Consider the following 113,950-nt stretch of genomic DNA (forward strand, 5'->3'; position numbering starts at 1 on the left):
CCCCGGCCGGTCCCGTCTACCAGGCCGGCACCCTCTCCGGGAACCCGGTCGCCACCGCCGCCGGTCTCGCCCAGTTGCGGCTGCTCGACGACGCGGCGTACGCGAAGGTGGACGCGGTCTCCGCGGAGATCCGCGGCCTGGTCAGTGAGGCGCTGGCCAAGGAAGGCGTGGCGCACACCGTGCAGGTGGCAAGCAACATGTTCTCCGTCTTCTTCACCGACCGGCCGGTGAGGAACTACGAGGACGCGAAGCGGCAGGAAGGTTTCCGCTTCACCGCTTTCTTCCACTCGCTGCTGTCGCAGGGTGTCTACCTGCCGCCGTCCGCCTTCGAGTCCTGGTTCGTCTCCACCGCCCACGACACGCAGGCCGTCGAGCGCATCGCCGCCGCGCTGCCCGCCGCTGCCCGCGCCGCATCGGAGGCCACCGCATGAGCGAGAACACCGGCCGCGAGGACATCACCGTCGTCCATCTGATGCGGCACGGCGAGGTCCACAACCCGGAGGGTGTGCTCTATGGGCGCCGCCCCGGCTACCACCTCTCCGAGCTCGGCCGGCAGATGGCCGACCGGGTCGCCGGGCACCTGGAGGACCGCGACATCACCCATGTCGTCGCCTCCCCGCTGGAGCGCGCCCAGGAGACAGCCACGCCGATCGCCAAGGCGCACGGCCTCGACCTGGCCACCGACGAGCGGCTCATCGAGGCCGCCAACGTCTTCGAGGGCAAGACCTTCGGGGTCGGCGACGGGGCGCTGCGCAAGCCGGACAACTGGAAGCACCTGACGAATCCGTTCCGGCCGTCATGGGGCGAGCCGTACATCGAGCAGGTCGTACGGATGATGGGCGCCCTGGACGCCGCGCGTGACGCGGCGCGCGGGCACGAGGCGGTGTGCGTCAGCCATCAGCTGCCGATCTGGATCGTGCGCAGCTTCGTGGAGCGGCGGCGGCTGTGGCACGACCCGCGCAAGCGGCAGTGCACGCTCGCGTCGCTGACCAGCTTCACGTACCGGGGCGACAAGATCGTGTCGGTCGGGTACGCGGAGCCTGCGCGGGATCTGGTGCCGACGCATCTGCTGGCGGGTGCGAAGCCGGTGAAGGGGAAGTCGAAGGCGTTCGGCGCGTAGTCGGCCCCCGGGCCGGGGTGGTGTGCCCCCGGGCCCGGGCCCCGCGTGCTCCCGGATCGTGTGCCCCCGACCCGCGTGCCCCCGACCCGCGTGCCCCTGGCTTCCGCCCCGCGTGCCCCCGGCCCCCGGGCCGTCGGGTTCCCGGTCGTCCGGTTGACGGTTTGTCCTCAATCGCCGGACGGGCTCGATGTTCGCCCGTCCGGCGATTCTGCTGCCGCCGGGGGACGGGCACCCCGAAGCCGGGGATTGACGGGGATTGATTACTTTGTCGACGGTTGAGTTCCGCTCCCGCCGCGCCCCACTCGTCCGGTCATCCGTTTGAAGGGTGAGGTCTGGGGACGTAAAGAAATTTGTGCTACATCGCGGAACCCCTGTGCTGGATCCCTCATCTAAGTCTCTGCCAGTTTGTATGGACTTGAGGCAAAACGACCGCAGATGGGGAACGCATGCGCGAGATCAGCCGAAGGGGTTTGCTCGGAGCCGGGCTCGGGGCCGCGGCGGCCATCGGTCTGGCGGGGTGCAGTTCCTCGGACCGGTCGGGGGCGGGCGCCGCGGGGGACAAGGGTTCCGACGAGCGCACCCGGGGGACCGGACCTGCGAAGAAGGACGTTCGTGAGATCGGGGACGGTTCCACCGCGTACACCGGAAAGCAGCCGCACCAGCCTTCCGCGCCGGTTCCGCTCGAACCCGGGCAGACGCCGCCGCAGTTCGTGATCTTTTCCTGGGACGGTGCGGGCGAGGTCGGCAACGGGCTCTTCCCGCGCTTTCTGGAACTCGCCAAGGACCACGACGCGGCGATGACCTTCTTCCTCTCCGGCCTCTATCTGCTGCCCGAGTCGAAGAAGTCCATGTACCGGCCGCCCAATAATCCGATCGGTGCGTCCGACATCGGTTATCTGACCGATGGTCACATAAAGGAGACGCTGAAGTACATCCGTCAGGCATGGCTCGACGGGCATGAGATCGGCACCCACTTCAACGGGCATTTCTGCGCCGGTTCCGGATCGGTCGCGAACTGGTCGGCCTCCCAGTGGCGGAACGAAATCGACCAGGCGGTCTCCTTCGTCACCGAATGGCGCACCAACACGGGCTGGACCGACCTCGATCCGCTGCCTTTCGACTACCGAAAGGAACTGGTCGGCGGTCGCACTCCCTGCCTGCTCGGCCAGGACAATCTGCTGTCCACGGCGAGCAGGCTCGGCTGGCGCTACGACGCCAGCTCGCCCGGCGGCACCCAGGTGTGGCCCCAGAAGCGCCAGGGCGTCTGGGATCTTCCGTTGCAGGGCATGCCGTTCCCGGGGCACACCTTCGAAGTCCTTTCGATGGACTACAACATCCTCGCCAACCAGTCGCAGAATTCGACCAAGGGCATGCCCTCGCGCTATCCGGGCTGGCGCGAGCAGGCCACCCAGTCGTATCTCGCCGGATTCGAGCGTGCGTACACGACGAATCGCGCGCCCTTCCACATCGGAAACCACTTCGAGGAGTGGAACGGCGGCATCTATATGGACGCGGTCGAGGAAACGATCAAGAAGATCGCCGGGAAGCCGGATGTGAGGCTCGTCTCCTTCAAGCAGTTCGTCGACTGGCTCGACGTCCAGAACCCGGATGTGCTCGACAAGCTCCGTACGCTGGAGGTCGGTCAGTCGCCCGCAGGGGGCTGGAACGCCTTCTTTAAGCAGGTCTGACAAGGGGCTTTACGGGCAGCGTGGGGGGTGCCCGAGGGCACCGAAACCGCCATGCGAAACTTTTCACATGAGCTATGGCCGCGCGCCCCGACGCCGTTTCACCCTGCTCGCCGCCCCCACAGCGGCCGTCGCACTCGCACTGACGCTGACCGCGTGCAGCGGGGAGGGCAACAAGGCCGGAGGCGGCGGCAATACGAACTTCGTCACAGGCAGCGGCGGCATCTCCACCGTACCCAAGGACGACCGCGAGGCCGCCCCGAAGCTCGACGGCGAGACCCTCGACGGCGAGTACCTCAACGTCGCCGACTACAAGGGCGACGTCGTCGTGCTGAACATGTGGGGCTCGTGGTGCGGCCCCTGCCGTCTGGAGGCCAAGTACTTCACGCAGGTGGCGGAGGAGACGAAGGACAAGGGCGTCCAGTTCGTCGGGATCAACACGCGCGATGCCCAGAAGGGCCCCGCGATCAGCTTCGAGAAGGAACACGGGGTCACCTACCCGAGCATCTTCGACCCGACCGGCAAGCTCATGCTCCGCTTCCCCAAGGGCACGCTGAACCCGCAGGCCATTCCGTCGACCGTGGTCCTGGACCGGGACGGGAAGATCGCCGCTCGTTCCCTGACCGGGCTCGACGACACCGAGCTGCACAAGATGATCGACCCACTGATCGCGGAGAAGTGATTCCGTGCTCACCCTTGCCGAAATGAACCCGACCGTCGTGGACGGGGCGCTGGCCGTCGCCCTGCCCATCGCCGCACTCGCTGGACTCGTCTCCTTCTTCTCGCCGTGCGTCCTGCCGCTCGTGCCCGGCTATCTCTCCTACGTCACCGGCGTCAGCGGCACCGACCTGGCGCAGGCCAAGCGGGGGCGCATGGTCGCGGGCGCCTCGCTCTTCGTGCTCGGCTTCACCGCCGTGTTCGTCTCCGGCGGCGCGCTCTTCGGCTTCGTCGGCCAGAACCTCCAGGCGTACAGCACCACGCTCTCCAAGGTCCTCGGTGTGCTGATGATCCTGATGGGGATCTTCTACATGGGCCTGATGCCGTGGATGACACAGCGCGAATTCCGTATCCACAAGAGGCCGGTGACCGGACTGGTGGGCGCACCGCTGCTCGGCGCGCTCTTCGGGATCGGCTGGACTCCGTGCCTCGGCCCGACGCTCAGCTCGGTGAGCTTCCTCGCGCTGGACCAGGCCACCGCCGTACGCGGGGCGATACTGACCGTCGCGTACTGCCTCGGGCTCGGCCTGCCCTTCGTGCTCGCGGCGGTCGCCTTCCGCAAGGCGCTCGGCGCCTTCGGCTGGGTCAAGCGCCATTACGCATGGGTCATGCGTATCGGCGGCGTCATGATGATCGCGACCGGGCTGCTCCTGCTGACCGGTGTGTGGGACAGCATGATGCAGGAACTGCAGGGCTGGTCCGACGGCTTCACGGTGGGGATCTGAGTTTCATGAGCAACACCAAGTCCAACCCGGCACCGGAGCGCGAGCGCCGGGACGAGCGGGAGACCCCGGACGAGCAGGACCGGGAGAACGCCCCCGAACTCGGTGCGGCCGGCTCCCAGCTCTCCACCGCCCCGCGCGAGGAGACCGTGGCCAACCTACCGGCCATGGGCGTCATCGGCTGGGCCCGCTGGTTCTGGCGGCAGCTCACCTCGATGCGGATCGCGCTGATCCTGCTCTTCCTGCTGTCGCTCGGCGCCATCCCCGGCTCGCTGATCCCGCAGAACAGCGTGGACGAACTGAAGGTGGAGACCTTCAAGGAGGCCCACCCCACCCTCACGCCGATCTACGAGAAGCTCCAACTCTTCGACGTCTACAGCTCGGTGTGGTTCTCCGCGATCTACATACTGCTGTTCATCTCGCTCATCGGCTGCATCGTGCCGCGCACCGGCCAGTTCATCGGCCAGCTGCGCAGCCGCCCGCCGGGCGCACCCAAGCGCCTCACCCGGCTGCCCGTGTACACCACCTGGCGCACCGAGGCCGAGCCCGAGCAGGTCCGCGAGGCCGCGCTCGCCATGATGCGCAAGCGCCGCTTCCGCGCACACACCGCGGGGGACGCGGTCGCCGCCGAGAAGGGCTATCTGCGCGAGGCCGGGAACCTGATCTTCCACATCGCCCTGATCGTGATGCTGGTGGCGTTCGCCGTCGGGCAGCTCTTCAAGTCCGAGGGCGGCAAGCTGATCCTCGAGGGCGACGGCTTCTCCAACACGCTGACCCAGTACGACGACTTCAAGCCCGGCTCGTTGTTCGACGCCGACTCGCTCGTCCCGTTCAGCTTCGAGCTCGACGAGTTCATCGGCACGTACGAGCGCAGCGGCCCCCAGAAAGGTACGCCGCGGACCTACGAAGCCCATGTGACCTACTCGAAGGGCGCCTACGGCAAGCCGCAGAAGACCGTCATCAAGGTCAACGAGCCGCTGGTCGTCGACGGCACCAAGGTCTATCTGAACGCGCACGGCTACGCGCCCGTCGTCTCCGTCAAGGACGGCAGGGGCAAGGAGGTCTACAAGAACGCCGTGCCGCTGCTGCCCATCGACAACAACGTCACCTCGACCGGTGCGATCAAGGTGATGGACGGCTATCGCGACCAGAACGGCAAGAAGACCCAGCTGGGCTTCCAGGCGTTCTTCGTGCCGACCTTCGCGGGTGATGGCAAGGGCACGATGTTCTCCCAGTTCCCGGCCGCCGACATGCCCGTACTCGCCCTCAACGGTTTCTACGGCAGCCTCGGCGTCGACTCGGGACTGCCGCAGAACGTGTATCAGCTGGACTCCTCCAAGATGAAGGAGTTCAAGGACGACGAGGGCAACCAGCTCAAGCAGCGGCTGGCGGTCGGCGAGACGATGCAGCTGCCCGACGGTGCCGGCTCGATCACCTTCGAGGGCGTCGAGGAGTGGGCCAGCTTCCAGATCTCGGAGCAGCCCGCCAGCGGCTGGGCGCTCGCCGGCGCCATCGCCGCGATCGTCGGACTCGTGGGTTCGCTGTTCATCCAGCGGCGCCGGGTCTGGGTGAGGGCCGTACGCGGAGCGGACGGCGTCACCGTCGTCGAAATGGCGGGTCTCGGCCGCAGCGAGTCCGCGAAGCTTCCCGAGGAGCTGGCCGATCTCGCGGTCACGCTCAACGCCGTGGCACCCACAGCGCCCGGCCCTGACAACGACCCCGGATCCGACCTGGACCTCGGCTCCGAACCCGTCACCGACTCCGATTCCGACTCCGTCGAATCCTCCGAAGAACCTGCCGAAGGGGCTGAGAAGTGAATCTCGCCGCCGCAACCAATGAGAACCTGGCGCACACCAGCAATGTGCTGATCTATTCGTCGATGGCCGTCTACACCTTCGCCTTCTTCGCGCACATCGCGGAATGGGTGTTCGGCAGCCGCAGCAAGGTCGGCCGCACCGCCGCCGCGCTGACCGGGGCCGAGGGCGCCGGCGGCAACGCCAACGCCAACGCCACGGTGAAGGTGCAGGTCGCGCAGAAGGGCGGCGGCACCGCCGTGCTGGAGCGGCCGAAGATCATCACGCGTTCCGCGGCCGGTTCCCGCGACGTCCCGGACGGGCCCGGCGCGGCCGGCGGCACGGCCAAGGGCGATCTGTACGGGCGCATCGCGGTCTCCATGACCGTGCTCGCCTTCCTCGTGCAGGCGAGCGGCGTCATCGCCCGCGCGCTGTCCGTGCAGCGAGCCCCCTGGGGCAACATGTACGAGTTCTCCATCACCTTCTCCACGGTGGCGGTCGGCGCGTACCTGACCCTCCTCGCGCTGAAGAAGAACGTCCGCTGGATGGGGCTGATCCTGGTCACCACCGTCCTGCTGGACCTCGGTATCGCGACCACGTGGCTCTACACCGACAGCGACCAGCTGGTGCCCGCCCTGCACTCGTACTGGCTGTGGATCCACGTCTCCACCGCCATCCTCTGCGGCGCCGTCTTCTACATCGGCGCGGTCGGCACCCTGCTCTACCTGTTCCGCGACAGCTACGAGAACAAGCTCGCCAAGGGCGCGCAGCCCGGCTCGTTCGCCCAGTCCGTGCTCTCCCGGCTGCCCGCCGCCTCGACGCTCGACAAGTTCTCGTACCGCATCAACGCCGCCGTCTTCCCGCTGTGGACGTTCACGATCATCGCGGGCGCCATCTGGGCGGGCGACGCATGGGGCCGCTACTGGGGCTGGGACCCCAAGGAGGTCTGGTCCTTCATCACCTGGGTCGCGTACGCCTGCTACCTGCATGCCCGCGCCACCGCAGGCTGGAAGGGCCGCAAGGCCGCCTACCTGGCGCTGATCGCCTTCGGCTGCTGGCTCTTCAACTACTACGGCGTGAACATCTTCGTCACCGGCAAGCACTCCTACGCGGGCGTCTGACCGGTACCCACCCCGTACGGGTGCGGATCCCGCACCACCGGGCCACGCTGGAACCATGACCGATGCGACCCCCGTCATCGAGCGTGGCACCAGCGAAACCCACGGTGACCGGCACACTCTGCGGTTCGTGCTACGGCTGCCCCACCCCGTCCCACGGGTGTGGGCAGCCGTTGCCAGTTCCGAGGGGCTGCTCGGCTGGCTCGCCGCCGCCGACCCCTTCGAGCCGCGCATCGGCGGGGCGATCACGCTGCGCTGGCTGAACACCGACCGGGACGGCCGCGCCGCGGTCGCCTCCGGCACCGTCACCGCCTGGGACATCGAGCGGGTCGCCGAGTACACCTTCGAAGGACTCCACGGCCGCGTCCGCTTCCACCTGGAGCCACCGCGCGGCGACCATGTGCTCCTGCGCTTCACCAACGAGTTCCGTGGCGACGACGAGCTGCGCCTGGACTGCCTCGCGGGCTGGCACGACCACTTCTGCTACCTCGTGGACGTGCTCGACGGATATCCCGCCGACTGGTCGAAGTGGACCCCGGTGAGGTGGGCGGAGTTGCGCGAGGAGTACGCGGCGGCCGAGCGGTGACGCGGTATCACGGTGCCGAGGACGGCGGCAGGCACTTCGGGTCCGGCGGTGTGCGCTCCGGCCAGGCGAGCGCCACGAACCGCTGACGGGCGTCCTCGGGCGCCAGCTCCACCACCGGCACCGCCTTGTTGTAAGGGTTCCCGTGGTTGTCCAGGCAGATCCAGCCACTGGCCCCCGACACCCGCAGCGAACCCTTCACCCGCGGCCACTGCTCGCCCACATCGGCGAGCTGCGGAAGCCGCTTGCCGTCCGGGGTCGCCTGCCGGATGCCGTGCACCGCCAGCGACATCGCGTCGTGCGCGATGATGACCTGTCCGTCGGTCAGATTCCGGTGACCGGTCGGACCGATCGGGCCCACGGGCTTCTTCCCCACCAGGGCCAGCAGATCCAGGAAGCTCCGGTAGTCCGCCGGGGAACCGCCCCTCATCGCCCCGCCCTTTCCCTGCGCCGCCGCCCAGGCGTCCGGGTGCGCGAGCGAGGCGTAGCGGACCGTCACCTTGCGGCGCAGCGCGTCCCGGTCGAGCTTCTTGTCGTTGCCGAGGTACGAGCCCTCGTCGCCGGTGAGGATCGTGAACGGGCGGCTCTGGCAGCCGCGGGCCCCCAGCGCGTTGATGAACTGCCGCAGCTGGGTGTGGCGTCCGGCGAAGAACACCGTCTCCGCGTCCGTGTCGCAGATGAGGTGCGTGATCTGCCGGAACGTGTTGGCCGTGGTGCCCTCGTCGTTGGGGTCCTTGCGCGAGGTGAACAGCTGCGGCTCGTACTGCGTGCCCTTCACCAGTGAGGTGAACGCCGCCCGCAGCGTGTCCGTGTAGTGGTCCCCGGTACGGGTGTCCTGCACCAGCAGCGCCTTGTCCGCCTTCACCTCTCCGAAGTGCGCCAGGGCCCGAGCCTCGTCCCGGTTCGTCGGCGAGACCCGCGCCAGCCCGGGGAACGGGTCGCCGTCCGGACCGTTGGCGATGTCGTCGGCGGTGATCGTGGTGCCGACGACCGCGATGTGCGCGGCGGTCAGCTCCTTGACCGCCGACCTGACCTGCGTACTGCTGGTCGCGACCCCTGATACGGCCCGCAGATTGTCCGGGGCCCCGGTCATCGTCTTCAGCCGGTCCACCGTCGGCTGCCACAACAGGTTGTTCTTCCCGGTGTTGGCGAGCACCAGCCGGATCTTGGGCACCTGCTCGTTCGACAGATGGTTGGCCCGGTACTGCACGGCGAACGCGCCTTGCAGCTCACGCTGCATCTTCGTCTGCATGGCCTCGTCCGTCGAGGTCAGCGGCAGCAGCAGCGCGACCGTCGCGTACCGGCCGGGCTTCAGGGTGTCGTTCTCCCGGGCGATGGCCGCGGCGACCTCGGTCAGCTTCGGCCGCCCGAAGTCGTAGCCGTCGCCGGAGACGCCTATGCACTCGTCGCTGCCCTGCGGTCGCTCGACCCCCTTCGCGCAGGAGCGGTCCTCGGGGGCGGTGAGCCGGCCGATGCCGTACCAGCCGGACGTGACGACGAGGGCGCCCACCACCACCGTGGTGACGACCTTCTGCCGCGTCGTGTACCAGACGCGATAACGCAGCGGATTACGCATCCGAGCCACCGTCCCCCCGTCCCTGTCCCTGCCTGCTTCCGCCCGTGCCCGGCGACCCCGGCGGCATGGACAACGGCCGCCAGGCCCTGATGTCTCGCGGCCAGTGCGTCGCCGCGTCCCACAGCACGCTGTTGCCCGTCGGATGCCTGCCGGACAGTTGTCGCAGTTCGTGCGCCATCTTGTCGATCACCTCTTCGTCCGGCAGAGCCAGTGGATCGGACAGCAGCCATACCGCGTGCAGCAGTCGGCGCAGCTGCAACTGGAGCTCCGCGGTCCGCTCGTCGAGCCCCGCGAGCCCCGTATCCCCGTCCGGCAGCGACCCGGCCGCCTCCCGGCCGAGCGCGACCGCCCGCCGTGGATCGGGGCCGGAGTGACCGGGCGGACGCGGATACGGCGCCGAGGCGATGAACCGCAGCGAGTCGAGCCACGCCGTCACATCCCCGTCGGTGAACCGTTCCCGCAGATGCGTCACGCAGTCACTCGTCCTGCCCAGCACCAGCTCCTGGTGCAGCCGGTGCGGGACGCTCGGGCAGCTTCCCCCGGGCGCGTACGCGGAGCGCAGCGTCTCGTGCACCGCACGCCACACCGCGTAGTACGGATGGTCGTCGTCCTGGAATCGCAGCCGGTGCAGCAGCAGCGAGCGCAGCAGCGGATCGGCGACGAAATACTCGGGGCCGACCGGCCAGTCCTGCGTCCGCAGCACATCGCGCACCTGCAACGCCACATCGCCGTCCAGCGACCGGCCGCGCAGCCGGGCGGTGGCCAGCAGCCGTGCCGAGTCCTCACCGTGCGCGGCGGCCAGCACACTCAGTACGTCGAGCTGCTGCCCCGGCAGCAGCCGCGCCAGCAGCTCGTCCGCCACCCGCACCGGCGCCCGGTCCTCACGCAGCGCCACCGCGCGGTCCAGCAGCGCGCCCGGCACCAGCGCGTCCGGCTGAGGCGGCCTCGGCACCAGCGTGCCCGGCTGAGCCGCGCCCGGCTGGGGCGCCCCCGGCGCCCCCGGCCGCGGCGCCCCCGGCACCAGCGCCTCGCCCGCGGCCTGCGCGAACAGCGCCACACCCAGCGGCCGGCCACCCGTCAGCCGGTGCACCCCACGCGCCAGCCCGGCCGGGGTGCGGCCCACCGGATCGTGCCGGTCGAGCGCCGCCTGCACATGCGCCGGGGCCAGCGGGGTGAGCTCCACGGCCAGAATCCCGGACGTCACCTCCGTACCGCGGGTCCAGTGCGAGCCGTGCGCCACCTCGGGCAGCCTCCGGCGCACCGCACGGCTCAGCCCCTCGTGGTCACGGGCGCGCGAGGAGGCGAACACGGCGATCCGGTCCCGTGCCCCGGAGGCCCGCTGCCGCAGCACCGGTTCGACCAGTTGCCGGCCCAGCACCGTGTGTGCGTTGTCCAGCAGCAGCACCGGACGGCCCCGGCGGGCACCCCGCGCCAGCCCTCCGTACGCCCGCACCAGATCCGCGACCAGCGCGAGCACCAGATGGTCTTCGGCCCGGCGGCGCAGGTCACCGCCGCGTTCGAAGTCGACCGCCAGCTGACGGAGCCCGATCCTGCCGTTGCCGCCCGCGTGCGGGTAGCTTCCGTACCAGTCCGCCGAGCGCCGCTGGAACCGGCTGAACGTCTCCTCCAGCACCGTCTCCACCGTGGCCTCGGCGACCAGCCCGGCCAGCGGCACCATCGAGTCGAAAGCACCCGCCGCCAGCTTCGACAGCACCTTGGTGACCCAGCCGGTCGCCGCGTCCCCCCGGGTGTCGACGGTCGCCAGCACCGGGCCGAGCGACTGCAGATCCCGTTGCGCCCGCGTCTCGTCCTCCCGTGTCCAGGAGATCGACGCGACCGCCACCAGGCCGAGGCTCAGCCGGGGAAACTGCACCGGCCCCGCGGCACGCACCTTCGCTGTCAGCTGGGTGGCGAGCTCCGGCAGCGCCCCGGTGACCGGCGTCCAGCCGGGGCCCGGGTCCGCGGGCGGCACGACGGCCTCGCAGTCGACCAGGGCGACCGGGGTGATCTCCCGGTACAGATGGCGCAGTTGCTTGAGCACGGCCGTCTTGCCCATGCCGCGCCCGCCGGTCAGCACGGCGACCGGCGGATCGTCACGGTGCTCGTAGGCGACCCGGGCGGAGCCGTACGGAGTGAGACCGGTCAGGCGCGCCGCAAGTCCGTCGTTGCCGAAGATCGCCTCGCGCCCGTACAGCTCTCTCTCCACAGCACCCCCCGCGCCGATGCCCAATCCGACCTGTCACACCGTCAACAGCAGGATATCGGCAGGGTGTTGGGCAAAGGTCAAGGTTTTCGAACGATCGGGGACGCAGGGCGGTGAATCAGTCGGCGCCGATGCCCTCGTTCATGCGCGGGCCGACCGGCAGGGGCCGGCCGACAGGGGCCGGCCGGCCCTTCACGGTTACGACGCGGGCGGCGCCGACTCCTCCGGGCCCGCCCCGCTCTCCCGGCGCTTGAGCTCCTCCTCGCGGCGGCGCAGATCCGCCTCCCAGTCCTTGAGGAGCGACTCGTCCTTCTTGTTCTCTTCCTGCAGCGCCTTCAGGAACTCCGGATTGTCGTCCGGCGCCACCCACTGCGAGCGGTGATTGCGGTGCCATTCCGACGGTGTACGGCCTCCGGCGGGCACAGTGCGCATCTTGCCCGCGGCAAGCCAGACGATCGGGCCCACGATCCAGAACAGCAAAATGATGAAGACCCAGGCGATCTTCGGCAGGTGCTTGGCCTCGTCCTCGGGAGTGTTCAGGCAGTCGATGAACGCGTAGATCGTCAGTGCCAGAGGCAGGAGATAGAACAGGGCCCGGAACATGTTGGAAAGGTCCCCCTGCGGAGAGTTGGCGGGGCTTGTCCCGCCCCGGTGACGGGCTCAGAGTAGCCGGTGCCAATTACGTCCCACGGCGAGCAGGTGGGAACTGGCGGCGAGCAGGTGGGAGGTCGAACTTGTACCCACCGAGGGCAAACGACTGGTCCATGGCCTGTGCGAAAGGATTGACGGTCTGCCCGGATGGATCGACGGTTCACTCGACAACGCCGAGGGCCCGGCGCGTCAGTGCTCCGTGAGGGTTGCTGAGGTGGCCCACCCCCGGTGATCGCCAACGGTGATGACAAACTGGACGGCATGGCTTACGACGATCTTCGTTCCCTTCTCCGGGCTCTGGAGCGCGAGGGCGAACTCAAGCGCATCAAGGCCGAGGTCGACCCGTATCTGGAGGTCGGCGAGATCGTCGACCGGGTGAACAAGGCGGGCGGGCCCGCGTTGCTCTTCGAGAACGTCAAGGGGTCGTCGATGCCCCTGGCCATGAATGTCTTCGGGACCGACAAGCGGCTGCTCAAGGCGCTCGGGCTGAAGTCGTACGCCGATATCGGCGACAAGATCGGCGGGCTGCTCAAGCCGGAGCTGCCGCACGGCTTCGTCGGGGTGCGGGAGGCATTCGGGAAGCTCGGCTCGATGGTGCATGTGCCGCCGAAGAAGGTGAAGTCCGAGAGCGCGCCCGTGCAGGAGGTCGTGCTCACCGGCGACGACGTGGATCTGGACCGGCTGCCCGCGCTCTTCACCTGGCCCGAGGACGGCGGCTCCTTCTTCAACCTGGGGCTCACCCACACCAAGCACCCGGAGACGGGCGTACGGAATCTGGGGCTGTACCGGCTCCAGCGTCACGACCGGCGCACCATCGGGATGCACTGGCAGATCCACAAGGACAGCCGCAACCACTACCAGGTCGCCGCCAAGCGCGGCGAGCGGCTGCCGGTCGCCATCGCGTTCGGGGCGCCGCCCGCGGTGACGTACGCCTCCACCGCGCCGCTGCCCGGGGACATCGACGAGTACCTCTTCGCCGGGTTCATCCAGGGCAAGCGGATCGAGATGGTCGACTGCAAGACCGTGCCGTTGCAGGTCCCGGCGCACGCCGAGGTCGTCATCGAGGGGTGGCTGGAGCCCGGGAAGATGCTTCCCGAGGGGCCGTTCGGCGACCACACCGGCTTCTACACGCCGCAGGAACCGTTTCCCGCGCTGACCATCGACTGTGTGACCATGCGGAAGCGTCCGCTGCTCCAGTCGATCGTGGTGGGCCGGCCGCCGACCGAGGACGGGCCGCTGGGGCGGGCCACCGAGCGGTTCTTCCTGCCGCTCCTCAAGATCATCGTGCCGGACATCGTGGACTACCACCTGCCGGAGGCGGGCGGCTTCCACAACTGCGCGATCGTCTCGATCGACAAGAAGTACCCGAAGCATGCCCAGAAGGTGATGAGCGCCATCTGGGGTGCGCACATGATGTCGTTGACCAAGCTGATCGTCGTCGTGGACTCCGACTGTGATGTCCACGATCTGCACGAGGTGGCGTGGCGGGCGCTCGGCAATACGGACTACGCGCGCGATCTCACCGTCACCGAGGGGCCCGTCGACCATCTCGACCACGCCTCCTACCAGCAGTTCTGGGGCGGCAAGGCGGGCATCGACGCGACGAAGAAGTGGCCCGAGGAGGGCTACACGCGGGACGGGGGCTGGCCGGACATGGTCGAGTCCGACCCGGAGACGGCGGCGAAGGTCGACCGCCGGTGGAAGGAATACGGACTGTGAGCGCCGCCGAAGCAGCACTGGGCTCGGGGCCCGTACAACCGAACAGCAGGGTCAAGGCGTTCCTGCGGCTCGTGATGATCGAGCACTCGGTCTTCGCGCTGCCCTTCGCGTACATCGCCGCGCTGACCGCGATGTTCCAGGCGGACAAGTCCATCCACTGGGGCACGTTGCTGCTCGTCACCATCGCGATGGTGGGGCTGCGGACGTTCGCGATGGCCTGCAATCGGATCATCGACCGGGAGATCGACGCCCGTAACCCGCGCACCGCGAGCCGGGAGCTGGTCACGGGTGCGGTCTCCGTGAAGTCGGCGTGGACCGGGGCGCTCGTCGCCGTGGTGGCCTTTCTCGGGGCGGCCGCCCTGCTGAACCCGCTCTGTCTGGCGCTCGCGCCGGTCGCCGTCGTGCCGATGGTGGTCTATCCGTACGGGAAGCGGTTCACCCACTACCCGCACGCCATCCTCGGTATCGCGCAGGCCATAGGGCCGATCGGTGCCTGGTTGGCGGTGACCGGGAGCTGGTCGTGGGACGCGGTGATCCTCGGTCTCGCGGTCGGGATCTGGATCGGTGGCTTCGACCTGATCTTCGGCTGCCAGGACGTCCAGGCGGACCGGGCGCACGGGGTGCTCTCGGTGCCGGCGCGATTCGGGATTCCGGCAGCGTTGTGGGGGGCGCGGGTCTGTCACGTGGTGACGACCGGGCTGCTGGTCTGGTTCGGGCTGGCCACGGAGGCGGGCCTGTTCTACTGGATCGGCTTGGTGATCGTCGCCGTCGCGTTCGTGTACGAGCACCGCGTCGTGCGGCCGCACGATCTGTCCCGGCTGAACCGGGCGTTCTTCTCGGTCAACGGGTTCATCGGGATAGCGCTGTTCTCGTGCGCGCTGCTGGACCTGCTGGTGCGAGGTCTGACGGTCTGAGCCGGGCCTACGGCATCAGTGGGGCAGGTTTCGCCGTCCTGCCGTCCGCTGTCGTCCCTGTTCCCACCCCTGAAAACGCCTGAGGCACCTTACTCGGTTCCGGTTCCGTGCAGCCGGATAGGCTCAGGTGTGTGGATTCCGGGACTTCAGTGAGTCAGCACCAGCGGCAGCCTTGGATTGTCGGGGTTTCCGGCGCTTCGGGCACGCCATTCGCGGCCGCCGTGCTGCGCGGTCTGCTGGCCGCGGGGGAGAGCGTCGATCTGGTGGTGAGCCGGGCCTCGCGGCTGACGCTGCTGGACGAGACCGGGATCGCGTACCGCGACGCGCACTGGCGGGAGGACCTGCGCAGCTGGCTGGCGCGCGGGGCGGACGGGAAGCCGCACACCTTCGATGTGGACGTCGGGGGCGTACGGCACTGGGCGGCCGGTGATCTCGGAGCGGGGCCGTCCTCGGGGTCGTACCCGGCGAAGGGGATGCTGATCGTCCCGGCTTCGACGGCGTGTGTGGCCGGGGTGGCGCTCGGGCTCTCGAAGGATCTGCTCCAGCGGGCCGCGAGCGTGACGCTCAAGGAGCGGCGAAAACTGGTCGTCGCGGTGCGGGAGACCCCGTTGAACGGACAGACACTGAAGCACCTGGTGAGCCTGGACGAGGCGGGCGCTGTCGTGCTGCCCGCCTCTCCGGCGTTCTACGCGGGGGCGACGCACATCCAGGATCTGGTGGACTTCGTCGCGGGGCGGGTACTGGACGCGGCGGGAGTGCCGCACGACCTGTACCGCCGTTGGGAGGGAGAGCTGGGTGGCGGCTCTCGCGGCCGAGGTGGGCCTCAGGTGGACTGAGCCGGTGGTCAGCGCTTCTTCGTGGCGCGCGGGGTGCGGGTCTTGTCGACCCGGTGCGCGGCGGCGGGCTGGTGGGCACGCGAGCGGTTGGCCATGTCCTGCAGCTCGCGCATCCGGGCGTAGGCCATCTCGATCGTGTACACGGTGTTCTCACTCCTGAAGATTCGAAAGCATTTTTTGGATGTCTGGAAAGATTTGCAGGCGCTGAAGCCTGCATGCCTTAGATTCTACACGCAAGCTCGCGATAATGCTGAACAATGGAAGGTTTCAGTCACATGGACGCGGTGGACAGACAGCTCATCCAGGCCCTCAGGGAGAACGGCAGGGCCTCGTATGCCGAGCTGGGGCGGCTCGTCGGACTCTCCGGGCCCAGCGTCACCGACCGCATCAACCGGCTGGAAACCGCCGGTGTCATCACCGGCTACCGCGCCACCGTCGACGCCGCTTCCCTGGGGCTCGGGGTCACGGCCCTGGTCGGTATCTCGCTCTCGGACGCGGCCGATCACGAGGACGTGGCACGCCGGCTGAAGGACCTCGCGGAGATCGAGGACGCCTGGTTCATCGCGGGTGAGGACTCGTACATGCTCAAGGTGCGGGTCGCTGACGTGGACGGTCTGGAGAAGACCATTCGCCGGCTCAGCGGTACGAGGGGCGTCTCGCGCACGCGTACCACCATCGTGCTCTCCACCAAGTGGGAGAACCGGGTCGGGGAACTTCCCGAGGAGGCTTAGGCGTAACGTGGTGGGGCCCCCGGGGGACCGGGGGTTTCGCCCGGTATCACCGGGAAAGACACAGCGCGTCGACAACTGGGAGGCAGCCGCATGGACGTTGGGCTCAAGCGCGAGCTGGAGGAGAAGGTCCGCGCAGGGGAGCGGCTGACCCGTGAGGACGGCATCGCCCTGTATGAGTCGGACGACCTGGCCTGGCTCGGCGGCCTCGCCCATGAGGTGCGGACGCGGAAGAACGGCGACGTCGTGCACTTCAACGTCAACCGGCACCTCAACATGACCAATGTGTGCACCGCGTCGTGCGCGTACTGCTCGTTCCAGCGCAAGCCGGGCGAGAAGGACGCGTACACCATGCGCATCGAGGAGGCCGTCCGTCTCGCGAAGGCGATGGAGGGCGAGAACCTCACCGAGCTGCACATCGTCAACGGGCTGCACCCCACCCTGCCGTGGCGTTACTACCCGCGCTCGCTCAGCGCGCTGAAGGAAGCGCTGCCGCAGGTCTCCCTCAAGGCGTTCACCGCCACCGAGATCCACCACTTCGAGACCATCTCCGGGCTCTCGGCCTCCGAGATCCTCGACGAGCTGATCGAGGCCGGCCTGGAGTCGCTGACCGGTGGCGGCGCGGAGATCTTCGACTGGGAGGTCCGTCAGCACATCGTGGACCACGACACCCACTGGGAGGACTGGTCGCGCATCCACCGCCTGGCGCACGAGAAGGGGCTCAAGACCCCGGCGACGATGCTGTACGGGCACATCGAGGAGCCCCGGCACCGCGTCGACCACGTGCTGCGGCTGCGTGAGCTGCAGGACGAGACCGGCGGCTTCCAGGTCTTCATCCCGCTGCGCTACCAGCACGACTTCGTGGACATGAAGGACGGCAAGGTCCGCAACAAGCTCCAGGCACGGACGACGATGGCGACCGGCGCCGAGGCGCTGAAGACCTTCGCGGTCTCGCGGCTCCTCTTCGACAACGTCCCGCACGTCAAGGTCTTCTGGGTGATGCACGGGGTGCAGACCGCCCAGCTCGCGCTGCAGCACGGCGCGGACGACATGGACGGCTCGGTCGTCGAGTACAAGATCACGCACGACGCGGACAACTACGGCACGCCGAACAAGCTCGGCCGCGAGGATCTGCTGGACCTGATCCGTGACGCGGGCTTCCGGCCCGTCGAGCGCAACACCCGGTACGAGATCATCCGCGAGTACCCGGGCCCGGACGCCGAGCGGCGCGAGTCGCCGCAGCCGATGCGCGTCTGACGCCGTTTCGCGTCGCCGGCAGTCCCCGTACGAGAGCCCCGGCCGCGGCCGGGGCTCAGAGCCTGTCGGGTGGCCGACGGGGACGACCGCGACGACAGCATCATGCTGCTGCCGCTCGGCTGAGGGCCCTCGGCGGCCCTGTCGGACCCCCTTTGGTACAGCCCTCCGAAGTGATCGATTTCGGGGCATGCTTCACTGGTCGGGCAGGACCGCAGGACTGTCGTACGTAGAAAGAGGGGCCAACTGTGTCCGCTGTCAGGCCGAGCGCGACGATTCGGTACACCGCGATGCGCCTCGGCATCTTCGTCGGCTGCTTCGCCGTCGCGGCCGTGGCCGTCCACTTCGGTCTGCTGCCCTCCGGGGTGGGTGACTCCAATGTCATCTGGGTGATCCTGCTCGGGCTGGTCCTGTCCGCGCCGCTCAGCTTTGTGCTGCTGCGCAAGCAGCGCGACGAGATGTCCGCGCAGATCGTGTCCAAGGTCGACCGCACCAAGGCGCGGCTCGAAGCGAACCGGACCCGCGAGGACAACGTCGCCCAGTGACGACCGGGTGAGGATGGCTGACGCAAGAGCTGCGTAAGGTTCCTCACACCCACACAGTTTTGCTACGAAGCCCCAGTACCGGAGCGGCCGCTCCCGTACTGGGGTTTTGCCGTTCCCGCATGCGGGCCGGGGGCTCCGGTGCGTGCGCCGGCACCCAAAGAAGAGCTTTGAGGTTCTCAAAGTTCAAGTGTTAACGTGTTCGGCATGAAGACAGCAGTGCGCCATCGATTTGCCGCGAGCATCCCGCTCGTGGCGCGCCTGCATGTCGATCTCTGCCGCTGTATGTCCGCGGTCTGTTGCCGCAACGTCTGAACCGGCACCATGCAGCGGCGCCGCCCCTGACGCGGGCGCCGCACCCCTGTCCCCCGCACAACGCCCCCGTGCGCCCCGATGCGTCACATCTGGAGTGTGTCCGTGTCCGCGAATCCCGCGTCCGCCGCCGCGACCGACAGCCCGTCCGGCTCCGGCTCCGGTTTCCGTATACCCAAGGTCCCGTTCTGGGCCCAGATAGTCGCCGGTCTCGTCCTCGGAGTCGTCCTCGGGTGGCTCGCCCGTGCGTACGACATCAACTGGCTGTACACGGCGCTCGACGAGGTCGGTCACATCTTCGTCCAGCTGCTGAAGCTGGCCGTCGGACCACTCGTCTTCTTCGCGATCCTGGTGTCGATCACCAACCTGCGCAAGGTCAACAACGCCGCCCGGCTGGCCACCCGCACCCTGCTCTGGTTCATGATCACCTCGCTGATCGCGGTCTCCATCGGCCTCGCGATCGGCCTGATCACCAACCCGGGCTCCGGAACCAGCCTCACGCCGAAGGACGGCAAGCTGCCGGAGGACACGGGCTCCTGGCTCGACTTCCTCACGGGCATCGTCCCGGACGACGTGATCACCCCGTTCATCGAGCTGAACGTGCTCCAGATCGTCTTCATGGCCGCCGTCGCCGGTATCGCCGCGCTCCAGCTCGGTGAGAAGGCCCAGCCGATTCTCGCCCTCAGCGAGTCGGTCCTGGAGCTTCTCCAGAAGGCTCTGTGGTGGGTCATCCGCCTCGCCCCCATCGGCACCATCGGCCTTATCGGCTACGCGATCGCCGACTACGGCTGGGACCTGATCGGCCAGTACGCGACGTTCGTAGCCGATGTCTACATCGGCTGCGCCCTGGTGATGTTCGGTGTGTACCCGCTGCTGCTCGCCACCGTCGCCAAGCTCAGCCCGCTCCAGTTCTTCAAGGGTGCCTGGCCGGCGATCCAGCTGGCCTTCGTCTCCCGATCCTCGGTCGGCACGATGCCGGTCACCCAGAAGGTCACCGAGCGCCTCGGCGTCCCGAAGGAGTACGCCTCCTTCTCGGTCCCGTTCGGCGCGACCACCAAGATGGACGGCTGCGCCGCGATCTACCCGGCGCTGGCGGCGATCTTCATCGCGCAGATCTTCGACGTGCAGCTGACTGTCAGTGACTACATCCTGATCGCGTTCGTCTCGGTGATCGGTTCCGCGGCCACCGCCGGTCTCACCGGTGCGACGGTCATGCTGACCCTCACGCTGTCGACGCTGGGCCTCCCGCTGGAGGGCGTCGGCCTACTCCTGGCCATCGACCCGATCCTGGACATGATCCGTACGGCCACCAATGTGGCGGGTCAGGCGCTGGTCCCGGTGATCGTCGCGGCCCGCGAGAAGATCCTCGACCACGACGCGTACAACTCGGCCTCGTCCTCCCCGGTCGACGGCGAGGTGAGTGACGCCGAGCCGCAGCGCGTGCCGGTCGCTGTGTAGCCGGGAACAGCCGGTACGTCGGGACGGGGCAGCTGCCGCAGCTGCCCCGTCCCGACTCATGATGTGGGCCTCCGTGGGCCTCTCCTTCGGCTCTGGCCACAGACCCGCACGATCTGGCCGTTGACGGCCGTCGACGCGGGCCGGCGAACCAGGCGGTCGTCTCGGCGACGTCGACCGGGAGCCGACAAGTTCGGCTGCCGCGGTCGCGGCATGGTGGGCCGTCCGGGTGTGTGCCGGGCGGTGTGCCGGTTCACTCCGCCCCCTTGTTTGATGCAGCGTCAGGTAAGACGATGGCCCCCGCGCCCGTCATGTGACGATGCGTCAGATTCCTTCGGGAAGGAGGCCGTTCGGTGCCGATACTGCCTGCCGGGCCGCTGTCGTACGGGATGCAGCTCCCGATCCAGTCGCAGAGCACCATCTACGCGGAGGGGTGGGAGTCCGCGGCCACCCCCGCCGACCTCGCCGAGATCGCCCGCACCGCCGACCGTACCGGCTTCGCCTACCTGGCGAGCTGCGACCATGTCGCGATCCCGCGGCGGCTCGCCGGGGTCATGGGCACCGTCTGGTACGACCCGGTGGCCACCCTCGCCTTTCTCGCCGGGATCACTGAGCGGGTCCTGCTGATGAGCCATGTCGCCGTCGTCGGCCTGCGGCACCCGCTGGCCACCGCCAAGCAGTACGCCACCCTCGACCACCTCTGTGGCGGCCGGCTGATCCTCGGGGTCGGGGCCGGGCACGTACCGGAGGAGTTCCGGGCGCTCGGGGCGGACTTCGACGGGCGGGGTGGGGTCCTCGACGAGACCATCGACGCGCTGAAGGCGGCGCTCGGTCCTGAGGAGTACCCCGAGTTCGCGGGGGAGCGGTACTCCTTCGCCGGGCTCGGGCAACTGCCGCGCCCGGCCCAGGAAAGGGTGCCGGTCTGGGTGGGCGGCTCCTCGCCCGCCGCCGTGCGCCGGGCCGCGGTGCGGGGGGACGGCTGGCTGCCGCAGGGTGATCCGCGGGGGAAGCTGCCCGCGCAGATCGCCCGGCTGAAGGAGCTGCGCGAAGCGGCGGGCGTCGAGCAGCCGATCGTCATCGGTGCGATCACCGAGCCCCTGTACGTCGGTGAGCCGGAGTGGTCCGTCGGGCGGCGCACCCTCACCGGAAAGCCGGAGGCCCTCGCCGAGTCGCTGCGCGTGTACGGGGCCATGGGCGTCCACCAGATCCAGGTGCGGTTCCGCAGCCGGAGCCGTAGCGAACTGACCGACCAGATGGCGGCGTTCGCCGCCGAGGTCGCACCTCATCTCGACAGGTAGGAGTCAGGCCATGGGCAAGCTGGACGGGCGGGTCGTACTGATCAGCGGTGCGGCGCGCGGGCAGGGCGAGCAGGAGGCGCGGCTCTTCGCCGCGGAGGGTGCGCGGGTGGTGATCGCCGATGTACTCGACGAGCAGGGCGAGGCGCTGGCCAAGGAACTGGTGGAGGAGCTGGGGGAGGACGTCGCCCGGTTCGTCCATCTGGACGTGAGCCGCGAGGAGGAGTGGCAGGCCGCCGTCGCCGCCGCGAAGGACGCCTTCGGGAGGATCGACGGGCTGGTCAACAATGCGGGGATTCTCCGGTTCAACGAGCTGGTGACCACGCCGCTGGAGGAGTTCCAGCAGGTGGTGCAGGTCAACCAGGTGGGCGCGTTCCTCGGCATCAAGAATGTCGCGCCCGAGATCGAGGCCGCAGGGGGCGGGACCATCGTCAACACCGCCTCGTACACGGGGCTCACGGGCATGGCGTTCGTGGGCGCGTACGCAGCCACCAAGCATGCGGTGCTCGGGCTGACCAAGGTGGCGGCGGTGGAGCTGGCCGCGAAGGGGATACGGGTCAACGCCGTCTGCCCCGGGGCCGTGGACACCGCGATGACCAATCCGGCGGCGCTGGACCCGGCCGCGGACCCGGAGGAGTCCAAGGCGGCGGTGGCCGAGCTGTACCGCAAGCTCGTACCGCTGGGGCGGATCGGGCAGCCGGAGGAGGTGGCGGCGCTGGCGCTCTTCCTGACCTCCAACGACTCCTCGTACATCACCGGGCAGCCGTTCGTCATCGACGGGGGATGGCTGGCGGGCGTCAGCCTGTTCTGAGTTGACCTGACGATGCGTCAGGTATTGACGGGTTCGGGCGCCGGTGGAACAGTCGGACACATCGCAATCTGACGGTGTGTCAGAAACGAATGAGGACGGTGAACCCCCTTGGAATTCGGGCTCTTTGTACAGGGGTACGTGCCCGCCGCACGGGCCAGGACCGACCCCGGGGCAGAGCACAAGGCGCTGATCGAGGAGACCGAGTACGTCATCCAGGCGGACAAGTCCGGCTTCAAGTACGCCTGGGCCTCCGAGCACCACTTCCTGGAGGAGTACTCGCATCTGTCGGCCAACGATGTGTACCTGGGCTACCTCGCGCACGCCACGGACCGCATCCACCTCGGATCCGGCATCTTCAACCCGCTCGCCCCCGTCAATCACCCGGTGAAGGTGGCCGAGAAGGTCGCCATGCTCGACCACCTCTCCGAGGGCCGCTTCGAATTCGGCTCCGGGCGCGGCGCCGGCAGCCACGAGATCCTGGGCTTCATGCCGGGCATCACCGACATGAACCACACGAAGGAACTCTGGGAAGAGACCATCGCCGAGTTTCCCAAGATGTGGCTCCAGGACGAGTACGCCGGCTTCCAGGGCAAGCACTGGTCGCTGCCGCCGCGCAAGATCCTGCCCAAGCCGTACGGGAAGTCGCACCCGGCGATGTGGTACGCGGCCGGGTCGCCGTCCTCGTACGCGATGGCGGGCAGGAAGGGGCTCGGCGTGCTGGGCTTCAGCGTGCAGAAGGTCTCCGACATGGAGTGGGTCGTCGAGTCCTACAAGACGGCTGTCAAGGAGGCCGAACCCGTCGGGGACTTCGTCAACGACAACGTCATGGTCACCTCCACGGCCATCTGCGCCGAGACGCACGCCAAGGCCGTCGAGATCGCGGTGGGCGGGGGCCTGAACTATCTGCAGTCGCTGCTGTTCCGCTACCACGACACGTTCCCCCGGCCGGAGGGGATACCCGAGTGGCCGGAGCTGCTGCCGGAGTATTCGGAGGAGATCATCGAGCTTTTGATCGCCGAGGAGCTGATGATCTGCGGAGATCCGGACGAGGTGCTGCGGCAGTGCAAGCGGTGGGAGCAGGCGGGGGCGGATCAGCTGAGCTTCGGGCTGCCGATCGGGATGAGCCGTGAGGACACGCTGAACTCGATCAAGCTGATCGGTGAGCACGTGATCCCGAAGATCGACACGGACCCGGTGCACCGGACCTCACGGTTCCGGGGGGCGGCGGGCGCGTAGGGGGTGGGGCGGGGCCAAGTGGGGCAGGGCGGGGTGCGGGTTCGATACGCCTGCGGCGGGCGTTGTCCTACCCGCCCCTACCCGCCCTTTCCCGAACCGGGGCTCCGCCCCGGCCCCTGCGCCCGAAGCGCCGGCGGGGCTGGATTTCGTTCCGCCCCGGCCCCCGCGCCCGAAGCGCCGGCGGGGCTGGATGTCGCTCCGCCCCGGCCCCCGCGCCTGAAGCGCCGGCGGGGCTGGATGTCGCTCCGCCCCGGCCCCCACGCCCGAACCCCGACGTGGACGAGAACAGCGGCGTCTTCCCGGACCGCCGCTCCGTGGAGCCGGGGTGCGTACCGCGCGGCCGTGCGCACCCCGGCTGCACACCCACGATCCCGCGGCGGGAAACACAGAAGGGAACCCCTTGGCATGCTCGACCACCTCATACGCGGAGCGACCGTCGTGGACGGTACCGGCGGACCCTCCTACCCCGCCGACATCGGTATCCGCGACGGCCGTATCGCCGTCATCGCCGAGCCGGGCGCGCTCACCGAGGAAGCCGTCACCTCCGAGGACGCCACCGGCCTCGTCCTCGCCCCCGGCTTCGTCGACCCCCACACCCACTACGACGCCCAGCTCTTCTGGGACCCGTACGCCACACCGTCCATGAACCACGGCGTCACCACCGTCGCCGGGGGCAACTGCGGATTCACTCTCGCCCCGCTCCACCCCGAACGTCCCGAGGACGCCGACTACACCCGCCGCATGATGTCGCGGGTGGAGGGCATGGCCCTCAAGGCACTGGAGGAGGGCGTCGACTGGACCTGGTCCAGCTTCCGCGAATACCTCGACGCCCTCGAAGGGCGGATCGCCGTCAACGCCGGGTTCATGGTCGGCCACTGCGCCCTGCGCAGACACGTCATGGGCGCCGACGCGATCGGCGGACAGCCCACGCCCGAACAACTCGACGCCATGCTCGCTCTCTTCCACGACGCGATGGACGCCGGAGCCTGGGGACTGTCCACCACCCAGTCCGCCACCCACTCCGACGGCGACGGGCAGCCGGTCGCCTCCCGGCACGCGCTCCCCGAGGAGCTCCTCGCCCTGTCCCGCGCCGTCGGTGAACACGAAGGCACCCAGCTCGAAGCGATCGTCGCGGGCTGCCTCGACCAGTTCTCCGACGAAGAGATCGAGCTCCTAGTCGACATGACCGCCACCGCGGGACGACCGCTGAACTGGAACGTCCTCACCATCGACGCCGCCGTCCCCGAACGCGTACCCCGCCAGCTCGTCCCCAGCGAACGGGCCCGCCGGGCCGGCGGCCGGATCGTCGCACTCACCATGCCGATCCTCACCCCCATGAACATGTCGCTCGGCACCTTCTGCGCCCTCAACCTCATCCCCGGCTGGGGCGACATCCTCGCCCTCCCCGTCCCCGAACGCATCGAACGGCTCCGCGACGCCGGCACCCGCGCCGAAATGCTCCGCCGCGCCGAGAGCAAGGAGGCCGGGGTCTTCCGCCGCCTCGCCGACTTCGGCCGGTACGTCATCGGGGACACCTACAGCGCGGCCAACGAAGGGCTGAGCGGCCGCGTCGTGGGCGACATCGCCGCCGAACGGGGCCAGGACCCCTTCCACTGTCTCGTCGAGATATGCGCCGCCGACACACTGCGTACGGTGCTGTGGCCCATGCCCACCGACAACGACCCCGAGTCCTGGGCGCTGCGACGGCAGACCTGGGAACACGAGGACGTCATGCTCGGCGGCTCCGACGCGGGCGCGCACCTGGACCGGATGTGCGGCGCCCCGTACACCACCCGTTTCCTCGGCGACTGCCTGCGCCGACGTAGACTCCTCCCCCTCGAACAGGCCGTCAAGATGCTCACCGACGACCCCGCCCGGCTCTTCGGGCTCCGCGACCGCGGCCGCATCGAGGAGGGCTTCCACGCCGACCTCGTCCTGTTCGATCCCGAGCGCATCGACGCCGGGCCCGCCACCCTCGTCCACGATCTGCCCGGCGACAGCCCCCGCCTCGACTCCAAGGCCATCGGCATCGTGTCGGTCCGCGTCAACGGGGTGGAGACCCTGCGCGACGACAAGGTGACCGGCGCGGTCCCCGGTACGGTGCTCCGCTCCGGCCGCGACACCCGGACGGTGAGCACCGTATGAGCGACACGAACAGGCGCCTCTTCATCGGCGGCGAGTGGACCGAACCCGACCACGGCCACTACGAGGTGATCAACCCGGCCACCGAGGAGACCGTCGGCCTCGCCCCCGAGGCGAGCCGCGAGCAGGTGTACGCGGCAGCGGCCGCGGCCCGTGAGGCCTTTCCCGCCTGGTCCCGCACCCGCCCCGAGGAGCGGGCCGCGATCCTCGACCGCGCCGCCGATCTGATGCAGCGAGACTTCACCGGCAACGCCGCACTCGCCCAGGCGGAGAGCGGCGCCACCACGGCAACGGCCAGGGGCATGCAGGTCGCCGTCGGCGCGGCCCGCTTCCGCCGGTACGCCAGGGGCGCCCTGGAACCGGCCGAGGAGGCGATCGCACCGCAGATCAACGAGGCCGGACCGATGGGGCGGGCCGGTGTCTTCGGGGCGCTCGCCGTACGCCAGCCGGTCGGCGTCGTCACCTGCATCACCTCGTACAACAACCCCTGGGCCAACCCGGCCGGCAAGGTCGCCCCCGCGCTCGCCATGGGCAACACCGTCGTCGTGAAACCCGCACCGCAGGACCCGCTCTCCGTCTACCGGATGGCCGAGGCGCTCGAAGAGGCGGGCGTTCCGGACGGCGTCGTCAATGTCGTCACCGGATCGGGCCCCGAGGCGGGCGAGGCGGCAGTCGACTCCCCGGACGTCGACATGGTCAGTTTCACCGGCTCCACGGCCGTCGGGCAGCGCATCGCCGAGGTGTGCGGGCGCGGCATGAAGCGGCAACTGATGGAGCTGGGCGGGAAGGGGGCCGCCGTCGTGCTCGACGACGCCGACCTCGATTCCGCGGTGGCGGGCATCGGCACGACGTTCTCCTTCTACAGCGGTCAGATCTGTACGGCTCCGACCCGCGTCCTCGTCCAGCGCGCAGCCCACGACGCCCTGATCGAGAAACTCGCCGCGTACGCGGGCTTTCTGAAGGTGGGCGACCCGAGAGCCGGGGGCACGGTCGTCGGCCCGGTCATCTCCGCCGCCCACCGCGACCGCATCGAGTCGTACATCGAACTCGGCCGGAAGGAGGGGGCAAGGACCGTCACGGGCGGCGGACGCCCGGCCGGACTCGACCGGGGCTTCTACGTCGCCCCCACCCTCCTCGCCGACTGCACCAACGACATGCGTGTCGTCCGCGAGGAGATCTTCGGCCCGGTCGTCGTGGTCGTCCCCTTCGACGACGAGGAGGAGGGCATCGCGCTCGCCAACGACAGCGACTACGGACTGATCGACTACGTCTGGTCCTCGGACGTGGCACGCGCCTTCCGGGTGGCCCGGCAACTGCGCGCCGGAGGGGTCGGCGTGAACACCATCGGGCGGAACATGGAGGCCCCGTTCGGCGGGTTCAAGAAGAGCGGTGTCGGGCGCGATGTCGGCTCGTACGCCCTGCACGCGTACAGCGAACTCCAGGCGATCGTCTGGCCGGGCTGAACCGGCAGGCCCCGTGGGTGTCCGTTGAGCGGACACCCACGGGAAATTTTTGAATCCCCACAAAACGGACAGTGCTGCGATTCCCGTACGCTGCTGTAATCGAGCGTTAACCTCTCATTAGTAGGTTGGGTTCGCTCATTACCTTCAATTTACTTATGCGTGCCCGTCCTGTCTCCAGGAATTCAAGGGTGAGACGCCGGAGTCTCAGCCTCCGAATATGGATATCGCATCGCCTAACGTCCTCTTCATGACACAGCTGGACGCGCGGCCGCAGGCCGGAGAAACGGCCGGGGGCAGCGCTCCGGCCGACGGCGGTGTACGCGGCAAGGGCCTCGGCGGGAACTCCGTCGGCCTGATGGGCAGTGCCGTCATCGGCATCTCCACCGTCGCCCCCGTCTATTGCCTCACCTCCACCCTCGGCTCCACCGCGGGCGAGGTCGGCGTGCAGATGCCCGCCATCTTCCTGGCCGGCTTCCTGCCGATGCTGCTCGTCGCATTCGCGTACCGCGAACTCAACAAGGCCATGCCGGACTGCGGCACCTCCTTCACCTGGACGGTGAAGGCATTCGGCCCGCGCCTCGGCTGGATGTGCGGCTGGGGCCTGGTCATCGCGACGATCATCGTCCTGTCGAACCTCGCGGGCGTCGCCACGTCGTACTTCTGGCTCCTCGCGGGCGAGATCACGGGCAGTGATTCGATCGCCGCCCTGGACGACAACAAGGCCGTCCACATCCTCACCTGTCTGACCCTGATCGCGCTCGCCACGGCGGTCAGCTACCGGGGGATGACGGCAACCAAGGGCGTCCAGTACACCTTGGTGGGCCTTCAACTCGTCGTCCTCGCAATGTTCGTGGCGATGGCCGTGCAGAAGGCCAACAGCGGGGAGTTCGCCACGTCGCTGGAATTCTCCTGGTCCTGGCTGAACCCGTTCGCGGTGGATTCGTTCGCGACGTTCACGGCGGGTCTGTCGCTGTCGATCTTCATGTTCTGGGGATGGGATGCCTGTCTGACCACCAACGAGGAGACCGTCGGCAGCGAGAAGACCCCCGGGCGCGCCTCCCTCATCGCGATGGTCGTGCTCGTCGGCTCCTACCTGGCGACCGGTGTCGCCGCCCAGATGGCGGTCGGCTCCGGCAGCTCGGGCCTCGGCCTCGCCAACCCGGACACCTCCGACAATGTCTTCGCCGCGCTCGCCGGCCCGGTCATGGGCCCCGGCCTCGGTGTCCTGCTCTTCATCGCCGTCCTGGCCTCCGCCGCCGCGAGCCTGCAGACCACCTTCATCCCGGTGGCCCGCACGGTCCTGGCGATGTCCACGTACGAGGCCCTGCCCGCCTCGTACGCCCGCGTCCACCCACGCTTCAAAACCCCGGGGAAGGCCACGGTCATGGCGGGCGTGGCAACCGGCGTCTTCTACACGGTGATGACCCTGGTCAGCGAGCACGTCCTGGTCGACACCATCTACGCACTCGGCCTGATGATCTGCTTCTACTACGCGCTGACGGCCTTCGCCTGCGCCTGGTACTTCCGCGCAGACCTGACCCGCTCCGTCCGCGACCTGGTCTTCAAGGGCCTCTTCCCGGTCCTCGGCGGGCTTCTGCTCGCCTCGGTCTTCGGCAAGACCCTCTACGACATGTGGGATCCGGCGTACGGCTCCGGCTCGTCCGTCCTCGGGGTCGGCTCGGTGTTCGTGATCGGTGTCGGGCTGCTGCTGCTCGGTGTCGTGCTGATGCTGGTGATGCAGCGTCGCAGCCCGGCGTTCTTCCGCGGCGAGGTGCTGACGAAGGAGACCCCGGCGCTGGTCGTGGAGGACTGAGGGCCGGGGCTTCCGGCCCTCAGGCTCTGGGCTTCGGGCCGGAGGCCGGTACCCCCGGGAGCCGGGGTCCGCTCAGCCGGCGCGCCAGTAACCCGGCGCGTTCACTCGCTCCTCGGCGATGGCCAAGTCCAAGGCGCCGCCGGCCGGGCCTAGGGCGAGGCTCACCCTGATCCGCTCCTGCCGGCCGCTCCCTCAGGCCCCCGCTCCGACGACGTCGTCCACGATGTGCTGGTCCAGTGCGGCGCGCACCAGGGCCGCCGCGAGCACGGCGGGCCCGCGGTCGTCGGCCGGCTCGGCCTGCTCCGCCAGCCGGACGAGCTTGGCCGGCGAGGCGGGCAGCCCCAGCTTCTCGGCGCCCTGAAGCGCCTTCCCGTCCAGGAACGGTGCCGCCTCCGGCCACACGGCCTGCACCTCGCGCACGAAGATGTCCGCCCCGGCCGGCCCCATGCCCGGGGTCCTGCGCAGCCCGGACCGCAGGATGTCCAGGTCGCCGTCGGCCTCCTTGCGCAGCCGCCGCAGATCGCCCCCGTACTCGACCAGCAGGAGCTCCGCCCCGTCGCCGAGCTGGGTGGCGGTCCGCTCGTCGTAGCGCCGGTAGCCGCCCTCGCCCAGCGCGTCGACACGCTGCTGCCATGTCGACCCGATCATCCGGTCCGGGGACCGCATGCCGTGGGCGAACAGCGCGCGTGCCGCCGCCACCGCCACGGACGCCCGGATGCGGGCGCTCAACAGATCGCTGAGCACGAGCAGTTGGTACAGCGGCTGCGGTGTGTTCCGCAGCCGGATGCCCGCCTCGGCGGCATAGGTGGTGCCGTAACGGCTGAGAAGGACTTCCACGGTCCTGCGGGCAGTCACGAGGCCCCGCCCCCTTCCTCGGCGGCGACCTGCTGCAGGGTTCGCCCCGTACGGGCCGAACGTGCCCGGTACGGGTCGGGTGTGCCCGGCCCGTCATGGGTGGCGCGCCCGTCCTTGGCCTTGATCAGCAGCCATATCTCCCCGCCCGGGACATCGCTCTCGCCGCCTCCCTTGAAGCGGGTGAGGGCGAACTCGCCGTGCAGCTTGGTCCCGTCGAGCCAGAAGGTCGCGTGCCCGTCCTCCAGGGCCTGCTCGAACGGCACCGGTGCGCCCCACCGGTCGTGGCTGAGCGGCCGGTAGGTGCCCTGATCCCAGACGATCACTGTTCCGCCGCCGTGCTCGCCCTTCGCGATGACTCCCTCGAACGTGCGGTACTCCAGCGGGTGGTCCTCCGTGGGGACGGCCAGCCGCCTCTCGCGCGGGTCCTCCGAAGGTCCGCGAGGCACCGCCCATGACTTCAGCACGCCGCCGACCTCCAGCCGGAAGTCGAAGTGCATGCGCCGCGCCTGGTGGATCTGAACGACGAAGCAGGGCGCCGCGCCCGTCCGCCCGCCGTCGCCGTGCGGCTCCGAATCCGCGTCGAAATGCCGTTTGCCGCGATAGTCCCGGAGCCGGTCGTCGTTTTCGCCGGTCATATCCATCCGGACACCTCCTCCGGCAGGCCCGCCCGGTGTCCCCCTTCCACTGTGACGCCCCCGGCGGCGAAGCGCACAGGGGCGGGACGCCGGGGCGGACCGAAGGTATCTCGATATCAAATATCTTGACGCCGAGACGTTCATTCCCCGCGCCGGCGCCCTAACCCTCCAGGAACACCGGATTGGTGAGCGCCGCCAGTGCCCCCGGCAGCCCCGGCACCGTCGCCGGATGCCGGACCTCGGCCCGTACATAGGCGGCGTACACGGGCGTCGTGCGCCACTGAACCGTCCCCGTCCCCGACTCCGGCAGCGTGGCCGTGAACAGCGTGCCCTGGTCGGTGACGAAGTGCGCGGTGCAGCCGGGTGCCCCGGTCACCTCCAGCCGTACGGTGACCGGGGTGTCGTCGCCGTCCACCCGCAGCCGCTCACCGATCCCCGCATGCAGGCCGCGCCCGCCCGAGGCGCCGAAGGACAGGGTGACGGCGGACGATTCGGCGATGTAGGAGCGCCCGGCCCGGTCCCGGCCACGATCGCCTCGCGCGACAGCTCGTCAGCGAGGACGACGGTCTGCGGCAGCCCCACCTTGTCCGGCTCCCGGTGCGCGTCGCTGTTGCCCATCGCCGGAACCCACGGCTTCGACGTACGGACCGCCGCCACAAGGGAGTTGTCCCACTCGGCGAGGGCGATCTCGTCCTCCGGGGTGTACGCCCCGTTCCACACCTCCACCGCGTCCGCCTCGCCGAAGCCGAACTTCCAGTGACAGCCGATGCAGGTGGCGTGCGGATGAGCGGGCACGACCAGACCACCGGCCCGGCGCACAGCCTTCGCGTAGTGCCCGAACCGGTTGTCGCGGGCCCGGTAGCGCCAGTCGACGAACGTTCCCGGGTCGGTGGCGAGCGCGATCACATGCCCGTTGCGGGTGGTGACCTCCGCGCCCGTGAGGATGAGCAGATCGTCACCCCACAGCCCGTCCCACGCGCTGTGCGCGGAGTACGTGTTGTGCTCGCTGCTGTTGATGAAGTCGAGCCCGGTCGCGCGTGCGGCGGCGGCGATCTCCGCCGGGGTGCGCTTGCCGTCCGAGTGGACGGAGTGGAGGTGACAGTCCCCGCGGTACCAGTCGCGCCCGCGCCCCTTCGCCCGCTCCGGCGGATACACCGGCTTCGGCGTGGACCCGGTGGGCCCGAAGCGCAGGGTGGTTGTCACCTCGTACGGGAGCCCTTCCGGGGCGACGGTGTACGGCCCGAGGGCGATGTTCCAGGTCCCGGCCCGTACCGGACCCGCGATGTAGCCGGGCGTCGCCTCGTCCGCCCGGATGAAGAAGCTGCTGCGCGCCCCGCCGGACCACCCCCGGAACCCGCGCCCGCCCAGCTCCGTGCCGCGCTCGTCGAAGATGCCGATGTCGAGGGCGTTGCCCTGGGTCCCGGCCGGGACGGGCGTCTTCTCGTACGTGTACGAGACGGCTATCTCCCGCACTCCGCGCGGTACTTCGACCGGTAGATAGACGAAGTCGGGCGACCCGGTCGGCAGAGTGCCGCGCACGGTCCTGGTCCGGTCCGGGGCGTCGTCCCCGGTCGCGGCGTCGGCGAAGCTCACCGGGTACCTCCGAGGATGCCCCGGCCTTCGGCCCGGGGAGGAATCGGCCCCTTGCGGAGCAGGGAAGACAAAGAGTAATCGCCGTCAGGGTGATTGGTCGTCTGCCGAGACGTCGCCGCGCCCGACCTCGAGCCGGTGCAGGATCTCGGAGTTGAGGGACCTGCGGGCCGACTTGGCCTGAGCGACAAGCCACTCGTGCAGGTCGACGGGCAGGCGGAGTGTGATGCGCACTTCGTGATCCATGACCGAAACTTTAGTGGCAGAATGGTGGCATGGCGACACCGCAGTTATGGGAGAGGGCGCCAGGCACGCCCGGTACACCTACCGGCTTCGCGTGTCGTCGACCGCCCGCGCCGCCCTGCTCGCCGAGTGAGACCGCTGTCGCTGGGTGTGGAACGAATGCGTCGCCAAGTCCCGTACCGTGCACGCCCACAACCGCAAGCACCCCGCCGGCAGGCTGACGTGCGGCCCGGCCCAGCTCGACAAGATGCTGACCGACACCCGTGCCCGCACGCCGTGGCTGGCTGAGGGCGCCTCGGTGCCGCAGCAGCAGATCATCCGGGACTTCGCCAAGTCCCGCTCCAAGGCACTGAAGGACATCGACAAACGCCTGCCCATGCGGCAGCGCGCCGGGATGCCTCGGCCGAAGAAGAAGCGCGAGGCGCTGCCCACGCTGAACTACACGCAGCGCGGGTTCCGGCTGAAGGACGGCCGCCTCCGCCTCGCGGGCGGCATCAGCCTGACAGTGGTGGGGTCCCGCGAACTGCCTGCCGCCCCCTCCTCGGTGCGCGTATACCAGGACGCCGTGGGCCACTGGTACTGCTCGTTCGTCGTCGCCACCGAAGTCCAGCCCCTTCCAAAGACGGGCGCCGTCCTCGGCGTGGACTGGGGCGTGAAGGAGAAGGCCACCACCACATCCGACGCCCACGACCTGCCCCACCCGCAGCACGGGCGCAAGGCTCAGGCAAAGCTGACCCGGTACGACAAGATGGTGGCGCGCCGCAAGCCGAAGAAAGGCCAGGCTTCCTCGAAAGGCCACCGTGAGGCGAAGAAGTCGCGCGCCAAGGTCTACGCGAAGATCGCCCGGCAGCGGCAGGACACGGCCCGCAAGTGGGCCAAGCGCGTCGTGCGCGACCACGACGCCATCGCCGTCGAAGACTTCCGACCGAAGTTCCTCGCCAAGACCACCATGGCCCGCAAAGCCGCCGATGCGGCGATCGGCGCCACCAAGACGGCCCTGATCGAGATGGGCCGCAAGCACGGGCGCGATGTGCGCCTCATGCACCCCGCGCACACCACCATGGACTGCGCGACGTGCGGAGCGAGAACGGCCTTGGTACTGGTGGGCTCTCGTATTAAACCGTCGCCAGTTCTCCGAGGAGTCCGACCGACTGGTTACCTTGTGTGATCGCCAGCGGCGTACGGCTCCGCGTCCCGCCGCTCTCCTTGAGGAGGTGGCCGGTGTGCGCGACCAGTGCCAGCCTCATCGTCTGCGGTGGGCGTGCGCGCCGGCCTGCCCAGCCGGACCGGATGTGGTCGGTCAGCGTCTGACGATCCGGTCGAGGACGGTGGCGATGGCGGACTTGAACGCGTCGCGGTGGTAGAGGGGCTGTGCGGGCAGTTCGCTGGTGGGGCGCACGCCCCGGTCGGCGAGGATGTAGAGCAGGCGCAGGGTGCGCAGGCAGTTGCTGATGTGGGCGGGCACCGGGAGGCTGATGCGGCCGGCCCCGAAGCGGTCGGCGATCGGGTCCAGCCAGCCGACGGTGTCGCGTTCGCTCAGGTCGGTGCGGGTGAGGACCCGGGCGATCGCCCGGGCCAGGCGGTCGTCCTCCAGCTGGTCGTAGACGTGGTCGGTGGGCGCCGTCAGCCGCGCGGCGGCGAGGTCCAGCATCCGCACCGGCGCCACCTCGGGGTGGCAGCCGAAGCCGGCGAGCAGGTCCGCACCGTGGGCCACCGCGTGCAGCCAGCCGAGCGTCTCGTCGTGCCCGCGTAGATCCCGCTCGGCCGGGTACCAGCGCTCGAACGCGTCCACCCAGCTGGCCTTGAAGTCCCCCGCGGTCACCAGCATGTCGAGCACGAGTGGGGCGAAGGTGCGGGCCTCGACCCGTGGGTCGGTGAACCGGTCGGCCATCTCGTCGCCCAGCTCCAGCCGCCGGGACCTCCCGATCACGCCTCGGGCGATCCAGGTCGCGAGGACGGTGTGGGGCGCGCCGTCCCGGACCAGTGGATCGGGATCCGCCAGCGCGCGGGACAGCTTGCGGACGAGGTCGTCCATGGGCCGGTCGGCGGGCACGGCACAGTCGGCGGCCTCTACGCTCTTCCAGTCGATCATGACGGGCAGAATAGGTCCTTACCATTGCCGCACACCTGCGAATTATGTCCAGGCACCCACCTCAATCCGTCAACTCCCCGACCGGAAACGAAAGTTCTGGCGTCGGTATCACGCTGCCCGCCGAAGCCGGACAGCGTGACGCGCAGCGGCTCGGTCCAGCGCACCATCGCCGCTGGTCCGTGATCAGCCGAAGCCAGACCGCTGGTCACGCGGCGGTTGGAACATCGGTACAGCGGTTGGCGCTGAGAACGATCATGGTCAGCCTGTGAATGCGCTGACCCGGTTCTCGTACTCACGGCGGGCCTTGCGCTGTGCCGGGACCGCAGGGACGCCCTGGGCGCCGTCGAGCGGCTGGCAGCGGGCGAGGAGCTGGTGGTGCACCGCGAGGACGGCGGTCACGCGCAGGGTGTAGCCCTGGCCGCGCCGTACGGTCGCCCCCTGGTCGAGCGCGGCCTGCTGGGCGGGCTCCAACTCGGTGGTGCGGAGGAAGTCGGCGACCTTGCCCGGCATGTCGAGGGTGACCGGCAACTCCGGGGCCGGGACGGGTTCGGCGGCGGCGACGTGCTCGGGCAGGAGGTCGGCGACGGCGGTACGGATGGCGCCGCGACTGACGCTGTACTCGCGGCCCAGCGCGGCGATGGACTGGCCCTCCAGGTAGGCGGCCCGTACGTCGGTGACCGTGTCGCCCGCGAGGACGGGGCGGCGTCCGCCCTTGTTGCCCTTGGCTTCGGCGGCCCGCAGCCCGTCGTACGTCAGCTCGCGTTGGAGACCGCGCTGGAGTTCGCCGGCGGCGGCGAGGGTCTGCACCATGAACTTCACGGTGGACAGCAGCTCGCCGGTGCGCGGGTGGCGGGCGGTGAGGTCCATGCCGGAGAACGCGCCGTCGTGGATGCGCAGCGCGAGCCGGTCGCGGTGCAGGACGTCGAGCACGTCAAGGATGTGCCGGGTGCCGCGCACCAGGCGGAACATTTCGGAGGTGTGCACGGTGTCACCCGGCCGTGCATAGGTGAGCAGGTCGCCGAACTTCGGACGCTCAAGCGGGTGTAGGCGGCTGGAAGTGCCAGACTCCTCCTCGAAGACGACCGGGTCCTCGATCCCGGCCTCGTCCGGTAGGTGTCGTCGACCGGGTCGACCACGTGCAGCAGATGTTCGATCTTGGCGATCCGCCCGTACTCCGCGAACGCGGCGCCCAGCGGGGTCGGGCGGCCGTCGCGTCCGAACATGCGCAGCAGGTCGTAGGCGCGGACCTGGTTGGTGACCAGGGAACCGGCGACCTTCAGCATGTCCGGCCAGTGCGTGATCACCTTGTTCAGGTTCACCCGGTTGCGGGCCAGGTCCTCCACCGCGCCGTAGCTGCCCGTTTCGACGCCGGGCATCGTGGCCCGCCAGAACCGCTGGTCGTCCAAGTCGCGGAACCTGGGGCTGAAGTTGTAGCCGAGGATCTTGAACAGGCCGAACACCATGTCGGAGTACGAGGCGTTGTCGGTGGCCACCATCTCCGGCTTCACGCCGCGGTCCAGGTTCAGCAGCGCGTCCAGGATGTGCAGGGAGTCGCGCGGAGTGCCGGGCACGACCATCTGCCCGATGCCCGCGACCTGGTCGTTGACGGCGTTGAGCCAGGTGATGCCGCGCTTGAACCCGAAGTACTTCGGCGACGGCGCCGCGCTGACGGTGCGGACGGGGACGACGAAGCGCAGCCCGTCCACCGAGGCGAGCAGCCCATTCCGCACCGCACGGCATGCGACGGCATACGTTGGGGCGCATACCGGATCACGACGGAGGTGTCCTCTATGCGGATCGCCACAACGATCTTCCTTACCGATGAGACCATCACGCCGCTGCGGCTCGCCCGCGAGCTCGAACAACGCGGGTTCGCCGGGCTCTACCTGCCCGAGCACACCCACATTCCGGTGAGCAGGGACACCCCCTACCCGGCGGGCGGCGAACTCCCGCCCGAGTACGGCCGCACCCTCGACCCCTTCGTTGCCCTCGCCCAGGCCGCCGCCGTCACCGAACGCCTCGCCCTCGGCACCGGCATCACGCTCGTCGCCCAGCACGACCCGATCGACCTGGCGAAGCGGATCGCCACCCTCGACCATCTCTCCGGCGGCCGGTTCACGCTGGGCCTCGGCTACGGCTGGAATGTCGAGGAAGCCGCGGACCACGGGGTGAACTGGTCGACGCGCCGGGAACTCGTCCGCGACAGAATGGCCCTGATGCGTGCCCTGTGGTCGGACGAACCGACGGCGTACGAAGGCGAGTTCGGCTCGGTACGGGCCAGCAACGCGTACCCGAAGCCGGTCCAGGCGCCCCGTGGCCCGGTGAACGGCCCCCGCACCCTGATCGGCGGCGCGGCAGGCCCGAAGCTGTTCGCGCACATCGCGCAGTACGCCGACGGCTGGCTCCCGATCGGCGGCCGAGGCCTGACGGAGTCCGTACCGAAGCTGCGCGAGGCCTGGGAGTCGGCCGGCCGCGACCCGAAGCAGCTCCAGGTGGTCCCCTACGCGGTACTCCCGAGCCCGGGAAAGCTGGCGCACTACGCGGACCTGGGCATCGAGGAGGTCGTCCTCCAACTGCCCCCGGCGGGAGAGATGGAGGTACTGCGGGCGCTGGACGCGTACGCCGAGTATCTGTGACCGTGTCCGGGGTGGCGCGGCAAACCGGGGGATTCCTCGGACGGCAGCGGCCGGTGCACGAGGAACGGTGACCCGTCGGCGGGCCGTTCTCCGGCCCGCCGCGAGGTCACTTCACCGTGACGGCGTCGCCGGTGGAGACGACCTTCATGGTCGTGGTCGTACCGAGGAACGCCCAGCGCCAGCTGCCCGACGCGGTGGCCTTCACCGTCGCGCGGAGATGCCCCTTGCTGTCCGTGGTCGCCGTCTTCACGGTGCTGTACGAGCCGCCGGGCTTCTTGTACTGCAGCTTCACCACCTGCTTGGTGAACGCGTGGTACTTGAGGTCCGTCCAGTTGGCCCGCGACAGCTTTCCGGTGACGGTCAGCGTGCCCCCCTTCCTGACCGGCTCGGGCGCGGCGTCCGTGGTCAGGGTCGCGGCGCGCTTCACCTTGAACAGCGCGATGCGGTCGGAGATCCAGTAGTCGCGGTCATTGGCCCGGACCGTGGCGTTGACCTGCCAGTTCCCCGCGACCGCGTTGGCGTCCCAGCCCTCGTTGCCGCTTCCGTACGAGTCGATCCAGGTTGGGTCGATCTCCATCGTCGCGGTGCACACGGACGTCGTCGTGCTGACCTTCTTGCACGTCGTGCCGAGGTGATCGACCGGCCCATAACCATTGGTCGTGTTGTACGCGGACACATCGGCGACCCCCTTCACCCCCGAGTTGTCCTTGATCGTCATGGTGATCGGGAACCGCTTGACGTTCTTGACCCCGACGATCACATTGCCGCCACCGTTCACGACGGTCTTGGTGACCCGGATGTCACCCCGCCCCTCCGCGTGAGCGGCCGGCGCCACCGCGACCCCAGCGGCCACTGCCGCGACCACGGAGGCCACAATGATTTTTCTTCGCATGTCCCACCCCTGTTCTCCCCGCCTCGCGGCAGGGGAAGGAAAGAGTAGCGGTCACCCTGACGTGCCTCACGTGCGAGGAACCGAGTTGATCGGGAGTCAGATTCCCACCAAGAGTGTCGGCAGCTTGCGCATGTCGTCGAAGACCACGGTGTCCGGACCTTCCAGCCGGTGCGCCGGAGTCAGCCCGCCCGCGTGGCCGAGCGACCGCATGCGGGACGAACGGGCCGCCTCCGGCTGCCCCTCCAAGGGGCGCGGGTGCCACCGGGGCATCCCATCGCCGCGTTCCAGGGCGTGGTCGTTCTCGCAGGTCAAACCCCGTATCGGCGTCCCGGCGTCCCGGATGCCCCGCTCCCGCTTGTCCTCGCGTTCCTGGAACGGATTGTCTGTTGCCGAGCCGGACGGAGTACGCCGAACCGGCCCCGAATCGCCACCACGCACACCACGGGGGAACCCATGAAGCTCACTCACACCAGCGCGACCTTCCTCGCCGGCCTCACGCTGGTCAGCGCCCTCGCTCTGACCGCCTGCAACGGCGGCGACGGCAGCACGGACGCGGCGCCCGCCGGCTCCTCTTCCAGCGCCTCGACGGGAGGGAACGCCGGCACCGGCAGCGGCGACTCGGACCAGAGCTCCAGCGGCAGCAAGGGAAACGGCAGCGACGGCAACAGCGGCAACGGGGGCGGCGAAGGCACCCTCGCCGGCACCGGCTCCAACGAGCAGTCGGTCGGCATCTGCCGCAGCGACGAGCTGGAGGTCAGCGCTACCGACAACACGACCGACAAGGAGGAGGGCGTCGTCACCGTCCAGTTCAAGAACGGCGGCGGCCGCGACTGCACCATCAGCGGCTTCGCCGGCGTCGACCTGAAGATGGCATCGGGCGACACCATGTCCGTGGAACGCAACGACGACAAGCCCCGGTCCGACGTCCTCAAGGACGGCGAGTCCGCCGCGTTCAACATCACGTTCCCGGTCAACAACACCGGCGGCTCCGGCGTGCGCGTGTCCAAGATCCTGGTGACTCCGCCGAACGAGACGAAGACCGTCACCATCGCCTGGCCCGCAGGCTCCCTCCCGGTCGAGAACCCGGACTCCCAGAGCACCAACCGGCCGATCCGGATCAGCCCGCTCGGCAAGGTCAGCGACTCCCCCGCGGGCTGACACACGCGAGTGCCCTCCCGGCCAGGGAAACGCCCTGGCCGGGAGGCGCCGGGAGCTCACTGCGCCGCGCAGAGTGCTGGACTGCCCTGCCACGGCAATCCAGTTGGGAGGTGGGGCCGGCGGTCATGCGATGGGGAGGTGCCGCGGTCCTCGGCTGCGGTCGGGCATGCGCGGATGCGGCCGCCGGGAAGGGCTTCGTCGGGGGCCGCCGCGACGCGGTCGACCGGGTCGCGGCGCACCGGGTCGCGGCGCACCGGGTCGCGGCTGTCGCGATCCGGTGCGGGACCAGGTGTGCCAGGCGGATCGGGCCGCGCTCAGCCCTGACGCGCGTACGAGACGAAGGCGGACCAGGTGGCGGGGGCGACGTCGAGGTGGGGACCCTGGATGTCCTTGGAGTCGCGGATGTGGATCGTGGTGGGGCAGATTGCGACTTCGACGCAGGTTCCACCTTCGCCGCCGCTGTGGCTGCTCTTGTGCCAGTCGTAGGCGACCTCGATGCAGTTGCCGCCTTCGCCGTCGCTGTAGCTGCTCTTGAACCAGTGCAGTTGCTCGGTGTTCATCGCTCTCCCAGCATCTTCTCGATCAGCGTCAAGGACTCCCTGGGGCTGAGAGCCTGCGCCCGCGTGATTCCATAGCGCTCGTTGAACAAGCGGACCTCGTCTGGATCGGTGATGAGGCGGGCATGCCCCTGGATCTCCGTGTACGCCGCCTCGCTACGGCCCTTGGGGGTGAGGAGGGTGAATGGGCCATCCATCGAGGGATGTTCGTCTCGATCGATTGGCATCACCTGAAGTTCTACCGTTCGCATTCGGCCGATCTGGCTCAGCCTACGCAGTTGGCCGATGTGGACGGTACGTCCGCCGAGTGGGCGTTGAAGAACCGCCTCCTCCACCACGAAACTGAATGTCGGTGCGGGCCAGCGTTCGAAGATCTGCTGGCGGGCGAGTCGATCCGCGACCCGTTTCTCCACCATCTGCTCGTCCAGCAAGGGGCGGCGCTTCGTGAACACCGCTCGCGCGTACTCCTCTGTCTGGAGCAACCGGGAATTGCCTGGTTGCTGTACTCGTGGAGCGCCACGGAATCGGCTTCCACCCGGCGAAATCCCGGAACCAGTCCGGGTGCCGCGTCCGTGACCGTGACAGTGCCTCTCGTACCTCATCGACCGCTGCTCGCAGCACCCCGCCCGCGTCCAGCACCTGGTCCGCGCGGCCCAGGAAGTCCGGCTGAGGTGTCCGTACACCCCGTTCCATCGCTGAGATCAGGTCCTCGCCGCAGTGCGCCGCCAGGCCCAGATCCCTCTGGCTCAGGCCCGCGCGTTCGCGCAGCACCTTGATCTGCTTGCCCAGCGCCCTGAACAGGTGCGCCGTCCCGTCCGACTCGGCCGGTCGCTCCGGTCGTTCCTCACGTTCCGCGTTCGCCATCTACCCCGCACCGCTCTCTGTCCGCCACGGCCGACGCCCCGTACAGCCGACCGGGCGTGCCCGTACAGCTACTCGGCGTCGTGGTGTCACTCCTGGTCAGCGTACGAGGGACCGGACACGCTGAGTCACATGAACGCCGAAATCACCCATGTGAGCGCCGAGTTCGTCCAACGGTTCAGCGCCACCCGCCGCGGGGCACGGCTTGCCCGCCGGCTCGCTGTCCATCAACTCGACGAGTGGGGCCTGCCGTACGGGAGCGAGCTCTCCGACAATGCCGCCCTGGTCGTCGCTGAACTGGCGGCTAACGCGGTGCTGCACGGGCACGTGAGAGGGCGGGACTTCGAACTCAGGCTTCTCAGCCTTGCGGGCACGCTCCGTATCGAGGTGTCGGACGCACTGGGTGAGCGGGGGCCGCAGCGGTGTGTGTTGACGAGTGGCGCGGAGTCCGGGTACGGCCTGAACCTGATCGAGGCGCTGGCCACGTCCTGGGGAGTCACCGACCGACTCGTAGGCAAAACGGTCTGGGTCGAGTTGCTTGCCAGTCATCATTGAGACGGATACGCGGCAGCGTCGACGCCCGCCGCCCGGGCCCCTTCCGGTGGCAGGTCCGGCCGCCGCTGGTCAGCATGGACCCGTATCCGTCGACCAGGGAGACCTCATGTCCATCGTGGTACTCGGAGCGACCGGTGGCCAGGGCGGCGCGGTGGCTGCCGCCCTGCTGGAGGCGGGGCGTGCCGTGCGCGCCGTGGTGCGTGATCCCGGCAGCGGGCGGGCCAGGGCGCTGGCGGCGGCCGGAGCGGAGGTCGTCCCCGGGAACCTGTTCGACGCGGGCTCGCTCGCCGAGGCGTTCCTGGGCGCGACGGCCGCGTTCGCCGTGACCACGCCGTTCCAGGACGGTCTGGACGCGGAGGTGGCCCAGGGTGCGGCGATCGTACGGGCCGCCGAGGGCGTCGCACTGCCGCATCTGGTGCTGGCCTCCGTCGCCAGTGCGGACCGTGGCACCGGCATCCCGCACTTCGAGACCAAGGCCAGGATCGAGGAACTGCTCGCCGGCTCCGGACTTCCGGCGACGGTGGTGGCACCGACCTACTTCTACGACAACGCGCTGGGCGCGCTGGACGAGGTTGCCGCCGGCCTCCTCACCATGCCGCTTCCCGGCGACACGCCCCTTCAGCAGGTGGCACGGCAGGACCTTGGCCGGGTCGTGGCCGAGGTCGTGGCCGATCCGGACCGCTGGATCGGGCAACGGATCGAGGTGGCGGGCGACGATCCCACGCCGGTCCGGATGGCCGAGGAGATCGGACGGGCCGCGGGCGGTGCGGTCGCGTTCCGGCAGACGCCGCTGGCGGACCTGCGCACCACCAACCCCGACATGTTCGCCATGTACGGCTACCTGGCGGACACCGGCTACCAGGTGGACCTGGAGGCGCTGCGTACGCAGTTCCCCACCGTCCCCTGGACCCCGTACAGCGCATGGGTGGACGCCCAGAAGTGGCCGACGCCCCGCGTCAGGGCAACGTGACACATGGGCTGTGATGCCGGCCGGTGGCCACGTCACGGGTATCCGGTCACCTGCGCAACGGCGGTCCGACATCTCTGGTGGTCGGCTGGGTGCACCGATCGCGAAGAGCGTGATGAAGGCGGTGCCGGGCAAGTGGCGCCCTGGGACACGTGTGCGGAGTTCCCGGCCTGTTGCCGAACGTCAGCGGGGCGTCAGCGGAGCATCAGCGGGCTTGGTCATCATGGGGCCGCTGCGATCGTCGGCCCATACGGGCGAGCGTCGCGGTGGCGTGGTTGCGAGGAAACTTCGTGGCACCCCCCCGCCACGAATGCCTTGAACACGCGCCGTCCCGAATGTGACATTCAGAGAAGGAACGTTGAGAGCAAAGATCGCCAAAATCGCGGCGGCCACACTGCTGGCCGTCGGCTCCGCTGCCGTGATCACCGTCGCCACCGCCTCCGCCTCGGAGGACACCGGCACCCCCATCCCGGCATCGAGCGCTTCAGGGCAGCCGGACCCCGCACCCACCCTGACCGAGTCACTCCGTTCCACTCTCGCCCCGGAACCGGGCAGCACAACGGCACCACCTTCGGGGCCGGGCAGTACAACGACGCCGTCCCCGGAGCAGAGCAGGACAACGGCACCGCCCCCGGAGCAGGGCGAGTCACCGGAACAGCCGTCGCAGGGCTACAGCGGAGCAGCGAGTTTCTTCAGCTCCAACGGGGTGCCGGGGGCGTGCGGCCAAGCCATCAGGGACAGCGATTTCGTTGTTGCGCTCGACCACCGCATGTTCGAATCCGGCGAGTCCCCGTCTCCTCAGTGCGGAAGGAAGGTCGTAGTCACGCACAACGGAAAGTCCATAACCGCGACGGTCCTTGACGCAAGCCCGACTACGGAAATGTATGGCCTCGATCTGACGCGCGCCGCATACCAGGCGCTCGCCTCCCTCGACCAGGGGATGATCGACGTCACTTGGCGTTTCGTGGAGTAGTCGGCTCGCCCGCCATGTTCCTTGCAGGTTTTCGGTAGGTCTCACGCGGCGGGACCCGGCCGACCGGGTTCCGCCGCGCGACATCCGCACAGGCGCGAGCTTCAGCTCGCGCCAGGCCCAACATCTGAATTCGCCAACAGCGTGAGTGTCTGCCGGGGCGGCTCGGAGAGTGGAAGGTGTGTTGTCCGGGGCGGTTTGCCGCGGTCAGGGGGCCAGGCGGTAGGCGTGCAGGATGGTTTGTTCCACGGTGCCGCCGTCGGTGGTGCGTGCCGTGGCCTTCAGGGAGACGAAGGAGCCGGACCCTGCGGGCGGGGTGATGGTGACGCGGTGGCTCGCGGCGCCGTCCGGGGTGACCGGGGCGTCCTGCCATGTCGCGCCGTCGTCGAAGGAGACCTGCACGGTGAGGTTTTTCGTCCGGGATACCGCGGCGCCGGCCTGCCGTTCCACCCGTGCGGTCAGTGTGTGCTTGGTCCGGGCGGTCTGGTTGGTGGTGTCTACGGGGGCGATGAAACGTACGACATCAAGTGGCAACGCATCGGTGCGCACCGCGCCGTCGGGGCCGGGTGCGACCGCCGCGGAGCGGAAGGTCCATGCCGTCTCCACTGTCGTCGACAGCGACGTCCACGGCTCCTCGCGGGTGGCCCGGGTGGTCAGCCGGTAGGTGGCCGCGTCCTCGGGGACGGCGAAGGTGGCCTTGGGGGAGTCGCTGGAGCCGAGCTGCTGCCCGTTCTTCGCCAGGGTGATGTGCACGGTGTCCTGCAGCCACTCGGGCATCGGGCCGCCGTAGTGCCTGGGGGCCGCGTCGCTGAACAGCTGCGGTTCCGCGCTGATGGTGCCGTCACTGGTGCGGCGAAACGACGGCGCGTCGTTCCTGACGGGCGCCAGGCCCGGGCCGATGACGGCGGCGTTCCATCGGTCGGCGCAGGTGCTGCCGGCCGTGCACGAGACGATGCCGATCTGGGTTACGGGCAGCGGTGCGTACTCGCCACCCTCGCCGACCTGCTGACTGAAGTACGTCTCGCGCTGCTGGCCGCGTACGGTCATGTACTCGGTGCGTGCTGCGGGCAGCGCGAAGTCCGGTTCGACGATGCTCATCCCGCCCAGACCGGACTCGGTGGGCCAGCTGGACGTGCTGCCGGCGGTACCGGGCCCCTGCGCGTAGTAGTCGTTCTTGACGGCGGCCAGGTCCTCGCGGGCCAGGCGGAAGGCCGGGTCGGGGAAGGAGCCGGTGGTGAGCAGCAGCAGGTCGTAGCGGTCGGGCAGGCGTCCCTTCGGTGCCTGCGCGCCGTTCTGGATGCTGCGGACGTAGAAGTCGAGCGTGCCGTCGGACACCTGCTTGCCGGGTACGACGTAGAGCCGTCCGGGCCTGCCGAGCAGGGCGCCCTGGTCCGTGCACGTCTTGTCCTCGGCCGGGCGGTAGCAGTAGCCGGCCGACAGTGAGTAGGGCTGTGCCTTGGGGTCCGGGACGGCGACGGTGATCGGCTTGCCCTGCCGGGCGTCCACCGTGCGCTTGCTGTCCTGGCGGATGTCCAGCTCGGGCTGGAGGAACATGGTCGACGTCGGTGGGGCGTCGTCGGTCCCGGGAGTGACCAGGGTGCCGCCGAGGTTGTAACGGCCCTCCGGCACGCGTGCGGTGGCCGTGCCATCGTCGAAGATGAGGTCGAACGTCCGTCCGTCGGCGGGGTTCGTCAACTGTACGGAGGAGAAGCCCTGTTCGCGTGAGCCCGGGCCGAGGGGTGCACCGTTGCGGTCGACGGCCTCGACCGTGACCTGGTGGTGTACGGCCTCCTTGGTGACCGCGAAGGCCGGGCCGGCCACAACGGTGCCATCCTCGGCGGTCGAGGTCAGACGTCCGCTGAAGGAGGTGCCGGCCGCCGCGGCGCCCGGGTCGATGGTGACCGTGGCCTGGGCCGTGCCCCCGGCGGGGACGGTCAGACCGGTCGGCGACACGGTGAGCAGACCCTTCGGTCCCGGCTCGCCGGCCCGGTCGGTGGTGGTGGCGGTCACGGTGAGGGAGACCTTCGCCGTGCCGGTGTTGTGGTACGTGAGGGTGCGGGTGACCGGCTCGGTGGCCTTCGGGTCGGTGAAGTACACGCCGGTGTCCTCGGCGGTGGCGAACACGCTCTGGGCGGTGGCCCGCGCCGTGTCCAGGCGTCCGGCGCCCTGCTCGTACGCCCCCTGCCCGGCGATCGGCTTTGCCGAGGAGGTCAGTGCGGCCTTGAGCTGCGGCCCCTTCCAGTCCGGGTGGGCCTGGGCGAGCAGCGCGGCGGCGCCGGCGACGTGCGGCGTGGCCATCGAGGTGCCCGACAGGGCGGTGTAGCGGTCGTTGACTGTGTTGTTGCCGTCGGTGCCGGCTGCGCGGGCCGCGACGATGCCGATGCCCGGCGCAGTCAGGTCGGGCTTGACCGCGTGGTCGCCCAGGCGCGGCCCCTGGCTCGACAGGCCGGCGAGCGCGTCGTTGCGTTCGACGGCGCCCACGGTCAGTGCGGCATCGGCCGCACCGGGCGTGCTGACCGTACCGGGGCGTCCGCGGTTGCCGGCCGCCGCGACGAACAGCGTGCCGTGGCTCGCGGAGAGGTTGTCGACGGCCTGCGAGAGAGGGTCGGTTCCGTCGGTGACGGCGCCGGACAGGCTGATGTTGACGATGGGCGCCCGCGCCGCGGCCCACTCCATGCCCTGGAGGACCCACGACTCCTGCCCGCCGCCGTTGTCGTCCAGCACCTTGCCGACCAGCAGTTCGGCGTCGGGGGCCATGCCCCGGTAGCGGCCGTCGGACGCGGTGCCGTCACCGGCGACGGTGGAGGCCACGTGCGTGCCGTGACCGTCGCCGTCGGAGACGGCGCCGCCGATGGCACCGTTGCCCTGCGTGAAGTCCGCCGACTCGCCGATCGAGCCGGAGAAGTCGGGGTGCGTGGAGTCGATGCCGGTGTCCAGCACCGCGACCTTCACACCCTTCCCGGTCCAGCCGGACTTCCATGCCTGCGGCGCACCGACCTGGGCAGTGCTGCGGTCCAGGCTGGCGCCGACCTTGCCGTCGAGCCACAGCTTGGCCACGCCCGGGGCCAGAGCGGCCGCCGACTTCCGCTTCGACGCGGCGGGGCCCCACTCCTTCCAGACCTGGGACACCCGCTTCTTGTCGGCCCGCAGCGCGGCGCCGTGCACGCTCGCCAGGGCGCGCACGGACGGTGCCCCGGCCGGCGGCTGCGGAGCGGCTCTCCCGTCGGCTTCCTTGTCGTAGGTGACGATCAGCGGCAATTGCGAACTGTGGGCGTCGTCGTATCCCTGGGCCACGAGCCCCGTGATGTCGAACAGTCGCGGGTCCAAGTGTCCGGCGCGCAGCGGCGCCACCGCGTCCTGCGGCACCAGCGACACCGAACCGCCGGAGCCCTGCTGGGTGAACGCGATGTCCTCGCGCCCGGGGCCGGGTCGTACCGTGACCACGGACACCGTGCCGTCGGTGCCAACCCGGGCGGTGACCTTGTCGCCCGTGATGAGCGTCATCTGCACCACTGACCCCGCCCCGGCCGCCGTGGCCGCGCGGGACGGGGCCGCCCCGGCGGGTGGTGCGGCCGCCGTACCGATCAGCAGTGCGCCCAGCACGACGGCGGTCGGTGGGCCTGCCGTACGTATGCCTCGCATACGTGTCCTCTCAATCGCGCGGCCCCGCGGGAGCGTCCGCCCGTATCGCAGGGGCCAAGGCTCCGGACGCGGGCGCCGGTCATCTCCATGTCTCGACAGGAACGACGGAGCGGGCCGGGCGCGGGGAGGTCACGGGGCGTCAGAAAAATATTCGGAGAGATCTGACAGCTCGTGACATCCCCGCACCCGGCCCGCTCCGTCGAAGGGGGCAGAGACGAACGGAGGCACGCATTGCGTACCGGTGACCTGGAGGAATTCCGCGGCTTCGCCCAGGAGCGGCTGGTGCACCTGCGCCGCGCCGCCTACCTGATGTGCGGTGACTGGCACCACGCCGAGGACATCACGCAGACGGCACTGGCGAAGCTGTACTCCGTGTGGGGGCGGCGGCGCCAGATACGGAACATGGAGGCGTACGCCCACCGCGTACTGACCCGGGCCTGCGTCGACCACATGCGGCGGCGCTGGCGTCGCGAACAGCCCTCCTGCGTACTGCCCGACCGCGCCGAGCCCTGTGCGGACCCGGCACTGGGGCTCCAGGTACGCGCGGCGCTGGCTGTCCTGCCGCCGCGGCAGCGGGCGGTGGTGGTGCTGCGCTACTGGGCCGACCTGGACATTGCCGCGACCGCCGCGGCCATGGGCTGCTCCACCGGCACGGTGAAGAGCCATACCGCGCGGGCACTGGCCCGGCTGCGTTCCCTCCTGGGAGACGACGCGGACTCCGACACTTTCGGGGTGTTCGCCCCTCCAGCCGATTCCACTCGAAGGAAGGTCGTACTGCGATGAACAACCACGATGTCAAGACTCTTCTCGAGGCCGGGCTCCGTGACGAGCCACCTCTGCGGACCAGCGTTGACACGGCGGTCGCGGCCGGACGGCGCACCCTCGTCCGCCGCCGCGGAGCACTTGCCGGAGCGGGCCTGACCGCGGGGGCGGCGGTGGCCGCCCTGGCACTGGTCACGCCCGGCGCCGGCCCAGGCGCGACCCCGTCGGCCGCGGCCGACCCGCTCGTCGGCCCGCTGGTGCCCGCAGCGGCCGACAGCGCGGCGCCGAAGACCCTGCGGCCCGACGCCTTCGGGGCGGGAACCCAGCACACGACCCGGTGGAGCAGCAAGCAGCTCGCCGACACCCTGATCGGGCTGCTCCCGCCGGGAAAGGCGACCGTCCGGGAGGGAGATTTCCCCGGCCGGACCTACCGCGTGCAGTGGGACAGCGGCACCGGCCCGGTGGAGTTCGTCGGCGGAGCGGAATACACGGCCAAGAGCCCACAGGTGCCGCTCTGCGCGAGCATCAAGATGCCGAAGGTCGCACCCCGGCCGGGCGCACCGGCTGCGCGCGACACCGCCCCGGCGAGCGACTGTCAGGTGGTCGAACTCGCCGACGGTGCACGGGCGGAGGCCGTGACGTTGCGGTTGCCCCGGGACGGACAGCCGTCCTGGTACGTCCGGGTGCTGCGCAAGGACGGCCGAACGGTGACCCTTCAGCAGTGGACCGGCCGGCCGGACGCGAAGGCGGCGCGCAACACGCGGTCGCAGCCGCAGCTGGACACCACCGAAATGCTGAAGATCGCGAACGACCCCGCCTGGAAGTTCTGACCTGCGGCATGGCTCGCTGACCTGAGGCATGGCTCGCCCCGGCCACTGAAGGCGCGGACCGGGGCGGGATGGTACCCGCGGCTACGTCGACAGGAGGCAACGGGGGCGGTCCGGCACCGACGCGGCGAAGAAGGCGCGGTTCTCCTGCTCGAACGCGAACAGGGCCGGGGCGTGGTCGAGGCGGAGGCGTTGGAGTTCGGGCATGGCAGAAACCATACGGATTCCGAGTGGGAAGGGAGAGGATGCAGCGCAGTCGGGGCGAGGGCGCGCGCGGTGGGCTTCGGTAAGGCGTTGGACGTGGCGTACGCGGAGGTGCGGGCGTGCGGGCGTCCCTTCGTGCCCTTTCGCGCATGATGAATGGCCGTAGAGGCATTTTGTGTTCAATCGGTGTCCGCGCGTGAGTCGACTGGCGGTCGCGCAGGGATGGCGCAGCCGCAGATCTCCAATATCGAGGGTGGCGACTCCGTTCCGACCCTGGCTTTCCTGACGCGCTGGCCAAGGCCCTGGACGCTTCGCTCACCGTTGATTTGGGCGGCGACACCTCGGCGTTCTCCTTCACCGCGCACGAGCGCGGCGGGCCCGGCGGGATCGCCGGGGTGGGCGCTCCTCGGCCGCCTGACGCAGCTCACTCCTGGTACGCATACGGCTCGGGCCGGATGGAGCTGCCCGGGCTCCGCGTGCAGATGCCCTGGTCCCGGGCGCGGGCCTCGCTCGTATGCTCGGGTTCATGACCGATCCTCAGCGCGGACGTCCGACCACCAATTCCATGCGGCGCGCTCTCAAGCGGGCCCGCGACGGTGTCGCACTCGATGCGACCGAGGCCGCCGTTCTGCTCCAGGCGCGAGGTGACGATCTGACGGATCTCGCCGCCTCGGCCGCCCGGGTGCGTGACGCCGGCCTCGAAGCCGCCGGCCGGCCGGGTGTCATCACGTACTCCCGCAAGGTCTTCATCCCGCTGACCCGGCTCTGCCGCGACAAGTGCCACTACTGCACCTTCGTCACCGTCCCCGGCAAGCTCCGGCGCGAGGGTCACGGGATGTTCCTGTCACCCGACGAGGTGCTGGGCATCGCCCGCAAGGGCGCGGCCATGGGCTGCAAGGAAGCGCTGTTCACGCTCGGCGACCGGCCCGAGGACCGCTGGCCCGAGGCGCGGGAGTGGCTGGAGGCCGAGGGATACGACGACACCCTCGCGTACGTACGCGCCATGGCGATCCGCGTCCTGGAGGAGACCGGTCTCCTCCCACACCTCAACCCGGGCGTGCTGACCTGGACCGACCTCCAGCGTCTCAAGCCCGTCGCCCCCTCCATGGGCATGATGCTGGAGACGACGGCCACCCGGCTGTGGTCCGAACCGGGCGGCCCGCACCACGGCTCCCCGGACAAGGAACCGGCCGTACGCCTGCGCGTCCTCGAAGACGCGGGCCGCTCCAACGTCCCGTTCACCACCGGCATCCTGATCGGGATCGGCGAATCGTACGAGGAGCGCGCCGATTCCCTCTTCGAGCTGCGCAGGACCGCCCGCGCCTACCACGGCATCCAGGAAGTCATCGTCCAGAACTTCCGCGCCAAGCCGGACACGGCGATGCGCGGCATGCCGGACGCGGAGCTGGAGGAACTGGCCGCGGCCATCGCCGTCGCCCGGCACATCCTCGGCCCGTCCGCCCGCATCCAGGCCCCGCCGAACCTCGTCGACGCCGAGTACGCGCTGCTCATCGGCGCGGGCATCGACGACTGGGGCGGCGTCTCCCCGCTCACTCCCGACCACGTGAACCCCGAACGCCCCTGGCCCCACATCGACGAACTGGCCGCGAAGACCGCCGAGTCGGGCTTCGCGCTCCGCGAGCGCCTCACCATCTACCCGGAGTTCATCCAGCGCGGCGAGCCCTGGCTCGACCCCCGCCTCCTCCCGCACGTCCGCGCCCTCGCCGACCCGGAGACGGGGCTGGCCCGCGAAGGGGCGATCCCCTCCGGCCTGCCCTGGCAGGAGCCCGACGAGGAGTTCGGCGCCACCGGCCGCACCGATCTGCACCGCACCATCGACACCCAGGGCCGCACCACCGACCGCCGCGACGACTTCGACGAGGTGTACGGGGACTGGGAGGCGCTGCGCGAAGCCGCTGCCCCCGGCATGGTCCCGTCCAGGATCGACACGGATGTGAAGGCCGCGCTCGGCCAGGCCGCCGACGACCCGACGAAACTCACCGACGACCAGGCCCTCGCCCTGCTTCACGCGGACGGCCCGGCGCTCGACGAACTGTGCCGGATCGCGGACGCCCTGCGCCGTGACGTGGTCGGCGACGACGTCACGTACATCGTCACCAGGAACATCAACTTCACCAACGTCTGCTACACCGGCTGCCGTTTCTGCGCCTTTGCCCAGCGGCGCACGGACGCCGACGCGTACACCCTGTCCCTGGACCAGGTCGCCGACCGGGCCGCGCAGGCGTGGGAGGTCGGCGCGGTCGAGGTCTGCATGCAGGGCGGTATCCACCCCGATCTGCCCGGCACCGCGTACTTCGACATCGCGCGGGCGGTAAAGGAACGCGTCCCCGGCATGCACGTGCACGCCTTCTCCCCGATGGAGGTCGTCAACGGGGCGACCCGCACCGGGATGTCCATCCGCGACTGGCTGACCGCCGCGAAGGAGGCCGGACTCGGTTCGATCCCGGGCACGGCGGCCGAGATCCTGGACGACGAGGTCCGCTGGGTCCTCACCAAGGGCAAGCTGCCGACAGCGACCTGGCTGGAGGTGATCAGGACCGCCCACGAGGTGGGCCTGCGCTCCTCCTCCACGATGATGTACGGCCACGTCGACCAGCCCCGCCACTGGCTCGGTCACCTCAGGACCCTGGCCCGCCTCCAGCAGGAGACCGGCGGTTTCACGGAGTTCGTCACCCTCCCCTTCATCCACACCAACGCCCCGGTCTACCTGGCAGGCATCGCCCGCCCCGGCCCGACCGACCGCGACAACCGGGCCGTCACCGCCATGGCCCGGCTGCTGCTCCACCCACACATCACCAACATCCAGACCAGCTGGGTGAAGCTCGGCACGGAGGGCGCGGCCGAAATGCTGCGCTCGGGCGCCAACGACCTGGGCGGCACGCTGATGGAGGAGACCATCTCCCGGATGGCGGGCTCCGGTTACGGCTCGTACCGCTCCGTCCAGGACCTGATGGCCATCGCCGAGCTCGCGGGCAGGCCGGCGAAGCCGCGTACGACGCTGTACGGGGAGGTGCCCGAGGAGCGCGTCACGGCCGCCGCGGCGTCGGACGGCCACTTGCCGGAGCTGCTGCCGGTGCTGCCGAGCTGAAGCTCTCGCGGCAGGCGTTCAGGCGGGGTCCGTGCCCCCCGCGAGACCTCACGTGGGGGCACGGCCCCAGCCGAAGCGCATGAGGGGCCACCACAGGTCTCGCTCGGGGCTGCCTCAACTGGGCGCGCTCTACCGGCAGTTGAGGCGGCGAAATGCGCCGGTCCGAGTCGTCATGTCCGAGATGCCCCTTGGTTAACCTGTTGTTATTCAACGTTCATCTTCCGCATCGATTCTCCTCACGCGGTCGCAATGGCGCCGCAGGACTGAGGAGACCGGCATGGGACACGGGCACGGACACGGGCATCACCACCATCACGACCACAGCCACGAGGCAGGTCCGGAGCTGCCCGCCGCGTTCGACACCTCCGTGCCCGACGAGGCCCTGACCCCCACCCAGCAGTCCCGCCGCACCCTGCTGCGGCGCGCGGGCCTGCTGGGTGCGGGCCTGGCCGCCGGCGGCATCCTCACGCAGGGCGGCACGACACCCGCGTACGCCGCCGAGGGACGCCGTAAGGGCGGCGACTTCCTGTGGCTGGCCGGTGACCACCACGTCCACACCCAGTACAGCAACGACGGCAAGTACCGGGTCGCCGACCAGGTCCGCCAGGGCGCCCGGCACGGCCTCGACTGGATGGTCATCACCGACCACGGCAACGAGACGCACGCCAAGATCGGCGTGGAGAAGGTCAACCCGGACATCAAGGAGGCCCGGGAGGCGTACTCGGACACGCTCGTCTTCCAGGGCCTGGAGTGGAACATCCCGGCCGCCGAGCATGGCACCGTGTTCGTCCACCCGGGCAAGAACGAGGTCTCCGTCCTCAAGCAGTTCGAGCTTTCCTACGACGGCGGCGTGCGGCACGCGACGGACTCGACACCCGCGAACGAGGCGCTCGCCGTCGCGGGCCTCAACTTCCTCGCCGAGCAGGTCCAGCGCCGCAAGGTCGAGGACATCCTGATGCTGGCGAACCACCCCGCCCGCAAGGGCATCGACACGCCGCACGAGCTCCGCGCCTGGCGCGACGCCACGTCCGCCGGCCACCGCATCGCCGTGGGCATGGAGGGGGCACCGGGCCACCAGGCCGCCGGGATCGAGCAGTCCGTCGGCATGGGCCGCGCCCGCGGCCTCTACGACGGCAGCCCGGGCGCCAACTCCTTCGCCGGGTACCCCCTGGAGAGCTACCGCACCTGGGGCGGCTTCGACTGGATGACCGCCACCGTCGGCGGCCTGTGGGACAGCCTCCTCGCCGAGGGCAAGCCCTGGTGGATCACCGCCAACTCCGACTCGCACAACGTGTACACGGACACCGCGAAGCGCGGCGGACCGGACAGCGACTACCTCGCCAACGGCAAGCACACCGACCCCGTCTACCGCGGCGGGATCGACCTCACCGAGGGCGATTACTGGCCCGGCCAGTACAGCCGCACCCACGTCGGCGCCGACGGCTTCAACTACGCCGCAGTCATGGACGGCATCCGCGCCGGCCGCGTCTGGGTCGACCACGGCCAGCTCATCAGCGGGCTCGACGTCCGGGTCTCGGGTGGCAGCCGATGGGCCACGCTCGGCGGCGCGCTGCACGTCAAGAAGGGCACGAAGGTGACGCTCACCGTCGACATCGCCCTCGCCGGAGCCACGAACTGGGCCGGCTTCGTCCCCGAGCTGGCCCGGGTCGACGTCATCCAGGGCGATGTTACGGGCACGGTCTCCGACAAGGACACCTTCACCGCACCGACGGCGAAGGTGGTGAAGTCGTACGAGGTCGGGAAGTCCGCCGGACGGGTTCGGCTCACGTACGAACTCGGCCGCGTCGACCGCCCGCTGTACGTCCGCCTGCGCGGCACCGACGGAAACCGGTCCGCGACGGGCCTGCGGGGAGCGGCGGTCGACCCCGCGGGCCCGGCCGTCGACGTCGTCGGCGACGCGGACCCGTGGAACGACCTGTGGTTCTACTCCAACCCCGTGTGGGTCCTGCCTTCGTGAACACATTCTGGATCGACACCGGGACGACGACCCTGAGCGACGCGGACCGGCTCCTCCGGTCACTGGCAGCCGACCTCGGCCTCACCGAGGACGTGTTCGGCTGCACACACCTCGTACGCGGCGACCGGCCACGGGTCGTGCTCTCGTTCACGGTGACATCGGCGGAGCCGGCGCGCCGGCTCACGGCGGACGGGTACGAGGTGACGGCCGGAACACCCGACGAGGTGGGCCGGGCCGTCCTCTTCCCCGGCGCGTCCTCCCTCAACGGCACGCTGACGGTCGGGGAACTCCTCGAGACCTCCGCGATCGACCGGGTCACGGTGCTCGGATCGGCCGGTGAACCGGCCCCCGACCAGCGACTCATGACGCGTGATCACGTCCGGCCGGTCTGGCAGGCGGGCGAACTGGTCCTCACCGCCATGCCGGCCGCGGGCGGTGTACTGGTCCCCTTCGAGGAGCCGAACCCCACACCCTGCTGCGCCGACCACTGACCGCGCAATCCGTCCCGGAATCACCTTCAGGAATCCCGACCGCGGAAAGACCTCCCCGAATCCTTCCCGAAACCTCCTCCGAAACGATCTCCGGAATCCCGCACCGGAAATCCGGCCAGGAAACCCATCCAGGAAAACCGTGAGGAATACCGTTCAAAAGTGCTCCGAAGTGCGACTCCGTACATAACGTTCCACTCCTGAATCGGCTCTTCCCGTTCGATTACAGTGCTTGCGCAGTCGCAAGCCGGTGAACGAACGGGAGGGGCACGGTGAGCACAGGAACCACAGCTGTCTGGGGCCGTGCCGAGCAGCAGGACTTCCGTAGCCGGGTGCGCGGCGCCCTGCTGGGCGGGGCCATCGGCGACGCGCTGGGCGCGGGTGTCGACGGGCTCTCGCTCGAAGAGATCCGGGCGGCTCACGGCGCCGATGCCGTCACCGACTTCGTGCCCGCGCACGGCGGGCGCGGCACCGTCACCGCCGTCACCCAGCTCACCCTGTTCACCGTCGACGGGCTGATCCGCGCCCAGGTCCGCCGCGACACCGGCGCCTGGCACCCGCCCACCGATGTGCATCGGGCCCATCTGCGGTGGGCGGCCACCCAGCACGACTGGGGGCCCGACGAGCGTCGCGAGGACAACGGCTGGCTCGCTCAGCAGGAGTGGCTCTACGAGCGGCGCGCCCCCACCCGGGAGTGTCTGACGGGGCTCGGGGACACCACCATGGGCACCCTCGACAAGCCCAAGAACCCCGCCGCGCGGGACTCGGCGGCCCTCACCCGGTCCGCACCGTTCGGGCTGCTCGTCGGCTGGGAGCCCCAACTCGTCCTTCAACTCGCCGTCGAATGCGCCGCCCAGACCCACGGCCACCCTGCCGCGCTGCTCTCCGCAGGCGCCCTGGCCGTCATCGTGCACGGGCTGGCCCGCAGCGAGACCCTGGACGGTTCCGTCCAGCACGCCCTGGCCCTGCTCGCCGAGCGCCCGGGCCACGAACCGGTCACCGAGGCGTTGAAGCAGGCCCTCGGCACCGTGCGCCAAGGCATCCCGGGACCCGCCCTGATCGAGTCGCTGGGCGCCACGGACGCGGCCGAGGAAGTGCTTGCCGTCGCCGTGTACTGCGCCCTTGTCGGCGAGGACATACGGCACGGGCTGCGGCTGGCCGTGAACCACAGCGGCCCGTCCGCGGCCACCGGGGCTCTGTGCGGGGCGCTGCTCGGCGCGCTGCACGGCGAGACGGCGCTGCCCCCGGCCTGGCTCGCCGAACTGGAGGGCCGGGCCACCCTTCTGGAACTCGCCGACGACTTCGCGATGGAGATGACCCAGGGCCCGGCCCTGCACAGCCCGTCGGCCGCCGCACCGGGCTGGCTGACCCGCTATCCGCGCGGCTAACCCCCGGCGAGGGGGTGGGTCCGCAACGTGACAGCGAACCGTTTCGCTGTCACGTTCCGAAGACCGACGAAGCCGAGCGCGGACAGCCGAGCGCGGACAGCCGAGCGCGGACAGCCGGGCCGGGCTGCCGACAGCCGCGCCCGTCGGCGGCCCGGCGCGGCTGCTCCAGGTGTGCGCCGCCCTGAAGAAGACGAGAACTGGCCTTACGAACCGCCCCTACCGCATCAGCTCGCCGGCGTTGACCAGCAGGGACTGCCCGGTGATCGCTCGCGCCCGGTCCGAGGCCAGGAACGCGACGGTGTCGGCCACATCGCCGTCCGTGGCGAGGTCCGGAAGCGCCATGCGCTCGGTGAGCCTGCCCAGCACCTCGACCTCGGGCACACCCTCGGTGTGCGCCGTGAACCGTACGTACGCCTGCACCGGCGGACCCCACATCCAGCCGGGCAGCACCGTGTTCACCCGGATCCGGTACGGGCCGAACTCCCGCGCCATGGAGTACATCGCCGAGGTGAGCGCCCCCTTGGAGGCCGCGTACGCCGCCTGCTGCACCTGGGACGGTGCGGCCACCGAGGACTGTGTACCGATGACGACCACCGAGCCGCCCCGCTCCTTGAGGCCGGGCAGGCAGGCGCGGGTCATCCGCAGTGTGCCGAGCAGATTGACGTCGATGACCGACTGCCAGGTGGCGAAGTCGGCGTCCTCGATCCCGCCGAAGTAGCTGTCCCAGGCGGCGACATGGACCACCGCGTCGATCCGCCCGAACCGCTCCAGCGCCAGCGCGGCGAGCGCCTCGCACTGCGCCTCGTCCGTGATGTCGGTGGCCAGATGGGCGGTGCGCCGGCCATCCGGGTCGATCTCCGCCGCCGACTTCGCGAGATTCGCGGCCGTACGCGCCCCGAGCACCGCGCTGCCGCCGTCCCGTACGACCGTCGCCGCGACCTGATGCCCGAGCCCCGCGCCCACCCCGGACACGATGACTGTCTTCCCCGCGAGCAACATCGGCGGCCTCCCGGCTCTGGCAGTTCGGCTGACGGGGCGTCAGAGTAGGGCGCCGCTGCAAAGTACGGAAGGGGAACGGCATGAGCGACGAGACGCGGAGCGAGACCTACGGCGAGCTGGCCGCGCTGGGACCGTACGGAGTCCATCCCGGCCACGCGCTGATCACCATGGTCGAACCGCACCCGGGCCATGAGTACGCGTACAACCGCTGGTACGAGGACGACCACTACTACGCAGGCGGGATGGCGATGCCCTGGATGTTCGCGGGACGCCGCTGGGTCGCCACCAGGGAGTTGCGGGAACTGCGCTACCCGGAGAAGTCCGCGGTCGCGCAGCCGGTCGGCGCGGGGTGTTACCTGTCCACGTACTGGGTGACGGATGGACGCTACGACGACCACATGAAGTGGACCGTCGGGATCAACAAGCGGCTGAACCGGGACGGCCGGGTCTACCAGGACCGCACCCATGTGTTCACCGCGTTCCAGGACCACGAGGCCACGGTCTACCGGGACGGCGCCGCGGGGCCCCGGGACTTCCACGCACTCGACCACCCCTACCGCGGGCTGATCCTTCAGGTGATCGACGCCAAAGGGGATGAGCAGCGGGCCGAGTTGCTGGAGTGGCTGCGCTCGCGGCATCTGCCGAAGCGGCTGGGCGGCTCCCCGGCGGCGATGGTGACCGTCTTCCGTCCCACGCCGCTGCCCGGTGACCGGATGACCTATGTGAAGCAGGTCGAGGGCGTCGACACCCGGCTGACCCTGCTGTGGTTTCTCCAGGAGGACCCGCGGGGCTGCTGGGACGCGCACTTCACCGGGCTCGACGCGGCGGTCGCGGAATCCGGCCTGGGGCGGGTGGAGCTGGTGGCGCCGTTCATCCCGACCGTGCCAGGCACCGATCTCCATGTCGACCAGCTGCGCTGAGAGTCAAGCATCGAGCCCCCTCGGCCAGGACGGCGGACCGGTCGAGAGGGCTACCGGCAACGCCGGAATCGATGCTGCGATGCGAACGGGGGAAAGCACGGTCAGGCGTCGACGGCGCCCTTGCCGACGTCACGTACGAAGGCGTTCCACGCGGCGGGGACGAACGTGATCGAAGGGCCCTCGGGGGCCTTCGAGTCGCGCACGGCAATTGCCTGCGTGAGAGGGGACTTGACTTCGACGCAGGCGCCGTTGCCCCCGGAATACGAGGACTTCGTCCACTTGTCCGTAGCACCCTGACGAATGGCCATGTTCACTCCGGTTCAGAGAGTCGTGTAAATGACACCAACAGCGTTCCGGTTGGTGTGATCGACGCTACTCGCCAAGTTCCTGGAGTGAAGGGGCCGTTCACTCGACCGGATGCTATGTGCCATCCAGGTCTTCCCTCGCGGGTGGCGGCGGTGTACCGTGCCGCCGCCACTACCGTAACATCGCTTCATTTCCCGCATACCGGACTTTGCGGGCTGTCCGGTTTTATGTGCCGGGGCGGTCGGCGTACTCCTTCGCGATGCCGCTGATGAAGTGCCGGGTCTGCTCCACATTCAGCGCCTGCGCCCGCAGGTGCTCGTACATGACGCTGTACCGCTGCACATCATTGGCTTTTTCCAGATAGAGGTCGCTGGTGACGCCCTCGATGTAGACGACACTTGAGTCCGCGGCGTCCGGGAATTCCAGAATGGCGTACTGCCCGTTGATACCGGGATGCGCGCCCATCTCGAACGGCAGCACCTGCACGGTCACGTGCGGCAGGCGCGACAGTTCGACCAGTTGCTCCAACTGCTCGATCATCACCTGCTTGCCGCCGACCAGCCGGCGCAGCGCGGACTCGTCGATCACCGCCCACAGTCGCAGGGGATGCTCCGGGGTGGTGATCCGGTCCTGGCGGCGGGCCCGGACGCTGACGCGCTTGTCGATGTCGGTCGGCGGGGTCTCCGGCAGTGCGCCATTGATCAGCGCCTCGGCGTAACTGCGGGTCTGCAACAGGCCCGGGATCACCTGGGGTTCGTACACCCGCAGCGATTCGGCATCGGTCTCCAGGCCGATGTAGACGCTGTACGGGATGTCGCCGAAGGCGTGCCACCAGCCCTGCTGGCGCGAATCCTTGGCCATCTCCATGAGCGATTCGACGATTCGCTGGTCCTCGACCTCGTACACCCCGCAGAGATCGCGTACATCGCGCTGGCTGATGGAGCGGCGGCCGTTCTCCAGGCGGCTGATCTTCGACTGCGAGACCAGCAGCCGCTCTGCCACCTCCTCGGCCGTCATGCCCTTGATCTCGCGCAGTCGGCGCAATTCCTGGCCCAACCGGCGTCGCCTGACGGTGGGATTGACGTTGGACGGCACGGAAACGGCACCTCCGGCTTTGTAGCTGTGCGTATCTACTGCTGAGCAGATTGCCACCCCTGCCCCCGGCCGCGCTGGGAAACGGCCACACGCAAGCGCGCGGGGCAGCCATTGATTCCGGCTGCCCCGCGCTTGGTGCGGCTCCCGAACCGGGTCTTGGGGACGACGGTGCGGCGGTATTCGGTTGGTGCTTGCGGTGCTTGCGGTGCTTGCGGTGCTGCGGTGCGTGCGGCGACGGGTGCGGTCCTAGTGGGCCGCGGTGTGCGCCATGCTGCCGCGGCGTGACCGCGACTGTGACTGCACTTGCGGTTGCAACGGCGCTCCGGCCGCCTGGCTACGGCGCGGCTGTGCGACCGCCCCGTTCTGGACGTCCATCACGGCATGCGCCACGAGTCCGCCCATGGGGTCGTGCCTGATCAGGTCCCGGAGCCGGGAGCGCGATGAACGCCCCTCGTTCCCGGGGTACAAGTGCTTGCCGAGTCCGACCGCGTGGGCCAGCGCGGCGAGCGCCGCGGTCCGCGGGTCCGGCGGTACGCCGGTGCGGATCGCACTGTCCAGCCTGGCTCTGATGTCCCGGCTGATTGCCGTGTCCGTCGCCTGGTAGCGAGTTGTCGGCAGCACTCCGCACATCTGGCCCGCCACGGCATGCACCATGCCGCATCGCTCCAGGTGAGCGAGGTAGATCTGGCGCAGCCCCAGCCGGGGCCCGCCAATCCAGTGGACCGCCCGAACCGGGCTGCCGCGTCGGCGCAGCAGTTCCAGTGCGGAGTCCAGAGTCGGATCTCCTGTCGGCCGTGGCATCACCACGGCGATACGATCCCCGTCAGGGGCTATCCGTCCTGCCAGAGCCAGCTCCACTAGCTGAGCTCCGGCGAGGCCGAGGTCGAGCGACTGCGGCTGCGCTGTGGTACCCGTGGTCGGGTCCAGAGCGAGCAGCAGAAGCTCCTCCGGAATTGTTCTGCGGCTCCTGCCCATCCATGCCTCCCCGCGTGGATGAATGACAGGGTGACCCCTCTCACATTGGTCTGTCGAGAGCGCCTGGGTGCTTTGTATGGGAACCAGTAGGTATGTCGTTCTCGTCTAGCAGCCGGGCCGGTGGTTCACACAGGACACTGGTAGATGGTTCGGACAGCGCGGGGTTTCCCCGCGGCGTATGGAGGAGGCATCGGTGGCGGGCGAGTCCCCCGACAAGTCGGAGCAGCAGAAGTCGTCGGGGACGGCTGGGAGCGCGAGCGAGAGTGATCCGCGACTCGCCGTCTTCCGTGAGCCGCCGACCGAGGATGAAGCCGGCGGCAGGACGGACACGGAGACGGCCGTATTTCGTACGGGGCAGGAGTCGGGGCCGGGGCTGTCCGGCGACGGCGAGTGCGAGGGTGACGTTCGCGGCGAGAGCGGCAAAGCGGACACGGAGACGGCCGACTTCCGGGCGCGGCCGTCCGACGGGGATGGTGAGGGCTCGGGGACTCAGGAGAGCTCCTCGCGCTCTGAGGGCTCTGAGGGCTCTGAGGGCTCTTCGGGCGCCAACGGGGCCGAGGAGGCAGGGAAGGCCGTTGAGGGCCCGGAGGAGGCGTCCGAGGCCGCTGAGTCCGCCGAGGGCTCCGCGTGTGTCGGGTCCGCCGAGTCCTCGGCCGACTCGGACGGCGCTGAGCCCGCCGGCACCGCCGGGAGTGATTCCGCCGATGCCGCAGCGCCCGAGGAGGGCGACGCGCGGCTGCGTGAGGCGGTTGCCGCATGGGTGACGAAGGACGACGGCGCGGGCGACGAGGACTCGAAGGGCGACGACGAGAAGGCCGCCACGTCCGAGGACGAAGTTGCGCCTGATGCGGATGCGGATGCGGACGCGGACGGCACGGGCACCGACGTTCCTGAGCCGGTCGCTTCGGCCGACGGAGTCTCGGACAAAACGACCGCGTCGGGTGACGCCGACTCCGACTCCGACTCCGATGCCGACGCCGGTGCCGCAGACTCAGACGAGTCGTCTGATGACGCCTCAGATGGCACGTCCGGCGAGGCCCGGGTTCCCGGGACGCGCGAGGAGGCTCCTGCTCCCGAGAGTGCGCAGGTCGCGGAGGACGCCGAAAACGCAGACGCAGAAGCGGACGCGGAGGCAGAAGCGGACGCGGAGGCAGAGGCCGCCGACACTGCCGAGGGCAAGCGCGGAATCGATCAGCCGACCGCCGTCTTCAGGGCGCCCGCCGCGGCCAAGGTCGACCAGCCGACGACCGCGCTGAAGATCACCCCGCCCGCCCCGAGGCCGGACGCGGAGCCGAAGCCCGAGTCCGCCGCCGAGCGGACCAGCAAGTTCGTACCCCTGCGTGGGGACGACATACGACCGGCACCGGCGCCGACACCCCGTAAGCCCGAGACACCGGTACCGGCAGCCGTCTCCGCCGCGACGCCCGGCACGCCGCCCTCCGCTCCCGCGCTCTCCCGCGCCGAGCGGACCACGCAGCAGCCGATGCCGCCCAAGCCGCCGCTCGATTTGCTGGCCGAGCTGACGAACACGCCTCCGCCGCCTGAGACGCCGGTCCGCACCGCCGTCCGCCGAGTCAAGATCTGGACCCCGCTGGTCCTGCTTCTGGTGATCGTCGTTGCAATCGTGCAGGTGGTGCGCCCGCTTCCGGATCCCGAGCTCCAGATGTCGGCGAAGCCGACGTACACCTTCAAGGGCAGCAAGCCGTCGCTGCCGTGGCCCGATGAGGGCCAGGGCTACATGTCGGCCACCGGACTGGGCGAGGTGGACTCGTTCGGCGAGCAGAAGCCCGTGCCGATCGGTAGCGTGGCCAAGGCGATGACCGCGTACGTCGTGCTCAAGGACCACCCGCTGAAGAGGGGCGAGAAGGGCCCTTCCATCACGGTCGACGCCAAGGCGGAGGCGGAGGGCAAGCTGGACTCGGAGGGCGAGTCGACGCTCAACACCGTGAAGGAAGGCGACAAGATCACGGAGCAGGATGCGCTCTCCGCGATCATGATCCCCTCCGCGAACAACATCGCGCGGCTGCTGGCGCGTTGGGACGCGGGATCCGAGAAGGCGTTCGTCGAGAAGATGAACGACACCGCCAAGTCGCTGGGCATGAACAACACCACCTACACCGATCCGTCCGGTCTCAACGCGACCACAGTCAGTACGGCTGAGGACCAGGTGAAGCTCGGCCAGAAGTTGGTGGAGATCCCGGCGCTGATGGACATCACCAAGCTGCCGTCGTGGACCGATCCGTCGGGCAAGACCCACCGGAACTACAACACCCTCGTCCCGTACGACGGCGCGCTCGGCATCAAGACCGGTTCCACCACCAAGGCCGGGGGCAACCTGCTCTTCGCCGCGCACAAGATGGTCGGCGACACCGACCAGCTGATCGTGGGCGCCGTGCTGGGCCAGCACAAGGCCCCGATCATCGACACCGCCAACGCGGTGAGCAAGGAAGCCATGATCGCCACCCAGGATCTGCTGACGAGCGCCCAGGTCGTGAAGAAGGGCGATGTCGTCGGCACCGTCTCCGACGGACTGGGCGGCAGCACCCCGGTGGTCGCGACCAAGGACGTGTCGGCGGTCGGCTGGCCCGGTCTCACGGTCAAGCTCGAACTGACCGACGACGGAAAGACGATCCCGCACTCGGCGGCAGCAGGCACCCACGTCGGAACGCTCACCGTGGGTGAGGGCACCAGCCAGGTGAAGGTGCCCGTCGCGCTGCAGAGCGACATGGCGGAGCCGGCGATCGAGGACAAGCTGACCCGGCTCGGCTGACCGGCCGATGGCCGAAACGGCCCAGTAGCGGAAAGAGGGTGCCGATCCCGGCACCCTCTTTCCGGCTGCGTACGTGTTAGCGTCCCGGAGCAACTCAAGGATGCCGGGGAGTCGTCCTCACAGGTGTACGGGGTACGGGTCCGGCGGATTCGGGGAGACGGGGGGAGCCGTAGTGACCACCGCGGAGCCGAAGCCCGGCCGTGAAGCGGCCGACAGCAGAGGCATGAGGGGCAGCGGCGGCAACACGCGGACAGTCGCGCCCGCCCCCGACGCCCCCGAGCCACGTATCGCCCCGTCTGGGCGTACTCGCGCCGAGCGACTGCTCCGGCACCCGGTGACGATCGCTACGGCAGCCGCCGCGGTCACCCACGTGCTCTGGTTCTTCTTCTTCGCGAACAGTGGCGGCGACCTCGCGGCCCAGGACGCCTGGGCCGAATTCGTCGGCCGGCACCCCGGTACGGCGTACAACCTCGCCTGGTACGGGGGCATGCACCCCGTCTCGTACAGCGTCGTGTCGCCGTATCTGATGTCGGTGCTCGGCGTGCGTACGACGATGATGGTCGCCGGGACCGTGTCGGCGGCGCTGACCGCGCTGGTCCTGGTCCGGGTCCGGGCCGTCCGCAATCCGCTCGCCTGCTCGCTCGCCGGGGTGTTCGCGTATCTGTGCAACGCGCTGTCCGGGCGGGTGACGTTCGGGCTCGGCATGATGTTCGCGGTGGGTGCGGTGGCCGCGGTGTTCTGCTGGCCGTACCTCCGGTGCGAGCACCGGCTCCACCGGAGCAGCTGTCGCTGCGCCCCCCGTAGGAGGTGGGCGAAGGCGGCCGTCGCCGCCCCGCTCGCCGGGCTCGCGACGGCGAGCAGCCCCGTGGCCGGACTGTTCCTGGGAGTGGTCGCCGCCGCGCTCTTCCTGAACAAGCGGCGCCCCGGCGCGTACGCGCTGGGCCTGGCCCCGGTCGCGGTCGTGGCGCTGTCCGCGTGGCTGTTCCCCTTCTCCGGTACGCAGCCGATGTCGATCGCGACCCTGTCGCTGCCGTTCCTCTTCGCGGTCCTCGTCTTCGTCCTCGTACCGCGCGACTGGAAGACGGTCCGTACCGCAGCCGCCGTGTACGGCGTCGGGACGTTGCTGACCTATCTGATCGACTCGCAGATCGGCTCGAACGTCACCCGGATGGCGATGCTGCTCGCCGGGGTGGTGCTGCTCGCCGCGCTGCCGTACACGGTGCCGCGCTCCCGACGCTGGTACGCGCTGGTCCTCGCGTTCGTCGGGCTGAACTTCTGGATCGGCTTCAAGGGCGTCGACGATATCGTCCGGACCGCCCCCACTGCCTCCTGGGCGCGTGAACTGGCCCCGCTGGTCAATGAATTGCAGGAGGTCGGCGCGGAGCGTGGCAGGGTCGAGGTCGTGCCCGCGAGCAGCCACCGGGAGGCGTCCGCGCTCGCGCCGTACGTCAATCTGGCCCGTGGCTGGAACCGTCAGGCGGACATGGAGCGCAACCCGCTCTTCTACGACGACACCCTGAACAGCGCCAACTACCACCAGTGGCTCGACCGCTGGGCGGTGCACTACGTGGTGCTGCCCAAGGGGGCACCGGACTCCAGCGGTGCGGTGCAGGAGGCCGAGCTGGTCGACCAGGGGCTGCCGTATCTGAAGCCGGTCTGGTCCGATGCCAACTGGCGGCTCTTCGAGGTCGACAACCCGGTACCGCTGGCCGATCCGCCGGCCACGGTGGACCGGGCCGGTGCGGACGAGCTGACCATCCATGTGAAGAAGGCCGGCCGGATCCTGATCCGTATCCCGCACTCGCGCTGGCTCGCCCTGGTCGACGACAAGGGCGAGAGCCTTGAGCGGCCGCAGGAGACCGAGGAGTCCAGGCAGCGTGAGGACGAGAGCAGCCCGCGGACCTTCGTCAACACCAACGGCTGCCTGAACAAGGTCGAGGAGGACGAGGACGGCGACGAGTGGACGGAACTGCTCGCGCCGCGGCCGGGCGTGTACCGGCTGGCCGCGCCCTACCAGCTGTCTCCCGGCACGCCGTGCCCGGAGGAACTGCGCTGAACCCGGCGGCCGAGGGGGGGTGGGAGTGCCCGCCGGCCGCGGCGCGTCCGGCCCGGACCGTGGCCTTGCCGCATGGACCCCGTGGTTACGACGCGCGACGCACCTTCCGGCCCACGGGCACGGCGGCTGCGGGCCGGGCCGACCCTGCTCGTAATCAGCGTAGGACGGTCGGGCGGCTGCCGCGCGTTGAAGGGAGCCAGTCGCTGATCGGCAGTTCCTGCGGTCGGTCCGGAGAACCGCCCGGGAGCCGCTCAGAGCCTGTCGGAGGTCACCCGACAGGCTCTCAGCCGCGGCTCGCTCCTCGTTGTCGGTGTCGCGTGGCTCGGCGATGCGGTCGATGATGTCTGTTGAGAGGTTCTCCACGCGCTCGGCGCACGGCCGAGAAGCGCACAGGGGCTGAAGGAGAGCGGCTGGGCTGAGCCCGGTCGGTCGGATCATCCCTGATCGCCGCCCGGAGGGCGCCATGGATAAAGTGCTAGGTGATGTGCTGGGCCTGGCGGCTGGTGTCGCGATCAGCCCGCTCCCGATCATCGCGATCATCCTTGTGCTCGTCACGCCACGAGGTCTGCTCAACGGGCTGCTGTTCACCATCGGCTGGATCGTGGGGCTTTCGGCCCTGGGCGTAGTGATGCTGCTGATCGGCGGACCCGGCGGCGCGTCCGCCCAGCAGCAGCCGGCCACCTGGGTGGGGGGCCTCAAGCTCGGACTGGGGCTGCTGCTTGCGCTATTCGGTGCCCGGCAGTGGCACCGGCGTCCCGCCGCTGTCGAGGAGGCGCAGATTCCGAAATGGATGGCCGCGATCGACCGCTTCACGCCGATCAAGATCTTCGGCCTCGGGCTCGCCCTGGCGGCGGCCAATGTCAAAAACGCCCCGCTGACCATTGCGGCGGCTGCCTCGATCAGCGCGGCCGGCCTCCCCGCAGGGCAGCAGATCGCCTCACTGGCGGTCTTCGTGGTCATCGGTAGCCTCGGACTTCTGGCCCCGCTCGGGGTACTGCTGTTCACGGGTGATCGGGCGGCAGCTGTGCTCAGCGGCTGGAAGGACTGGACCGCCCGGCACAACGTCGCTGTGATGGCGGTCCTGTTCTTCGTCCTCGGTGCGAAACTGCTCGGAGACGGCATCGGCATCCTCATCTCCTGACCGCAGCCGATCTCCTGACCGCAGCCGCGATCTGTTGCGTCGAGGGCATCGGGGCGCGGGCATCGCGCTGGACTCCGATCGGGTCCAAGCCCTGCGGCGACGCCCGCCCCCCTCCTCGATCACCATCACGGCGGACACGTACACGTGTCCGCTCCCCGAGGCTGACCTCGCGTCAGCCGAGCCTGCTGCCCGGCTCGTGCCAAGGTGAGCGCAGCCGTCACTTCCTGTCGAGTTGGAGCAAGCCGCTGTAGTCAGCCGTGATCGTGTGGCCGTAGAACGGGTCAGTGCCGGTGGAGCGGGCAATCACGGTGGCCTCGCCGCGCTGGAACGGTACGTTACCCGTGGGTGTGGCCTGCGCGGTCCACGGCGTGGGTTCGCCCGGCACACACGCCACCTTTGTGCTGTACGAGCCGCGTACCGTGGAGCCTTCGACGGTCTGGCTCACTGTGCCGTACGAATCGACCGTGACAGGCGAATTGCATGTAACCGTGCCGTGGACGACAGCCTTCCCGGTGTTCCTGTCGGCGATGCCGTCGACGGCGACCTGCAGCCCGACCACCGTCTCGGCGGGCGGCTCCGGATTGTTCAGGCGAACTTCGCCGCGCACCGATTCTGTGGCTCCCGGACAATGCTGCTCGAAGGAAGCGTCGAGTGCCTTCACATAACCGTGGGTCGCGAACTCCACGGAGCGGATGGTGAAGGAGCCCTCGGCAAGACAGTCCCGGCCGTTGCCTCTGAGCTCGATCCGGGGCTCGCCCGGGGCCGGATTGGCCTTGGCGCCGGTGTAGGTGCCGGGCACCAGCGGCTGCGACGGGCCCCACGGTGCCTCGAGGTGCAAGGACCACGTGTCGCCGTTGGCACTGTCGACAAACACGCCGACGCCGGTTCCGACACCGTCGCCGGCGGTGTAGCCCTGGACAGTCATTCCGTCCTGGGAGCCCTCGCCATCGGTGTAGGAGTACGACTGTCCGGCGCTGATGTACTCGCCGGCATCCCCGCCGAAGGCGAAGGTTCCGGTCTCGACTTCATATGCCTGTGCAGTGCCGCCGCCCAGCAGGCCCGACGCGACAGCCGTAAAAGCCAGCGCCGCAGCGAGGCCGGTGGTGATGCGCGAGTAGGCGTTCTTGCGTGCGTGGAATCTCAAGAAAGCTCCAAAGGTAGATAATGGAGGTGGTGAATTAGGGCAGCCGGTTCAGCTCTTGCGGAGGGACACGTTGGCCGTCCCGAGGTCGGTGACGACCGTGTGCCCGTACACCGGATCGGTCGCCTGTGCCTTGAACTCGACCGCGGCATCACCCTTTTCGAAGGGGACGCCGCCGACGACGGTCCCGTCCGCCGCCCAGGCGGCAGGCGTGCCCGGTGTGCAGTCCACCCGCGTGTAGTACGAGGCAGTCGCAAGGCCCCCCTTGGCCACGACCTGGTCGATGCTGCCGTTCACCAGCACGCTGACCGGTTCGGTGCAGGTCACGGTGCCGTGCACGGCGGGTTGCCCGCTTGCTCCGACCGTGCCGGAGGCGGCGATGTCGACGCCCAGCGCCAGCTCCGCGGGCGGCGGTGGGTTGGTGAGGTGGACCTGGCCGGTGAGCCCGGGGTCAGTGCCCACGCAGTGCTGTTCGAAGCTCGCGTCCAGAGCCTCCACATAGCCGCGCGGTCCGAGGACCATGCGGTCGATGGTGAAGGATCCCTCGGACTCGCAGCCGTAGAACGTGCCGCTGACGGAGAGCTTCGGCGCACCGAACGTCGGTGTGTCGGCGGCGCCGGTGTATGTTCCCGGGGCCAACTGCTTCCCGTACTCCGCCCCCATGACGACACTCCACCGATCGCCGCTCGCGCCGTCTTGGACGATGACGGTGATCTGGTTCCCGTCGTTGTTCCAGCCGGCGGACATGGCGGCGGCCGAACCTTCGCCGTCGGTGTACGAGTAGGAGTATCCGCCGCCGACGGGGTCCCCGACTTCGCTGACGACATCGAACGTCCCGGATTCCACCTCGACGGCATACGCCGGAGAACTCGCCAGAAGGCCCGTTGTCACCGCCCCAATGGCCAGGAACGCGCCGATGGTTCTGGTCAGCCGGGTGAACGCGCGTAACCGGACAGACGTGTTCATTATCCCCCCAAAGGTGATTGATGAGCTTGTCGGGAGCTCGTGCCGTGGGGGGCGGCGGGAGGAGTATGCCAACCCCGAAGCGATCTTCACAACCCTGCCCGGAGCTTCGCTTTCACGATCTCCGGTACACCGGCAACATCCTGGCGTCGACCGCCGGCGCCGGCACCCGTGAGCTGATGACCCGCATGGGCCAGTGCGGCAGGAGCCAGGGGGCGTGATGAGGCGGCCGTTGCTGTAGGAGGTTGTCGGTGGCGCGTACTAACGTGCCCGCAGCGTTCCGTCGATCTTTGTAAGCTTGAGGAGCCACGATGCCCGGAGACACGCCCGAGCTGCCCGCGAAGGATCTGCGCACCCTGATACCGGAGTACGCGGGCCTTGCCCGGGAAACCACCCTCCTCAACCCGGAGCCCGGCGACCCTGGCGTGCGGGAGAGCTCGCTGGGAGGCGAGCTGCTGTGGCCCGCGGACGAGCCGTGGCCGTACTGCGCGCAGGAAGACCACTGGACGTACGGATCCGACTGGCGCAACCGCACCGAGATCGTCCCGGGCGCGGTGCCGATGGTGCCGATCCTCCAGCTGTTCGCCCGGGATGTGCCGGGGTTGGAGTTCCCGGAGGGGAAGGATCTGCTGCAGCTGGTGTGGTGCGCGCTGATGCATGAGCAGGATCCCGGCCCGGTGATGCCGCAGCTGTACTGGCGTAACGAGGCGGAGGTCGTGGCTGGAGGGCTGCTGTCCGAGATCCCCGGGGTGAGCGAGGGGGAGTACGACGAGGACAACATGCCGGAACCGTCCACGTTGTCCCCGAGTACCGCGGAGGACTGTCCGAGGTGGCTTGATCTACCCAAGGACATGTGGGAGACCTGGGAACCTCGTCTCCGGTTGCCGACGGGCGGCTCCATGTGGCCACCCGACTCCAACATCATCGGGACGAAGGCCGGCGGCTGGCCCGCCTGGACGCAGCCTGCCGACTGGCCGAACTGCGAGAGCGGACACCGCATGGAGCACCTTCTGACCATCACCGGCGACATACAGTTGGGCGATTGCGGCGGCGTCTACTTCTTCCATTGCCGCCAGTGCCCCGGCCTCCCGTGGGACTGGCGCTTCGACTGCCACTGACAGCTGAGGTCGGTGGAGCGGGTTTGGCCGGTGGCCTGTTGAACCCCGCTCTGACCCTGCCGCTAGAGTGCGATGCTTGTTCGATTTGCCGCGGGGTGGAGGGGGAGGCGCTATGAGCGCGCAACTGAGGGACACGGCCGGGGAGTTGGCGGAGATATTGTGGCGGGAACACACCGTGTACCGGGAGCGGTCCGGCGGTGTGGTCATCCGGGGTGAGCATGTACGGCGGTGGATCAGCCTCGCTCCGGCGGGCGGCCGGGATGAGGTCCTCGTACGCGCGGGGCGCATCCTGGACGGCGGCACCACCGCTCCGGCGCGTTCGGAGGCCGTGGTGCCCCTCTCCGCCGGTACAGGCGTGCTCGCCGCGACCTGCCGTCGCCTGCTCGCCGAGGCGGCGGCTGATGTGGCGCCGGTCGCGCCAGGACGGGCAGCGCCCGGGCCGCCCAAGCGGTCCAAGCGGTCCAAGCGGTCCGGGAAGGCCGCGCGGCCCAAAGGCAGTGGGAAACACACCAGTTTCGGTTCATGGGTGATCCTCGCCTGCGTCGCCGGTGTGATCGCCCTGTACGTCTACAGCACCGCGATGCACGGCTAACCAGCACTACAGGGACACATCAGCCTGGCCACACGGGAAGGGGTGTGTCGCCGGTCCTTGAACCGTGACCGCTATCGGTTGATGAAAAGTGACCCCTTCGTGATCAAATGATTGGTCTGGCTCCATGGGAGTCAGGCATCCCGCGGCGCGAACACGAACCACGCGCCAACACCGCCGTCCGCTGGGGCGACATCACCCCTCCCTGGCTGCGGGAGGGGACCAAGTTCTACCTACGGCTGCAGATGGAATCCGGGCAGCTGACCTGGTCGACAGTGATGCAGCACCGCGTGAACATGGCACGCTTCGCCGCGTTCGTGACCGAGCGCGGAATCGACCACCCCGCCTTGGCGGACGGCTTCGAACGGAGTCTGCGCGCACTCGCGCTGGACTTCGGCACCTTCCTGCACAACTGGCAGCGCGAGACACCGGGCCGAGCCGAGGTTGGCGGCAGGCTCCAGCCGAGGACGATCAATAAGAACCTGCAGACGATCGAGCTGTTCTACCGGGTCATGACCGACTGCCGCACCGAGGCCGCCGGAGCCCTGAACGATGCGCGGTGGCTGGCGCTCACCGACAGCCATGCCCGCATGTTCCGCCCCGCCGACCGGCCCCGTCAGCGCGAGGTCCGCGAGGCCGACGAACGCAACTACATCAACGACACCACCGGCTACCAGGACGCCACCAACTCCTCGGACAGCAGAGGGGCATCACGCTCATGAACAAGCGGCCGAACGACGCAGTCCCGGAGACCGTGCCTCCTGCTGACCGGCGGATCGCCGCTCTGCGGCAGGCCGCACAGGACAAGCACCAGCAGGCAGTCCAACGAGCGGAGGCGGGCATCCGAAGGCTGGTCAAGGAGGGCAAGGAGATCAACTTCCGGGCCGTCGCCCGCGCAGCGGGCGTCAGCTTGGACTTTTTTATGCCCACACCGACCTGCGCAAAAGCATCGAGACCTTGCGCGGTCAGCAACGGACCGAGAACCAGTCTCCCCCGCAGGCACCCTCAGCTGACGACGGCACCGTGATTCATACCCTTACCGAAGCCCTCCGCCGTGAGCGCACCACCCGCCGAGAGCGCGTCCAAGAGCTCGAACAACGACTGGCCGCGGCACACGGCGAGATCCTGCGCTTGCAACGCGTGATCCAGTCGCATAACCCGAGACCGTGACAGCACTCGCCTGGCTCCAGAGCTCACGATCCAGAACGCAATCCCAGAGCACTGTGCTCCACCACACCCGTGGGAAGATCACTCTTCCCCGAAGCCCGAGCAGTCAGCTCCACGAGTCCGGCCCGGAGGTCGACGGCTGGCTCACCAAGGACGATCGCGCTGATGACCAGCTCCATCATCAGACGGTCGTACTCGTCGCCCATGCTCCGATAGCGCTCCCCATCCGCCTCCACCACAGCAGAGGCGATCCTCCTCCCACCACCAGCAACGGGGGCAAAGGACACCTCATAGACGCCGCGACCGGTCCAACTCCGGTGCATGAAAACGACATCGCCTTCGACGAAGACGTTCCACTTCTCATCCATGCCCCGGGCCCGATATCCGCGCCGGATCCCGTCCCAGTCCTCGTCAGACCAGACACGATCGGGCAACTGAGGCACCGGCATGGGCGCGTTAATCGGATGGAGGCGCCGGAACGACTCTCGGGTGAGCGTGGCATCAGCAGTCATGACGTGATCCTACGGATGCACCACTCCAACAGGACAGCGCCTTACCCCCAACTGGGCAGAGGGTGAACCTCAGCCGCCTTTCGGACGCGTCCGCAGCTTCCAACTCAGGCTCCGTCGCCGGATTCGATCGAAGACTTCGCGGCCCCGCGGCCACTGGTCTTCACGTTCTGCCAGGATCAGGGCCTCGTCGATCTCTGGTGACCGCCCCATCTTCCGGGCCGCAGCACCAAGAGCGCTTCCTGCCCCAAGGACGGGTTCCTGCTGTCGCTGGAACAAGTTCCGCCCCCAGATATAGAGACGCTCATTCGTCGCCAGCGTCGTGAGTGCTCATCCGCTGAACAGTAGGTCAGCATGTCCCCCGCCGTCACCGTGATTCCGGACCGGGCAGGCGGCCGGGATCGACGCGGTCGGCGGGGTAGATCACGGTGGCTTCGGGGTCCATGCCGAACGCGGTGGCGACGAGTTTGGGGTCCATGGTGGTTAGGTCGAGCAGGCGAGTGCAGCGGATCACGCGCGGGGAAGCCGCAGGCATCCAGAACGTGGCTGGGATAGGCGGTGGATGCCGGTCCCCGGCCGGACTTCGTCTGGCGAGTGACCATCACGCGGGGATTTTCGGTCCGCTGGGCTTCGCGGTGAGCCAGGCAGCGTTCCAGCACTGCCCATGACGCCGGGTCCAGGGGGGACCGGATGCGGGCCCCGCGAGAAGTGGACGTCGGGACGCTCCAACAGGGATGCCTCCTCACCTTCAACGGCACCATCATCGAGACCGGCACCGACTCCTACCGCTTGGCCAGCACCCGAGCACGAGCCGAAGCACCCGCCAAGGCAGGCTGAATCAGCGGGAGCAGATCACGCTGACGAGAGTGAACGACGCGTAGAACGGCCCCTGGGAGAGGCCGGCGAACCAGCGATGGCCGCGATCTCGGCCGATGCGGCCCTCGTTGATGGCTTTCTGCATGTTGCGGCCGAGGCCCAGAGTGTGGTCCGCCTCTTGGAAGTCACGGAAGACCGGTGTCGTGGCGAATGCGCCTTCCACGCAGAAGCCTGCCTGTTCGGCGAAACGCGCAAGACTGCGTCCGATGGTCGCATGGCGGACCACTTCTGCAGTGGTATAGCGGGTGAAAGCGCGGCTCGTATCAAGATCCTCAGCGTCAACGATCAGGGTGTCCCAATCGGGTTCGGCAAGGCCGATTCGCGCGCCTGGCCGAGTTGCACGATGGAGCTGCGCAAGAGCATCCGCAGGTTCGGCAACATGCATGAGGACTCGGTCAATCTTGGCCCGGTCCACCGTGCCCGACTCGACGGGGAGAGCGTGCACGTCCCCTTCACGGATCTCCACCCGGTGCAGATCGTTCGTGCGTTCGCGAGCCCGGGCAAGCATGGCCGGGTCAGTGTCGACGCCGATCACTGTGCCCCTGTCCCCGACACGTTCCGCCAGCGCTGGCAGATCTGTGCCCGGGCCGCATCCCACGTCCAGGACGGTGTGGCCCGCCTGGAGATCCAACAGGTCCAGCAACTGCTGCTTGTACGCACGGCCGGCATCGCCGGCGGCAGCCCGCAGCATGTAGGAAGCCTGATCAGGCCGGGGCACGCCAAGAGTCGATGACATACAGGCCAGTCAAACACTCCGTTCCCCAGCTGACGTCATTTCTCGTCGACATCCACGACCCCTGAGATCATCAACTGCCGCCCGAACCCGCAGACAAACGCTGCTGCTGGAACTGAACAAAGCCACATGTGTGCGAATCGCACGGTACAGAGCCACTCCGGAGCTGTAGAGAGCGTTATTTCGCCACGCGGGGTCCTGCTGCCCTCGACGTGCACAGGGCCGAGGGCAGCGCCTTCTGATCCGTAGCTCTGGCGAGATCGGTCAGCGACGGCCATTCCGGCCGCTGCGAGGCCCCAGAGAGACGGTAGCGGACGGGGGCGGTTGCTGGGGTTGCGGTACAGCGCTGCTGTACTCCTACGGTGACTCGGTGGTCTTGTCGCTCCGGTGAGGCATCCCGCGGTAGATGACCCAGAGGCTGACCAGAACAAGCACCGCTCCGTCATGAGCGCGGTCAGTCAATGAACACAACGGTAACCACAATCGCTCCCAGGGCCGCCCAGGCTCCGGCGGCCTTCCTCAGACCTGGCACGGTGCGAGGCCATCGCCTGCACTCGGGGATCAACTCATGGAACGCTGCTGCGGCTCCACGGAAGTTGGTAGCCACTACCCCTCCACCGCCGATGGTGATGACGCCCCAAACCAGCATGAAACCGAGATCTCCAGCCACGAACGCATGGTAGCGATGGGGCCAACGGAGTCTCAATTGCCGTCCTGAACAACGGCGTTCCTCCCTCAACCCACCACTTACCCCAGCTCCCATCCTGTCCGCCTTCGACCCACACACCGTGGAGCGGGCGTGGTTCAGGGCGTCAATGTCGGCACGGACTCGGCACGTTCGCTCGCGAGGGCAGCGGGCGTGGAACGGTGCCGGACCCCGGGAACGGCCCGCCGATCGGGGGTACTTACGCTCCTCTCTATGCGATTCCCCAGAATTCTGACAAGCGTGGCCGCGGTGACCCTGCTCAGCGCGGGCTGCGGCACTTCGGAAACCGCCCAGGGCGGCGGCACGGACGACGCGGCGAAGGCCCTGCCGGTCGCCATTACCGGCCCTCAGCCGGACGTGCACATGCGTGGCGGCGACAAGCTCCGGGTCACCCCGGCCCCCGATCTCGGCGCTCCCTTCGTGAAGAAGGTGGAGCACGCGCTGCGCGAGGACGTACTCAGCACCGCCAAGGTCGTCGGTGAGACCAGTGCCAAGTGCCCCGCCGGAGTGACCCAGAAGGCCGGTGCGGTCAGCCAGTGCGTGGTGACGTACGCGGGGGCCGAGATCCCCTACGACGTCAAGATCAGCGACAGCTACACAGCGGGCAGCAGCATCATCTCGTACACCAAGGAGCCCAAGAAGGCGCTCCTGGTCGACAAGCTCGTCTACCAGATGATTAACGAGAAGTACGGCGCCGAGTCCGGGCGCACCGACGCGAGCAAGGTCGCCTGCGACAAACTCCCCGCCGCGAAGGCGTTCGACTACGGGGCCGACACCGGCTTCACGTGCCAGTACTGGGGCGAGCACGCCAAGAACGGCGAGCCGGGCTACCGGACCGTGCAGATCAAGATCGGCAGCAATAGCTACAGCTACAACTTCGAGGAAGTCGAGTAACACCTGCCGGAGCCTAGGCCGAGGCCCGTGTCTGTCAACGACACCTCTGCGTTCGGGAAGGGCCGACTTCCCGAACCAGGCCTGTACCGGGAGCCGTGTCGAGTGTGTCGAGCCCGGTCGGTTCACGGCACCGAGCCCTTCTGCATATTGGACACGGTTTTTGACCCGATAGACGAGTAGTCGCCGGCCAGATGCGCCAGCAGGCTCTCGGAGACAGCATCAATCCGCCACCCCCGCGGTGGTCCGCGACACCTGTCGCGCACCCGACACCCACCGGTACATGCCGCTGAGCTGGGCAACCGCGACGCCCACCGGACTCACCTGCCCCTAATACTCCAGTGCGGTTTCGTGATCTATCCGCTGGTTTCGTGGGCTGAGCGTCGTCGGTAGTGGCTGTGCCGGGCTGTTGCCTGGTGGCGTCTGCGCCAGCTCGACCAGTGCAGCAGTCTGGCCGGGGACACTACTGGTGGGTTGAGGATGGCGGTGAAGAGGTGACGGATCTCCGGAACGGTCAGCGATATTGGGTTGCTACCCCAGTTGCGGTGATGCGGTTCGGCTGGCCGGTCGGGGGCTGCATCGGCGGCCAGTATGACCAGCGCAAGCATGGCGAGCGTGACGTGCCGATGCCATGAGGTCCAGTACCTCACCTGGTAGTGATCCAGGCCGACCTGGCGCGGCCTGGAAGCACTCTTCGAAGCTCCAGCGGCTGCCGGCCACGCGGACGAGTTCGGCCAGCGGTACTGCGGTGGGTGACCAGCACAGGTAGAAGGCGAGTTCCCCGGTGGCGGGGTTGCGGCGGATCAGCAGATGGCGGTGTTCGCCGGTGCCGGTGTGGATCCAGGCCCAGTCGTAGTAGCGCGGGCCCTTCGCGCCGTGGCCGGCGCTTTGCCGGTGCCAGGCCGCGGCGGGCAAGCGGCTGGCGACCGTGTCCGCACGAATCGGCGTACGGCCGGAGTTGATCCGGACCCGGACGGAGCAGGCGACGGCCAGCACGTACCCGGTCTCGCGTGCTTCCAGGACGGCACGAAGCTGCGGGTCCTGCCCGTAGGCTTCGTCGCCCGTCACCCACGGTGCTTCCACCCCGGCATCCAATGCGGCGGTGATCATTTCCCAGGCCAGGCGGGGTTTGGTCGCGAACTCGGTCTCGTCGGGTATCCCGGCTGCCTGGCGGCGCTCGGAATCGGTGCACCAGGAGTGCTCAGGCAGGTAAAGCCGACGGTCAATCAGCGTCCGGCCCCGACCGGTGGCATAGGCGAGGAACACCCCGACCTGGGAGTTCTCGATGCGTCCGGCGGTGCCGGTGTACTGCCGCTGCACGCCCGCCGAAGCCCTGCCCTTCTTCACGAAGCCGGTCTCGTCCACGATCAGCACGCCACCATCGCCGCCGAGGTGGTCGACGGCGTAGTCACGAAGGTCGTCGCGGACGGCATCGGCGTCCCACCGCGCGTAACGCAGCAGCCGCTGCATCGGCCCTGGCCGGACGTGACCGGCCTGCTCGGCCAGCTGCCAGCAGTTCTTCCGCTCGACGCCGAAAGCAGTCCGAGCAGATACGCGCGGGCGGTTGCCCGCGGTTCCACCCGTCGGAACCGGCCCGCGATCCGAGCCATGGCCTGGTCGAACAACGCCTGCCACCGGACAGGCTCTACGCTATGGCTCGCGGCCACCGCACGCTCTTCAGGAGTCCACACAACCCCCGATGATCACGCGGTGGCCGTTCTCGCTCCAGGCCGGGTCCTGGGCAGTGCCGAACTCCTTGCTTCGGTCAGTCGGCCCCTGATCGACAAAATAGGCACATGGACAGCGAACCTCTGCGGATCCCGCTTGACCAGCTTCGGCACGCCTTCGAGCTGGCACTGCAACACATCGAAGCGTCAGCCGGCAGCGCGGTGGCGCTCGAACACGAGTACTTCTGGTCCGTTCCGGGCGACGAACTCTACGACGTCCCCAATGAACCGAGACGATCACAATCGGGCAGCTCTCCGAGTCATGGCAGCACCTTGAGGACCTCCTTGCCGATCCGAACCGGGCCGTGGGCCACCGCCTGGTCTGGCTCGCCGATGTCCTCCGTGCGATCGGGCAGGGCACCGCCCAGTAGCCGTCACACGCGCGACGCGACGTGGAACTACGAAGTCACACTGGAGTATTAGCTGGTGCGATGGTCCGCAGGCGCCACCCTTGTTCGCGGGCGTGCGTAGGTGTTGTCATGCAGTTAGACACTCACCGACCCGCGACGCTTGACGCTCCCGACCATGCAGTTCTGATTCCCTGCAAATGCTGCTCACGACCGTGTGGCAGTCCCGCACCCCGCATCGCCGGCCTTCCGCATGCGCGTTTCCATCGACGTGCTCCGGTCGTACGGGTCGACCTCGGGGCCGTCTCCCGGGCGCGAGGCCGCGCGCTCTGCGCTGAACTTGGGGGTGAGGTAGCCGGTGAAGGTATCGCAGCCGCAGTTGGTGGTGTCCATCTTGTAGGAGACGAGGGAGAACGTACCCGGCTCGACGACGACCTTCGCCGGGTCGTCCCAACTCATCACGACCTCACGGCGCACGATTGTGCGCGCGACTTCGTCGCTTCCCGCTGCAGCGCGCACGACCGGATATACGTACGTGACATCGGTGGTCACCTCGACCGCACCGCGCTTACCTTCTTGGTACGTGATCCGCCCTCGTGTCTTGACCACATCCCCGACAAGCCGGACCTTCGTCTTCTCGAACCGGCTGAACAACAGGAGAGGATCGTTCTTCTGACTGGGCGCACGGAACGCGGTCGTCAGGTAGTCCTGGACATCCTGCTGATGAGGATTGAGTAACGCAATCGCATTCCTCGGCTGTTCCCCGCGCAGCACACCAGGATCCAGACTGGACGCGGTGAGGAAGTCCCGGGTCTTCTTGAGTGCCTGCGCGACCTGCCCCTTGCTCATCCAGCCTGTCGCGCGTGCCTCAGGCAGGCCGATCCCAGCCGTCCCGTCACCCCACTGCGCAGCGGGCGACCCCGTGAACGGCTGCTCCATGGTCGGACGTTGGGCTGCCGCTTCTGTCGGCGGCGGTTGATCCGGACGTTTCGACTCCACGGCGAGCGGCGCACTCTCGCCGCCTCCGCCTCCGCCTCCGAACCATCCAGCCACCCGCCCTGTATCCAGCGCCACGATCAGCAAGGCGACCGCAACCAGCAGACCGATCGCGTACCAGCCTTTACCTCCTTGCCGCCGGGCCGGTTGGTGACTCCGCCACGGCTCCGGTCGGTCGGTCTCCTCCCGTAACCGCCGTGCCACCATCCGGGCCCGCGCCGACGGCTCCTCGGGCGCGCCCTTGGTCCCCGCCTCGGCTTCACGAAGGAAGCGCTCCCACTCTTCGTCCGGTATGGGCTCCCCGCCCTTGCCCACGATGGGCCCCGCCCTTCCCACGCACCCGGCCCCTCCCCAGGGCTGGTCATCTTCCGTGCATCATCACACAGCTCAGTTTGGCTCCGTGATCGCCGTCGGTGTGGGCCCCTCACCGCGGCCGAGGTCGCGCCCCGCGTCGTGATGGAAATCCTCGGACACAGCCAGATCAGCATCACCATGGACGTCTACACGCACGTCGTCCACGACACGCAGCGCGAGGCCATCAGCCACATGGACCGGCCGCTCAAGAGGGACCCCCGGCCGTGAGTGACCGCCCCCGTTGATGTCAAAAGTAGATGTCAAAGGCCCCGGACGTGATCGGTCCGGGGCCTTTGCGCTGGTGCCCCCGGCAGGAGTTCGATCCGAGCCCGCTCCGGCTGCTGCCGTCGACCGGCGCGACGGCCGGACAGGGATGCTGGCGTACGCTCTCGTCCGGCGTCGTTGATGTCAGCCGTGGATGTCAGAAGCCTTCGGATCCGTAGCTCAGAGTGGATCGGACATTTGATCGCCAGCCTTCGTGCTTGGACGCTGTGGTTGCGGTACTCCGCTACTGAACAGATGGCGTTGATCGCTCTTCCCCGACGCGTCGCGATTTCGTAGAGTCCGGTCATTCGAGACTGCCTCTGGGGGGCGTGTGGCTGTTCCTGCAGCGCGGCGTCGTGTCATCCGCGGCGTTGGCTCGTTCTTGAAAGAACTTCTGGGAGAGCTCGCCGGAGAGGTAGTGCTGACGGTGGTTGCCTGCCTGGCTCTGGCGGGTCTGGCTCTGGCATTTGTCTGGGGATGGGAGCGCAGTCCGCTTGTCACCGGGGGTGTAGGTGGTGCCTTGCTGGCCTTCCTCGGCTATGGCGGCTGGGAGCTGCTTCGTCCCGCCAGGCCAGGGCGGCGCGGGCGACTGGCTGGCGTGGCGGCCGCCACATTTGCCGTGGCCGCCCTATTCATCGCCTACGCCTGGTCCTGCACTTGCTCCTGAACGGTCACGCTAGACACAAGCTTGGCAACGCTTGGCAGCCGTCGTGGAGGATGGGGCGTGGACCTCTTCGTCCCGAAGGAACTTGGGCGGGCCCTTGGCCTTGGGTTGGCGCGCCTCTCACCTGCTACGACGGTCCGCAGACGTCCGCGTTTGCCTGCGGCTGTTCGTCGGCGTTGTCACGCAGTCAGACACTCACTTGGTGGCCGAAGAAGTGACGCGGTACCTTCCTGACCTGCACGCACTCCAGCTGTCGCCCTTCTGGCCTGCGGGTTAGCGGTCGGCGGCTGTCGTCGCCTGCCATCGTTGAGTCCCATCGCACGGCCCAGAGACGGCCCCAGTCGGATGTATCGGGGTCGCGGCCACCGTCTGGCTGTTCCCCGGGGGTTGTCAGCACCAGGTGGCAGGATGCCGTGCCATGACCGCACCGATCAGTGAGTCGTGGACGCGAATCGAGAACTGGCTGGCCGAGCACGCCCCGGCGACCTACGCCGCGCTGGCGCCGCCCGCGGATCCGGCGGACATCGCCGCGACCGAACGCGTCATCGGTCGGCCAATACTGAGGCCCTTGGTGATGTCGCTACTGCGGCACGACGGTCTCCTCGATCAACGGGGCTCGCTGCTGCCAGGGTTCTACAGACCGATGAGTGCACGCGAGATAGCGGCCGCGTGGCAACTTTTCACCGGCTTCTACGACAAGCGCACGGCGGATGAGGAAGGAGAGGAGGTGGACTACGACTTCATGAAGATCGGGGCCAGCCGCGTCCTGTACGGACATCCGCAGTTGATCCCCATCGCGCGGGACGTCGGCGGGGGTTGCCTCGTACTGGACCACCGTCCCGAGATCGACCGGGGGCGCGTCCACGAAGCCGAAGTTGTGGAAGGCATTATGCGCGTATCACACGAGATGTGGACGTCCCTGCCGCTGCTCATGGAGGCTATCGCCACGTCTCTCGAGACCTCCCAGCCCCTCAACGGCTACACGCCGGTAGTTGACGAGCAGCAGAGGCTGGACTGGGACTTCATACCGCTGCGCAGTAATCGGACCTTGCATCGGTCGTGACGCAGCAGCGGACAGTGAGGTCGGGGGAGCCTCAATGGCCGAGTCAAGCCGACGAGGCGCCGCCCATCGGTTGAGGGCGGCACCCCGCCTGGGACAGGTTCGAGCCTCATCCTTATCAGGCCGATCACGGGAGTTCTGCGGCCTCGTTTAACCCGCTCAGGGCGCCTGCTGGCGAGCCGCTGAGGTTCGGTGTTGACCGATGCGGTTCGCGCTTGTTGGTGTCAGGCGCTGATGTCGGGAGAGGCAGCGGGCTTGACACCTCGCTGCAAGAACGGTCCGGGAATTCGCCGGTCGTGACGCTGGTGACCACACTCCAACGGGATACCAGATGCATCGATCACCTGGGATTCCGAGATGACCTTGTTGCCGGAGGCATGTCCTTCACCCGCGGATTGGTTCTCGCCTCAAGGTCGTAGTGATTGCTGCGGCCACTGGGTCCGGCCCTGGCGCCGAAGGCGCTGAGGGCCAGACCCAAGGGGCCAGCCCGCGCTTTGCGCGGGCACCTTGATGAAGTAGAGAAAGTTTTATCCCGCTGGGGTGAGGTGCTTGCTGTCGTGGCTTCGTACGTGGGGGCCGTTGCCGTCCAAGGCGTCCAGGAGCCTGATCGCGGCTGGCTGCCGTACTGGCTGGACAACGTCATCAAGCTTCGGCGGAAGCTCAGTGCGTACGACAAGTACGAGGCGCATGTTCGGCTGTACCTGATGCCGTTGACCGGTTCCAAGTGGCTCGAATCCCTCGGTGTCGCTGACGTACGCCGCTTCCTCGTCCGCCTGGAGAAGGAGATCACTGCGGCAACCGCCAGGGAGTCTCACCGCGTCCTGAGGTCGGCGCTGTCCTCCGCCTGTCGGGAGGAGGCGGCAGGCAGCTGCTCGTGCCAAGGCAGGGGAGCAGTGGCAGGAATCCGGCTACGTCTTCACCACCCGCACCGGCCGCAGGTCGAGCCGCGGAACGTCTACCGCTCCTTCACCCGCGTCGCAGAGTCCGCCGGCCTTCGCGTGATCCGGCTGCATGATGCCCGGCACGGCACCGCCACCCTCCTCACGGCGGCCGGAGTCGCGCCCCGCGTCGTGATGGAGATCCTTGGGCATTCCCAGATCAGCATCACCATGGACGTCTACACCCATGTCGTCCAGGACACGCAGCGCGAGGTCATGAGCCACATGGACCGGCTGCTCAGGAGGCGTCCCGGTCGTCAGTGACCGCCGCCGTTGATGTCATCCGTGGATGTCAAAGGCCACCCCTCAACGTTGAGGGGTGGCCTTTTCGCTTGTGCCCCCGGCAGGATTCGAACCTGCGACACCCGCTTTAGGAGAGCGGTGCTCTATCCCCTGAGCTACGAAGGCGGGGATCTATCGGAAAACGTGTCTAAAACCGTTGATCGACAGCGCGGCGCCCGACCTGTGGGGTCAGCCACCGTCGGACAGTGTAGCGGGTGGCGCTTGATCGGCATCGGACTACGTATGGTGCACGGAACCTCACTCGGCTCAGGCGGCCTGCAGTCGATTGATCACGGTCCGGGCGACGGAGTTGTCGAGCCACTCCCCGCCGACGGCCCCGCCCCACTGTCGCTGACCGAGTTCATCGCCCGGGCGCAACAGGACGACAACCACAGTCTCAGGGGCTGGGCGTGCTCTGCCTGCCGCTCTACAAGGGGCGCGCGGCGAACAAGTTCGGCATTCTGACCGGCCAGATCATCGCCGTCGACACCCCGCAGATGTCGTGGCTCATCGGCACGTCCGTGGTGGTGCTCATCGCTCTCGCGATCGTCTGGAAACCGCTGACCTTCGCCAGCGTCGATCCGGAGGTGGCCGAGGCACGCGGCGTCCCCATACGCGCGCTGTCCTTGGCATTCATGCTGGTCTTCGGGTTGGCCGTCGCTCTGTGCGTACAGATCGTCGGAGCGCTGCTGGTGCTCTCGCTCCTCGTCACGCCAGCGGCGGCCGCCGCGCGGGTCACGGCCTCCACCGTCCTGCTCCCCATGTTGAGCGTCGTCTTCGCACTGGTCTCGATGGAGGGAGGGATTCTGCTCGCTCTCGGCAGTGCGGTCCCCATCAGCCCGTATGTCACGACGATCTCCTTCGTGATCTACCTCGCGTGCCGCCTGGCGACCATGAGGCGGGACAGGGGTCGGGCAGGGCGAACGCCCCGGGCCGTGCGCCCTGCACCACCCGCACCGGAGAAGCCCGCAACGCGGGTCTGACTGCACGCTCGTCGCCGCCCGACACTGCTTCGTCGCTGCCCGTCGCCGCCCGTCTCGGTTCGCCCCGGCGCGCGGCACGGGCGCAGACTCGAAGGGGGTCCGTCATTCGACGGGGGCCATTCGGCAGAGACGGAAGGAGCCCTTCATGCATCCCCTCGCTCTCGCCGGTTCCGCAGCCGGGCGCCTTGCCCACTACGCCATCTCCGGAGTCCTGGGCGGCCTGATCATCCGAGGGGTCTCCAAGCGCCTCCCCGACGGCACACCCGCGGTCCGCAAGGCCCTCGTCGGAGGTATCGCGAACGGCATCGTCGTCGGCCGCTGGCTCGCCTCGGCAGCCGAAGAGGCCCGGCTCCAGGCCGGTGACATGATCGCGGAAGCCAGGACCACACTGGGCGAGGAGGCACCGCCCCCGTCGGCGGTCAGCGTCGACGACAACGATCACGGACACGAGCACTGATCATGTCCGGCGTGGTCGTGTGCTCGGTCGCCGCAGGCCGGGCTCGTCTGACCGTTCCCTGGGTACGGGCCCGACCGGGCAGCGCGGGACTGGTCGACGATCGGCTGACCGGCATCAGCGGGTTCCGAGCCCTGCGGATCTTCCCGCGTACGGGGAGCGTCGTGATCTGGATGGCGCCGGACCGGCTGGACATCGACCGGCTGGTTGCCGCGCTGGAGGAGGCCCCGCCCGCGTCCGCGCCCGCCAGACCCACCCGCTCCACGCCCGACTCCTCCACCGGCGAGGTCGCCCGTCTGGTCGTCGGAGGCGCGGTCCTCGCGCTGGTGGCTGTGCGCCGCCTGCTGCGCCGGCCCCGGATCACCTTCGGTTCCTCCGGGTTCCTCGGGGTGGTTACGGTATTCACCGGTCTGCCCTTCTTCCGGGGTGCGCTGCGCTCACTGCGCGGCCACAGTTCTCCCGGGACGGACGCCCTGGTCACGGCGGCGACGGTCATCTCGTTGGTGCTGCGTGAGAACGTCGTGGCCCTCACCGTGCTCTGGTTGCTGAACATCGGTGAGTTTCTCCAGACCCTGACCCTGCGTCGTACCCGGCGTGCCATCGAGGAACTGCTCACCATCGGCGAGCAGAGGGTCTGGCTCGTACGGGACGGGGGCGTCGAGGTCGAGGTGGCGCTCGAGGACGTCGGGCCCGGGGACGTCGTCGCCGTATACGAACACCACCGCATCCCGGTCGACGGACACGTCGACTCCGGAGAGGCCCTGGTGGACCAGGCCGCGATCACCGGTGAGGCCCTGCCCGTCTATGCCCGGGCCGGCACACACGTCTACGCCGGGACGATCGTCACCTCCGGTTCGCTCACGGTCCGCGCCACCTCGGTCGGCCGGGACACCACGGTCGGCCGGATCATCAGCCGGGTCGAGGAGGCCCAGTCCGACCGGGCGCCGATCCAGACCGTGGCCGCTCGCTTCACCCGGCGCTTCGTCCCCGTCTCCTTCGCCCTGGCCGCGCTGACCTACGTGTTCACCCGCGACGCGCGCCGTGCGATGACCATGTTGCTGATCGCCTGCCCCTGCGCGGCCGGCCTGGCCACGCCGACGGCCATCAGCGCCGCCATCGGCAACGGAGCGCGCCGCGGCACCCTCATCAAGGGCGGCACCCACCTGGAGGGCATCGGCCGGGTCACGGCCGTCGTGTTCGACAAGACCGGCACGCTCACCTTCGGGCGCCCCCTGGTCACCAGCGTGGTGACCCTCAACGATGCCTACACCGCCGACCAGGTGCTGAGCCTGGCCGCATCCGGAGAGCTGCACGCCCGGCACCCGCTCGCCCAGGCCATCGTCGCCCGCACCGAGGAACAGCATTTGCACGTGCCCATCCACCAAGCCTGCGAGGTCGTCCTCGGCATGGGCATGCGCGCCGAACTCGACGGCACCCGGCTGCTGGTCGGCAGCCCCGCGCTGCTCCGCCAGAACGGCGTCGAACTGACCGACGAGGCCCAGGACTGGACCGAACAGCTCCGACGGGGTGGCAAGACCGTCATCTGTCTCGCCCACGACGAGGACCTGATCGGCCTGCTCGGGGTCTCCGACGCCGTACGCTCCGGGGCCGGGATCGTCATCCAGCAGCTGCGAGACCTCGGCGTCTCCCGCCTGGCGCTGCTCACCGGTGACGCACCCGAGACCGCACAGGTCGTCGCCGACACCCTCGGCATCACCGAAGTCCACGCCCACGCCCTCCCCGAGGGCAAACTCCAGCTGATCCGCGACCTCCAGAACGAAGGGCACACCGTCGCCATGGTCGGCGACGGCACCAACGACGCACCCGCCCTCGCCCTGGCCGACATCGGCATCAGCATGGGCGAACACTCCTCGCACGTGGCCCTGGAGACCGCCGACATCGCCCTGGCCGGCAACGACCTGCGCCAGGTCGCCGCCGTCGTCGAACTCAGCCGGCACACCCTGCGCGTCGTACGGCAGAACTACGGCCTCGCGATCGGCGTCAACCTCGCCGGCCTGCTCGCCGGCGCGGGCGGATCCATGAACCCCGTCCTCGCGGCCCTGCTCCACAACACCAGCAGCATCGCCGTCGTCGGCAACTCGGCCCGACTGGTCAACCACACCCCGCATCTGCCCCACACAACCGACGAGGAACTGAGGGCGGCTCCTCTGGAAGACCACCGCGTGTATTGACACAAGCCGCACGGGAGAGCCCCCGCGACGGCCGCATTGGGGCGTCCACAGGGTGGCTTCCGGCACACCGTCGGCCGTGACTCCGCCGAGTCACGGCCGACAGCACATCCGCTGAGAGGGCGGGACAATCACCAGGACGACTTGGTGACTCCGGGGAGGAATCCGGCGTGGGCCTGCTCGCGCATACGGACGCGGGACAGCCCGAACTGCCGCCGAATCGCTGCTGCAGGAAGCGGGCGGCCTGCCCGATGTAGTCGGCCCAGCATCCAGCCGTACTTGAGGCACTATCAACCCCCGGCAGTCGAGTTCCTCGACGGGGAGCGGGGTGTAGTGGGTCTGTCCGTCGACAGTGATGCGGCGTTCGCTGTTCGCTGCTCCCGGTCGTTCGGGGACCGGTTTCGGACAGAGCCGAAGGTGCGCAGGGTGGGGGAGTGGAGGCGGGGTATCGCGAGGGGCATGACTCAGAGCTCGTCCTTCGACGCCGCCAAGGAAAAGGAAGACGATGCGTTGCCCCGGGCACATGTTGATCTCAGGGATCCCAGGACCGGCCGTATCCGTTCTGCGGTCGCAGCCGCCGACGCGTCCGGTGTCGGTGCGGCGGTCATGGCCGCGCGGGCTGCTGCCCCGGGGTGGTCCGGCCTGACGACGGGGGAGCGGTCCCGCAGGCTGCTGCGTCTCGCGGCGGTCGTCGAGGAGGCCATCGACGAGTACGTGCAGGCCGAGCGGGCCGGAACGGGGAAGCCGGAGTCCGAGGCCCGGGGTGAGGTGGAGCAGTGTGTCGATCTCGTCCGTTTCTACGCGGGCGCGGTCCGTGCCGACTTCAGCCCCGGCAGCGGTGCGCGTCTGCCCGGCCGGGAGAGCTGGGTGCGTTGGGAGCCGCTCGGTGTCGTTGCTGCGATCGTGCCCTGGAACTACCCGCTTCTGATGGCGGCATGGCGCTTCGCCCCGGCACTCGCGGCCGGCAATGCGGTGCTGCTGAAGCCGGCCGAGACCACCCCGGACAGTGCTCTGCTCCTCGCCCGGCACGCCGAGGAGGTTCTGGGGCGCGGGGTGCTGCAGACGGTTCCCGGTGACCGTGAGACCGGCCGCCTCGTCGTCGGGCACACCGGTGTGGACGGCATTGCTTTCACCGGCAGCCGCGTCGGCGGCCTGGACGTGCTGCGCCGGGCAGGGCTGCGCCGGGTCAGTCTGGAACTCGGCGGGAACTGTCCTGCGCTGGTCCTTCCCGATGCTCCCGCGCACACCTATGCGCGGCTCGTCGCCGCGGCCACCTACAACGCGGGGCAGAGCTGTGCCTCTCCCGCCCGGGTGCTGACGTTGCGGGAGTCGTACGGGCGCACGGTCGAAAGGCTGGCCGAGGAGATGACAGCCAGGCGGGCGGGGGCGGACTTCGGGCCCTTGAACAACGCCGACCAGGCGGCACGCTTCGACGGGATCGTGGGCTCCAGTGCCGCCGGTATCCGGTACGGCGGTGAACTGGCCCTGGCCGCTGAGGAGAAGGACGGCTACTGGCGGCCCGGGATGGTCCTGGCCGACCTGCCGCAGGCGGACCCGGCCGTGGTGGAGGAGGTCTTCGGCCCCGTGCTCACGGTGCAGGCGGTCGATACCGTCGAGGAACTGCTGCGGGCGGCGAACAGTGTGCCGCACGCCCTGGCGGCGAGCGTCTGGGGCGAGGCGTCCTCGTCCGCGCTGCGGCTGGCCCGTGGTCTGGACGCGGGTGAGGTGTGGGTGAACTGCCATCTGGAACAGACGGCCGAGCTGCCGCACGGCGGGCGCAAGGAGTCGGGGCACGGTACGGACATGAGCGTTCTGGCACTGACCGAGTACCAGAGGCCGAAGACCATCACGGTGAACGTGGAGCAGTGAAACGCGGGGCGGGGCTCCTCGTGGGCCGAGGAGCCCCGCGGGTCCGGTGGGACGCGTGAGTGCTGTGGCCTGTGGCCTGGGCCGGGCGGGCCAGGGCTGTCGGGGCGTGTGGCCGTCACTTCGTCTCGGTTTGTTCGTCCTTCACGGTGTCGAACGTGATGCTGTGGTGCAGGCGGGCCACCAGGTCGTCGAGGTCCTTCGGGCTGTCGGCGGTCGCGACGAAGACGGCCGGGCGGGTGTAGGAGTCCGCGGCTTCGGGCACGGTGTCGCCCACGTGGAACTGAAGGTGGGAAGCGATCACGGACGGGTGGGCGACGACCTCGTCCCAACCGTGCACCGCGCGCAGCCGTCCGGGCGGTGCGAGGACGAACTGGGCGCACGCGGCACCGGTGGCCGGCGGGATGGGCTGCGGGGGCCTGGCGAGCAGGTCGTCCAGCAGCGTTCCGTACAGGCTGAATCCGGGCCTGGTGCTCTCCACGAGTGCGTGGATGTAGTCGCCGCCGCCGCGGTCGTGCAGTTCGCCGAGAACGATTCCCGAGGCGGTGACCCAGAACTCGACGTGGAAGATGCCGTGCGTGATGCCGACCGCGGTCAGTGCCCGCGCGACGGTTACGCGTGCTTCCTCGTCGGTCTCGTCGTCGAGCCCGGAGGGCTCCCGGTGGCTGGTCTCGACGAATCCTTCGCCCTTGCCCTTGCGGGTCAGTGCGAGGACCTGTGGCCTGCCACCGGTGATCACGCCCTCGGCGGAGTACTCCGGCCCGTCGACGTATGTCTCGACCAGGAAGGAGTGCGGTTGTCCCAGCGGTCTCATGGCGGGCGGGAGTGCGTCGAACTTGTCCACGGCCCCGGCGAGTTCGCCGGGGCCGCTGACGATGGTCACGCCGATGCCCGCGAGTCCGTCGCGGGGCTTGACGACCCACGGCCCGTCGCCGGTCTCGCGCAGAAACCGTTCGGCCTCGGCGATGTCGTGGCATTGGGCGGTCTGCGGCTGGGGGAATCCGGCTTCCCTCAACCGTTGGCGGCACGCGTCCTTGCGGCGGATGCGGAGCACCGCCTCGGGGGCATTGCCGGTGATGCCGAGATCGTGGGCCATCCACGCGGCGGGCAGTACGGACAGTTCCCGAATGGTGGCCACCGCGGCGATCCGGCCGCGGTTCTCCGCCGCCCAGGCGCGGCAGGCACGTACGTCGTGCACGTCAAGCGGCACCGTCTCGTCGACCTGGTCGCGTTGGTTCCCGGATCCCGCGAGGTTGTCCGGGGTGTCGGCGCCCAGGACCCGTAGGCCGCGCTGCCGGGCCTGGGAGATCAGCCGGTGGATCTGGTCCTGGCCCCACGGGGTGCTCGCGGTGCTGCCCACGACGAGCAGCGTCGCCTCCGGCATGCCGCTTCCTCTCTCTGGTCACGGATCGGACGCGGACAGTGCGCACTGTACTGTCCGGTGCCGCACCCTACGGTCCGGCGCGGGCCGGCGGGCACGGTGCCGGGCCGGATTCAGCCGGACAGCCGCCCGTTCACGGCGCAGTTGTGGCAGGGACAGTGCGGACAGCCCACGTCGTGCAGGTATTGCGGGGTGTCGGACTTGGTGTCGCACAGGAGGCAGTGCAGATTGCCGACGTCGCTGAGCACTTCCTCGTAGGTGACGACCGCCATGCGTTCGTCGGAGTGGACGGGCATGTGGGGGGCGCCCATGGCCAGGATGACGTGGTCGGTCACCGCGCCGACCGCGTGTGTGACCGAGCCCTCCACGAGGTAGATCTCGCCGGCTTCGGTGGGGTGGACGCGTCCGTTGTAGGTGATGGTGCCGCGGCCGCCGAGCACCGCGAGCAGGTGGTGTCCTGGATGGGTGTGCGGGGGGAAGCCGGCGCCGGCGGGTAGCCGGATCACGTCGGCACCGACGATGCCGTTGCTGACGAGGCCGAGGCCGGTGGAGTCGGCGCCGTGCATGGGCACGGGCCGCTCGCTGTGCGGTATATGCAGGGAGGTGGATCCGTCGCCGATGTCGGCCTCGGCCCAGCGGACGATCGTCAGGTTGTCCTGCCCGGGCTTCTCGGTGGTGGTCATGATGCGTCGGCCTCCCGGTCCGTGAAGTAGCTCGCGTTGACCTGGGTGAAGTGCGCCCATTCCGGCGGTACTTCCGCTTCGGGGAAGATGGCGTCGACGGGGCAGACGGTCAGGCACAGATCGCAGTCCACGCACCGCTCCGGGTCGATGAACAGCTGCCGGTCCTTGTCTTCGCCCTCGATGCAGTCGACGGGGCAGACGTCGACGCAGGCGCCGTCCTTGATGTCGACGCAGGGCTGGGTGATCACGTACGTCATGCGGACTCTCCTTGTGCGTCAGTGAACGGTCCCGTCGCTGGGCTGCTGCGGCATTGTGACGGATTCGTCCGGGGGGCCCTCGCGGACCGTGATCGGAAGGTCCGGGCAGAGCGGCCCGCGCACGCGGCTGCCGGTGCGCAGGTCGAAGGTGGCTCCGTGCCAGGGGCAGGACAGGAGACTGCCGGTGACGGTTGCCTCGGTGAGCGGCGCGCCCCGGTGCGGGCAGTGGAGCGGCACCTGGACGCTGCGGCCGGCGAAGCGGACGGTGAAGGTCTTCTCGCCGGCACGTGGGCCGGCAGGAGCGTGGTCGGTCATCGGTCCTCCGTTCAGAGCGCCAGGTCGGTGACCTTCCCGGCCCACTTGGCGTCGAAGGTCAGGCCCCTGCGGTATGTGGCGTCAGCGATGCCCTTGGCCCACTGCGTGTAGCGGTTGCCGAGGACCATGTCCCGGGGCCGGAAGCGGTTGTTCGGGCTGTACACGCAGCGGTTGAGACGCACGTCGGACAGGCCGTTCCAGTCGTTGCCGTCGTGGCGGATGGTGATGGGGAGTCGGCTGGCCAGGCGTATGCCTGTCGCGGCGTGTCCGCCGTGGTTGGCGTCCTCCGCGACCGCGATGTCGGGCAGGTTGAATCCCTGCGGGGCGAAGCGCATGACGGGCGCGTAGTTCTGCGCCTTCTTGACCGCGTTGTAGCGCATGCGCTGGGCGATGATGTTGTACATGACCACCCGGTCGGCCGTGATACCGAAGTCGGCCGGCTCGTATCCGTCCCGGAATCCCGTGTAGCAGAACAGGTCGGTGAACTCCATGGCCCAGGGCTCGTGGAGTTTCGTTCCCAGCGGGACGGTGAACACGGCGATGTCGACGGGCAGGTCGTCGGTGTTGGCCGCCCAGTGCGCGCACTCCTGCAGGACACGGGTCGGGGTGCTTCCGGCCTCAAGAGCCCGCTCCAGGAAGACGTCCCAATCCTCCCCGGTGCCCTCCCGCGAGGGGGGTTCGGCGCCCGTCTTCGCGTGCAGCCGGGCGCACAGGCTCTCGGGCAGCAGTTGCCTGCGCCGGTAGATTCCGCGCGGCAGGAGGAACTCGCGGCGTTCCCAGTTGCTGCCGTCGAAGTGCAGGCACCGCTCGTACGTCTCCTCCGAGCGCAGCCGCAGCGCCCCGAGGTGCCGGGCGTACCGCACCAGGTCGCCGTCCAGGAGATCGGCGGGGCTCTCGTCGGCGAGCCCCTGACCGTAGGCCGCGTCCTTGCGGGCCAGGAAGAGGGCCAGGGCAGGGAACGACACGAGGGACTGGTTCAGTTCCTGGAGGACGAAGCCGGCCTCCTGCCAGCACCACAGGAGCGTCACGAGCGCCAGGCGGGACTGCGGCCAGTCGGCGACCTGTTCCTTCGCGCAGTCTGCGACCGCCGCGGCGACCCCACGGTTGTCCAGCGCACCCTCGTCGACCAGGAGCCGCATGCGCTCGACGCTGGTGACGCGCCGTTCGAGCGCGGCGAGCAGCTCGCCACGCTCCTTGTCCGGGAGGTCCTCCCAGGAACGTCGCGCGGCCGCCGCCAGGGCGCCGACCGCGGTGCGCCGGCCATGCCAGAGGGCGTCGCGGGTGTGCGGTGCCGGGATCAGCAGCGCCGCGTCGCGGACCGCCCTCGCCAGCTGTTCGATGTCCGTGGTCTCGGCCTCGGTGACCACCGCCGCCGGATTGGTCAGCCCCATCTCCTCGGCGAGGCCGGACAACACGTCGTGGCCGGGGTCCTGCTCCTGCTCCAGTACTCCCAGCCACTGGGTCATCCGGAGCAGCGCCTGATCGACACCGTCCTCCTGGCCGAGGGCGCGGCACAGCAGATACCACCAGACCAGGGACGCCTGGGCGTGGGGGACCTTGAGGCTGTACCACAGCCGCTGAAAGCGTGAGAATTCCTCCGCGGGGATTCCCTCGGATTCCAGATCCAGGGGTTTGTTCCGGTTCCCGGCCCGGTCGGTGAACGCCCCCTTCCAGTCGGGTGTCCAGCGGCCCGCGGCGGCCAGGCCCAGGGCGACGATCACATCGTCATCGCCGGAGAACATGTCGAGTCGACGGTAGAGATCTTTTTCCACGGCCGCCGTATCCGCATCGTCTTTCCTGCTGAATTCCGGACGTGAGCGCAGTTCCATGAGCACCAGGTATGCCCTTCATGGTTCGTCAGCGCGGCGACTCAGCGCGCCGTGTATCCCAAGCGGCGGAGGCTGAGAAAAACATGATCCGGTCGTCCTGAGTGAACAGAGTGATTGCTTGCCGGAGGAGGAGCGTAGGAGGGCCGAAGGAGCCGGTCAACGGAGCCCCGTCCGGGGACCATTGGGTTCCGGCCATGATTCGGATGCGGCATCGGCCCATTGGAATCTGGCCCCTGAAATCAACGAATCCGACGGTCCCGGGAGTGTATTCGGCTGTTCGGGCGATCACCCCGCATTATTCGTAGTCATATGCCGGATGATGAGAATTGAACGACAGGTGACGAGAACCGTCCGTCCGCCGCCGGACGGCCACTCCGGCCGAAATGCGGCGACCGTGCATCGATACGCCCGGGCACCTGGATTTCGACGTCTGGTTGCTGGATTCTTGATCCGAATCCGGCCGGGCACAGGAAGACCAAGGGTGACACCGTGGGCAAAGGAACGATTCTCGTACTGGGAGCAGCGGGGATGCCCCCTTGGGGGCAGGACCAGCTCAACCGGCTGAGCGAGCAAGCACGCCGGCGCGACCTGCGGCTGGTCGGAGCCGACACGGCGGCGAACCTGGCGAAGGCCACACCGGAGGAACGCGCGCTGTTCTACGAAGCCGTAGACCTCGACGTACGGGATGCGCAGGCATGCCGCGCCTGGGCCACAGGCCGCACCGGAATCGACGCGGTCGTCACCATCGCGGAGCTGTCCGTCCTTGCCGCCGCGGAGATCTCACAGGAACTCGGCCTGCCGGGCAACACCCCAGAAGCGGTCCGCGGCATCCGCTACAAGGACCGGTGCAGGCAGCTGTTGCGCGAAGCCGGTTTCCCGCAGCCGGACTCGGCCGTGTGCCACGGGATCGAGGACGCCCGCCGCTTCGTGCAGCGAACCGCCCCCGGCCCATGGGTCGTCAAGCCGCGCGACGGGCTGGCCAGCATCGGCGTCTGCCTGGTCCAGAACCTGGACGACTTGCCGGCGGCCGTGGCCCACGCATCCAGCGCGTCGGCCGAGAAAGCCTTCCAGCAACCGGCTGCGGACAGCACTGGGGAACCGGCCCGCTTCACCGACGAGGCGCTCCGCGACACGCTGCCGTTCCTCGTCGAAACCCACGTGACCGGGACCGAGTACTCCGCCGAAGGTGTCTTCGTCCAGGGCGTGCCCAGGGTGCTGGGACTGACCCACAAGCAGATCACCAGCCGCTTCATCTCCACCAGCCAGCGCATGCCGTCGGGCTTGGACGAAACGGTGGCGTCGGCGGCCCGGGACACGGTCGAGCGCGCCCTGGCGGCGACGGGCATCACCCACGGCGCGTTCCACGTCGAACTGTGGCTCACCGGGCAGGGCGTCGTCCTGGGCGAGTTCCACATCCGGACCGGAGGCGACTTCATCCACGCCCTCGTGGAGCACACACGGCCCGGCCTGGAGTTCTACGGCATGCACCTCGACGACCTGCTCGGCAACACCCCCGACGAGGTTCCGCCCATGACACGGGCGGCCCGGGTTCAGTTCCTGTTCCCGCCGCCTGGCCGACTGCGGGCGCTACACGGCTGGGACGAACTCGTACGGCACCCCGCCGTGATCAACGCCGCCCTCGCGGTCTCCCCCGGCGACACCCTCGCGACCACGCCGGACTCCTTCACCCGGGCGGGCGTTTTCGTCGTCGGCGCGGACACCGTCGAGAAGGCCGATGCCCTGGCCGAGGACCTGTCGGCGCGGCTGGCATTCGAAACCGAACCGCTCCCCGCCCCGGCCCCGCTCAGCACACCGCGCGCAGCCGAGTCCAGGTGATGACCCGGCGCATCGGCCGCGCCGCCTCGGGCCTGTCGCTGAGCGTGAGGACGTTGCCGGACAGCGCGCAGGCCCGGGGCTGATCGGTGCCCACCCACTCCGGGGCCTGGGCCACCTCGATGTGGTGGACGACGTGGTCGCCGTGGAAGGACCAGGTCCCGGCGTACTGGTTGTAGTGCTGCTCCCACTGCGCAAAGCGTTCGCGTGGCCCGGTGGGCACCATGCTCACCGCCATGTGCCCGTCCCGGCTGTAGAACAGCATGCCCTCAGGATCGGGGCCGATCTCCGGCCCATGAGTCCTTCCTTCGCTGTCGAACTGCAGATACGAGGTGAGCCCCCAACAGCCGACCAGATCCTCAGCCCGCACCTGGATTCCTCACTGTCCTCTCGGCAGGTCTCGGCGGGAACACCGCACACCGGACGCGCAGTCGGCGGTCTGCCGCCTCCCGGGAGCACTCACGGAGTTTCGTTTGTCCCGGTTCTTCCCCTGTAGCGCGCAGGGCGCTTCAGGGCGTCACCCGCGTGGCTCATCGGTGCGTGTTTCTGTGTGCAGTCGGTTTCCCTTCCCGCCAGGGATTTCGGGTAGCTGTCGGGCATCCGCTGCTGTGGCGTCGTGCCCGGGGTGCACGTGCTCGGCGCAGCATGGTCGGGCGCGGGTGATTGCGGAGAAGGTCGCAGGGTGGTCGGGTGCGGTGATTGCGGAGAAGGTCGCAGGGTGGTCGGGTGCGGTGATTGCGGGGGGTCAGGGCCGAGTGATCCGGACGTGGTAGTTCCCCTTATCGTCCTTGTCGACCACGGATATGCGTATCCCGTTGGCCCGGTCGGTGAAGGTTTCGCCGGGCCGGAAGGGGGCGTCGGAGAGCCCGGCGTGCACATTGGGCAGCCGGGTGCAGCCGCTGCTGCCCTCGGTGCTGTCCACCATGGACACCGGCCCCTGACCGGTGTCGACGTTCGAGCTCACCTTGTAGATCAGCACACCGGGCCGGCACACCTCCTGGTCGTTGCCCGCCTGGGTCCGTACCTCCGCCGCGTAGCCGGACTCGCTGCTCAGCGGTATGAACGCCAGCTTCGTGCCGCCCCGGGTGGCCAGGGGCCGGAGGACGTGGTCGCTGGTGCCGGGCCGGGAGGCGCAACTGATCTGTTTGTTGTCCAGCCAGCCGAGCTTCCACTTGTGCCAGCCCAGCAGGTCGTTATTGGCCCCCCAGTCCTCGGACATGATGTCCCAGTGCCCGACCGCGCCGCCGCCCTCCGTGGTGTAGAGGTCGGGGAGGCCGAAGATATGGCCGTTCTCGTGCGGCAGGACGCGGTATCCGGTCTGTGCGAACGACCCCGAGCCGTCGTCCTGGCGGCTGTAGATGAAGGACGTGTTGGCGAGCGGGATGTTGTCCGCGTGCGGGGCTTTGTCGTTGCCGGAGAAGGTCACGGACAGGACGGTGTCCAGGGCGGAGGGCCCGGCGTTCGGTGTGACCAGGACGTTGACCAGGTCGTACGCGCGGAAGTTGACCTTCGGGTCGGCGATGGTGATCAGGTCCTGGACGAGGTGGCGGTAGCCCGGTTCGTACGCTGATCCGCGCTCTATCCCGTACTCCGAGAACGGCAGTGGCATCCGCAGCCAGGACTTCACGGGTGCGTGGGGGACGTAGGTGAGCCGCCCGTACGAACCGGTCCGGAACCACTTGGTGGTCTGCGGGAAGAATTCGGCGAACCGGTCCATCGCCGGTTCGGAGCCCGGTGCGTCCGAGAAGTCGATCATCAGGTTGAGGGCTTGAACCCTGCCGGTGGAGCGTGCGTAGCCCGCCGGTGTCGGCATGCCTTCCGACATCTGTACGCCCATGGTCGCCGTTATCCGGCACGGGGCGATCCCCGCCGCATGGGCCTCGACCGCCGGGCCGGCCGAGGCCTGGCCGGGTATCGGGAGAGGACTGCTGGCTGTGGCCATTGTGGCCATGACGAGGGCGGTTGCCGAGGTGAGCGCGATCGGGCGGCGGTGCTTGCGTATCCGGTGGCGGGGCTTCTGCATAGAGGCGCCTCGGGGTCCGCGGCAGTCGGCCGACCCCGACTGCGCTCTGCGGATCAGCCTGGGACGGGTGATGCGGCACCGCTCGTTGGGTGCGCCGTTCGGTTGATTTTCCCGTTCCGAGGGTGTGGGTCAGCTCACATTATGCTGGGAAATAACCGGGGATCTTTTCCCCGTTTGCACCTGTGTCCCCACGGAAACGGGGAGGCGGTCCCCGGTTACGGGAAGGGGTCGCCATGAAGAACGAAGAGCGGCGTACCGAAGACGGTCATCACGAAGACCGTCGCATCGAGAGCCGGAAGAACCGGAAGAACCGGAAGAGCCGGAAGAGCCGGAAGGCAGGGACAGTCGTCGTGGATACCGTCACCCGCACCGCCACCGGAGCGGCGCAGCCCCGGACGACCCGTCCGCGGGCCGACGCGCTGCGCAACCGGGAACGGATCGTGACGGCCGCGCGCGAGATGTTCGTCGAGTTCGGGCCGGATGTGCCGCTCGACGAGATTGCCCGGCGCGCCGGCGTCGGCAACGCCACGCTCTACCGGAATTTCCCCGACCGGGCCGCGCTGACGCACGAGGTCGTGCTCGCGGTCACCTCCCGCACCACCGACCGTGCTCAGGAGGCGACGGCCGAAGAGGCCGATCCCTTTGCCGCGCTCAGTCGCTTCGTGCACGCGGCGGCCGACGAACGGATCGGGGCGCTGTGTCCGATGCTGTCCGGCAGCTTCGACAAGGACCATCCCGAATTGCTCGCCGAGCGTCGACGCCTCGAAGAGGCCGTCGAAGGGCTTGTGGCGCGCGCCATGTCCGCGGGGCGCCTGCGTACCGACATCGCCGTCGGTGACGTACTGGTCGCCCTCTCCCAGCTCACCCGGCCGCTGCCCGGCTTCGCCTGCCTGGGCATCGACCGGTTCACCCACCGCCATCTACAGCTGTTCCTGGACGGACTGGAGGCTCCGGCCCGGTCCGAACTGCCTGGAACGGCGGCGACCTTGGAGGATCTGCGGCGCCGCCATGACGCCCGAACCGGGCCCCTGAATCAGGGGCCCGGTGGCGTGCCCGCCATGCCTTGACCATCCCTTCCGTTTCACCGCGTGTCTTTTCACCGCGGTCTCCTTCGCCGACGGCCGTCTTCGCCGACCGTCCTTGACCGACCGACCGACCGACCGACCGCCCGTTCACCGACCTCTCGGTTCACGACTTCGCGCGTCCACGCGCGTCCTTAGGTGGATACCCCCATGTCAAAAACAGCTGATATCAGGCTCCCGGACCCCAGCCGTTGGAAAGCGCTGGCGTTCATCGCCCTTGCGCAGCTGATGGTCGTGCTCGATGCCACGATCGTGAACATCGCGCTGCCGCACGCCCAGGCGGACCTGGGCATTTCCGATGCCAACAAGCAGTGGGTCATTACGGCCTATGCCTTGGCCTTCGGTGGACTGCTGCTCTTCGGGGGCCGGATCGCCGACCTCTGGGGCCGTAAGCGGACCTTTGTCGTCGGCCTGATCGGCTTCGCGCTGGCCTCCGCGCTCGGTGGCGCGGCGCAGAACCAGGGCATGCTCTTCGGCTCGCGTGCGCTCCAGGGTGCCTTCGGCGCGCTGCTCGCCCCGGCGGCCCTGTCGCTGCTCGCCGTGATGTTCACCGACGCCAAGGAGCGCGCCAAGGCGTTCGGCATCTACGGTGCGATCGCCGGTGGCGGTGGCGCCGTCGGCCTGATCCTCGGCGGTTTCCTCACCCAGGCGCTGAACTGGCGCTGGACGTTCTTCGTCAACATCCCGTTCGCGATCGTCGCGGCCGCAGGCGCGTACTTCGTGATCCGCGAGCCGTCCGGCAGCCGCAACCGCTCCTCGCTCGACATCCCGGGCGTCGTCCTGTCCGCGCTGGGTCTGGTCTCGCTGGTGTACGGATTCACCCGCGCCGAGTCCGCCGGCTGGTCGGACAAGCTGACCATCGGCATGTTCGTCGCGTCCGGTGTGCTGCTCCTGGCCTTCGTCCTGACCGAGGCCCGGGTCAAGTCGCCGTTGCTCCCGCTGCGCGTCTTGATGGACCGCAACCGCGGTGGCGTCTACCTCTCGCTGGGGCTGGCCACCATCGCGATGTTCGGGCTGTTCCTCTTCCTGACGTACTACCTCCAGGTCGTGAAGGGCTACTCGCCGATCAAAACGGGTTTCGCCTTCCTCCCGATGATCGCGGGCATGATCACCGGCTCGACGCAGATCGGTGCCCGGCTGATGACCCGGGTCCCGGCGCGCAAGCTCATGGGCCCCGGCTTCCTGGTCGCCGCCGTCGGCATGCTGCTGCTGACACAGCTGGAGATCGGTTCCTCCTACACCACGCTCATCCTGCCCGCACAGCTCCTGCTGGGGCTGGGCATGGGTACGGCGTTCATGCCGGCCATGTCTCTGGCCACGCACGGCGTCGAGGCGAGGGACTCGGGTGTCGCGTCCGCGATGGTCAACACCTCGCAGCAGGTGGGCGGCGCGATCGGTACGGCACTGCTGAACACCATTGCCGCATCGGCCGCGACGGCCTACACCACCTCGCACGCCGCGCTCGGCGCCACCGACCCGCAGCTGCTGACGTTCCAGTCGATGGTGCACGGCTTCACCAGTGCCATCTGGTGGGCCGTCGGCATCCTGGTGGTGGCCTCCGCGATCGCGGTGACCTTCATCAACGCCGGGCGTCCCTCGGAGACCCCGGCCACCGGAGCCTCCGGTTCGGGTGCCGCCGACGCTCTCGAGGACGAGAACAAGGTTCCGGTCGTCGCCCACTGAGGACTGAGGCTGAGGACTGAGTACCGATGCGCAACACGCAACGCGTGACGTGTGACGTGACGTGACGTGAACGTGGCTCTGCCCCGGTTCCGCTCGACGGAACCGGGGCAGAGCTGTTCCGGTACGCGGTGGGTGGCTCAGCGCAGCCAGGGCAGATCCGCGTCCGTGCCCTCCGGCTGCAGCCCGGTGGCGACGACCTGCATGATCTCGCCCAGCGAGCGCACCTGCTCGTGCGTGAGGCGGTCGAACAATGCCTGGCGCACGGCGCTGACATGGCCCGGCGCGGACCGGCGGAGCATCTCGCAGCCCTCGTCGGTGAGGACCGCGTTCTGACCGCGCTTGTCGGACGGGCAGTTCTCGCGGCGCACCCAGCCGCTCTTCTCCAGCCGCGCGACGGCATGCGAGAGCCGGGAGCGAGTGATCTTGGCGTCCTTGGCCAGTTCGGTCATCCGCTTTTGGCGGCGGGGTGCCTGGGAGAGCTGGACGAGCAGTCCGTAATAGATGTGTGGCATGCCGGCATCGCGTTGCAACTGGCGGTCGAGGTGGTCCTCCACGAGCGTGGTGGCGTGGAGATACGCCCGCCAGGCGCTTTGCTCTTCGTCGGAGAGCCAGCGGGGCTCGCTGGGGGATGCCGTGGTCATGTACTCCACTGTACGACCTTTTCTTGAAAGTTTAACTAGATGTAGCTAAGGTCTCTGGAGGTGGAAACTTGAAGATTAAAGAACCTGCCTTCATCAGAGAGCGGCAAAAGACCTACTTCGATCAGCAGCGGATGGGGAGTGTCATGACTGTCACCGCGGAGCGCATGCCCGCCCTCTATCTCTCCCACGGCGCTCCGCCGCTGGCCGACGACCCGGTCTGGCCCGGCGAACTGGCCGCCTGGTCCGCCGGGTTGCCCCGCCCCCGTGCGATCCTGATGGTCTCCGCGCATTGGGAGGAGGCCCCGCTCGCCCTCGGTGCGACGGAGACGGTCCCGCTCGTCTACGACTTCTGGGGCTTCCCCGAGCACTACTACCGGGTGCGGTACCGCCCCGGGCGCCCCGGAGCTGGCGGAGAACGTACGCAAACTGCTGCGCGGCGCCGGTACGCCGGTCCAGGACATCCCGGACCGCGGCCTCGACCACGGGGCGTACATCCCGCTGGTGGAGATGTTCCCGGGCGCCGACATCCCCGTACTCCAGATCTCCATGCCGACGCTGGACCCGCGGAAGCTGATGGACACCGGACGCAAGCTCGCGCCGCTGCGCGACGAGGGCGTCCTGATCGTCGGCAGCGGCTTCTTCACCCACAACCTGGCCGCCCTGCGGCATGCGGGCGGCGGCACCCCCGGCTGGTCGGCGGAGTTCGACGACTGGGGGAACCGGGCGCTCCGGGCGCAGGACATCGACGCGCTGCTGGACTTCGAGCACAAGTCCCCAGCCGGCCGACTGGCCCACCCGCGCACCGAGCACTTCGCGCCGCTCTTCGTGACGCTCGGCGCCGCCGAGAACGAGCTGGACCAGGGCCGAAGCGTGATCGACGGGTTCTGGATGGGGCTCGCGAAGCGGTCGGTGCAGTTCGGCTGAGATCGGCGATGGTCGTCCGGAAGAGGGCCGTCACAGGGCCGGTGGATTCAGTTCAATGGAGCGGAGTGCGGCGGCGAGGGCCGTCGCGTCGCCGATGTCCAGTGCGGTGTCGGTGAACTTGATGGTGTGATCGTCGCCGTGTGCTGCCGCCCGTGCGAAGAGCTCATCGGCGGACGCGGTAGCCGGTGTGTACGGGGCTGCCTCGGCCGGGCCGTACGCTGCGGTGACCGCGGCGCTCGCCGCCCAGGCGGCCCCCAGGCTGGGCACCCACAGGGCACGGGGAAGCGCGGGCAGAGTGCGCAGCACGGCATTGGGCGCCGTTGCGGCATGCACCAGCATGATCGGTTCGCCGTGGCCGTGCGTGGCATAGCGGTGGGTCGCGGCCCGCACCAGCTCCTCCAGCCGGGCCCGTGCCTCGTCCGGGCGGTCGGTGAACCTCTGCGGCCACACGGGAAACGCGGTGAGCTGCGCCAGCCGGTCCCGGATTCCGCCGCTCTGCTCGGGCACCGGTGGTACCGCGTCCAGGGCGGCCGCGGCGCTCGGCGAGGGCGGGAGTGGTGCCAGCGCGGGCAGGGGTTGGTGGCGGGCGGCCCAGTAGCCGAGGCCATGGGCGAGCTCGGTGATCCGGGGCGCGCTCGCCTCGCCGGTGAGCAGGGTGCGTACGGAGTGGCCGACCCGGATCGCGGGGTGGGTGGCACCCGCCGCGATGCCGGGGAGCAGCCGTGGCCACCACTCGGTCAGGACGTCCCGCCAGGGGCGCTCGGCCGTCTCCCGCTCGAAGTACGCCGTCCAGTCCGCGATCCGGCGCGGGTCGCCCAGGGCCTCGCGCCAGTTCTCCGCCGTCACCCGGGACGCGGTGTCCGGCATGCCCTCCAGCTTGTGGCTGTAGTGGTCGAGCCATCGGTGCACGGCCGGTGCCTGACCGTGCCGGACCAGCGCCTCGACGGCCATCGGGCCGTGATTGCTCAGCCAGCCGTTCCGCTCGGGGCCCGCGGTGTGGAGGCGTTCCAGCGCCTCGTCGAGCGTGCCCGTGGTGTCGTCGGTGGCCCTGCCGGCCGCGCCGTCCGGGCTGACGATTGTGTCGTCCGGGCTCGTCGTGTCGTCCATACGGAAGCACGCTAGGCGCGGAGCCCGCGGTGCGTAACGGGCCGTGGACCTAGGCCCAATGCCGTTCGGTCCGAGGCCGCGGCCGGGTCGGGCCTAGGTCCACTGCCTAGGCCGGGCCGGGCCCTAGGAGTGTGGCCCCAGCCGCTTCTCGTACCAGGCCACGTCCCAGTACGTGCCGAACTTCCGGCCCACCTCGGCGTACGTACCGACATGGCGGAAACCGAAGCGCTCGTGCAGTCGGGCCGAGGCGTCGTTGGGCTGGGTGATGCCCGCGTACGCGCGATGCACGTCCTCGTCGGCGAGCGCCTCGAACAGGGATGAGTAGAGGAGCGTGCCGATGCCGCGGCCGGTGGCCCACGGGGCGCAGTACACGCTTACCTCGACCGAGGTCTCGTACGCCGCCTTGGGGCGGAAAGCGCTGCTGGTGGCGTACCCCAGGACCGAGGCGGGGCCGACAACGCGGACATCCTGAGCAACCTGAAGACGGTGCGGGCCGTCTTCGGGATGGGAACGAAGCCACGGCAGCCGCTGTTCGGGTGTAAAGGGGGCCGTATCGAATGTGAGGGCGGTCTCACGTACGTAATGGTTGTAGATGTCCGTGAGCGCCACCAAATCACCTTCGGTGCCCGGCCTGACCTGCACTTCTGTCTGGATGTTCGACATGTGCACTCCCCTCGCGGCGGCACAGGGTACTGCATGATCGCGAAAATGAATGCCAGGCATGGGAATTCTGTCCGGATTCCAGTCGTTGTTTCCATCGGATGCAGGGCACCCGAGAGGGTGTCGCGACCTACTCAGCAAGGGAGCACGCATGGCAACCCGTGCCGTCGCCCGTCGTTCGTCCGCCACCGGCGGGACCAGCCGGGCAAGCAGTGTTCGCGCCTCGAGCGGAGAGATCGCCGATCGCGACCTGGTCGGCATGTACCTGGACGAGATCGCGCGTACACCGTTGCTCGATGCCGCCAAGGAGGTCGAGCTGTCGCAAACCGTCGAGGCGGGTGTTTACGCGCGGCAGGTTCTCGACGGCGTGGTGGAGAGCGAAGCCGGTGGAGCCACGCGCGAGGAGCTGGAGGCGCTGGTCGCCGAGGGCGAGCGCGCCAAGGACATATTCATCCGTTCCAACCTCCGACTGGTCGTTGCCGTCGCCCGCCGCTATCCGCGGGCCGGGCTGCCCCTGCTCGACCTGATCCAGGAGGGCAACGCGGGCCTGGTGCGCGCGGTCGAGAAGTTCGACTACGCCAAGGGCTTCAAGTTCTCCACGTATGCGACGTGGTGGATCCGCCAGGCCATCACCCGTTCCATAGCCGACCAGTCCCGTACGATCCGGCTCCCCGTCCACCTGGTGGAGGAGCTCGGCCGGATCCGCCGGGTGCAGCGCGAGTTCAACCGTGAGCACGGGCGCGAGCCGGAGCACACGGAGATAGCCGCCGAGCTGGACTCCACGCCGGAGCGCGTGGGTGACGTCCTGGACTGGGCCCGTGACCCGGTCAGCCTCAACATGTCCGTGGACGACGAGGGCGAGACGCAGTTCGGTGATCTGCTGGAGGACACCTCCGCGGTGTCGCCCGAGCAGTCGGTGATGACGCTGCTGCGCAGTGAGGAGCTGGAGGACCTGATCGGCAAGCTCGACAACCGCACCGCATCGATCATCCGTATGCGGTACGGCATCGAGGACGGCCGTGAGCGGACCCTCACCGAGGTGGGCAAGCAGCACGGGCTGACCCGTGAGCGGATCCGCCAGATCGAGAAGCACGCACTGCTCGAACTGAAGCGAATGGCCCACGACACGGGTTTTGACGCTGCGGCATGAGCCCGAGTCCAGTAACCTCCGAAATGGGTCGCTTCGCGTGACCCCCTGAGTTGAGCCCCGGCGCCCACCCCCCCTGGCGCCGGGGCTCATTCTTTTTTTGTGTTGCCTCGTTGCCTCGTTGCCTCGTTGCCTCGTTGCCTCGTTGCCGGGCTGCGCCGTTGCCGCGTTGCGTGCCCGGTCGGCCGCGCAACGGCGTGTTGTCGCGCGGGGTCAGGGTGCTGTCGCGCGGCTCAGTCGGGCGCCCAAATCGCTCAGGTACTCCACCAGTTGCGACGGCTTGTGTGCGGTGAACTCGCAGTCCACCAGTGCGAGTCGGAGCGCCACCCACTCCAGCGAGTCCGACAGCACCGCCCGCAGCCGACAGCTGTTCCCGCCGGTCCGCTCCAGCGGGCCGATCGAGGCCGGAAGCCGCGCGGACACGAAATCCGCCGGGGCCGCGAAGCTCACATCGACCGCCATCTCCGGCTGCCGCCGGGCGATGGAGTTGCTGAGGAACTCCGCCGCGTCCCCCGTGGGCAGCTCGCGCGGTGTGAACCGGGCCCCGGTCGGGAACGGCTCGCTGACCCGGTCGACCCGGAACGTACGCCAGTCCTCGCGCTCCAGGTCGTACGCGACGAGATACCAGCGCCACCCCGTGCTCACCAGTTGGTACGGCTCGGCCTGCCGCTTCGTCTCGGCGCCGTCGCCTGCCCGGTAGGCGAACCGCAGCCGCTCCCGCCCGGTGACCGCTGCCGCCATCACCGTCAGCGTGTGCGGGTCGATCGTCGAGCCGTCGCCGCGGGTCAGCGGCATCGTCGCGTTCTGCAGGGTCGAGACCCGGTGCCGCAACCGCGACGGCAGCACCTGCTCCAGCTTCGCCAGAGCCCGCACGGAGGCCTCGTCGACCCCTTCGATGGCATGGCCGGCACCCGCCCGCAGGCCCACCACGATGGCCACCGCCTCCTCGTCGTCGAGGAGCAGCGGCGGCATGGCGGTGCCCGCGACCAGGCGGTAGCCGCCGACCGATCCGCGCGAGGCCTGGACCGGATAGCCGAGCTCGCGGAGCCGGTCGATGTCGCGGCGGATGGTGCGCGGGCTGACGTCGAGCCGCTCGGCGAGTTCGCTGCCCGGCCACTCGCGGGGCGTCTGGAGGAGCGACAGCAGATTCAGCAGTCGTGCCGGGGTGTCGGTCATGGGCTCAGCCTCGTGCCGGGGTGTCGGTCATCTCGTCAGGATGCCCATTCATTGGGCCACGATCTGACCTAATAGCTCTTTAGCTTCTTCAAATGACTTCTTCCACATCTCTGCCGTCCACGGCATCCGGGCCCACGGTGTCCTCGGACCCGTCGGACCGGCGACGCTGGTTCGCGCTCGCCATCGTGATGACTGCGGCCTTCATGGACCTGGTTGACGTCACGATCGTCAACATCGCCATCCCGAGCATCCGTCAGGACACCGGCGCCTCGTTCAGCTCGATCCAGTGGATCACGGCCGGATACGCCCTGGCCTTCGCGGCCGGGCTGATCACCGGGGGCCGGTTGGGCGACATCTACGGCCGCAAGCGGCTGTTCCTCATAGGTATCGGCGGCTTCACGCTGGCCTCCGCGCTCTGCGGCTTCGCCGCGAACCCGGAGATGCTGGTCGCCTCCCGTATCCTCCAGGGCGGCACCGCCGCGCTGATGGTTCCGCAGGTGCTGTCGATCGTGCACGCCACCTTCCCGGCGCACGAGCGGGGCAAGGTCTTCGGCCTCTTCGGCGCGATCGTCGGCCTCGGGGCTGTCTCGGGGCCGCTGCTGGGCGCCCTGCTCACCGAGTGGAACATCGCCGGACTCGAGTGGCGGCCAATCTTCCTGATCAACCTTCCCGTCGGCATCGCGGGCCTGATCCTGGGCCGGAAGTTCATCACCGAGTCCAAGGCCCCGAATGCACTCCGGCTCGATCTGACCGGTGTCGCCCTGGTGACACTGGGGCTGCTGATGCTGATCTACCCGCTGACCCGCGGGCGCGAGCTGGGCTGGCCGCTGTGGGGCCATGTGTCGATGGCCGGCAGTCTCCTGGTGTTCCTGGTCCTGGTGGTGTTCGAGCGGAAGAAGGCGCGCAAGGACGGTTCGCCGCTGGTCGAGCTGTCGCTGTTCCGGGTCAAGAGCTTCGCGGCGGGCATCGCCGTGCAGCTGACCTTCGGCATCGGTCTCGGCATCTTCTTCCTGGTCTGGACGCTCTACATGCAGATGGGCCTCGGCTGGAGCGCGCTGCGGGCCGGTACGACCGGTATCCCGTTCTCGATCGCCGCCTCGTTCGCCGCCGGGATCTCCGTACAGAAGCTGGTGCCCCGCTTCGGCCGCAAGGTCCTCCAGGCGGGTGCACTGCTGATGGTCGCCGGACTGCTGCTCTACATCTGGGAGTCCGACCGGTACGGCATGGGCATCACGTCCTGGCAGATGGTGCCGCCGTTGGTGGTCATGGGTATCGGCATGGGCCTGATCGTGGCCCCGCTGACGGACGCGGTGCTGTCCGAGGTGCCGAAGGAGCACTCCGGTTCGGCCTCCGGGCTCATCAACACCGTGCAGCAGATGGGCAATGCGCTCGGGCTCGGACTGGTCTCGGTCGTCTTCTTCAGCTCCATCGGGGACCGGCCGGCGCCGCAGCAGGTGGGCCCGGCGTTCGCGGAGGCGTTCCGGTACTCGCTGTGGTGGGTGGCCGGGGTGCTCGTGGTGATCTTCCTGGTGATGTTCGCGCTGCCCGCGCGACCGCGGCAGCACGTGGAGGGCGGCGACGAGGCCGTGGACGACGCGTCCGTGGACACCGTGGACGGGCCTCAGGCCGAACTCGCCAAGGCGCCCGCGCTGACGCCGTGACGTTCTGACGCTCCGTGCACCGCCACGAAGGAGTGCGCGGGTGCCCGCACCCTCAGGGGTTGTGAGCTGCTGTCGGTTTGCTGAGCTGGAGTGCGTCGCGGTGAGCGGGAGTGAGTCCTGTCGGCGGGTTCGCGGGGCGGGAACAGCTGTCGTGCTCGTTGGGCTGGGTGGCAGGTGCTCGGCATGGTGGGGGGTGTTGTGGTGGGTGGTGTGCGGGAGGTGGCCGCGCCCTTTGTGGTGCCGGGGCCTTGCGGGGTGGCGGTCCGGGGCCGTCTCAAGCACCTCACGCCCCGGGACGAGAAGGTTCTGCGTGCGGTCGGTGAGCATCAGGGCGCGCTGGCATCCCGTGATCTCAGGGCTCGTTGTGCGGATGGTCTGGAGCACAGCGCGGACACCTGGGCGTCGCGCAAGCGGGACCTGACGCCGCTGTCGTCGTCGCGGATCGCGGGTGCGATCACCAAGGCCACGCACGATCAGTGGGCGCTGGCTCGCCGTTGCCAGGCCGCGCACATCCAGACGCTGGAATCCGGGATCAGGGCGCTGCGGCACCGCCTGTCCCTCCCGATCGGGGAACCCGGGACGAAGCGGGCTGCGGGCGGCTACCGCTCCAGGGGCGAGTGGTTCCACAAGTCCCGCCGTCTTGCCGCTCTGGAGGCACGGCATGCGGCCGTTGTTGCCGACCGGCAGGCCGGGCGGGTGCGGGTGGTGCGGGGCGGCAGACGTCTCCTCAACACCCGTCACCACCTCACCCAGGCCCAGCTCACCGAAGGGCAATGGCGGGAACGCTGGGAGGCGGAACGCTGGTTCATCGCTGCCGACGGCGAGTCGGGCAAGCGGTTCGGGAACGAGACGATCCGCGTCACCCCGGACGGCGAGGTCAGCATCAAACTGCCTGTCCCGCTCGCGCACCTGGCCAACGCCCCTCATGGCCGGTACACCCTCGCCCCCACCGTGGCGTTCGCGCACCGGGGCGCGGAGTGGGCCGACCGCATCACCGCGAACCGGGCCGTCGCCTACCGCATCCACCGCGACACCGAACGCGGCCGCTGGTACCTCACCGCCTCCTGGCAACGCCCCGCCGTGCACACCATCCCCTTGGAGACCGCCCGCGCCCGGGGCATGATCGGCGTCGACACCAACGCCGACCACTTCGCCGCCTACCGCCTCGACCGGCACGGCAACCCCATCGGCGAGCCCCGGCGGTTCTTCTACGACCTGTCCGGCACCGCCGCTCACCGCGACGCCCAGATCCGCCACGCCCTGACCCGCCTGATCAACTGGGCCAAGCAGGCCGGTGTCGCCGCGATCGCCGTCGAAGACCTCGACTTCACCACCGAGAGGACCCGCGAGAAGCACGGCCGCAAGAAGCGGTTCCGGCAGCTGATCTCCGGCATCCCGACCGGGAAGCTCAAGGCCCGGCTGGTCTCCATGGCCGCTGAACAGGGCCTGAGCATGGTCGCGGTCGACCCCGCCTACACATCCTTGTGGGGCGGCCAGCACTGGCAGAAACCGCTGGCCACCCCCAAGCGAAAGATGTCCCGTCACGATGCCGCTGGGGGTATCGCGATCGGACGACGCGCCCTCGGACATCCGGTCCGGCGTCGGACGGCACCGCCCCCACACGACCGGAGCGATCGTGCGGGGCATCGGACCATCCAGGCCGGACCAGGCACCCGGGGGCGTGAGGGAAACCGCCCACCCGCAACGGACCACGCCCCCGGAGACGTGCCGCCGAACGGGACGAGAAAGCGGCAACCCAGCGCATCCAAAACCGTTCAGGATGCGCCCAGAACGCACCAGTGGGTCCAGGACTCACTTACGCACACTGGCTAGGAACGGTGTGGGCACCCGCATGTGTGGGCGTGGACCACCGGTCCCCGGCCCCGGCCCGCGGGTCAGCAGATGCGCGTACGGCTCTCCATGGCCCCGCGGGCGGACTCCTCGTCGCCGTAGACCTCGCACATGTGGCGGCCGTCAGGTGTGGCCGTGTGCTCGACCTCCCACAGGCTCGTCTCGCTGCCGTCGAGCAGCAGGAAGGCGTGCTCGTACAGCGTGAACCCGGCGTCCCGCCCGTCCACCCGGCACTGCCGGCCGAAAACCTGGGTGATGTGGTGGGCGAAAGCGGCGCGCAGCAGCCGGGCGGTCTCCTCGCCGGGGCCGTCGCTGTTCTCCGCGCGGCGCAGGACGCGGCGGGCATGGTCGGCGGAATTGTCCGGGGCGTACATCCGGGGCAGCAGGACCGGGGGAGCCGCCATCAAGACCGTGAGTATCTCCAGGTCGGCCTGTGGTCCGTCGTCCCCGAACAGCGGGACCTCGCCGAAGCCGCCGGTCAGCCGGGCAGCGGCGATATGGACATCGGCCTCGTCGTCGTACAGCTCGTGGTGCCGGAGGTCGGGCTCCGTCCGGGACCGCGGGTCCGTCGCGCCCCGGGGACCGCTGTGCACCAGCTCCCACAGGGTGAAGGGGGTGCCGTCGGACAGCAGATAGGTATGGCGGTAGGTCTCGCTGTGGAGTACGGAACTGTGGTGCGAGGAGTGCAGGGAACTGCTGTGGGCGAGCGCGGTACCGAGTCTCTCGACCGTACTGTCGGGCAGGTCGAAAGAGTTGAGTGCCCGTCGCAGGAGTCGCTCGAGGTGCTGCTCGGTTGTCTCGTACGGATCGCTCAAGGTGCTGTCTCCAGGCCGTTGCCGCGTGTTACTTGATGCGTGCTTAACGTAGTCCCTGGGTCCGACATCGTGACCGGGGTTCAGGAAAACGTATGACACACGCAGATGGTTCCTGGTGGTTCGTCCGAACTTCCTTACTCAGGAGGCGAGTCGGGGGCCGGGCGGCTGTGCGGCGACGGCCGTGAGGGGGGTCGGCGTGCGCCGTAGAGATCGCTGTACGAGGGGTAGCTGCCGCCGCCGGAACGGCCGCTGACGCTCTGAGCTGCCAGGACGGCCTTCACGATGGCACGGGTCAGGGCGTCCGCGCCGGCCGCCAACAGGTCGTTGAGCGCAGTCGGGTTCTGCGGATCAAGTGGCAGGGCGCCGGTGGCCAGCGCGAAAACGGTGTCCCCATCGGTCAGTAGATGTACGGGGCGGACGGCGCGCGCCAGCCCGTCGTGCGCCGTACCCGCGAGCTTCTGCGCCTGGGCCCGGGTGAGACCGGCGTCCGTGGCGACGACGGCGAGCGTGGTGTTGAGCGGGGGCCGCGCGTCGGCCTCCCGCGCCTCGGCCAGGCGCTGCCGTGCCGCACGGTGGACCTCGGGCGCTGGGTGCATCGGCGGTTCGGCGGCGCCGTACTCCCCGTACAGCACTCCGGTACGCGGATCGATGACCGAGCCTGCCGCGTTCACCACGACGAGCGCGCCCACTGTGATTCCGGACGCCAGCCGCACGCTCGCCGTGCCCACCCCGCCCTTGAGCTGTCCGGCGACCGCGCCCGTTCCGGCGCCGACATCCCCTTCGACGACCGGCGCCCCCGACTCCGTACTTGCCGCGTCCTCCGCCGCCGCGCGGCCGGTCGAGGCGTCCGGGCGGGCCCGCCAGTCACCGCCCCGCCCCAGGTCGAAGATGCACGCGGCCGGAACCACCGGCACCACTTGCGACGGATCGGGGCCGACCCGCACCCCGCGCCCCTGTTCCTCCAGCCAGGCCATCACGCCGGACGCCGCGTCCAGGCCGTACGCGCTGCCGCCCGTCAGGACGACGGCGTCGATGCGCTGCACCAGATTGCGCGGATCGAGCGCGTCCGTCTCCCGGGTGCCGGGGCCACCACCGCGTACGTCGACGGCCGCGATCGCACCGCCCTCGGGGGCGAGGACGACGGTGGTGCCGCTCAGCGCGCCCGCGCCCGCCACCTGTGCATGGCCGACGCGCAGCCCGGCGACGTCGGTCAGCGCGTCGAGCGGGCCGGTGACATCGGCCGACGCGTCGAGTGGGCCGGCCGACATGACCGATGTGTGCGGCGCGGACGAGGCAGACGGTGCGGACGGGGCAGACGAATCTGTCGGTTTCTGTGGTTCCTCCGTCATTGCGTGCTCCTCACTCATTGGAATAACCACTCGCGACTTACGACCTGTCACTTACGACCTGCCGCCCGCGTGCACGACCTGCCGCCCGCGTGCTCACCCCGCCACCATGGGCCGCCGGGACGGTTCACCCCTGCGGCCACGGTCGCGGCGCTGCCGCCAGGCCGGCCGCGAACACCGCCCACCCCCTGGTGAACGTACAGGTCAGGATGGCCGGCGCGGCCACGGGGGCGGCAGGTGCTCCGCGAGATCGCGACTGCGAGTCGTCTGACGGACTGCGAGCCGTCTGACGGACCGCGGTGCTGTCGACGGGCTGCCAGCCGGACGGGCGAATGGGCTCACCCCGCCGAGCCTTAAAACAGGACCAACCGTCCCATACGCCCCTACGGTGACGGGGTGATCGAGCAACCGGAATCCTCCGACGCAGCCGCGCAGCCCGCCCACGGTGCACGCACCGGCTCCGCCGGAGCGCCCGGCACCTCGCCGACCTCCGGCAGCACCGGACCCCGGGGCGCCGCGCCCCGGTCCGTCACCGCGCGCGCGACCGCGACCGGCGTCATCGTCTCTGCCCTCTTGATCCTCGCGATCGTGTTCGGCAGCCGGCTTCTGGAGAACTTCGACTCCGCCCTTCTCCCGTATGCCGTCGCCACCGTCTTCCTCGCCTTCGGTATCGCCTACCGCTACACGGTCTGGGTCTCCGCGCCCGCCGCCCGCCGCCTGTTGAAGCAGGGGTGGCGGAGCTTCTTCTCCCTGGCCAACTTCCGCAAGGCCCCTACCGCCCTGCCCAGGATGATCGCCACGTATCTGGGCTTCCAGAAATTCCTCGGCGCCCGCTCCTACCCCCGCTGGGCCGCTCACCAACTGATCTTCTGGGGCTGCATCCTCGCCTCCCTGATCACCTTTCCGCTGACCTGGGGCTGGTTCACCTTCACCTCCGGTTCCGGTGCGGGCCCTGGCTACGAGATGCGCATCTGGGGCTTCAAGATCATCGGCTTCGACTCCCTGGACGTCCTGGGCTGGCTGATGTTCCACGGCCTGGACATCGCCGCCGTGCTCGTCATCCCCGGCGCCTCGTACTTCCTCTGGCGGCGGATGAAGGACCGCGGCGCCATTACCGGCCAGCGCTTCGCCTACGACATGGTGCCGCTGATCGCCCTGATCGTCATCTCCGTGACCGGTCTGCTGCTCACCCTCTCGTCGATCTTTCTGCACGGCGGCGGATACGAATTCCTGGCGATTTTCCACATGGTGTCGGTGGTCTTCACTCTCATCTACATCCCATTCGGGAAGTTCTTCCACATCGTCCAGCGCCCGGCCGCGGTCGGCATGCAGCTGTTCAAATACACCGCGCCGCAGGACCAGGAGGTTTTTGGCTGCCGCCGCTGCGAGGAGCCCATCGACACCGCGCCGTATGTCGAAAACCTCCGCGGCACCATGCGCGACCTCAGCCTCGACTTCGACGAGTGGGCCGAATACTGCCCGCGCTGCAAGCGGGTGCTGCGTGGCAGCGCCTATCTCTCCCAGGTGAAGAAGGGCTTCAAGTGACCTCGGACCCGCGAGCGGCCGACCCCCGCACGGTCGTCCCGCTCGACCCCTCCCTCGCGCCACCTGGCACCCGGGCCTTCCGGGACGCGGGCGGCATCCCCGCCGACCAGTGGCACGCCGACCAGGAGGGAGAGACGCTCGTCCCCACCCACTGCTGCTTCTGCGGGGTCCAGTGCGGGATGTATCTGCGCGTTGACCGAGGGGGCAAGGTCTTCGGTGTCGAACCCCGCAACCACGACATCAACCGGATGCGGCTGTGCCCCAAGGGCATCAACGCGTATCAGCAGGTCAACCACCCCGACCGGCTCACCGCACCGCTCATGCGCCGCTCCCGCGACGAGGACTTCCGCGAGGTCTCCTGGGACGAGGCACTCGACTTCACCGTCTCCGAGATCAAGCGCATCCAGCAGACTTACGGTAACGATGCCTTCGGACTCCTCGGCGGTGCCAGCCTCTTCACCGAAAAGACCTATCTGGTCGGTAAATTCGCCCGAGTCGCCCTCAAGTCCCGGCACGTCGACTACAACGGCCGGCTCTGCATGGTCAGTGCCGCGGGCGCCAACAAACTCGCCTTCGGCATCGACCGGGCGGGCAACCCCTTTTCCGACATCCTGCTGACCGACTGTCTGCTGATCGCGGGCTCCAACGTCGGCGAGTGCTTCCCTGTGATGACCCAGTACGTGTGGGGAGCCCGGGACCGCGGCGCCGGCCTGATCGTCATCGACCCGCGGGAGACCGCGATCGCCCGTACCGCTGACATCCACGTCGCACTCAGGCCCGGCACCGACTCGGCCTTCTTCAACTCCGTGCTGAACGTGGTCATCGAGGAGGGACTGACCGACGAGTCCTATCTCGCCGCCCACGCCACCGGCTGGGAGGAGGTGAAGGCCAAGGCCGCCGAGTACCCGCCGTCCCGGGCCGCCGAAATCTGCGGCATCCCCGCCCAGCAGGTCGTCCAGGTCGCCCGCGCCTTCGCCCGTGCCCCCAGAGCCATGGCCTGGCACGCCCGTGGCATCGAACACCACTCGCAGGGCGTCGAGAACTGCCTCAGTGTGATCAACCTCTGCACCGCCACCGGCCACATCGGCAAGCCCGGCGCCGGATACGGCACCCTCACCGGCCAGGGCAACGGGCAGGGGGGCCGCGAGCACGGTCAGAAGTCCGACCTCCTTCCCGGCGGCCGGTCGATCACGAACGAGGAGCACCGCAGGCAGATCTGCGAGATCTGGGGCATCGAGGAGTCCGAACTCCCGCCCGCAGGCACCTCGATGATGGAAATGGTCTGGCAGATGCAGCGCCGCGAGATCCGCGGACTGATCGGCATCTGCAACAACCCCTTCGTCTCTCTCCCCAACTACAAGGTGGTCAAGGAGGGGTACGACGCCACAGAGTTCCATGCCCAATTCGACTTCTTCCTTTCCGAGACCGCCGCCAACGCACATGTCGTTTTCCCCGTCACCACCTGGGCCGAGGACGAAGGAGTGATGGCCAACGCCGAGGCCCGGGTGGTCAAGCACAACAAGGCCCAGGACCCGCCTCCCGGTGTTCGGACCGACACCTGGGTGATGTGCGAACTCGCCAAGCGCCTCGGCGCGGGCGACAAATTCGACTTCGCCGACTCCCGCGAGGTCTTCGACGAACTGCGGACCGCCTCCGCCGGCACCGTCAACGACTACTTCGGCATCACCTATGAACGGCTGGAGGAGACCGGCGGGATCGCCTGGCCCTGCCCCGCCACCGACCACCCCGGCACCCCCCGGCTCTTCGAGGACGGGAAGACCTACCACCCCGATGGCAGGATCCATCTGCAGGTCGTCGAGTGGCACCCGCCGGTGGACCCGTACGACGACGAGTACCCCATGTCGCTCACCACCGGACGCACCGTCGCTCACTTCCTCTCCGGAAATCAGACCCGCCGCCTGGGCGCCCTCGTCGAACAGACTCCGCGCCCCTGGGCCGAGCTCCACCCCTCCCACGGATTCCGCAACGGTGAACCGGTTCGTGTCATCACCCGGCGCGGCAGCGAGGTCTTTCCCGCTCTGGTCACCGAGGCGATCCGCCCCGACACCGTCTTCATCCCGTATCACTGGCCCGTCCCCACCGCGGCGAACGCCCTCACCATCGACGCCCTCGACCCCCGCTCCAAGATTCCCGAGTACAAGGTGTGCGCCTGTCGTATCGAGCACGCCGAGACGATCGACGAGGTTCCCGCACCTCCCGTTGCACCCGGTCATGTCGCCTACCCGGACGCCCAGGTCTCCCGTACCGACCCGCTGCCGCCCACGTCCCCCCAGGGCCGCGGCACCTCGGAGAGGAGCTGATCCGCATGATGGGCAGAACGATCTTCATCGACCCGGGGCGTTGCATCGGCTGCCAGGCCTGCGTCTCCGCCTGCCGGGAATGCGACTCGCACCGCGGCAAGTCGATGATCCACCTCGACTACACCGACGAGGGCCAGTCCGTAGCCTCCCTTCCCACGGTCTGCATGCACTGCGAGGACCCGGTCGCCCCGTGCGCCGAGGTCTGCCCCGCCGACGCGATCCTGGTGACCGCCGACGGTGTGGTGCAGCAGGCCGACACCACCCGCTGCATCGGCTGCGCCAACTGTGTCAACGCCTGCCCCTTCGGTGTCCCGAAGATCGACCTGCAGGCGAAGCTGCAGATGAAATGCAACCTCTGCTACGACCGCACCGCCTACGGCCTCGCCCCCATGTGCGCCACCGTCTGCCCGACAGGAGCGCTGTTCTACGGGACTGTCGAGGAGCTCCAGGCCGAGCGCCCCGGCGTCCAGGTCGCCGACACCTTCGTCTTCGGCAGTAGTGAGGTCCGTACCGGCGTCGCCATGGTCGTCCCCGCCGACAAGGTCCGGTGGCCGGTGCCCGGCGGCCTTCCTGTCGTGGAGATCAACGGGAAGGACGTCCGCCGATGAGCGTCACCGACCAGCCGCCCTCCGGGGATCCACGCGAAGCGCTGCGCGACCGGATCGCCGCCGACTCCCTCACCACCCGGCGCGACTACCTCCGGATCGTCACGACCGTCTCGGGCGGACTCGCCGTCGGCAGCCTCGGCGTGGCCAGTGGAATCCTTCCTCGTCACGGCGAACCCGACGACGCCAAGGCATTCGCGCCGAAGAAGATCACCAATCAGCTCCTTCCCGGTGAGTCCATGAGGCGCGGAGGCACCCCAGGCCGCTGAGACCGAGACCCCCGGCAGGCGGTCATGACCGATGCCCAGCAGCCCCGGAGCCAGGAGCCCCCGGATTACCCGGAGTACCACCCGGGCAGTGCCCGCCCCGAGCTCAACCCCCCCGTCCGTGAGCGCTATCCGCAGATCCGCGCCACCAGCAGCTACGGCGACCCCCGGGTCCGCCACACCGGTCCCGGTCCCGGCGCGGGTACCGACCAGGAACCCGAACGTTCCTCGAAACTGACGGCCCGGCTGGCCCTGGCCATGACCGTCGTCATCGGACAGCTCTGGGGCCTGACCGTCATCATCGACGCCTGGATGGAGGGCCACACCGACACGGCCTGGTGGGGTGCGGGCTTCCTCTGTCTGTCGTTCCTTGTCGTCCTCGGGCTGTGGCTTCTCGACCCGGAGGACCGCTGACCACCGCCGTACCCTGGATGTATGAGCACCGCCCCCGCCCCCGGCCCGCGCGATTCGAAGCCGACCCAGCCGGAACAGCCGAAACCCAGACCGGCTCTGATCTTCGACGATCCGCTGGACCAGCAGTCCGCGGACGATACGGACCGAGGGTGGGGCGAGCGGGCCCCGGCCGGTGGCAGCGCCGCCGATCTGGCGCGCTTCCTCGACGA

Annotated in this window: 92 protein-coding genes, 1 tRNA gene and 14 pseudogenes (2 of these 107 only partly in view); 63 read left to right on the forward strand and 44 right to left on the reverse strand. The window is 69.1% G+C overall.

The window, feature by feature from the left end; all coding sequences use genetic code 11:
• The 8 genes from hemL to ACZ3IC_RS00320 all read left to right on the forward strand — a co-directional run.
• Positions 1 to 431, forward strand: partial view of a glutamate-1-semialdehyde 2,1-aminomutase gene (hemL, locus tag ACZ3IC_RS00285; protein ID WP_467411150.1) — the 3' portion only. It extends 886 nt beyond the left edge of the window; only the last 431 of its 1,317 coding nucleotides appear in the window; its start codon lies off the left edge, out of view; its stop codon occupies positions 429 to 431.
• Positions 428 to 1,120, forward strand: coding sequence for a histidine phosphatase family protein (locus ACZ3IC_RS00290; RefSeq protein WP_467411152.1), 693 nt, complete (start codon positions 428 to 430; stop codon positions 1,118 to 1,120). The genes hemL and ACZ3IC_RS00290 overlap by 4 nt, the downstream gene beginning before the upstream one ends.
• 446 nt (positions 1,121 to 1,566) lie before the next feature.
• Positions 1,567 to 2,808, forward strand: a complete 1,242-nt coding sequence (locus ACZ3IC_RS00295; RefSeq protein WP_467411153.1) for a polysaccharide deacetylase family protein — start codon at positions 1,567 to 1,569, stop codon at positions 2,806 to 2,808.
• 67 nt (positions 2,809 to 2,875) lie between these two features.
• On the forward strand, positions 2,876 to 3,487 hold the full coding sequence (locus ACZ3IC_RS00300; protein ID WP_467411155.1) for a TlpA family protein disulfide reductase: 612 nt from the start codon (positions 2,876 to 2,878) through the stop codon (positions 3,485 to 3,487).
• 22 nt (positions 3,488 to 3,509) lie between these two features.
• Positions 3,510 to 4,247: a cytochrome c biogenesis CcdA family protein gene (locus ACZ3IC_RS00305; protein WP_467411156.1), complete on the forward strand. Its 738-nt coding sequence runs from the start codon at positions 3,510 to 3,512 to the stop codon at positions 4,245 to 4,247.
• A gap of 5 nt (positions 4,248 to 4,252) precedes the next feature.
• Positions 4,253 to 6,061: a cytochrome c biogenesis protein ResB gene (gene resB, locus ACZ3IC_RS00310; protein ID WP_467411158.1), complete on the forward strand. Its 1,809-nt coding sequence runs from the start codon at positions 4,253 to 4,255 to the stop codon at positions 6,059 to 6,061.
• On the forward strand, positions 6,058 to 7,158 hold the full coding sequence (gene ccsB / locus ACZ3IC_RS00315; RefSeq protein WP_467411159.1) for a c-type cytochrome biogenesis protein CcsB: 1,101 nt from the start codon (positions 6,058 to 6,060) through the stop codon (positions 7,156 to 7,158). The genes resB and ccsB overlap by 4 nt, the downstream gene beginning before the upstream one ends.
• 55 nt (positions 7,159 to 7,213) lie before the next feature.
• Positions 7,214 to 7,741: an SRPBCC domain-containing protein gene (locus ACZ3IC_RS00320; protein ID WP_467411160.1), complete on the forward strand. Its 528-nt coding sequence runs from the start codon at positions 7,214 to 7,216 to the stop codon at positions 7,739 to 7,741.
• Between the two features lie 7 nt (positions 7,742 to 7,748).
• Here ACZ3IC_RS00320 and ACZ3IC_RS00325 read toward each other — a convergent pair whose 3' ends face one another.
• The 3 genes from ACZ3IC_RS00325 to ACZ3IC_RS00335 form a co-directional block, all read right to left on the reverse strand.
• Entirely contained in the window at positions 7,749 to 9,314 is a 1,566-nt protein-coding gene (locus tag ACZ3IC_RS00325; protein WP_467411162.1) for a hypothetical protein, read from the reverse strand.
• On the reverse strand, positions 9,307 to 11,520 hold the full coding sequence (locus ACZ3IC_RS00330; RefSeq protein WP_467411163.1) for a hypothetical protein: 2,214 nt from the start codon (positions 11,518 to 11,520) through the stop codon (positions 9,307 to 9,309). Before ACZ3IC_RS00330 ends, ACZ3IC_RS00325 begins: the two co-directional genes overlap by 8 nt.
• Before the next feature lie 195 nt (positions 11,521 to 11,715).
• Complete coding sequence (locus ACZ3IC_RS00335) at positions 11,716 to 12,120, reverse strand: PLD nuclease N-terminal domain-containing protein (protein WP_467411164.1); 405 nt, start codon at positions 12,118 to 12,120, stop codon at positions 11,716 to 11,718.
• Positions 12,121 to 12,429: 309 nt separating this feature from the next.
• Here ACZ3IC_RS00335 and ACZ3IC_RS00340 point away from each other — a divergent pair, with 309 nt between their 5' ends.
• From ACZ3IC_RS00340 to ACZ3IC_RS00350, 3 genes are all read left to right on the forward strand, one after another.
• Complete coding sequence (locus tag ACZ3IC_RS00340) at positions 12,430 to 13,887, forward strand: menaquinone biosynthesis decarboxylase (protein ID WP_467412061.1); 1,458 nt, start codon at positions 12,430 to 12,432, stop codon at positions 13,885 to 13,887.
• Positions 13,884 to 14,801, forward strand: coding sequence for a menaquinone biosynthesis prenyltransferase MqnP (gene mqnP, locus ACZ3IC_RS00345; protein WP_467411166.1), 918 nt, complete (start codon positions 13,884 to 13,886; stop codon positions 14,799 to 14,801). Before ACZ3IC_RS00340 ends, mqnP begins: the two co-directional genes overlap by 4 nt.
• Positions 14,802 to 14,950: 149 nt before the next feature.
• Entirely contained in the window at positions 14,951 to 15,637 is a 687-nt protein-coding gene (locus ACZ3IC_RS00350) for a UbiX family flavin prenyltransferase (protein ID WP_467411167.1), read from the forward strand.
• A gap of 8 nt (positions 15,638 to 15,645) precedes the next feature.
• Here the strand turns inward: ACZ3IC_RS00350 and ACZ3IC_RS00355 are convergent, their stop codons facing one another.
• Complete coding sequence (locus tag ACZ3IC_RS00355; RefSeq protein ID WP_467411169.1) at positions 15,646 to 15,780, reverse strand: hypothetical protein; 135 nt, start codon at positions 15,778 to 15,780, stop codon at positions 15,646 to 15,648.
• A gap of 132 nt (positions 15,781 to 15,912) precedes the next feature.
• Between ACZ3IC_RS00355 and ACZ3IC_RS00360 the strand changes: the two genes are divergently transcribed.
• The 10 genes from ACZ3IC_RS00360 (at position 15,913) to ACZ3IC_RS00405 (ending at position 28,688) form a co-directional block, all read left to right on the forward strand.
• Complete coding sequence (locus tag ACZ3IC_RS00360) at positions 15,913 to 16,368, forward strand: Lrp/AsnC family transcriptional regulator (protein ID WP_467411170.1); 456 nt, start codon at positions 15,913 to 15,915, stop codon at positions 16,366 to 16,368.
• Between the two features lie 90 nt (positions 16,369 to 16,458).
• Positions 16,459 to 17,622 (forward strand): aminofutalosine synthase MqnE, encoded by a 1,164-nt coding sequence (gene mqnE, locus ACZ3IC_RS00365; protein WP_335937079.1) that lies wholly within the window; start codon positions 16,459 to 16,461, stop codon positions 17,620 to 17,622.
• Positions 17,623 to 17,909: 287 nt separating this feature from the next.
• Positions 17,910 to 18,164, forward strand: coding sequence for a DUF4229 domain-containing protein (locus tag ACZ3IC_RS00370; RefSeq protein ID WP_467412064.1), 255 nt, complete (start codon positions 17,910 to 17,912; stop codon positions 18,162 to 18,164).
• Positions 18,165 to 18,578: 414 nt separating this feature from the next.
• Positions 18,579 to 19,931, forward strand: a complete 1,353-nt coding sequence (locus tag ACZ3IC_RS00375; RefSeq protein WP_467411172.1) for a dicarboxylate/amino acid:cation symporter — start codon at positions 18,579 to 18,581, stop codon at positions 19,929 to 19,931.
• A gap of 350 nt (positions 19,932 to 20,281) precedes the next feature.
• A complete protein-coding gene (locus ACZ3IC_RS00380; protein WP_467411173.1) occupies positions 20,282 to 21,226 on the forward strand; it encodes a TIGR03619 family F420-dependent LLM class oxidoreductase in 945 nt (314 codons plus the stop codon).
• 10 nt (positions 21,227 to 21,236) lie between these two features.
• Positions 21,237 to 22,034, forward strand: coding sequence for an SDR family NAD(P)-dependent oxidoreductase (locus tag ACZ3IC_RS00385; protein ID WP_467411174.1), 798 nt, complete (start codon positions 21,237 to 21,239; stop codon positions 22,032 to 22,034).
• A gap of 108 nt (positions 22,035 to 22,142) precedes the next feature.
• Entirely contained in the window at positions 22,143 to 23,270 is a 1,128-nt protein-coding gene (locus tag ACZ3IC_RS00390; RefSeq protein ID WP_467411176.1) for an LLM class flavin-dependent oxidoreductase, read from the forward strand.
• Positions 23,271 to 23,675: 405 nt separating this feature from the next.
• On the forward strand, positions 23,676 to 25,415 hold the full coding sequence (locus ACZ3IC_RS00395) for an N-acyl-D-amino-acid deacylase family protein (protein WP_467411177.1): 1,740 nt from the start codon (positions 23,676 to 23,678) through the stop codon (positions 25,413 to 25,415).
• Entirely contained in the window at positions 25,412 to 26,875 is a 1,464-nt protein-coding gene (locus ACZ3IC_RS00400; protein ID WP_467411178.1) for an aldehyde dehydrogenase family protein, read from the forward strand. The genes ACZ3IC_RS00395 and ACZ3IC_RS00400 overlap by 4 nt, the downstream gene beginning before the upstream one ends.
• Positions 26,876 to 27,122: 247 nt before the next feature.
• Complete coding sequence (locus ACZ3IC_RS00405; RefSeq protein WP_467411180.1) at positions 27,123 to 28,688, forward strand: APC family permease; 1,566 nt, start codon at positions 27,123 to 27,125, stop codon at positions 28,686 to 28,688.
• A gap of 192 nt (positions 28,689 to 28,880) precedes the next feature.
• Here the strand turns inward: ACZ3IC_RS00405 and ACZ3IC_RS00410 are convergent, their stop codons facing one another.
• From ACZ3IC_RS00410 to ACZ3IC_RS00425, 4 genes and pseudogenes are all read right to left on the reverse strand, one after another.
• On the reverse strand, positions 28,881 to 29,543 hold the full coding sequence (locus ACZ3IC_RS00410) for an endonuclease (RefSeq protein WP_467411182.1): 663 nt from the start codon (positions 29,541 to 29,543) through the stop codon (positions 28,881 to 28,883).
• On the reverse strand, positions 29,540 to 30,178 hold the full coding sequence (locus tag ACZ3IC_RS00415) for a DNA polymerase ligase N-terminal domain-containing protein (RefSeq protein WP_467411183.1): 639 nt from the start codon (positions 30,176 to 30,178) through the stop codon (positions 29,540 to 29,542). The genes ACZ3IC_RS00410 and ACZ3IC_RS00415 overlap by 4 nt, the downstream gene beginning before the upstream one ends.
• A gap of 160 nt (positions 30,179 to 30,338) precedes the next feature.
• Positions 30,339 to 31,771: pseudogene (locus ACZ3IC_RS00420) on the reverse strand (CehA/McbA family metallohydrolase).
• 84 nt (positions 31,772 to 31,855) lie between these two features.
• Entirely contained in the window at positions 31,856 to 32,014 is a 159-nt protein-coding gene (locus ACZ3IC_RS00425; protein WP_467411185.1) for an Arc family DNA-binding protein, read from the reverse strand.
• Between ACZ3IC_RS00425 and ACZ3IC_RS00430 the strand changes: the two genes are divergently transcribed.
• Positions 32,013 to 32,144, forward strand: a complete 132-nt coding sequence (locus ACZ3IC_RS00430) for a hypothetical protein (protein ID WP_467411186.1) — start codon at positions 32,013 to 32,015, stop codon at positions 32,142 to 32,144. The two genes, ACZ3IC_RS00425 and ACZ3IC_RS00430, sit on opposite strands and share 2 nt — an antisense overlap.
• A 15-nt stretch (positions 32,145 to 32,159) precedes the next feature.
• A pseudogene (locus tag ACZ3IC_RS00435) lies at positions 32,160 to 33,101 on the forward strand (RNA-guided endonuclease InsQ/TnpB family protein); the annotation flags it as partial.
• A 210-nt stretch (positions 33,102 to 33,311) separates the two neighbouring features.
• Here ACZ3IC_RS00435 and ACZ3IC_RS00440 read toward each other — a convergent pair.
• From ACZ3IC_RS00440 to ACZ3IC_RS00450, 3 genes and pseudogenes are all read right to left on the reverse strand, one after another.
• Complete coding sequence (locus ACZ3IC_RS00440) at positions 33,312 to 34,103, reverse strand: DUF2785 domain-containing protein (RefSeq protein ID WP_467411188.1); 792 nt, start codon at positions 34,101 to 34,103, stop codon at positions 33,312 to 33,314.
• Between the two features lie 258 nt (positions 34,104 to 34,361).
• A complete protein-coding gene (locus ACZ3IC_RS00445; protein WP_467412067.1) occupies positions 34,362 to 35,198 on the reverse strand; it encodes a recombinase family protein in 837 nt (278 codons plus the stop codon).
• Positions 35,162 to 35,827, reverse strand: a pseudogene (locus ACZ3IC_RS00450) (Tn3 family transposase); the annotation flags it as partial. The gene ACZ3IC_RS00445 and the pseudogene ACZ3IC_RS00450, both read right to left, overlap by 37 nt.
• 66 nt (positions 35,828 to 35,893) lie before the next feature.
• Between ACZ3IC_RS00450 and ACZ3IC_RS00455 the strand changes: the two are divergent.
• Positions 35,894 to 36,739 (forward strand): LLM class F420-dependent oxidoreductase, encoded by an 846-nt coding sequence (locus ACZ3IC_RS00455; protein ID WP_467411189.1) that lies wholly within the window; start codon positions 35,894 to 35,896, stop codon positions 36,737 to 36,739.
• A gap of 106 nt (positions 36,740 to 36,845) precedes the next feature.
• Here the strand turns inward: ACZ3IC_RS00455 and ACZ3IC_RS00460 are convergent, their stop codons facing one another.
• Both ACZ3IC_RS00460 and ACZ3IC_RS00465 read right to left on the reverse strand, forming a co-directional pair.
• On the reverse strand, positions 36,846 to 37,631 hold the full coding sequence (locus ACZ3IC_RS00460) for a hypothetical protein (protein ID WP_467411190.1): 786 nt from the start codon (positions 37,629 to 37,631) through the stop codon (positions 36,846 to 36,848).
• A gap of 96 nt (positions 37,632 to 37,727) precedes the next feature.
• Positions 37,728 to 37,943, reverse strand: a complete 216-nt coding sequence (locus ACZ3IC_RS00465) for a hypothetical protein (protein WP_467411192.1) — start codon at positions 37,941 to 37,943, stop codon at positions 37,728 to 37,730.
• Between the two features lie 141 nt (positions 37,944 to 38,084).
• Between ACZ3IC_RS00465 and ACZ3IC_RS00470 the strand changes: the two genes are divergently transcribed.
• Positions 38,085 to 38,789 carry a DUF4232 domain-containing protein gene (locus ACZ3IC_RS00470; RefSeq protein ID WP_467411194.1) on the forward strand — a complete coding sequence of 235 codons (705 nt, stop codon included), beginning with the start codon at positions 38,085 to 38,087 and terminating at the stop codon, positions 38,787 to 38,789.
• A 314-nt stretch (positions 38,790 to 39,103) separates the two neighbouring features.
• On the opposite strand, the gene ACZ3IC_RS00475 is transcribed toward ACZ3IC_RS00470, so the two are convergent.
• Together ACZ3IC_RS00475 and ACZ3IC_RS00480 are read right to left on the reverse strand one after the other, a co-directional pair.
• The gene (locus ACZ3IC_RS00475) at positions 39,104 to 39,349 is read right to left on the reverse strand and encodes a DUF397 domain-containing protein (protein ID WP_467411195.1); all 246 of its coding nucleotides are present in this window, start codon (positions 39,347 to 39,349) and stop codon (positions 39,104 to 39,106) included.
• Positions 39,346 to 40,210, reverse strand: a pseudogene (locus ACZ3IC_RS00480) (helix-turn-helix domain-containing protein). The gene ACZ3IC_RS00475 and the pseudogene ACZ3IC_RS00480 overlap by 4 nt, the downstream one beginning before the upstream one ends.
• Before the next feature lie 129 nt (positions 40,211 to 40,339).
• Here ACZ3IC_RS00480 and ACZ3IC_RS00485 point away from each other — a divergent pair.
• The 3 genes from ACZ3IC_RS00485 (at position 40,340) to ACZ3IC_RS00495 (ending at position 42,702) form a co-directional block, all read left to right on the forward strand.
• Positions 40,340 to 40,762 (forward strand): ATP-binding protein, encoded by a 423-nt coding sequence (locus tag ACZ3IC_RS00485; RefSeq protein WP_467411197.1) that lies wholly within the window; start codon positions 40,340 to 40,342, stop codon positions 40,760 to 40,762.
• A gap of 106 nt (positions 40,763 to 40,868) precedes the next feature.
• Complete coding sequence (locus ACZ3IC_RS00490) at positions 40,869 to 41,732, forward strand: NmrA family NAD(P)-binding protein (protein WP_467411198.1); 864 nt, start codon at positions 40,869 to 40,871, stop codon at positions 41,730 to 41,732.
• Between the two features lie 355 nt (positions 41,733 to 42,087).
• Positions 42,088 to 42,702, forward strand: coding sequence for an RlpA-like double-psi beta-barrel domain-containing protein (locus ACZ3IC_RS00495; RefSeq protein ID WP_467411200.1), 615 nt, complete (start codon positions 42,088 to 42,090; stop codon positions 42,700 to 42,702).
• Between the two features lie 204 nt (positions 42,703 to 42,906).
• Here ACZ3IC_RS00495 and ACZ3IC_RS00500 read toward each other — a convergent pair whose 3' ends face one another.
• On the reverse strand, positions 42,907 to 46,341 hold the full coding sequence (locus tag ACZ3IC_RS00500; protein WP_467411201.1) for a S8 family serine peptidase: 3,435 nt from the start codon (positions 46,339 to 46,341) through the stop codon (positions 42,907 to 42,909).
• A 231-nt stretch (positions 46,342 to 46,572) separates the two neighbouring features.
• Between ACZ3IC_RS00500 and ACZ3IC_RS00505 the strand changes: the two genes are divergently transcribed.
• Both ACZ3IC_RS00505 and ACZ3IC_RS00510 read left to right on the forward strand, forming a co-directional pair.
• Positions 46,573 to 47,124 (forward strand): SigE family RNA polymerase sigma factor, encoded by a 552-nt coding sequence (locus ACZ3IC_RS00505; RefSeq protein WP_467411203.1) that lies wholly within the window; start codon positions 46,573 to 46,575, stop codon positions 47,122 to 47,124.
• Complete coding sequence (locus ACZ3IC_RS00510; RefSeq protein WP_467411204.1) at positions 47,121 to 47,933, forward strand: hypothetical protein; 813 nt, start codon at positions 47,121 to 47,123, stop codon at positions 47,931 to 47,933. The genes ACZ3IC_RS00505 and ACZ3IC_RS00510 overlap by 4 nt, the downstream gene beginning before the upstream one ends.
• 105 nt (positions 47,934 to 48,038) lie before the next feature.
• On the opposite strand, the pseudogene ACZ3IC_RS00515 reads toward ACZ3IC_RS00510, so the two are convergent.
• Positions 48,039 to 48,137, reverse strand: a pseudogene (locus tag ACZ3IC_RS00515) (GNAT family N-acetyltransferase); the annotation flags it as partial.
• Positions 48,138 to 48,660: 523 nt separating this feature from the next.
• Between ACZ3IC_RS00515 and ACZ3IC_RS00520 the strand changes: the two are divergent.
• The 4 genes from ACZ3IC_RS00520 (at position 48,661) to ACZ3IC_RS00535 (ending at position 55,097) form a co-directional block, all read left to right on the forward strand.
• Positions 48,661 to 51,243 carry a bifunctional FO biosynthesis protein CofGH gene (locus ACZ3IC_RS00520; RefSeq protein ID WP_467411206.1) on the forward strand — a complete coding sequence of 861 codons (2,583 nt, stop codon included), beginning with the start codon at positions 48,661 to 48,663 and terminating at the stop codon, positions 51,241 to 51,243.
• Between the two features lie 277 nt (positions 51,244 to 51,520).
• Entirely contained in the window at positions 51,521 to 53,221 is a 1,701-nt protein-coding gene (locus tag ACZ3IC_RS00525; protein ID WP_467411207.1) for a PHP domain-containing protein, read from the forward strand.
• The gene (locus ACZ3IC_RS00530) at positions 53,218 to 53,712 is read left to right on the forward strand and encodes a hypothetical protein (RefSeq protein WP_467411208.1); all 495 of its coding nucleotides are present in this window, start codon (positions 53,218 to 53,220) and stop codon (positions 53,710 to 53,712) included. The genes ACZ3IC_RS00525 and ACZ3IC_RS00530 overlap by 4 nt, the downstream gene beginning before the upstream one ends.
• Before the next feature lie 269 nt (positions 53,713 to 53,981).
• Positions 53,982 to 55,097 carry an ADP-ribosylglycohydrolase family protein gene (locus ACZ3IC_RS00535; protein WP_467411210.1) on the forward strand — a complete coding sequence of 372 codons (1,116 nt, stop codon included), beginning with the start codon at positions 53,982 to 53,984 and terminating at the stop codon, positions 55,095 to 55,097.
• A gap of 216 nt (positions 55,098 to 55,313) precedes the next feature.
• On the opposite strand, the gene ACZ3IC_RS00540 is transcribed toward ACZ3IC_RS00535, so the two are convergent.
• A complete protein-coding gene (locus ACZ3IC_RS00540; protein ID WP_467411211.1) occupies positions 55,314 to 56,096 on the reverse strand; it encodes an SDR family oxidoreductase in 783 nt (260 codons plus the stop codon).
• 80 nt (positions 56,097 to 56,176) lie between these two features.
• Between ACZ3IC_RS00540 and ACZ3IC_RS00545 the strand changes: the two genes are divergently transcribed.
• Entirely contained in the window at positions 56,177 to 57,016 is an 840-nt protein-coding gene (locus ACZ3IC_RS00545; protein ID WP_467411213.1) for a hypothetical protein, read from the forward strand.
• 101 nt (positions 57,017 to 57,117) lie between these two features.
• Here the strand turns inward: ACZ3IC_RS00545 and ACZ3IC_RS00550 are convergent, their stop codons facing one another.
• The 3 genes from ACZ3IC_RS00550 to ACZ3IC_RS00560 form a co-directional block, all read right to left on the reverse strand.
• Positions 57,118 to 57,324, reverse strand: coding sequence for a DUF397 domain-containing protein (locus tag ACZ3IC_RS00550; protein WP_189278436.1), 207 nt, complete (start codon positions 57,322 to 57,324; stop codon positions 57,118 to 57,120).
• A 223-nt stretch (positions 57,325 to 57,547) separates the two neighbouring features.
• Positions 57,548 to 58,417 (reverse strand): helix-turn-helix domain-containing protein, encoded by an 870-nt coding sequence (locus ACZ3IC_RS00555; protein WP_467411215.1) that lies wholly within the window; start codon positions 58,415 to 58,417, stop codon positions 57,548 to 57,550.
• Between the two features lie 246 nt (positions 58,418 to 58,663).
• Entirely contained in the window at positions 58,664 to 59,392 is a 729-nt protein-coding gene (locus ACZ3IC_RS00560) for a GOLPH3/VPS74 family protein (RefSeq protein WP_467411216.1), read from the reverse strand.
• A gap of 193 nt (positions 59,393 to 59,585) precedes the next feature.
• Between ACZ3IC_RS00560 and ACZ3IC_RS00565 the strand changes: the two genes are divergently transcribed.
• The 3 genes from ACZ3IC_RS00565 (at position 59,586) to ACZ3IC_RS00575 (ending at position 65,359) form a co-directional block, all read left to right on the forward strand.
• Positions 59,586 to 62,162 carry a serine hydrolase gene (locus tag ACZ3IC_RS00565; protein WP_467411217.1) on the forward strand — a complete coding sequence of 859 codons (2,577 nt, stop codon included), beginning with the start codon at positions 59,586 to 59,588 and terminating at the stop codon, positions 62,160 to 62,162.
• 172 nt (positions 62,163 to 62,334) lie between these two features.
• On the forward strand, positions 62,335 to 64,218 hold the full coding sequence (locus ACZ3IC_RS00570) for an MFS transporter (protein ID WP_467411219.1): 1,884 nt from the start codon (positions 62,335 to 62,337) through the stop codon (positions 64,216 to 64,218).
• A gap of 463 nt (positions 64,219 to 64,681) precedes the next feature.
• On the forward strand, positions 64,682 to 65,359 hold the full coding sequence (locus ACZ3IC_RS00575; protein ID WP_467411220.1) for a GAP family protein: 678 nt from the start codon (positions 64,682 to 64,684) through the stop codon (positions 65,357 to 65,359).
• Between the two features lie 217 nt (positions 65,360 to 65,576).
• Here the strand turns inward: ACZ3IC_RS00575 and ACZ3IC_RS00580 are convergent, their stop codons facing one another.
• Complete coding sequence (locus tag ACZ3IC_RS00580) at positions 65,577 to 66,503, reverse strand: hypothetical protein (protein WP_467411221.1); 927 nt, start codon at positions 66,501 to 66,503, stop codon at positions 65,577 to 65,579.
• A 48-nt stretch (positions 66,504 to 66,551) separates the two neighbouring features.
• Positions 66,552 to 67,466, reverse strand: coding sequence for a hypothetical protein (locus ACZ3IC_RS00585; RefSeq protein ID WP_467411223.1), 915 nt, complete (start codon positions 67,464 to 67,466; stop codon positions 66,552 to 66,554).
• A gap of 308 nt (positions 67,467 to 67,774) precedes the next feature.
• On the opposite strand from ACZ3IC_RS00585, the gene ACZ3IC_RS00590 reads away from it, so the two are divergent.
• The 3 genes from ACZ3IC_RS00590 to ACZ3IC_RS00600 all read left to right on the forward strand — a co-directional run bounded on the left by ACZ3IC_RS00590 (position 67,775) and on the right by ACZ3IC_RS00600 (position 69,892).
• On the forward strand, positions 67,775 to 68,581 hold the full coding sequence (locus ACZ3IC_RS00590; protein WP_467411224.1) for a YwqG family protein: 807 nt from the start codon (positions 67,775 to 67,777) through the stop codon (positions 68,579 to 68,581).
• Positions 68,582 to 68,693: 112 nt separating this feature from the next.
• Positions 68,694 to 69,173 (forward strand): hypothetical protein, encoded by a 480-nt coding sequence (locus ACZ3IC_RS00595; protein ID WP_467411225.1) that lies wholly within the window; start codon positions 68,694 to 68,696, stop codon positions 69,171 to 69,173.
• Between the two features lie 107 nt (positions 69,174 to 69,280).
• Positions 69,281 to 69,892, forward strand: coding sequence for a hypothetical protein (locus ACZ3IC_RS00600; RefSeq protein WP_467411227.1), 612 nt, complete (start codon positions 69,281 to 69,283; stop codon positions 69,890 to 69,892).
• Positions 69,893 to 70,363: 471 nt separating this feature from the next.
• Here the strand turns inward: ACZ3IC_RS00600 and ACZ3IC_RS00605 are convergent, their stop codons facing one another.
• A complete protein-coding gene (locus ACZ3IC_RS00605; RefSeq protein ID WP_467411228.1) occupies positions 70,364 to 70,849 on the reverse strand; it encodes a hypothetical protein in 486 nt (161 codons plus the stop codon).
• Positions 70,850 to 71,587: 738 nt separating this feature from the next.
• Between ACZ3IC_RS00605 and ACZ3IC_RS00610 the strand changes: the two are divergent.
• Positions 71,588 to 71,683: pseudogene (locus ACZ3IC_RS00610) on the forward strand (ATPase); the annotation flags it as partial.
• Between the two features lies 1 nt (position 71,684).
• Here ACZ3IC_RS00610 and ACZ3IC_RS00615 read toward each other — a convergent pair.
• The gene (locus ACZ3IC_RS00615) at positions 71,685 to 72,413 is read right to left on the reverse strand and encodes a methyltransferase domain-containing protein (RefSeq protein ID WP_467411230.1); all 729 of its coding nucleotides are present in this window, start codon (positions 72,411 to 72,413) and stop codon (positions 71,685 to 71,687) included.
• A gap of 961 nt (positions 72,414 to 73,374) precedes the next feature.
• On the opposite strand from ACZ3IC_RS00615, the gene ACZ3IC_RS00620 reads away from it, so the two are divergent.
• Positions 73,375 to 74,055: a hypothetical protein gene (locus ACZ3IC_RS00620; protein WP_467411231.1), complete on the forward strand. Its 681-nt coding sequence runs from the start codon at positions 73,375 to 73,377 to the stop codon at positions 74,053 to 74,055.
• A gap of 353 nt (positions 74,056 to 74,408) precedes the next feature.
• On the opposite strand, the pseudogene ACZ3IC_RS00625 reads toward ACZ3IC_RS00620, so the two are convergent.
• Positions 74,409 to 75,662, reverse strand: a pseudogene (locus tag ACZ3IC_RS00625) (IS701 family transposase).
• A 671-nt stretch (positions 75,663 to 76,333) separates the two neighbouring features.
• Positions 76,334 to 77,437 (reverse strand): hypothetical protein, encoded by a 1,104-nt coding sequence (locus ACZ3IC_RS00630; protein ID WP_467412069.1) that lies wholly within the window; start codon positions 77,435 to 77,437, stop codon positions 76,334 to 76,336.
• A gap of 108 nt (positions 77,438 to 77,545) precedes the next feature.
• On the opposite strand from ACZ3IC_RS00630, the pseudogene ACZ3IC_RS00635 reads away from it, so the two are divergent.
• Positions 77,546 to 77,704: pseudogene (locus ACZ3IC_RS00635) on the forward strand (site-specific integrase); the annotation flags it as partial.
• 1,118 nt (positions 77,705 to 78,822) lie between these two features.
• Positions 78,823 to 79,467: an SMI1/KNR4 family protein gene (locus ACZ3IC_RS00640; RefSeq protein WP_467411233.1), complete on the forward strand. Its 645-nt coding sequence runs from the start codon at positions 78,823 to 78,825 to the stop codon at positions 79,465 to 79,467.
• A 524-nt stretch (positions 79,468 to 79,991) separates the two neighbouring features.
• On the opposite strand, the pseudogene ACZ3IC_RS00645 reads toward ACZ3IC_RS00640, so the two are convergent.
• Positions 79,992 to 80,075: pseudogene (locus ACZ3IC_RS00645) on the reverse strand (NUDIX hydrolase); the annotation flags it as partial.
• Between ACZ3IC_RS00645 and ACZ3IC_RS00650 the strand changes: the two are divergent.
• Positions 80,052 to 80,666, forward strand: a pseudogene (locus tag ACZ3IC_RS00650) (tyrosine-type recombinase/integrase); the annotation flags it as partial. The pseudogenes ACZ3IC_RS00645 and ACZ3IC_RS00650 overlap by 24 nt on opposite strands.
• 71 nt (positions 80,667 to 80,737) lie before the next feature.
• On the opposite strand, the gene ACZ3IC_RS00655 reads toward ACZ3IC_RS00650, so the two are convergent.
• Together ACZ3IC_RS00655 and ACZ3IC_RS00660 are read right to left on the reverse strand one after the other, a co-directional pair.
• Positions 80,738 to 80,810: transfer RNA gene (locus ACZ3IC_RS00655), tRNA-Arg, on the reverse strand.
• Between the two features lie 141 nt (positions 80,811 to 80,951).
• The gene (locus tag ACZ3IC_RS00660; protein WP_467411234.1) at positions 80,952 to 81,077 is read right to left on the reverse strand and encodes a hypothetical protein; all 126 of its coding nucleotides are present in this window, start codon (positions 81,075 to 81,077) and stop codon (positions 80,952 to 80,954) included.
• Between ACZ3IC_RS00660 and ACZ3IC_RS00665 the strand changes: the two are divergent.
• The 3 genes and pseudogenes from ACZ3IC_RS00665 to ACZ3IC_RS00675 form a co-directional block, all read left to right on the forward strand.
• Positions 81,074 to 81,667, forward strand: a pseudogene (locus ACZ3IC_RS00665) (metal ABC transporter permease); the annotation flags it as partial. The gene ACZ3IC_RS00660 and the pseudogene ACZ3IC_RS00665 overlap by 4 nt on opposite strands.
• A gap of 145 nt (positions 81,668 to 81,812) precedes the next feature.
• Positions 81,813 to 82,124, forward strand: coding sequence for a DUF1490 family protein (locus ACZ3IC_RS00670; protein ID WP_467411235.1), 312 nt, complete (start codon positions 81,813 to 81,815; stop codon positions 82,122 to 82,124).
• Between the two features lie 2 nt (positions 82,125 to 82,126).
• Positions 82,127 to 84,313, forward strand: a complete 2,187-nt coding sequence (locus ACZ3IC_RS00675; protein WP_467411237.1) for a heavy metal translocating P-type ATPase — start codon at positions 82,127 to 82,129, stop codon at positions 84,311 to 84,313.
• A gap of 128 nt (positions 84,314 to 84,441) precedes the next feature.
• Here the strand turns inward: ACZ3IC_RS00675 and ACZ3IC_RS00680 are convergent.
• Positions 84,442 to 84,525 (reverse strand): annotated as a pseudogene (locus ACZ3IC_RS00680) (30S ribosomal protein S14); the annotation flags it as partial.
• 244 nt (positions 84,526 to 84,769) lie between these two features.
• Between ACZ3IC_RS00680 and ACZ3IC_RS00685 the strand changes: the two are divergent.
• Entirely contained in the window at positions 84,770 to 86,179 is a 1,410-nt protein-coding gene (locus ACZ3IC_RS00685; RefSeq protein WP_467411238.1) for an aldehyde dehydrogenase family protein, read from the forward strand.
• Positions 86,180 to 86,294: 115 nt separating this feature from the next.
• Here the strand turns inward: ACZ3IC_RS00685 and ACZ3IC_RS00690 are convergent, their stop codons facing one another.
• The 5 genes from ACZ3IC_RS00690 to ACZ3IC_RS00710 form a co-directional block, all read right to left on the reverse strand.
• Positions 86,295 to 87,560, reverse strand: coding sequence for an ATP-grasp domain-containing protein (locus ACZ3IC_RS00690; RefSeq protein ID WP_467411239.1), 1,266 nt, complete (start codon positions 87,558 to 87,560; stop codon positions 86,295 to 86,297).
• Between the two features lie 110 nt (positions 87,561 to 87,670).
• Positions 87,671 to 88,240, reverse strand: a complete 570-nt coding sequence (locus ACZ3IC_RS00695; RefSeq protein WP_467411241.1) for a cupin domain-containing protein — start codon at positions 88,238 to 88,240, stop codon at positions 87,671 to 87,673.
• Entirely contained in the window at positions 88,237 to 88,497 is a 261-nt protein-coding gene (locus ACZ3IC_RS00700) for a 4Fe-4S dicluster domain-containing protein (protein ID WP_467411242.1), read from the reverse strand. The genes ACZ3IC_RS00695 and ACZ3IC_RS00700 overlap by 4 nt, the downstream gene beginning before the upstream one ends.
• 18 nt (positions 88,498 to 88,515) lie before the next feature.
• Positions 88,516 to 88,812, reverse strand: coding sequence for a Rieske 2Fe-2S domain-containing protein (locus tag ACZ3IC_RS00705; protein ID WP_467411244.1), 297 nt, complete (start codon positions 88,810 to 88,812; stop codon positions 88,516 to 88,518).
• 11 nt (positions 88,813 to 88,823) lie between these two features.
• Positions 88,824 to 90,584, reverse strand: a complete 1,761-nt coding sequence (locus tag ACZ3IC_RS00710) for a hypothetical protein (RefSeq protein WP_467411245.1) — start codon at positions 90,582 to 90,584, stop codon at positions 88,824 to 88,826.
• Between the two features lie 546 nt (positions 90,585 to 91,130).
• On the opposite strand from ACZ3IC_RS00710, the gene ACZ3IC_RS00715 reads away from it, so the two are divergent.
• On the forward strand, positions 91,131 to 92,477 hold the full coding sequence (locus ACZ3IC_RS00715) for an ATP-grasp domain-containing protein (RefSeq protein WP_467411247.1): 1,347 nt from the start codon (positions 91,131 to 91,133) through the stop codon (positions 92,475 to 92,477).
• Here ACZ3IC_RS00715 and ACZ3IC_RS00720 read toward each other — a convergent pair.
• Positions 92,446 to 92,844 carry a lipocalin-like domain-containing protein gene (locus ACZ3IC_RS00720; protein WP_467411248.1) on the reverse strand — a complete coding sequence of 133 codons (399 nt, stop codon included), beginning with the start codon at positions 92,842 to 92,844 and terminating at the stop codon, positions 92,446 to 92,448. The genes ACZ3IC_RS00715 and ACZ3IC_RS00720 overlap by 32 nt on opposite strands.
• A 375-nt stretch (positions 92,845 to 93,219) precedes the next feature.
• On the reverse strand, positions 93,220 to 94,497 hold the full coding sequence (locus ACZ3IC_RS00725) for a M6 family metalloprotease domain-containing protein (protein ID WP_467411249.1): 1,278 nt from the start codon (positions 94,495 to 94,497) through the stop codon (positions 93,220 to 93,222).
• 350 nt (positions 94,498 to 94,847) lie between these two features.
• Here ACZ3IC_RS00725 and ACZ3IC_RS00730 point away from each other — a divergent pair, with 350 nt between their 5' ends.
• Together ACZ3IC_RS00730 and ACZ3IC_RS00735 are read left to right on the forward strand one after the other, a co-directional pair.
• Positions 94,848 to 95,564, forward strand: a complete 717-nt coding sequence (locus tag ACZ3IC_RS00730) for a TetR/AcrR family transcriptional regulator (RefSeq protein WP_467411251.1) — start codon at positions 94,848 to 94,850, stop codon at positions 95,562 to 95,564.
• Between the two features lie 165 nt (positions 95,565 to 95,729).
• Complete coding sequence (locus tag ACZ3IC_RS00735) at positions 95,730 to 97,262, forward strand: MFS transporter (protein WP_467411252.1); 1,533 nt, start codon at positions 95,730 to 95,732, stop codon at positions 97,260 to 97,262.
• A gap of 137 nt (positions 97,263 to 97,399) precedes the next feature.
• Here ACZ3IC_RS00735 and ACZ3IC_RS00740 read toward each other — a convergent pair whose 3' ends face one another.
• Entirely contained in the window at positions 97,400 to 97,912 is a 513-nt protein-coding gene (locus ACZ3IC_RS00740) for a MarR family winged helix-turn-helix transcriptional regulator (protein WP_467411253.1), read from the reverse strand.
• Positions 97,913 to 98,046: 134 nt separating this feature from the next.
• Here ACZ3IC_RS00740 and ACZ3IC_RS00745 point away from each other — a divergent pair.
• A pseudogene (locus ACZ3IC_RS00745) lies at positions 98,047 to 98,827 on the forward strand (dioxygenase family protein).
• 30 nt (positions 98,828 to 98,857) lie between these two features.
• Here ACZ3IC_RS00745 and ACZ3IC_RS00750 read toward each other — a convergent pair.
• Complete coding sequence (locus ACZ3IC_RS00750) at positions 98,858 to 99,934, reverse strand: questin oxidase family protein (RefSeq protein WP_467411255.1); 1,077 nt, start codon at positions 99,932 to 99,934, stop codon at positions 98,858 to 98,860.
• Positions 99,935 to 100,057: 123 nt separating this feature from the next.
• A complete protein-coding gene (locus tag ACZ3IC_RS00755) occupies positions 100,058 to 100,597 on the reverse strand; it encodes a GNAT family N-acetyltransferase (RefSeq protein ID WP_467411256.1) in 540 nt (179 codons plus the stop codon).
• 148 nt (positions 100,598 to 100,745) lie between these two features.
• Between ACZ3IC_RS00755 and ACZ3IC_RS00760 the strand changes: the two genes are divergently transcribed.
• Positions 100,746 to 101,744, forward strand: coding sequence for a sigma-70 family RNA polymerase sigma factor (locus ACZ3IC_RS00760; protein WP_467411258.1), 999 nt, complete (start codon positions 100,746 to 100,748; stop codon positions 101,742 to 101,744).
• Positions 101,745 to 101,954: 210 nt separating this feature from the next.
• Here ACZ3IC_RS00760 and ACZ3IC_RS00765 read toward each other — a convergent pair whose 3' ends face one another.
• A complete protein-coding gene (locus ACZ3IC_RS00765; RefSeq protein WP_467411259.1) occupies positions 101,955 to 102,917 on the reverse strand; it encodes a helix-turn-helix transcriptional regulator in 963 nt (320 codons plus the stop codon).
• A 92-nt stretch (positions 102,918 to 103,009) separates the two neighbouring features.
• Here ACZ3IC_RS00765 and ACZ3IC_RS00770 point away from each other — a divergent pair, with 92 nt between their 5' ends.
• Both ACZ3IC_RS00770 and ACZ3IC_RS00775 read left to right on the forward strand, forming a co-directional pair.
• Complete coding sequence (locus ACZ3IC_RS00770) at positions 103,010 to 104,578, forward strand: MFS transporter (protein WP_467411260.1); 1,569 nt, start codon at positions 103,010 to 103,012, stop codon at positions 104,576 to 104,578.
• A 183-nt stretch (positions 104,579 to 104,761) separates the two neighbouring features.
• Entirely contained in the window at positions 104,762 to 106,411 is a 1,650-nt protein-coding gene (locus ACZ3IC_RS00775; RefSeq protein WP_467411262.1) for an IS200/IS605 family accessory protein TnpB-related protein, read from the forward strand.
• 62 nt (positions 106,412 to 106,473) lie between these two features.
• On the opposite strand, the gene ACZ3IC_RS00780 is transcribed toward ACZ3IC_RS00775, so the two are convergent.
• Together ACZ3IC_RS00780 and ACZ3IC_RS00785 are read right to left on the reverse strand one after the other, a co-directional pair.
• Positions 106,474 to 107,244, reverse strand: coding sequence for a DUF6227 family protein (locus tag ACZ3IC_RS00780; RefSeq protein WP_467411263.1), 771 nt, complete (start codon positions 107,242 to 107,244; stop codon positions 106,474 to 106,476).
• 134 nt (positions 107,245 to 107,378) lie between these two features.
• On the reverse strand, positions 107,379 to 108,512 hold the full coding sequence (locus ACZ3IC_RS00785; protein WP_467411264.1) for a P1 family peptidase: 1,134 nt from the start codon (positions 108,510 to 108,512) through the stop codon (positions 107,379 to 107,381).
• 474 nt (positions 108,513 to 108,986) lie between these two features.
• On the opposite strand from ACZ3IC_RS00785, the gene ACZ3IC_RS00790 reads away from it, so the two are divergent.
• From ACZ3IC_RS00790 to ACZ3IC_RS00815, 6 genes and pseudogenes are all read left to right on the forward strand, one after another.
• Complete coding sequence (locus tag ACZ3IC_RS00790) at positions 108,987 to 110,135, forward strand: MFS transporter (protein WP_467411266.1); 1,149 nt, start codon at positions 108,987 to 108,989, stop codon at positions 110,133 to 110,135.
• Positions 110,132 to 112,456: a molybdopterin oxidoreductase family protein gene (locus ACZ3IC_RS00795; RefSeq protein ID WP_467411267.1), complete on the forward strand. Its 2,325-nt coding sequence runs from the start codon at positions 110,132 to 110,134 to the stop codon at positions 112,454 to 112,456. Before ACZ3IC_RS00790 ends, ACZ3IC_RS00795 begins: the two co-directional genes overlap by 4 nt.
• Before the next feature lie 5 nt (positions 112,457 to 112,461).
• On the forward strand, positions 112,462 to 113,064 hold the full coding sequence (locus tag ACZ3IC_RS00800; protein WP_467411268.1) for a 4Fe-4S dicluster domain-containing protein: 603 nt from the start codon (positions 112,462 to 112,464) through the stop codon (positions 113,062 to 113,064).
• Positions 113,061 to 113,303: pseudogene (locus ACZ3IC_RS00805) on the forward strand ((2Fe-2S)-binding protein); the annotation flags it as partial. The gene ACZ3IC_RS00800 and the pseudogene ACZ3IC_RS00805, both read left to right, overlap by 4 nt.
• A gap of 51 nt (positions 113,304 to 113,354) precedes the next feature.
• Positions 113,355 to 113,741 (forward strand): hypothetical protein, encoded by a 387-nt coding sequence (locus ACZ3IC_RS00810; RefSeq protein WP_467411270.1) that lies wholly within the window; start codon positions 113,355 to 113,357, stop codon positions 113,739 to 113,741.
• Between the two features lie 21 nt (positions 113,742 to 113,762).
• Positions 113,763 to 113,950 carry the 5' portion of a hypothetical protein gene (locus ACZ3IC_RS00815; protein ID WP_393702200.1) on the forward strand. 22 nt of this gene lie beyond the right edge of the window, so only the first 188 of its 210 coding nucleotides appear in the window; its start codon is at positions 113,763 to 113,765; its stop codon lies off the right edge, out of view.

Source organism: Streptomyces sp. NPDC002958, from assembly GCF_055563255.1.

Bases quoted from the DNA above. Each gene is read 5' to 3' on its own strand.
- ACZ3IC_RS00290 (WP_467411152.1), top strand. From the start codon at position 428: ATGAGCGAGAACACCGGCCGCGAGGACATCACCGTCGTCCATCTGATG.
- ACZ3IC_RS00295 (WP_467411153.1), top strand. From the start codon at position 1,567: ATGCGCGAGATCAGCCGAAGGGGTTTGCTCGGAGCCGGGCTCGGGGCC.
- ACZ3IC_RS00300 (WP_467411155.1), top strand. From the start codon at position 2,876: ATGAGCTATGGCCGCGCGCCCCGACGCCGTTTCACCCTGCTCGCCGCC.
- ACZ3IC_RS00305 (WP_467411156.1), top strand. From the start codon at position 3,510: ATGAACCCGACCGTCGTGGACGGGGCGCTGGCCGTCGCCCTGCCCATC.
- resB (WP_467411158.1), top strand. From the start codon at position 4,253: ATGAGCAACACCAAGTCCAACCCGGCACCGGAGCGCGAGCGCCGGGAC.
- ACZ3IC_RS00320 (WP_467411160.1), top strand. From the start codon at position 7,214: ATGACCGATGCGACCCCCGTCATCGAGCGTGGCACCAGCGAAACCCAC.
- ACZ3IC_RS00325 (WP_467411162.1), bottom strand. From the start codon at position 9,314: ATGCGTAATCCGCTGCGTTATCGCGTCTGGTACACGACGCGGCAGAAG.
- ACZ3IC_RS00335 (WP_467411164.1), bottom strand. From the start codon at position 12,120: ATGTTCCGGGCCCTGTTCTATCTCCTGCCTCTGGCACTGACGATCTAC.
- ACZ3IC_RS00340 (WP_467412061.1), top strand. From the start codon at position 12,430: ATGGCTTACGACGATCTTCGTTCCCTTCTCCGGGCTCTGGAGCGCGAG.
- ACZ3IC_RS00360 (WP_467411170.1), top strand. From the start codon at position 15,913: ATGGACGCGGTGGACAGACAGCTCATCCAGGCCCTCAGGGAGAACGGC.
- mqnE (WP_335937079.1), top strand. From the start codon at position 16,459: ATGGACGTTGGGCTCAAGCGCGAGCTGGAGGAGAAGGTCCGCGCAGGG.
- ACZ3IC_RS00370 (WP_467412064.1), top strand. From the start codon at position 17,910: ATGCGCCTCGGCATCTTCGTCGGCTGCTTCGCCGTCGCGGCCGTGGCC.
- ACZ3IC_RS00385 (WP_467411174.1), top strand. From the start codon at position 21,237: ATGGGCAAGCTGGACGGGCGGGTCGTACTGATCAGCGGTGCGGCGCGC.
- ACZ3IC_RS00395 (WP_467411177.1), top strand. From the start codon at position 23,676: ATGCTCGACCACCTCATACGCGGAGCGACCGTCGTGGACGGTACCGGC.
- ACZ3IC_RS00400 (WP_467411178.1), top strand. From the start codon at position 25,412: ATGAGCGACACGAACAGGCGCCTCTTCATCGGCGGCGAGTGGACCGAA.
- ACZ3IC_RS00405 (WP_467411180.1), top strand. From the start codon at position 27,123: ATGACACAGCTGGACGCGCGGCCGCAGGCCGGAGAAACGGCCGGGGGC.
- ACZ3IC_RS00415 (WP_467411183.1), bottom strand. From the start codon at position 30,178: ATGACCGGCGAAAACGACGACCGGCTCCGGGACTATCGCGGCAAACGG.
- ACZ3IC_RS00430 (WP_467411186.1), top strand. From the start codon at position 32,013: ATGACCGAAACTTTAGTGGCAGAATGGTGGCATGGCGACACCGCAGTT.
- ACZ3IC_RS00425 (WP_467411185.1), bottom strand. From the start codon at position 32,014: ATGGATCACGAAGTGCGCATCACACTCCGCCTGCCCGTCGACCTGCAC.
- ACZ3IC_RS00440 (WP_467411188.1), bottom strand. From the start codon at position 34,103: ATGATCGACTGGAAGAGCGTAGAGGCCGCCGACTGTGCCGTGCCCGCC.
- ACZ3IC_RS00455 (WP_467411189.1), top strand. From the start codon at position 35,894: ATGCGGATCGCCACAACGATCTTCCTTACCGATGAGACCATCACGCCG.
- ACZ3IC_RS00460 (WP_467411190.1), bottom strand. From the start codon at position 37,631: ATGCGAAGAAAAATCATTGTGGCCTCCGTGGTCGCGGCAGTGGCCGCT.
- ACZ3IC_RS00470 (WP_467411194.1), top strand. From the start codon at position 38,085: ATGAAGCTCACTCACACCAGCGCGACCTTCCTCGCCGGCCTCACGCTG.
- ACZ3IC_RS00475 (WP_467411195.1), bottom strand. From the start codon at position 39,349: ATGAACACCGAGCAACTGCACTGGTTCAAGAGCAGCTACAGCGACGGC.
- ACZ3IC_RS00485 (WP_467411197.1), top strand. From the start codon at position 40,340: ATGAACGCCGAAATCACCCATGTGAGCGCCGAGTTCGTCCAACGGTTC.
- ACZ3IC_RS00490 (WP_467411198.1), top strand. From the start codon at position 40,869: ATGTCCATCGTGGTACTCGGAGCGACCGGTGGCCAGGGCGGCGCGGTG.
- ACZ3IC_RS00500 (WP_467411201.1), bottom strand. From the start codon at position 46,341: ATGCGAGGCATACGTACGGCAGGCCCACCGACCGCCGTCGTGCTGGGC.
- ACZ3IC_RS00510 (WP_467411204.1), top strand. From the start codon at position 47,121: ATGAACAACCACGATGTCAAGACTCTTCTCGAGGCCGGGCTCCGTGAC.
- ACZ3IC_RS00520 (WP_467411206.1), top strand. From the start codon at position 48,661: ATGACCGATCCTCAGCGCGGACGTCCGACCACCAATTCCATGCGGCGC.
- ACZ3IC_RS00525 (WP_467411207.1), top strand. From the start codon at position 51,521: ATGGGACACGGGCACGGACACGGGCATCACCACCATCACGACCACAGC.
- ACZ3IC_RS00540 (WP_467411211.1), bottom strand. From the start codon at position 56,096: ATGTTGCTCGCGGGGAAGACAGTCATCGTGTCCGGGGTGGGCGCGGGG.
- ACZ3IC_RS00545 (WP_467411213.1), top strand. From the start codon at position 56,177: ATGAGCGACGAGACGCGGAGCGAGACCTACGGCGAGCTGGCCGCGCTG.
- ACZ3IC_RS00550 (WP_189278436.1), bottom strand. From the start codon at position 57,324: ATGGCCATTCGTCAGGGTGCTACGGACAAGTGGACGAAGTCCTCGTAT.
- ACZ3IC_RS00560 (WP_467411216.1), bottom strand. From the start codon at position 59,392: ATGGGCAGGAGCCGCAGAACAATTCCGGAGGAGCTTCTGCTGCTCGCT.
- ACZ3IC_RS00575 (WP_467411220.1), top strand. From the start codon at position 64,682: ATGGATAAAGTGCTAGGTGATGTGCTGGGCCTGGCGGCTGGTGTCGCG.
- ACZ3IC_RS00585 (WP_467411223.1), bottom strand. From the start codon at position 67,466: ATGAACACGTCTGTCCGGTTACGCGCGTTCACCCGGCTGACCAGAACC.
- ACZ3IC_RS00590 (WP_467411224.1), top strand. From the start codon at position 67,775: ATGCCCGGAGACACGCCCGAGCTGCCCGCGAAGGATCTGCGCACCCTG.
- ACZ3IC_RS00595 (WP_467411225.1), top strand. From the start codon at position 68,694: ATGAGCGCGCAACTGAGGGACACGGCCGGGGAGTTGGCGGAGATATTG.
- ACZ3IC_RS00600 (WP_467411227.1), top strand. From the start codon at position 69,281: ATGATTGGTCTGGCTCCATGGGAGTCAGGCATCCCGCGGCGCGAACAC.
- ACZ3IC_RS00605 (WP_467411228.1), bottom strand. From the start codon at position 70,849: ATGACTGCTGATGCCACGCTCACCCGAGAGTCGTTCCGGCGCCTCCAT.
- ACZ3IC_RS00615 (WP_467411230.1), bottom strand. From the start codon at position 72,413: ATGCTGCGGGCTGCCGCCGGCGATGCCGGCCGTGCGTACAAGCAGCAG.
- ACZ3IC_RS00620 (WP_467411231.1), top strand. From the start codon at position 73,375: ATGCGATTCCCCAGAATTCTGACAAGCGTGGCCGCGGTGACCCTGCTC.
- ACZ3IC_RS00640 (WP_467411233.1), top strand. From the start codon at position 78,823: ATGACCGCACCGATCAGTGAGTCGTGGACGCGAATCGAGAACTGGCTG.
- ACZ3IC_RS00670 (WP_467411235.1), top strand. From the start codon at position 81,813: ATGCATCCCCTCGCTCTCGCCGGTTCCGCAGCCGGGCGCCTTGCCCAC.
- ACZ3IC_RS00675 (WP_467411237.1), top strand. From the start codon at position 82,127: ATGTCCGGCGTGGTCGTGTGCTCGGTCGCCGCAGGCCGGGCTCGTCTG.
- ACZ3IC_RS00685 (WP_467411238.1), top strand. From the start codon at position 84,770: ATGACTCAGAGCTCGTCCTTCGACGCCGCCAAGGAAAAGGAAGACGAT.
- ACZ3IC_RS00690 (WP_467411239.1), bottom strand. From the start codon at position 87,560: ATGCCGGAGGCGACGCTGCTCGTCGTGGGCAGCACCGCGAGCACCCCG.
- ACZ3IC_RS00695 (WP_467411241.1), bottom strand. From the start codon at position 88,240: ATGACCACCACCGAGAAGCCCGGGCAGGACAACCTGACGATCGTCCGC.
- ACZ3IC_RS00700 (WP_467411242.1), bottom strand. From the start codon at position 88,497: ATGACGTACGTGATCACCCAGCCCTGCGTCGACATCAAGGACGGCGCC.
- ACZ3IC_RS00705 (WP_467411244.1), bottom strand. From the start codon at position 88,812: ATGACCGACCACGCTCCTGCCGGCCCACGTGCCGGCGAGAAGACCTTC.
- ACZ3IC_RS00725 (WP_467411249.1), bottom strand. From the start codon at position 94,497: ATGCAGAAGCCCCGCCACCGGATACGCAAGCACCGCCGCCCGATCGCG.
- ACZ3IC_RS00735 (WP_467411252.1), top strand. From the start codon at position 95,730: ATGTCAAAAACAGCTGATATCAGGCTCCCGGACCCCAGCCGTTGGAAA.
- ACZ3IC_RS00750 (WP_467411255.1), bottom strand. From the start codon at position 99,934: ATGGACGACACGACGAGCCCGGACGACACAATCGTCAGCCCGGACGGC.
- ACZ3IC_RS00755 (WP_467411256.1), bottom strand. From the start codon at position 100,597: ATGTCGAACATCCAGACAGAAGTGCAGGTCAGGCCGGGCACCGAAGGT.
- ACZ3IC_RS00760 (WP_467411258.1), top strand. From the start codon at position 100,746: ATGGCAACCCGTGCCGTCGCCCGTCGTTCGTCCGCCACCGGCGGGACC.
- ACZ3IC_RS00765 (WP_467411259.1), bottom strand. From the start codon at position 102,917: ATGACCGACACCCCGGCACGACTGCTGAATCTGCTGTCGCTCCTCCAG.
- ACZ3IC_RS00770 (WP_467411260.1), top strand. From the start codon at position 103,010: ATGACTTCTTCCACATCTCTGCCGTCCACGGCATCCGGGCCCACGGTG.
- ACZ3IC_RS00775 (WP_467411262.1), top strand. From the start codon at position 104,762: ATGGTGGGGGGTGTTGTGGTGGGTGGTGTGCGGGAGGTGGCCGCGCCC.
- ACZ3IC_RS00785 (WP_467411264.1), bottom strand. From the start codon at position 108,512: ATGTCGGCCGGCCCACTCGACGCGTCGGCCGATGTCACCGGCCCGCTC.
- ACZ3IC_RS00800 (WP_467411268.1), top strand. From the start codon at position 112,462: ATGATGGGCAGAACGATCTTCATCGACCCGGGGCGTTGCATCGGCTGC.
- ACZ3IC_RS00810 (WP_467411270.1), top strand. From the start codon at position 113,355: ATGACCGATGCCCAGCAGCCCCGGAGCCAGGAGCCCCCGGATTACCCG.